Annotated in this window: 115 protein-coding genes, 1 tRNA gene and 1 pseudogene (1 of these 117 cut by a window edge); 65 read left to right on the top strand and 52 right to left on the bottom strand. The window is 63.5% G+C overall.

What is annotated here, in order from left to right:
- The first annotated feature begins 106 nt into the window (after positions 1-106).
- The 4 genes from coaA (at position 107) to AC3EMP_RS05060 (ending at position 4,199) form a co-directional block, all read left to right on the top strand.
- The gene (gene coaA, locus AC3EMP_RS05075) at positions 107-1,066 is read left to right on the top strand and encodes a type I pantothenate kinase (protein WP_023672313.1); all 960 of its coding nucleotides are present in this window, start codon (positions 107-109) and stop codon (positions 1,064-1,066) included.
- A 72-nt stretch (positions 1,067-1,138) separates the two neighbouring features.
- A complete protein-coding gene (locus AC3EMP_RS05070) occupies positions 1,139-2,176 on the top strand; it encodes a glycosyltransferase family 2 protein (protein ID WP_352669697.1) in 1,038 nt (345 codons plus the stop codon).
- Between the two features lie 2 nt (positions 2,177-2,178).
- The gene (locus AC3EMP_RS05065) at positions 2,179-2,628 is read left to right on the top strand and encodes a GtrA family protein (RefSeq protein ID WP_050588575.1); all 450 of its coding nucleotides are present in this window, start codon (positions 2,179-2,181) and stop codon (positions 2,626-2,628) included.
- The gene (locus tag AC3EMP_RS05060; protein WP_352710604.1) at positions 2,625-4,199 is read left to right on the top strand and encodes a hypothetical protein; all 1,575 of its coding nucleotides are present in this window, start codon (positions 2,625-2,627) and stop codon (positions 4,197-4,199) included. The genes AC3EMP_RS05065 and AC3EMP_RS05060 overlap by 4 nt, the downstream gene beginning before the upstream one ends.
- On the opposite strand, the gene AC3EMP_RS05055 is transcribed toward AC3EMP_RS05060, so the two are convergent.
- The 3 genes from AC3EMP_RS05055 to AC3EMP_RS05045 all read right to left on the bottom strand — a co-directional run bounded on the left by AC3EMP_RS05055 (position 4,162) and on the right by AC3EMP_RS05045 (position 7,084).
- The gene (locus AC3EMP_RS05055; protein WP_023672310.1) at positions 4,162-4,794 is read right to left on the bottom strand and encodes an alpha-ketoglutarate-dependent dioxygenase AlkB family protein; all 633 of its coding nucleotides are present in this window, start codon (positions 4,792-4,794) and stop codon (positions 4,162-4,164) included. The two genes, AC3EMP_RS05060 and AC3EMP_RS05055, sit on opposite strands and share 38 nt — an antisense overlap.
- Before the next feature lie 158 nt (positions 4,795-4,952).
- The gene (gene arfB / locus AC3EMP_RS05050; RefSeq protein ID WP_023672309.1) at positions 4,953-5,387 is read right to left on the bottom strand and encodes an alternative ribosome rescue aminoacyl-tRNA hydrolase ArfB; all 435 of its coding nucleotides are present in this window, start codon (positions 5,385-5,387) and stop codon (positions 4,953-4,955) included.
- A gap of 86 nt (positions 5,388-5,473) precedes the next feature.
- On the bottom strand, positions 5,474-7,084 hold the full coding sequence (locus AC3EMP_RS05045) for a phosphoenolpyruvate carboxykinase (protein WP_352710602.1): 1,611 nt from the start codon (positions 7,082-7,084) through the stop codon (positions 5,474-5,476).
- Positions 7,085-7,431: 347 nt separating this feature from the next.
- On the opposite strand from AC3EMP_RS05045, the gene AC3EMP_RS05040 reads away from it, so the two are divergent.
- From AC3EMP_RS05040 to AC3EMP_RS04975, 14 genes are all read left to right on the top strand, one after another.
- Positions 7,432-8,133 (top strand): response regulator transcription factor, encoded by a 702-nt coding sequence (locus AC3EMP_RS05040; protein ID WP_010912942.1) that lies wholly within the window; start codon positions 7,432-7,434, stop codon positions 8,131-8,133.
- A gap of 84 nt (positions 8,134-8,217) precedes the next feature.
- Positions 8,218-9,999 (top strand): sensor histidine kinase, encoded by a 1,782-nt coding sequence (locus tag AC3EMP_RS05035; protein ID WP_023672307.1) that lies wholly within the window; start codon positions 8,218-8,220, stop codon positions 9,997-9,999.
- Positions 10,000-10,011: 12 nt separating this feature from the next.
- Positions 10,012-10,473: an HPr kinase/phosphorylase gene (locus AC3EMP_RS05030; RefSeq protein ID WP_352710600.1), complete on the top strand. Its 462-nt coding sequence runs from the start codon at positions 10,012-10,014 to the stop codon at positions 10,471-10,473.
- A 164-nt stretch (positions 10,474-10,637) separates the two neighbouring features.
- Positions 10,638-11,039, top strand: coding sequence for a PTS sugar transporter subunit IIA (locus AC3EMP_RS05025; protein WP_023672304.1), 402 nt, complete (start codon positions 10,638-10,640; stop codon positions 11,037-11,039).
- Positions 11,036-11,326: an HPr family phosphocarrier protein gene (locus AC3EMP_RS05020; RefSeq protein ID WP_023672303.1), complete on the top strand. Its 291-nt coding sequence runs from the start codon at positions 11,036-11,038 to the stop codon at positions 11,324-11,326. Before AC3EMP_RS05025 ends, AC3EMP_RS05020 begins: the two co-directional genes overlap by 4 nt.
- A 207-nt stretch (positions 11,327-11,533) precedes the next feature.
- Positions 11,534-12,934, top strand: coding sequence for an adenosylhomocysteinase (gene ahcY, locus AC3EMP_RS05015; protein ID WP_023681401.1), 1,401 nt, complete (start codon positions 11,534-11,536; stop codon positions 12,932-12,934).
- 308 nt (positions 12,935-13,242) lie between these two features.
- Positions 13,243-15,807 carry a sensor histidine kinase gene (locus tag AC3EMP_RS05010; protein ID WP_023672300.1) on the top strand — a complete coding sequence of 855 codons (2,565 nt, stop codon included), beginning with the start codon at positions 13,243-13,245 and terminating at the stop codon, positions 15,805-15,807.
- Positions 15,808-15,815: 8 nt separating this feature from the next.
- Positions 15,816-17,327 (top strand): tRNA (adenosine(37)-N6)-threonylcarbamoyltransferase complex ATPase subunit type 1 TsaE, encoded by a 1,512-nt coding sequence (gene tsaE / locus AC3EMP_RS05005; protein ID WP_023672299.1) that lies wholly within the window; start codon positions 15,816-15,818, stop codon positions 17,325-17,327.
- 14 nt (positions 17,328-17,341) lie between these two features.
- Positions 17,342-18,046 (top strand): nucleotidyltransferase family protein, encoded by a 705-nt coding sequence (locus tag AC3EMP_RS05000; protein WP_031197320.1) that lies wholly within the window; start codon positions 17,342-17,344, stop codon positions 18,044-18,046.
- The gene (gene addB, locus AC3EMP_RS04995; RefSeq protein WP_352710598.1) at positions 18,043-21,180 is read left to right on the top strand and encodes a double-strand break repair protein AddB; all 3,138 of its coding nucleotides are present in this window, start codon (positions 18,043-18,045) and stop codon (positions 21,178-21,180) included. The genes AC3EMP_RS05000 and addB overlap by 4 nt, the downstream gene beginning before the upstream one ends.
- Positions 21,177-24,695, top strand: a complete 3,519-nt coding sequence (gene addA, locus AC3EMP_RS04990) for a double-strand break repair helicase AddA (protein ID WP_488494589.1) — start codon at positions 21,177-21,179, stop codon at positions 24,693-24,695. The genes addB and addA overlap by 4 nt, the downstream gene beginning before the upstream one ends.
- A 73-nt stretch (positions 24,696-24,768) precedes the next feature.
- Positions 24,769-25,092, top strand: coding sequence for a thioredoxin (gene trxA / locus AC3EMP_RS04985; protein ID WP_023672297.1), 324 nt, complete (start codon positions 24,769-24,771; stop codon positions 25,090-25,092).
- A gap of 190 nt (positions 25,093-25,282) precedes the next feature.
- Entirely contained in the window at positions 25,283-25,564 is a 282-nt protein-coding gene (locus AC3EMP_RS04980; RefSeq protein ID WP_023696001.1) for a cupin domain-containing protein, read from the top strand.
- Between the two features lie 72 nt (positions 25,565-25,636).
- A complete protein-coding gene (locus tag AC3EMP_RS04975; protein ID WP_023827359.1) occupies positions 25,637-25,885 on the top strand; it encodes a hypothetical protein in 249 nt (82 codons plus the stop codon).
- 22 nt (positions 25,886-25,907) lie between these two features.
- Here AC3EMP_RS04975 and AC3EMP_RS04970 read toward each other — a convergent pair whose 3' ends face one another.
- The 6 genes from AC3EMP_RS04970 to AC3EMP_RS04945 form a co-directional block, all read right to left on the bottom strand.
- On the bottom strand, positions 25,908-26,327 hold the full coding sequence (locus AC3EMP_RS04970; RefSeq protein ID WP_023681395.1) for a VOC family protein: 420 nt from the start codon (positions 26,325-26,327) through the stop codon (positions 25,908-25,910).
- A gap of 26 nt (positions 26,328-26,353) precedes the next feature.
- Positions 26,354-27,679 carry a bifunctional folylpolyglutamate synthase/dihydrofolate synthase gene (locus AC3EMP_RS04965; protein WP_023672293.1) on the bottom strand — a complete coding sequence of 442 codons (1,326 nt, stop codon included), beginning with the start codon at positions 27,677-27,679 and terminating at the stop codon, positions 26,354-26,356.
- A 62-nt stretch (positions 27,680-27,741) separates the two neighbouring features.
- Positions 27,742-28,668, bottom strand: coding sequence for an acetyl-CoA carboxylase, carboxyltransferase subunit beta (gene accD / locus AC3EMP_RS04960; protein ID WP_023687437.1), 927 nt, complete (start codon positions 28,666-28,668; stop codon positions 27,742-27,744).
- Positions 28,669-28,769: 101 nt separating this feature from the next.
- The gene (trpA, locus tag AC3EMP_RS04955; RefSeq protein WP_023693067.1) at positions 28,770-29,609 is read right to left on the bottom strand and encodes a tryptophan synthase subunit alpha; all 840 of its coding nucleotides are present in this window, start codon (positions 29,607-29,609) and stop codon (positions 28,770-28,772) included.
- A gap of 2 nt (positions 29,610-29,611) precedes the next feature.
- Entirely contained in the window at positions 29,612-30,862 is a 1,251-nt protein-coding gene (gene trpB, locus AC3EMP_RS04950; protein ID WP_023681393.1) for a tryptophan synthase subunit beta, read from the bottom strand.
- 90 nt (positions 30,863-30,952) lie between these two features.
- On the bottom strand, positions 30,953-31,612 hold the full coding sequence (locus AC3EMP_RS04945; RefSeq protein WP_023681392.1) for a phosphoribosylanthranilate isomerase: 660 nt from the start codon (positions 31,610-31,612) through the stop codon (positions 30,953-30,955).
- A 109-nt stretch (positions 31,613-31,721) separates the two neighbouring features.
- Here AC3EMP_RS04945 and AC3EMP_RS04940 point away from each other — a divergent pair, with 109 nt between their 5' ends.
- A complete protein-coding gene (locus tag AC3EMP_RS04940; protein ID WP_023672288.1) occupies positions 31,722-31,940 on the top strand; it encodes a hypothetical protein in 219 nt (72 codons plus the stop codon).
- Between the two features lie 18 nt (positions 31,941-31,958).
- On the opposite strand, the gene AC3EMP_RS04935 is transcribed toward AC3EMP_RS04940, so the two are convergent.
- From AC3EMP_RS04935 to AC3EMP_RS04920, 4 genes are all read right to left on the bottom strand, one after another.
- Positions 31,959-32,717: a M48 family metallopeptidase gene (locus AC3EMP_RS04935; protein ID WP_352710596.1), complete on the bottom strand. Its 759-nt coding sequence runs from the start codon at positions 32,715-32,717 to the stop codon at positions 31,959-31,961.
- 198 nt (positions 32,718-32,915) lie between these two features.
- Complete coding sequence (locus AC3EMP_RS04930) at positions 32,916-33,401, bottom strand: DUF2852 domain-containing protein (protein WP_023672286.1); 486 nt, start codon at positions 33,399-33,401, stop codon at positions 32,916-32,918.
- Positions 33,402-33,518: 117 nt separating this feature from the next.
- Positions 33,519-34,661 (bottom strand): benzoate/H(+) symporter BenE family transporter, encoded by a 1,143-nt coding sequence (locus AC3EMP_RS04925; RefSeq protein WP_023821741.1) that lies wholly within the window; start codon positions 34,659-34,661, stop codon positions 33,519-33,521.
- Positions 34,662-34,667: 6 nt separating this feature from the next.
- A complete protein-coding gene (locus AC3EMP_RS04920) occupies positions 34,668-35,438 on the bottom strand; it encodes an alpha/beta hydrolase (RefSeq protein ID WP_352543730.1) in 771 nt (256 codons plus the stop codon).
- Positions 35,439-35,685: 247 nt separating this feature from the next.
- Here AC3EMP_RS04920 and infC point away from each other — a divergent pair, with 247 nt between their 5' ends.
- From infC to AC3EMP_RS04880, 8 genes are all read left to right on the top strand, one after another.
- Positions 35,686-36,222: a translation initiation factor IF-3 gene (gene infC, locus AC3EMP_RS04915; RefSeq protein ID WP_023744911.1), complete on the top strand. Its 537-nt coding sequence runs from the start codon at positions 35,686-35,688 to the stop codon at positions 36,220-36,222.
- Between the two features lie 132 nt (positions 36,223-36,354).
- Positions 36,355-36,993 (top strand): methyltransferase family protein, encoded by a 639-nt coding sequence (locus AC3EMP_RS04910; RefSeq protein WP_023681388.1) that lies wholly within the window; start codon positions 36,355-36,357, stop codon positions 36,991-36,993.
- Between the two features lie 184 nt (positions 36,994-37,177).
- Positions 37,178-37,381: a 50S ribosomal protein L35 gene (gene rpmI / locus AC3EMP_RS04905; protein ID WP_006201248.1), complete on the top strand. Its 204-nt coding sequence runs from the start codon at positions 37,178-37,180 to the stop codon at positions 37,379-37,381.
- A gap of 39 nt (positions 37,382-37,420) precedes the next feature.
- Complete coding sequence (gene rplT / locus AC3EMP_RS04900) at positions 37,421-37,822, top strand: 50S ribosomal protein L20 (RefSeq protein ID WP_027049077.1); 402 nt, start codon at positions 37,421-37,423, stop codon at positions 37,820-37,822.
- Positions 37,823-38,118: 296 nt separating this feature from the next.
- Positions 38,119-39,171 carry a phenylalanine--tRNA ligase subunit alpha gene (gene pheS, locus AC3EMP_RS04895; protein WP_033000863.1) on the top strand — a complete coding sequence of 351 codons (1,053 nt, stop codon included), beginning with the start codon at positions 38,119-38,121 and terminating at the stop codon, positions 39,169-39,171.
- Positions 39,168-39,617 carry a GFA family protein gene (locus AC3EMP_RS04890; RefSeq protein ID WP_050485728.1) on the top strand — a complete coding sequence of 150 codons (450 nt, stop codon included), beginning with the start codon at positions 39,168-39,170 and terminating at the stop codon, positions 39,615-39,617. Before pheS ends, AC3EMP_RS04890 begins: the two co-directional genes overlap by 4 nt.
- Positions 39,617-42,025, top strand: a complete 2,409-nt coding sequence (pheT, locus tag AC3EMP_RS04885) for a phenylalanine--tRNA ligase subunit beta (RefSeq protein ID WP_352710592.1) — start codon at positions 39,617-39,619, stop codon at positions 42,023-42,025. Before AC3EMP_RS04890 ends, pheT begins: the two co-directional genes overlap by 1 nt.
- 143 nt (positions 42,026-42,168) lie before the next feature.
- Positions 42,169-42,771, top strand: a complete 603-nt coding sequence (locus AC3EMP_RS04880) for a nucleotidyltransferase family protein (RefSeq protein WP_352710591.1) — start codon at positions 42,169-42,171, stop codon at positions 42,769-42,771.
- 219 nt (positions 42,772-42,990) lie between these two features.
- Here the strand turns inward: AC3EMP_RS04880 and AC3EMP_RS04875 are convergent, their stop codons facing one another.
- Positions 42,991-43,986 carry an aldo/keto reductase gene (locus AC3EMP_RS04875; RefSeq protein WP_352710590.1) on the bottom strand — a complete coding sequence of 332 codons (996 nt, stop codon included), beginning with the start codon at positions 43,984-43,986 and terminating at the stop codon, positions 42,991-42,993.
- 95 nt (positions 43,987-44,081) lie between these two features.
- Between AC3EMP_RS04875 and AC3EMP_RS04870 the strand changes: the two genes are divergently transcribed.
- From AC3EMP_RS04870 to AC3EMP_RS04855, 4 genes are all read left to right on the top strand, one after another.
- Entirely contained in the window at positions 44,082-44,972 is an 891-nt protein-coding gene (locus AC3EMP_RS04870; RefSeq protein WP_023687444.1) for a LysR family transcriptional regulator, read from the top strand.
- A 150-nt stretch (positions 44,973-45,122) separates the two neighbouring features.
- The gene (locus AC3EMP_RS04865) at positions 45,123-45,701 is read left to right on the top strand and encodes a cytochrome b (RefSeq protein ID WP_023687445.1); all 579 of its coding nucleotides are present in this window, start codon (positions 45,123-45,125) and stop codon (positions 45,699-45,701) included.
- Positions 45,702-45,769: 68 nt separating this feature from the next.
- Positions 45,770-46,345, top strand: coding sequence for a YceI family protein (locus AC3EMP_RS04860; protein ID WP_023681381.1), 576 nt, complete (start codon positions 45,770-45,772; stop codon positions 46,343-46,345).
- 78 nt (positions 46,346-46,423) lie between these two features.
- Positions 46,424-47,410: a Gfo/Idh/MocA family protein gene (locus AC3EMP_RS04855; protein ID WP_023681380.1), complete on the top strand. Its 987-nt coding sequence runs from the start codon at positions 46,424-46,426 to the stop codon at positions 47,408-47,410.
- An 85-nt stretch (positions 47,411-47,495) separates the two neighbouring features.
- Here the strand turns inward: AC3EMP_RS04855 and AC3EMP_RS04850 are convergent, their stop codons facing one another.
- Both AC3EMP_RS04850 and AC3EMP_RS04845 read right to left on the bottom strand, forming a co-directional pair.
- Entirely contained in the window at positions 47,496-48,344 is an 849-nt protein-coding gene (locus AC3EMP_RS04850; RefSeq protein WP_352710587.1) for an alpha/beta hydrolase, read from the bottom strand.
- A 53-nt stretch (positions 48,345-48,397) separates the two neighbouring features.
- A complete protein-coding gene (locus AC3EMP_RS04845) occupies positions 48,398-48,763 on the bottom strand; it encodes a VOC family protein (RefSeq protein WP_023672270.1) in 366 nt (121 codons plus the stop codon).
- A gap of 147 nt (positions 48,764-48,910) precedes the next feature.
- On the opposite strand from AC3EMP_RS04845, the gene AC3EMP_RS04840 reads away from it, so the two are divergent.
- Entirely contained in the window at positions 48,911-49,219 is a 309-nt protein-coding gene (locus AC3EMP_RS04840; protein ID WP_023681378.1) for a hypothetical protein, read from the top strand.
- Positions 49,220-49,251: 32 nt separating this feature from the next.
- On the top strand, positions 49,252-50,142 hold the full coding sequence (locus tag AC3EMP_RS04835; protein WP_023672268.1) for a sigma-70 family RNA polymerase sigma factor: 891 nt from the start codon (positions 49,252-49,254) through the stop codon (positions 50,140-50,142).
- Positions 50,143-50,172: 30 nt separating this feature from the next.
- Here AC3EMP_RS04835 and AC3EMP_RS04830 read toward each other — a convergent pair whose 3' ends face one another.
- Positions 50,173-50,901: a GntR family transcriptional regulator gene (locus AC3EMP_RS04830; protein ID WP_023672267.1), complete on the bottom strand. Its 729-nt coding sequence runs from the start codon at positions 50,899-50,901 to the stop codon at positions 50,173-50,175.
- A gap of 147 nt (positions 50,902-51,048) precedes the next feature.
- Between AC3EMP_RS04830 and AC3EMP_RS04825 the strand changes: the two genes are divergently transcribed.
- Positions 51,049-51,591, top strand: a complete 543-nt coding sequence (locus AC3EMP_RS04825) for an autotransporter (protein WP_023672266.1) — start codon at positions 51,049-51,051, stop codon at positions 51,589-51,591.
- Between the two features lie 100 nt (positions 51,592-51,691).
- On the opposite strand, the pseudogene AC3EMP_RS04820 reads toward AC3EMP_RS04825, so the two are convergent.
- The 3 genes and pseudogenes from AC3EMP_RS04820 to AC3EMP_RS04810 all read right to left on the bottom strand — a co-directional run.
- Positions 51,692-51,856, bottom strand: a pseudogene (locus tag AC3EMP_RS04820) (LysR family transcriptional regulator); the annotation flags it as partial.
- 32 nt (positions 51,857-51,888) lie between these two features.
- Positions 51,889-51,965 (bottom strand) — tRNA-Arg (locus AC3EMP_RS04815).
- A gap of 195 nt (positions 51,966-52,160) precedes the next feature.
- A complete protein-coding gene (locus AC3EMP_RS04810; RefSeq protein WP_023672265.1) occupies positions 52,161-53,693 on the bottom strand; it encodes an ATP-binding protein in 1,533 nt (510 codons plus the stop codon).
- A gap of 344 nt (positions 53,694-54,037) precedes the next feature.
- On the opposite strand from AC3EMP_RS04810, the gene rpmH reads away from it, so the two are divergent.
- The 6 genes from rpmH (at position 54,038) to yihA (ending at position 58,896) form a co-directional block, all read left to right on the top strand.
- Positions 54,038-54,172: a 50S ribosomal protein L34 gene (gene rpmH, locus AC3EMP_RS04805; RefSeq protein ID WP_008833937.1), complete on the top strand. Its 135-nt coding sequence runs from the start codon at positions 54,038-54,040 to the stop codon at positions 54,170-54,172.
- A 16-nt stretch (positions 54,173-54,188) separates the two neighbouring features.
- On the top strand, positions 54,189-54,542 hold the full coding sequence (gene rnpA / locus AC3EMP_RS04800; protein ID WP_352710585.1) for a ribonuclease P protein component: 354 nt from the start codon (positions 54,189-54,191) through the stop codon (positions 54,540-54,542).
- A gap of 14 nt (positions 54,543-54,556) precedes the next feature.
- Positions 54,557-56,371 (top strand): membrane protein insertase YidC, encoded by a 1,815-nt coding sequence (gene yidC, locus AC3EMP_RS04795; protein ID WP_352710583.1) that lies wholly within the window; start codon positions 54,557-54,559, stop codon positions 56,369-56,371.
- Positions 56,372-56,716: 345 nt separating this feature from the next.
- On the top strand, positions 56,717-57,283 hold the full coding sequence (locus AC3EMP_RS04790) for a fasciclin domain-containing protein (RefSeq protein ID WP_023673244.1): 567 nt from the start codon (positions 56,717-56,719) through the stop codon (positions 57,281-57,283).
- A gap of 318 nt (positions 57,284-57,601) precedes the next feature.
- The gene (locus tag AC3EMP_RS04785) at positions 57,602-58,240 is read left to right on the top strand and encodes a CatB-related O-acetyltransferase (RefSeq protein WP_023701989.1); all 639 of its coding nucleotides are present in this window, start codon (positions 57,602-57,604) and stop codon (positions 58,238-58,240) included.
- The gene (gene yihA, locus AC3EMP_RS04780) at positions 58,237-58,896 is read left to right on the top strand and encodes a ribosome biogenesis GTP-binding protein YihA/YsxC (protein ID WP_023673242.1); all 660 of its coding nucleotides are present in this window, start codon (positions 58,237-58,239) and stop codon (positions 58,894-58,896) included. The genes AC3EMP_RS04785 and yihA overlap by 4 nt, the downstream gene beginning before the upstream one ends.
- Before the next feature lie 66 nt (positions 58,897-58,962).
- Here yihA and AC3EMP_RS04775 read toward each other — a convergent pair whose 3' ends face one another.
- Positions 58,963-59,706 (bottom strand): TetR/AcrR family transcriptional regulator, encoded by a 744-nt coding sequence (locus AC3EMP_RS04775; RefSeq protein ID WP_023673241.1) that lies wholly within the window; start codon positions 59,704-59,706, stop codon positions 58,963-58,965.
- Positions 59,707-59,852: 146 nt separating this feature from the next.
- Here AC3EMP_RS04775 and AC3EMP_RS04770 point away from each other — a divergent pair, with 146 nt between their 5' ends.
- Both AC3EMP_RS04770 and AC3EMP_RS04765 read left to right on the top strand, forming a co-directional pair.
- Positions 59,853-61,034 (top strand): HlyD family secretion protein, encoded by a 1,182-nt coding sequence (locus tag AC3EMP_RS04770; RefSeq protein WP_023714479.1) that lies wholly within the window; start codon positions 59,853-59,855, stop codon positions 61,032-61,034.
- Between the two features lie 21 nt (positions 61,035-61,055).
- Positions 61,056-62,657, top strand: a complete 1,602-nt coding sequence (locus tag AC3EMP_RS04765; RefSeq protein WP_023714478.1) for a DHA2 family efflux MFS transporter permease subunit — start codon at positions 61,056-61,058, stop codon at positions 62,655-62,657.
- A 71-nt stretch (positions 62,658-62,728) separates the two neighbouring features.
- Here the strand turns inward: AC3EMP_RS04765 and AC3EMP_RS04760 are convergent, their stop codons facing one another.
- The 5 genes from AC3EMP_RS04760 to AC3EMP_RS04740 form a co-directional block, all read right to left on the bottom strand.
- On the bottom strand, positions 62,729-64,297 hold the full coding sequence (locus AC3EMP_RS04760; RefSeq protein WP_352710579.1) for an FAD-dependent monooxygenase: 1,569 nt from the start codon (positions 64,295-64,297) through the stop codon (positions 62,729-62,731).
- Positions 64,298-64,450: 153 nt separating this feature from the next.
- Positions 64,451-64,945 (bottom strand): peptide-methionine (R)-S-oxide reductase MsrB, encoded by a 495-nt coding sequence (gene msrB / locus AC3EMP_RS04755; RefSeq protein WP_352710578.1) that lies wholly within the window; start codon positions 64,943-64,945, stop codon positions 64,451-64,453.
- 211 nt (positions 64,946-65,156) lie between these two features.
- Entirely contained in the window at positions 65,157-65,714 is a 558-nt protein-coding gene (locus tag AC3EMP_RS04750; RefSeq protein WP_352710576.1) for a fasciclin domain-containing protein, read from the bottom strand.
- A gap of 223 nt (positions 65,715-65,937) precedes the next feature.
- The gene (locus AC3EMP_RS04745) at positions 65,938-66,660 is read right to left on the bottom strand and encodes an anti-sigma factor (RefSeq protein WP_023673235.1); all 723 of its coding nucleotides are present in this window, start codon (positions 66,658-66,660) and stop codon (positions 65,938-65,940) included.
- Positions 66,657-67,196: a sigma-70 family RNA polymerase sigma factor gene (locus AC3EMP_RS04740; protein ID WP_352710575.1), complete on the bottom strand. Its 540-nt coding sequence runs from the start codon at positions 67,194-67,196 to the stop codon at positions 66,657-66,659. The genes AC3EMP_RS04745 and AC3EMP_RS04740 overlap by 4 nt, the downstream gene beginning before the upstream one ends.
- 411 nt (positions 67,197-67,607) lie before the next feature.
- Here AC3EMP_RS04740 and AC3EMP_RS04735 point away from each other — a divergent pair, with 411 nt between their 5' ends.
- Complete coding sequence (locus tag AC3EMP_RS04735; protein WP_023821731.1) at positions 67,608-67,766, top strand: hypothetical protein; 159 nt, start codon at positions 67,608-67,610, stop codon at positions 67,764-67,766.
- A gap of 100 nt (positions 67,767-67,866) precedes the next feature.
- On the top strand, positions 67,867-68,760 hold the full coding sequence (gene argB / locus AC3EMP_RS04730) for an acetylglutamate kinase (RefSeq protein WP_013528489.1): 894 nt from the start codon (positions 67,867-67,869) through the stop codon (positions 68,758-68,760).
- Between the two features lie 42 nt (positions 68,761-68,802).
- Here the strand turns inward: argB and AC3EMP_RS04725 are convergent, their stop codons facing one another.
- The 3 genes from AC3EMP_RS04725 to AC3EMP_RS04715 form a co-directional block, all read right to left on the bottom strand.
- Complete coding sequence (locus tag AC3EMP_RS04725; protein WP_023687463.1) at positions 68,803-69,201, bottom strand: RidA family protein; 399 nt, start codon at positions 69,199-69,201, stop codon at positions 68,803-68,805.
- A 112-nt stretch (positions 69,202-69,313) separates the two neighbouring features.
- A complete protein-coding gene (bchE, locus tag AC3EMP_RS04720) occupies positions 69,314-70,861 on the bottom strand; it encodes a magnesium-protoporphyrin IX monomethyl ester anaerobic oxidative cyclase (protein ID WP_023744897.1) in 1,548 nt (515 codons plus the stop codon).
- Between the two features lie 111 nt (positions 70,862-70,972).
- Entirely contained in the window at positions 70,973-71,449 is a 477-nt protein-coding gene (locus AC3EMP_RS04715) for an Lrp/AsnC family transcriptional regulator (protein ID WP_023687465.1), read from the bottom strand.
- A gap of 139 nt (positions 71,450-71,588) precedes the next feature.
- On the opposite strand from AC3EMP_RS04715, the gene phhA reads away from it, so the two are divergent.
- The gene (gene phhA, locus AC3EMP_RS04710; protein WP_023687466.1) at positions 71,589-72,425 is read left to right on the top strand and encodes a phenylalanine 4-monooxygenase; all 837 of its coding nucleotides are present in this window, start codon (positions 71,589-71,591) and stop codon (positions 72,423-72,425) included.
- A gap of 193 nt (positions 72,426-72,618) precedes the next feature.
- On the opposite strand, the gene AC3EMP_RS04705 is transcribed toward phhA, so the two are convergent.
- The 3 genes from AC3EMP_RS04705 to AC3EMP_RS04695 all read right to left on the bottom strand — a co-directional run bounded on the left by AC3EMP_RS04705 (position 72,619) and on the right by AC3EMP_RS04695 (position 75,165).
- Positions 72,619-74,058 (bottom strand): GMC oxidoreductase, encoded by a 1,440-nt coding sequence (locus AC3EMP_RS04705; RefSeq protein ID WP_023819247.1) that lies wholly within the window; start codon positions 74,056-74,058, stop codon positions 72,619-72,621.
- Positions 74,055-74,225, bottom strand: a complete 171-nt coding sequence (locus tag AC3EMP_RS04700; protein WP_023819248.1) for a hypothetical protein — start codon at positions 74,223-74,225, stop codon at positions 74,055-74,057. The genes AC3EMP_RS04705 and AC3EMP_RS04700 overlap by 4 nt, the downstream gene beginning before the upstream one ends.
- Positions 74,226-74,403: 178 nt before the next feature.
- Positions 74,404-75,165, bottom strand: coding sequence for a GGDEF domain-containing protein (locus AC3EMP_RS04695; RefSeq protein ID WP_023681345.1), 762 nt, complete (start codon positions 75,163-75,165; stop codon positions 74,404-74,406).
- A 176-nt stretch (positions 75,166-75,341) separates the two neighbouring features.
- Between AC3EMP_RS04695 and AC3EMP_RS04690 the strand changes: the two genes are divergently transcribed.
- Positions 75,342-76,061 carry a pyrimidine 5'-nucleotidase gene (locus AC3EMP_RS04690; RefSeq protein WP_023687469.1) on the top strand — a complete coding sequence of 240 codons (720 nt, stop codon included), beginning with the start codon at positions 75,342-75,344 and terminating at the stop codon, positions 76,059-76,061.
- 80 nt (positions 76,062-76,141) lie between these two features.
- Here AC3EMP_RS04690 and AC3EMP_RS04685 read toward each other — a convergent pair whose 3' ends face one another.
- A complete protein-coding gene (locus AC3EMP_RS04685; RefSeq protein WP_023681343.1) occupies positions 76,142-76,987 on the bottom strand; it encodes an LOG family protein in 846 nt (281 codons plus the stop codon).
- A gap of 148 nt (positions 76,988-77,135) precedes the next feature.
- Here AC3EMP_RS04685 and dapD point away from each other — a divergent pair, with 148 nt between their 5' ends.
- Genes dapD through AC3EMP_RS04670 form a run of 3 tightly spaced genes read left to right on the top strand, consistent with a single transcriptional unit; the run spans position 77,136 to position 79,183 of the window.
- The gene (gene dapD, locus AC3EMP_RS04680; protein ID WP_023673222.1) at positions 77,136-77,990 is read left to right on the top strand and encodes a 2,3,4,5-tetrahydropyridine-2,6-dicarboxylate N-succinyltransferase; all 855 of its coding nucleotides are present in this window, start codon (positions 77,136-77,138) and stop codon (positions 77,988-77,990) included.
- Positions 77,987-78,391 carry a DUF805 domain-containing protein gene (locus tag AC3EMP_RS04675; RefSeq protein WP_084013651.1) on the top strand — a complete coding sequence of 135 codons (405 nt, stop codon included), beginning with the start codon at positions 77,987-77,989 and terminating at the stop codon, positions 78,389-78,391. The genes dapD and AC3EMP_RS04675 overlap by 4 nt, the downstream gene beginning before the upstream one ends.
- 21 nt (positions 78,392-78,412) lie before the next feature.
- Positions 78,413-79,183: a hypothetical protein gene (locus tag AC3EMP_RS04670; protein ID WP_023703796.1), complete on the top strand. Its 771-nt coding sequence runs from the start codon at positions 78,413-78,415 to the stop codon at positions 79,181-79,183.
- Positions 79,184-79,249: 66 nt separating this feature from the next.
- Here AC3EMP_RS04670 and AC3EMP_RS04665 read toward each other — a convergent pair whose 3' ends face one another.
- Positions 79,250-80,263, bottom strand: a complete 1,014-nt coding sequence (locus AC3EMP_RS04665) for a 2-dehydropantoate 2-reductase (RefSeq protein WP_023819251.1) — start codon at positions 80,261-80,263, stop codon at positions 79,250-79,252.
- Between the two features lie 115 nt (positions 80,264-80,378).
- Here AC3EMP_RS04665 and dapE point away from each other — a divergent pair, with 115 nt between their 5' ends.
- Together dapE and AC3EMP_RS04655 are read left to right on the top strand one after the other, a co-directional pair.
- The gene (dapE, locus tag AC3EMP_RS04660) at positions 80,379-81,569 is read left to right on the top strand and encodes a succinyl-diaminopimelate desuccinylase (RefSeq protein ID WP_023673218.1); all 1,191 of its coding nucleotides are present in this window, start codon (positions 80,379-80,381) and stop codon (positions 81,567-81,569) included.
- A gap of 2 nt (positions 81,570-81,571) precedes the next feature.
- Complete coding sequence (locus tag AC3EMP_RS04655; protein WP_023673217.1) at positions 81,572-82,177, top strand: hypothetical protein; 606 nt, start codon at positions 81,572-81,574, stop codon at positions 82,175-82,177.
- On the opposite strand, the gene truA is transcribed toward AC3EMP_RS04655, so the two are convergent.
- Genes truA through def form a run of 4 tightly spaced genes read right to left on the bottom strand, consistent with a single transcriptional unit; the run spans position 82,174 to position 84,930 of the window.
- The gene (gene truA / locus AC3EMP_RS04650; protein ID WP_023681338.1) at positions 82,174-82,929 is read right to left on the bottom strand and encodes a tRNA pseudouridine(38-40) synthase TruA; all 756 of its coding nucleotides are present in this window, start codon (positions 82,927-82,929) and stop codon (positions 82,174-82,176) included. The two genes, AC3EMP_RS04655 and truA, sit on opposite strands and share 4 nt — an antisense overlap.
- Before the next feature lie 11 nt (positions 82,930-82,940).
- On the bottom strand, positions 82,941-83,447 hold the full coding sequence (locus AC3EMP_RS04645) for a GNAT family N-acetyltransferase (RefSeq protein WP_352710571.1): 507 nt from the start codon (positions 83,445-83,447) through the stop codon (positions 82,941-82,943).
- Positions 83,444-84,394 carry a methionyl-tRNA formyltransferase gene (gene fmt / locus AC3EMP_RS04640; RefSeq protein WP_352710569.1) on the bottom strand — a complete coding sequence of 317 codons (951 nt, stop codon included), beginning with the start codon at positions 84,392-84,394 and terminating at the stop codon, positions 83,444-83,446. Before fmt ends, AC3EMP_RS04645 begins: the two co-directional genes overlap by 4 nt.
- A 5-nt stretch (positions 84,395-84,399) precedes the next feature.
- On the bottom strand, positions 84,400-84,930 hold the full coding sequence (def, locus tag AC3EMP_RS04635) for a peptide deformylase (protein WP_023732764.1): 531 nt from the start codon (positions 84,928-84,930) through the stop codon (positions 84,400-84,402).
- Between the two features lie 103 nt (positions 84,931-85,033).
- Here def and AC3EMP_RS04630 point away from each other — a divergent pair, with 103 nt between their 5' ends.
- Positions 85,034-86,287, top strand: coding sequence for a DNA recombination protein RmuC (locus tag AC3EMP_RS04630; RefSeq protein ID WP_352710566.1), 1,254 nt, complete (start codon positions 85,034-85,036; stop codon positions 86,285-86,287).
- A 100-nt stretch (positions 86,288-86,387) separates the two neighbouring features.
- Here the strand turns inward: AC3EMP_RS04630 and AC3EMP_RS04625 are convergent, their stop codons facing one another.
- From AC3EMP_RS04625 to AC3EMP_RS04610, 4 genes are all read right to left on the bottom strand, one after another.
- On the bottom strand, positions 86,388-87,194 hold the full coding sequence (locus AC3EMP_RS04625) for a class I SAM-dependent methyltransferase (RefSeq protein WP_352514328.1): 807 nt from the start codon (positions 87,192-87,194) through the stop codon (positions 86,388-86,390).
- Positions 87,195-87,275: 81 nt separating this feature from the next.
- Entirely contained in the window at positions 87,276-87,680 is a 405-nt protein-coding gene (locus tag AC3EMP_RS04620; protein WP_023728810.1) for a GFA family protein, read from the bottom strand.
- A gap of 77 nt (positions 87,681-87,757) precedes the next feature.
- A complete protein-coding gene (locus AC3EMP_RS04615) occupies positions 87,758-88,711 on the bottom strand; it encodes a cation diffusion facilitator family transporter (protein WP_023703803.1) in 954 nt (317 codons plus the stop codon).
- Between the two features lie 115 nt (positions 88,712-88,826).
- On the bottom strand, positions 88,827-89,636 hold the full coding sequence (locus tag AC3EMP_RS04610; protein ID WP_023687480.1) for a transglutaminase-like domain-containing protein: 810 nt from the start codon (positions 89,634-89,636) through the stop codon (positions 88,827-88,829).
- 213 nt (positions 89,637-89,849) lie between these two features.
- On the opposite strand from AC3EMP_RS04610, the gene AC3EMP_RS04605 reads away from it, so the two are divergent.
- Entirely contained in the window at positions 89,850-89,975 is a 126-nt protein-coding gene (locus AC3EMP_RS04605) for a hypothetical protein (protein ID WP_006200611.1), read from the top strand.
- A gap of 206 nt (positions 89,976-90,181) precedes the next feature.
- Entirely contained in the window at positions 90,182-90,496 is a 315-nt protein-coding gene (sugE, locus tag AC3EMP_RS04600; protein ID WP_023681326.1) for a quaternary ammonium compound efflux SMR transporter SugE, read from the top strand.
- Positions 90,497-90,581: 85 nt separating this feature from the next.
- On the opposite strand, the gene AC3EMP_RS04595 is transcribed toward sugE, so the two are convergent.
- Positions 90,582-91,010 carry a DUF6481 family protein gene (locus AC3EMP_RS04595; RefSeq protein WP_023673205.1) on the bottom strand — a complete coding sequence of 143 codons (429 nt, stop codon included), beginning with the start codon at positions 91,008-91,010 and terminating at the stop codon, positions 90,582-90,584.
- A gap of 234 nt (positions 91,011-91,244) precedes the next feature.
- Between AC3EMP_RS04595 and AC3EMP_RS04590 the strand changes: the two genes are divergently transcribed.
- The 7 genes from AC3EMP_RS04590 to pmtA all read left to right on the top strand — a co-directional run bounded on the left by AC3EMP_RS04590 (position 91,245) and on the right by pmtA (position 99,239).
- Positions 91,245-92,306: an LLM class flavin-dependent oxidoreductase gene (locus AC3EMP_RS04590; RefSeq protein WP_352514327.1), complete on the top strand. Its 1,062-nt coding sequence runs from the start codon at positions 91,245-91,247 to the stop codon at positions 92,304-92,306.
- A gap of 110 nt (positions 92,307-92,416) precedes the next feature.
- Positions 92,417-93,586 carry an AI-2E family transporter gene (locus tag AC3EMP_RS04585; RefSeq protein ID WP_352514326.1) on the top strand — a complete coding sequence of 390 codons (1,170 nt, stop codon included), beginning with the start codon at positions 92,417-92,419 and terminating at the stop codon, positions 93,584-93,586.
- 82 nt (positions 93,587-93,668) lie between these two features.
- Positions 93,669-93,872, top strand: a complete 204-nt coding sequence (locus AC3EMP_RS04580) for an arylamine N-acetyltransferase (protein ID WP_023819261.1) — start codon at positions 93,669-93,671, stop codon at positions 93,870-93,872.
- Positions 93,873-93,894: 22 nt separating this feature from the next.
- Positions 93,895-94,893 (top strand): LLM class flavin-dependent oxidoreductase, encoded by a 999-nt coding sequence (locus AC3EMP_RS04575; protein WP_352514325.1) that lies wholly within the window; start codon positions 93,895-93,897, stop codon positions 94,891-94,893.
- Positions 94,894-95,250: 357 nt separating this feature from the next.
- A complete protein-coding gene (dnaK, locus tag AC3EMP_RS04570; RefSeq protein WP_023673200.1) occupies positions 95,251-97,167 on the top strand; it encodes a molecular chaperone DnaK in 1,917 nt (638 codons plus the stop codon).
- Between the two features lie 218 nt (positions 97,168-97,385).
- Positions 97,386-98,516 (top strand): molecular chaperone DnaJ, encoded by a 1,131-nt coding sequence (gene dnaJ / locus AC3EMP_RS04565; protein WP_023681322.1) that lies wholly within the window; start codon positions 97,386-97,388, stop codon positions 98,514-98,516.
- Positions 98,517-98,633: 117 nt separating this feature from the next.
- The gene (gene pmtA / locus AC3EMP_RS04560; protein WP_023681321.1) at positions 98,634-99,239 is read left to right on the top strand and encodes a phospholipid N-methyltransferase PmtA; all 606 of its coding nucleotides are present in this window, start codon (positions 98,634-98,636) and stop codon (positions 99,237-99,239) included.
- Between the two features lie 95 nt (positions 99,240-99,334).
- On the opposite strand, the gene AC3EMP_RS04555 is transcribed toward pmtA, so the two are convergent.
- Entirely contained in the window at positions 99,335-99,880 is a 546-nt protein-coding gene (locus AC3EMP_RS04555; protein ID WP_352710562.1) for a LysR family transcriptional regulator substrate-binding protein, read from the bottom strand.
- Between the two features lie 4 nt (positions 99,881-99,884).
- The gene (locus AC3EMP_RS04550; RefSeq protein ID WP_352710560.1) at positions 99,885-100,244 is read right to left on the bottom strand and encodes a helix-turn-helix domain-containing protein; all 360 of its coding nucleotides are present in this window, start codon (positions 100,242-100,244) and stop codon (positions 99,885-99,887) included.
- A gap of 123 nt (positions 100,245-100,367) precedes the next feature.
- Here AC3EMP_RS04550 and AC3EMP_RS04545 point away from each other — a divergent pair, with 123 nt between their 5' ends.
- The 4 genes from AC3EMP_RS04545 to AC3EMP_RS04530 all read left to right on the top strand — a co-directional run bounded on the left by AC3EMP_RS04545 (position 100,368) and on the right by AC3EMP_RS04530 (position 102,707).
- Positions 100,368-100,979 carry a LysE family translocator gene (locus AC3EMP_RS04545; RefSeq protein ID WP_023681319.1) on the top strand — a complete coding sequence of 204 codons (612 nt, stop codon included), beginning with the start codon at positions 100,368-100,370 and terminating at the stop codon, positions 100,977-100,979.
- Between the two features lie 120 nt (positions 100,980-101,099).
- Complete coding sequence (locus AC3EMP_RS04540) at positions 101,100-101,696, top strand: NADPH-dependent FMN reductase (protein ID WP_023673195.1); 597 nt, start codon at positions 101,100-101,102, stop codon at positions 101,694-101,696.
- Entirely contained in the window at positions 101,693-102,406 is a 714-nt protein-coding gene (gene pyrF / locus AC3EMP_RS04535) for an orotidine-5'-phosphate decarboxylase (protein WP_023681318.1), read from the top strand. The genes AC3EMP_RS04540 and pyrF overlap by 4 nt, the downstream gene beginning before the upstream one ends.
- A 13-nt stretch (positions 102,407-102,419) precedes the next feature.
- On the top strand, positions 102,420-102,707 hold the full coding sequence (locus AC3EMP_RS04530; RefSeq protein ID WP_023681317.1) for a DUF1330 domain-containing protein: 288 nt from the start codon (positions 102,420-102,422) through the stop codon (positions 102,705-102,707).
- 18 nt (positions 102,708-102,725) lie between these two features.
- Here the strand turns inward: AC3EMP_RS04530 and AC3EMP_RS04525 are convergent, their stop codons facing one another.
- From AC3EMP_RS04525 to AC3EMP_RS04495, 7 genes are all read right to left on the bottom strand, one after another.
- Positions 102,726-103,982, bottom strand: coding sequence for a low temperature requirement protein A (locus AC3EMP_RS04525; RefSeq protein WP_031199378.1), 1,257 nt, complete (start codon positions 103,980-103,982; stop codon positions 102,726-102,728).
- A 91-nt stretch (positions 103,983-104,073) separates the two neighbouring features.
- Entirely contained in the window at positions 104,074-105,135 is a 1,062-nt protein-coding gene (locus AC3EMP_RS04520) for a D-alanine--D-alanine ligase family protein (protein ID WP_023681315.1), read from the bottom strand.
- Between the two features lie 95 nt (positions 105,136-105,230).
- Positions 105,231-106,106, bottom strand: a complete 876-nt coding sequence (locus tag AC3EMP_RS04515; RefSeq protein WP_032886011.1) for an SMP-30/gluconolactonase/LRE family protein — start codon at positions 106,104-106,106, stop codon at positions 105,231-105,233.
- A complete protein-coding gene (locus tag AC3EMP_RS04510) occupies positions 106,106-106,747 on the bottom strand; it encodes a 2-dehydro-3-deoxy-6-phosphogalactonate aldolase (RefSeq protein ID WP_023824015.1) in 642 nt (213 codons plus the stop codon). Before AC3EMP_RS04510 ends, AC3EMP_RS04515 begins: the two co-directional genes overlap by 1 nt.
- A 22-nt stretch (positions 106,748-106,769) precedes the next feature.
- Positions 106,770-107,714, bottom strand: coding sequence for a 2-dehydro-3-deoxygalactonokinase (locus AC3EMP_RS04505; protein WP_352595282.1), 945 nt, complete (start codon positions 107,712-107,714; stop codon positions 106,770-106,772).
- A 5-nt stretch (positions 107,715-107,719) separates the two neighbouring features.
- A complete protein-coding gene (locus AC3EMP_RS04500; RefSeq protein ID WP_352510687.1) occupies positions 107,720-108,487 on the bottom strand; it encodes an SDR family NAD(P)-dependent oxidoreductase in 768 nt (255 codons plus the stop codon).
- Positions 108,488-108,655: 168 nt separating this feature from the next.
- Positions 108,656-109,190 carry the end of a putative bifunctional diguanylate cyclase/phosphodiesterase gene (locus AC3EMP_RS04495; protein WP_023673185.1) on the bottom strand. It continues 815 nt past the right edge of the window, so the window shows 535 of its 1,350 coding nt (coding positions 816-1,350); its start codon lies beyond the right edge, outside the window — the gene reads right to left on this strand; the stop codon is at positions 108,656-108,658.

The raw sequence follows: 109,190 nt of genomic DNA, 5'->3' as shown, positions 1-109,190 counted from the left end.
GAGGCCTTAAATCTGAATCCGTCTCTAAATTGATAGAGGGAGCATGATGTCGCCCGAAAACCGCTTCACACTTTTCGGCATCATGCTCTAGAGGGCAGGAAACTCGATGGACCAGCTCGCTCCGACCGAGAAATATTCCCCCTATCGTTTCTTCTCGGCCGAGCAATGGTCGAACTTCCGCGCCGACACGCCGATGACGCTGGGCGAAGACGAGATCAACCGTCTGCGCTCACTGAACGATCCGGTCGACCTGGAAGAAGTCAAGCGCATCTATCTGTCGCTCTCGCGGCTGCTTTCGGCGCATGTTGAGGCCAGCCAGCTGCTGTTTCGCCAGCGCCAGGCCTTCTTCAACGCGCTGGATGTGGTCAAGACACCGTTCATCATCGGCATTGCCGGTTCGGTTGCGGTCGGCAAATCGACCACGGCGCGCGTGCTGAAGGAGCTTCTGGCGCGCTGGCCGTCGAGCCCCAAGGTCGATCTCATCACTACCGACGGGTTCCTGCTGCCCAACAAGGTGTTGCGACGCGACAATCTGATGGAGCGCAAGGGCTTTCCCGACAGCTACGATGTCGGTGCGCTGCTGCGTTTCCTGTCGGGCATCAAGTCGGCCCAGCGCAATGTCCGCGCGCCCGTCTATTCGCATTTGACCTATGACGTCATTCCCGGCGAGTTCGTCACCATCGACCGGCCAGACATTCTGATCTTCGAAGGCATCAACGTTCTGCAACCCGGCAAATTGCCGAAGGACGGCAAGATAGTGCCGTTCCTGTCGGATTTCTTCGATTTCGCCATTTATATCGACGCCGACGAAAAGCTGATCCACCAATGGTACATCGCCCGCTTCATGCGCCTGCGCGAGACGGCCTTCCGCAATCCGGACTCCTTCTTCCACCGCTATTCGCAGCTTTCGGAAGACGCCGCGCGTGCCATTGCGGAAGGCTTGTGGGCCAACATCAACCTGAAAAACCTGCGCGAGAACATCGTGCCGACACGAGCGCGGGCCGACCTCATCCTGCGCAAGGGCGCCAATCATCTGGTCGAGGAAGTGGCGCTCAGGAAACTGTGACGACTGGGTTAACGGCGCCTTAGGCAATCCCGGCTAGTTTTTGCTGCAATTCCAGCGGGTCGGGAGCAAGCGGTGATCAATGCGAGCGATGCCGGGGGCCGCCAAGCCCCGGTCTATTCCCTGGTCATTCCGATCTTTAACGAGGAAGCGGTGCTACCGCTGCTGGTGCGGCGGATCCGCATGCTGCTGGACGCGCTGGACGGCCGTGCCGAAGCGATTTTCATCGACGATGGCAGCCGCGACACCAGCCTCATCTTCCTGCGCGGCATGGTTGCCGAGGACGACCGCTTCCGGCTGATCGAGCTGTCGCGCAATTTCGGCCACCAGATCGCCATCACGGCCGGCATGGATGCTGCCGCCGGGGACGCCGTCATCGTCATGGATGCCGACCTGCAGGACCCGCCGGAGGTGGTGCTCGATCTCGTCGCCAAGTGGAAAGAAGGCTACGAGATCGTCTATGCGCGGCGCATCCGGCGCGAGGGCGAAACCTGGTTCAAGCGGGTCAGCGCCAATCTGTTCTATCGCGCGCTCGAGCAGATGACCTCCGTCAGCATTCCGCGCGATGTCGGCGATTTCCGCCTCGTCGGCCGCAAGGCGCTCGAGACTTTCAAACGCATGCCCGAGCGTGACCGCTTCGTGCGCGGCATGTTCGGCTGGATGGGTTTCAAGCAGACCGCCGTGCCGTTCGAGAGGCCGACGCGGGCAGCAGGCGAAACCAAATATCCGTTCTGGAAGATGGTGCGGCTGGCCGTGCACGGTATCATCAGCTTTTCCGACAAGCCGCTGCGGCTGGCGCTGTGGGCGGGTCTGGCCATTTCCGGTCTCGCCGCCCTGCTTGGGCTCTACGCGGTGTTTTCCTGGCTTTTTGTCAGCGGCGTCGTCCATGGCTGGACATCGACGGTGGTGATCATTTCCTTCTTGTCGGGCATCAATCTGCTGATGACCGGCGTCATCGGCCTTTATGTTGGCGGCATTCATGCCGAGGTGAAACGGCGGCCGCTTTACGTCGTCGACCGGCTGACCGGCTTCGAAGAAGCGATCGCCGCCATCAGCAATTCCCAGGCGTCGAAAAAGACGCCGCCCGCGACGCACGAACGCCGGTTCGGTTGACTGTGCGCCAGGCGGTCAACGATCCTTTGCCCGGCTACCGGTTCTGGTCATGGGCCATGGGCCGTTCGGAGCCGGCGCGAATCCTGCGGTTTGCTACAATCGGCGGCGTATCGACCCTGATCTACGCCGTGCTGACCTTGGCCCTTTCGGCTCTGCATGGCTTTGGCAGGCCTGCGACAATCGCCTCGGTCGCTGGCTATGGCGCCGGCGCGGTGTTCTCCTATTGCGGGCATCGCTTCGTGACGTTCATGTCGGACGGCTCGATTGGCTTCGAGATCGTCCGCTTCGCCTGCGCCACGGCGATCGGGTTTCTGCTCTCGGTCGGGCTGGCCATGATCCTTACCGACGTAGCTGGACTGCCGCCACTTGTGCCGGTGGCAATCGCTTCCATCCTGGTTCCGGTCCTGAACTTCATTATCCTGCGCAAATTCGTCTTCGTGGCGGCCCGATGAGTACGGAGATCCGCACTTCGCTCATCGAGAGATCCGCCCTGACTTCGGCCCAGGGCAGCTCGCGAACGCTGCCACCGACCATGGTCATCTGCCTGCTCGTGCTGGTGGCGGCCGTGCCCTGGCAGATGCGCTGGGGCGTCATACCCGACACCAGTTGGGCAATCACCATGTCCGAGAAGGTGCTTGCCGGCTCACGGCTCTATGTGGATCTCTTCGAGGTCAATCCGCCGTTCACGCCGTGGATGTTCATGCCGGCCGTGGCCTTGGCGCACGCTCTCGGCATTTCGCCGGAAGTCGTCATTCATCTCTATGCCTATACGATCTGCCTGCTGGGTCTCGGCATTGCCGCGCGGATCGCTAGATTGGCCGGCTTTGCCGAGAACCATGTGCTGTTCTCGATGCTGCCGCTGTTTCTGGCACTGCTGATCATTCTTCCGGGCAACGCTTTCAGCGAGCGGGAACATCTGGGCATCGCCCTGTTTCTGCCGTTGCTGGTGTTGATGGCTTGGCGCGCCGCGCCGACGGAAGGGCGCACGCCGAGCTTGTCGATAGCGGCATTGGCCGGCCTTTGTGGCAGCGTCCTGGTGCTGGTGAAACCCTATTATGCGCTGATGGTGCTGGTTCCGGCGCTGTACGTGGCCTTTCAGCGCCGGTCGATTTGGTCGCTCTTCCGCATCGAATACTGGGTAATCGGCTTGGTCTGCGTCGCCTATCTCGTCGCCGTGCTGTACTTTTATCCAGAGTTCCTCAACACCATCTATCCGGTGCTGACCGACACCTATATGCGGCTGCGGGTGGTGCAAGCGCTGTTGGTCAAGTATGCACCAGCCTATCTCGTCGCTCTCTACATGTTACACTGGCTTCGGCCAGGCCTCTCCCTGTCGCCGATGATCGTGGTGTTCGTCCTGGCGTCATTGGCCGCCACCGTGCCTCTCGTCTACCAGGCCAAGGGCTGGCCTTATCATGCATTCCCGGCGATCAGCCTGATAGCGGCGGCGTTGCTGCTCAGAGCCATCCAGATTGACCCGGCGAGGCAATCGCTATCGGGCATGGGGCTGGCGCGGATGCTTTTGCTTGCCGCCACCATTTTGGCCAATGCTGTCCCCTTCTGGCCCAGCCAGAAGCCCAGCGCCGATTTCGTCGCGACGATAAATGCCGCGGTAGACCATCCGAAGGTCGCGCTCATAGGTTCGGACATTGCGGCGGGCCATCCGCTGACGCGAATGGTCGGCGGGAGCTGGATCTCGACGTACTGCAGCGATTGGCTCGGGGGATTTGCTACCTATTTCGCGAAGGTCGAGGCGCAAAGCGGCAACGAGGCGGGGGCCGAACACTACAAGCGGATCACCGATCGCTACATCGATGACAAGCTTGCCCAACTCGAAACCAACCAGCCATCGCTGGTCATTGTGCAGAAGGAGGACATCTTGTGGCTGACCGAGCTTTCCGGCCGGCAGGATTTCGTCCGCTTCATGCAACACTATCGCCAGATCGCGGAGGACGATACGTTGAGGGTCCTTGTTCGCGACGACTTTAGCCGGGCTCCGTCACCCGCCGCAGCGTCAGATTGATCCGGCCGCCATTTTTCAGCAGCGCCGAGGTCGACGGATAGATGCGGTCGACGCCGTGGAAGCAGAGCCGGCCTTCGCCGCCGAGCACGACGACGTCGCCGCTTTTCAGGCGGAACGATTTGGTACCGCCGTCGCGTGTGGCCCCCCTGCCCGTCACTTGGCCGACCCGGAACAGGCAATCATCGCCAAGTGACACCGAGACCACTGGGGCCGAGAAATCGGCTTCGTCGCGATCCTGGTGCAGACCCATTTTGGCGTCCTGCGTATAGAAATTGACCAGGCAGGCCTCCGGCGGATTCGGATAGGCGGCGACCTCCCGCCACAATTGCAGCAGCGCGTCCGGGATCGGCGGCCATGGCTCTCCGGTGAGTGGGTGCGTTGGCTGGTAGCGATAGCCCAGCTCCTTGTCGGTGACCCAGCCGAGCGTGCCGCAATTGGTCATGCGCACGCTCATCTCCTTGCCGGTCCGCGGCATCGCCGGCACGTACAGCGGCGCCCGCTGTACAATGGTCCTCACCTCTTCGACCAGCGCTTCCTGCGCCGCGCGGGACAGATAACCAGGCATGTGGCGGACGCCTTTGGGCAGAACGAGCATGACTTCGCCTCCGGTTGATACTGAAACCATGCCACCGCCAATCAGAAACAGCGACCCGAAAGCCACCGTTGTCGGCCTCCCTTTCTGTGGCAATGGTGAAACCTTGCGTCTGCGGTTCCGAAGGGGAGGCCGCTTTATGCACGCAGTCGGCGCGGTCCTTAGTCGTTCTCTACCCGGCCGCGCAGCTTTTTGATCGTGCCGCGCCCTGCCTTGCTTTGCAGCCGCCGCTCCACCGAGCCTTTCGACGGCCTGGTCTTCTTGCGCGGCGGCGGCGGCGGTTCCGCGGCCTTGGCGACCAGCGCCGTCAGCCTTGCCCGGGCATCGGCCCGGTTCTGCTCCTGGGTGCGGAAGCGGCCGGCCTCGATGACGATGACGCCGTCCTTGGTGGCGCGCTGGCCGGCGAGCTTGATCGTGCGCGCGCGCACGCGTTCGGACAGGCCAGCCGCATTGGCGGCGTCGAAGCGCAACTGGACGGCGGTCGCCACCTTGTTGACGTTCTGCCCGCCGGGACCCGACGAGCGGATGAAATCCTCGTGCAGGTCGCCCGGATGGATTACGGCTTCGTCTGATATGATGATGTCGTCGATCGGCATGCCGCAGTCATGGCGCGGCGGACCAAAAAAGAAAAGGCCCGATCGAGACCGCGCCTTTCAAGGATGCTTCGGTGAAGATGTCTCGACTATTCCGCAGCTTCCTGCAGGCGGGGTGCTGCGCCGAGCACGACGGCATCGACATGGCTCTCGAATTTCTCGAAGTTGACGGCGAACATGCCGACCAATCGCGCTGCCTGCCGGTCATAGGCTGCCTTGTCGGCCCAGGTCGAACGCGGGTCGAGAATGGCGCTGTCGACGCCAGGCACAGCAACCGGCACCTCGAAGCCGAAATTGGCGTCGGTGCGGAAACCGGACGCCTTCAACGAACCGTCAAGCGCTGCGGCCAGCAAGGCGCGCGTCGCCTTGATCGGCATACGCTTGCCGGTGCCGTAGGCGCCGCCGGTCCAGCCGGTGTTGACCAGCCAGCAATCGGCGCCGTGGCGGGCGATCAGCTCGCGCAGCAGATTGCCGTATTCCTTGGGGTGGCGCGGCATGAACGGGGCGCCGAAGCAGGTCGAGAACGTCGCTTCCGGCTCGGTAACGCCTTTCTCGGTGCCGGCCACCTTGGCGGTGTAGCCGGAGAGGAAGTGATACATCGCCTGCGCCGGGGTCAGCCGTGCGATCGGCGGCATGATGCCGAAGGCATCGGCGGTCAGCATGATGATGTTTTTCGGGTGGCTGGCCCGTCCGCTCTTCGAGGCATTGGGGATGAAATCCAGCGGATAGGCGCAGCGCGTGTTTTCGGTGAGCCGGCCGTCGTTGAAGTCCGGCACGCGGTCGGCGTCGAGCACGACATTTTCCAGCACCGTGCCGAAACGCTGCGTGGTGGCGAAAATCTCCGGCTCGGCCTCGGCCGACAGCCGGATCGTCTTGGCGTAGCAGCCGCCTTCGAAGTTGAAGATGCCGTGCGGTCCCCAGCCGTGCTCGTCGTCGCCGATGAGCGTACGTGACGGATCGGCCGACAGCGTCGTCTTGCCCGTCCCGGAAAGCCCGAAGAAGATCGCTGCGTCGCCGCCCGGGCCCTCATTGGCCGAGCAGTGCATCGGCATGACGCCCTTTTCCGGCAGCAAATAGTTGAGCATGGTGAACACCGACTTCTTCATCTCGCCGGCATAGGAAGTGCCGCCGATCAGCACGATCTTGCGGGCGAGATCGACCGCAATCACCGTATCGGTGCGGCTGCCGTGACGGGCCGGATCGGCGCGGAAGGACGGCAGGTCGATGATCGTCATCTCCGGCACGAAATCCTCGAGCTCGGCGGCCTGCGGGCGGATCAAAAGATTGCGGATGAACAGCGAGTGCCAGGCGAATTCGGTGATGATCCGCGTCGGCAGCTTCAGCTCGGCATCGGCGCCGCCGATCAGGTCCTGGACATAAAGGTCCCTGTCGGCCGCATGGGCAAGGAAATCGGCAAGCAATGTTTCGAACTGAGCCGGCGAAATCGCCTTGTTGTTATCCCACCAGATATGCGGCTCGGTGGCACTGTCGCGGACGACAAACTTGTCCCTGGGCGAGCGGCCGGTGTGCTGGCCGGTCTCGGCAAGCAGCGCGCCATGCGCGGTCAGCCTTGCCTCGCCACGGCGAATCGCGTCCTCGTACAGCGCCGCGGCACCGAAATTATAACGCACCGTTCCGGTAGTTTTCAGTCCGATGCGATCGATCGCGCAGGCGGAATTGCGTTTGCCGACTTCCGACATCAAGGGTACCTTCTTCTGGAATCGCCGCACTTTGCCGTCGTATTTCCGGCAGGCCCGCGAAGTGGGCTAAGATGGTCAGAACCAGAAAACCCAAATGATATCAAATCATTAATCGATTTAAAAAAATTGAAAGTTGTTTAAATCGTTTATATATGCAAAAAATTACAGTGGTTACCCAAAGGATTGGCCAGGGTCAGGCGTCCAATCTGCATAGAGGTGCGGGATGGGTCACCGGCAAGCCTTCCGTGACAGCGGACGGAGCCTGTGCCACATTTTGTACCTAATTTGTCCTGCAAAAGCCCTTTCTCTTATCGAAGAAGGGACAGCTCATGAGGGAGCCGCTTGAAATGGCAACAATCGCGCTTGTCGATGACGACCGCAACATTCTGACATCGGTGTCGATCGCCCTCGAGTCCGAGGGGTATCGCGTCGAGACCTACACGGATGGTGCGTCGGCGCTGGAAGGCCTGGCGGCGCGGCCGCCGAATCTCGCCATCCTCGACATCAAGATGCCGCGCATGGACGGCATGGAGCTGTTGCGCCGGATGCGGCAGAAGTCCGACCTGCCGGTGATCTTCCTGACCTCGAAGGACGATGAGATCGATGAGCTTTTCGGCCTCAAGATGGGCGCCGACGATTTCATCCGCAAACCGTTCTCGCAGCGCCTGCTGGTCGAGCGGGTGCGCGCCGTGCTGCGCCGCGCCAGCGCCCGCGAAGCTGCGGCAAAGGCGCCCAGCCAGCAGGCCCGTTCGCTGGAACGCGGCCAGCTCGTCATGGACCAGGAACGCCATACCTGCACCTGGAAGGGCGAGCCGGTGACGCTGACGGTCACCGAATTTCTCATCCTGCACTCGCTGGCGCAGCGCCCCGGCGTGGTAAAAAGCCGTGATGCGCTGATGGATTCGGCCTATGATGAGCAGGTCTATGTCGACGACCGCACCATCGATAGCCACATCAAGCGGCTGCGCAAGAAGTTCAAGGCCGTCGATGACGACTTCGAAATGATCGAAACCCTTTACGGAGTCGGATACCGGTTCCGCGAAGCTTGAGTTGATGCATGTCGCCCAAAAGTGGTCGCGTTTTTGGGACGACGACATGCATAAAACCAAAGACTAGGCGGGAGCTGCTATTCGATGGCAGTGGATGTACAGCGGAGCAGACGAACGAGCGCTGTCAGGCGGTCGCGGATTCTGCCCGCATTCCTGTCGAGGTTGACGGTGCCGATGCGCCGCTTCCTCGGCCACCACATCTTTTCCAGCCTGACCCGGCGCATCCTGTTCCTCAACCTGGCCGGCCTCGCCGTGCTGGTCACCGGCATCCTCTATCTCAACACCTTCCGCGACGGGCTGATCGACGCCCGCGTCGAAAGCCTGATGACGCAGGGCGAGATCATCGCCGGCGCCATTGCCGCGTCGGCGACGGTCGAGACCGATTCGATCAGCATCGATCCAGAAAAACTGCTCGAACTGCAGGCCGGTGAAAGCCTGGGGCCGGGCTCCGACCAGCTCGACAATCTGGATTTCCCGATCAATCCCGAGCGCGTCGCGCCGGTGCTGCGGCGGCTGATTTCGCCGACGCGCACCCGGGCCCGCATCTATGACCGCGACGCCAATCTGCTGCTCGATTCGCGCCATCTCTATTCGCGCGGCCAAATCCTGCGCTACGACCTGCCGCCGGTCGAGGACGAGCAGCCGGATATGCTGGAGCGCGTGCAGAAATTCGTCTTCGACTTCTTCCGCAACAAGGACCTGCCCGTCTACCATGAGCAGCCGGGCGGCAACGGTGCGGCCTTCCCGGAAGTGGTCAAGGCGCTGACCGGCAGTCCATCGACGATCGTGCGGGTGAGCGAACAAGGCGAGCAGATCGTTTCGGTGGCGGTGCCGATCCAGCGCTTCCGCGCCGTTCTCGGCGTGCTGATGCTGTCGACGGAAGGCGGCGACATCGACAAGATCGTCGCCGCCGAGCGCAAGGCTATTTTGCGCGTGTTCGGCATCGCCGCCCTGGTCACCGCCATCCTGTCGATGCTGCTCGCATCCACCATCGCCAATCCGCTGCGCCGGCTATCGGCGGCGGCAGTGCGGGTGCGGCGCGGCGTCAAGAGCCGCGAGGAGATCCCCGACTTTTCCGACCGCCAGGACGAGATCGGCAATTTGTCGGTCGCGGTGCGCGACATGACCAATGCGCTCTATGCCCGCATCGAGGCGATCGAAAGCTTCGCCGCCGATGTCTCGCACGAGCTGAAGAACCCGCTGACCTCGCTGCGCAGCGCGGTGGAGACCTTGCCGCTGGCCAAGAACGACAATTCACGCGGCAGGCTGATGGAGATCATCCAGCACGATGTCCGGCGTCTCGACCGGCTGATCACCGACATTTCCGATGCCTCGCGCCTCGACGCCGAACTGGCGCGTGAGGATGCCGCCACGGTCGATTTGAAGAAATTCATTACCGATCTCGTCGCCGTGTCGCGCGAAGCGACGCGCAACAAAAAGGCTGTCGAGATCGAATTCAAGGCCGCCAAGCTGCCGCAAGGCGTCAAAGGCTATTTCGTCACCGGCCATGATCTGAGGATCGGCCAGGTCATCACCAATCTGATCGAGAATGCCCGCTCCTTCGTGCCGGAGGACCACGGCCATATCGCCATTTCCCTGGCACGCTCGGGCAAGGTCAACATCGTCACCGTCGACGACAACGGCCCCGGAATCCGCGCCGACGCCATCGACCGCATCTTCGAGCGCTTCTACACCGACCGCCCGGCGGGCGAGGCGTTCGGCCAGAATTCGGGGCTTGGCCTGTCGATATCCAGGCAGATCGTCGAAGCCCATGGCGGCACGCTGACCGCCGAGAACATCCCCGGCACCAAGCCCGGCGACATCAAGGGCGCGCGCTTCGTCGTTACGCTGCCGGCCGAAGGCTGATCGCGGCTGCGCATGCCCGATCCCACCGCGGAACCCGAGAACATCCATGCCACCGCAGTCCTGATTGGCGAGCGGGGCGTCCTGATCACCGGGCCGTCCGGCTCGGGCAAGACAACGCTGGCGCTGGCGCTCATCGACCATTTCAGCCGGCTCGGGCTGTTTGCGCGGCTGATCGGCGACGACCAGCTGTTTGTCGCGGCGCGTTTCGGGCGGCTGGTCTGCCATCCGCCCGCCAGCATTGCCGGCCTCGCAGAGGTGCCCGGACTTGGTCCGAAGCCGCTTTTGTTCCAACCTGTGGGAGTCATCGACCTTACGATCCAGCTGGTTGCCGCTAACGCTGTGGAGCGTTTCCAGGAAGAGTCGAGCGCGACCATTGCCGGCTGTGTGGTGCCGCGCATCGACCTCGTTCAGCGCAACGTCACTGCGGCTTTGCCGGCGGTAATGGCGCGGCTGGCGATTGCGCCTTTCGTATGATCCGCCGCCGGTTTTTTGCTGCAATGCGTCAAATTGGCCATGGCCGACGCAATTTTGGGCTTGTCAACGCGCCGCGCGTCGACAAGATAGCGCTCCCGCCGCCTGGGATGGCCGGCGAGCATAAAAAGCGCCTGTGAAGCGGCGATGACGGGAGCCACCATAGAATGATCGGACTCGTGCTTGTAACGCACGGTCAACTGGCCGCCGAGTTCCGCCATGCCGTGGAACATGTCGTGGGGCCACAAGACAATTTCGAAACCGTGGCAATCGGCGCCGATGACGATATGGAGCAGCGTCGGCGCGATATCGTCGACGCCGTCGGCCGCGTCGACACCGGGACCGGGGTCATCGTTCTGACCGATATGTTCGGCGGCACGCCTTCCAACCTCGCCATTTCGGTGATGGAATCCGGTCGCACCGAGGTCATCGCCGGCATGAACCTGCCGATGCTGATCAAGCTGTCGTCGATCCGCAAGGGCGACAACATGGCGACCGCGCTCGACGAGGCGCAGGCCGCGGGGCGCAAATACATCAATGTCGCAAGTCAGCTGCTGAGCAGCAAATGAACGCGCTGTCGCCCGGTGAGATCGTGCGCGAGTTCCCGATCGTCAACCAGCGCGGCCTGCATGCGCGCGCCTCGGCGAAGTTCGTCCAGGTCGCCAGCGGCTTCGACGCCACCGTCCATGTCGAGAAGGATGGTCTCAAGGTCGGCGGCACCTCGATCATGGGGCTGATGATGCTGGCGGCGAGCCCCGGTTATTCGATCCGCGTCACCGCCAGCGGCGCTGAAGCCGCAGCGGCGATGGACGCGCTGGAGCAGCTGGTCGCCTCGCGCTTCGGCGAAGAGTGCTGAAGTTTTTGCTTTGAACGCCGTTGTCCCAAAACCGCGGGATACTTTTGGGCGGCATGCATCCCCGTAAAACACATACGCGCATAAAGATTTCTTTATATCCCATTGTCGTCTTGGCGGCGATCTGCTAGTCAGGCCGGCATTCCGCGCCCTTCGACGCGCCGTGTGGCGCAGGCGCATTCTGAAGACAAATCACACCGGAGCACTGCCATGACAGGTAGCAAGGACTATGTGGTCGCCGACATCTCGCTTGCCGGCTGGGGCCGCAAGGAACTCGATATCGCCGAAACCGAAATGCCGGGCCTGATGGCCTGCCGCGAGGAATTCGGCGACAAGAAGCCGTTGAAAGGTGCGCGCATCACCGGCTCGCTGCACATGACCATCCAGACTGCGGTGCTGATCGAGACGCTGAAGGCGCTTGGCGCCGATATCCGCTGGGCCTCGTGCAACATCTTCTCGACCCAGGACCATGCGGCCGCAGCCATCGCCGAGGCCGGCATCCCGGTGTTCGCCGTCAAGGGCGAGTCGCTCGAGGAGTATTGGGACTACACCGACAGGATCTTCCAGTGGGCCGATGGCGGCCTCTCCAACATGATCCTCGACGATGGCGGCGACGCCACGATGTACATACTGATCGGCGCCCGCGCCGAGGCCGGCGAGGACGTGCTGTCCAACCCGCAGAGCGAGGAAGAGGAATACTTCTACGCCCAGGTCAAGAAGCGCCTGAAGGCCTCGCCCGGCTTCTTCACCAAGCAGAAGGAAGCCATTCGCGGCGTCACCGAAGAGACGACGACGGGCGTCAACCGGCTCTACCAGCTGCAGAAGAAGGGCCTGCTGCCGTTCCCCGCGATCAACGTCAACGACTCGGTCACCAAGTCGAAGTTCGACAACAAATATGGCTGCAAGGAATCGCTGGTCGACGGCATCCGCCGCGGCACCGACACCATGATGGCCGGCAAGGTTGCGGTCGTCTGCGGCTATGGCGACGTCGGCAAGGGCTCGTCGGCTTCGCTCAAGGGCGCCGGCGCCCGCGTCAAGGTCACCGAAGTCGATCCGATCTGCGCGCTGCAAGCGGCGATGGACGGCTTTGAAGTCGTCACGCTGGAAGATGCCGCACCGACCGCCGACATCGTCATCACCACCACCGGCAACAAGGATGTCGTCACCCTCGACCACATGCGCTCGATGAAGGACATGGTGATCGTCGGCAATATCGGCCACTTCGACAATGAGATCCAGGTCGCGTCGCTGCGCAACCTGCAATGGACCAACGTCAAGCCGCAGGTCGACATGATAACCTTCCCGGACGGCAAGCGGATGATCCTGCTGTCCGAGGGGCGCCTGCTCAACCTCGGCAACGCGACCGGTCATCCGAGCTTCGTGATGTCGGCTTCGTTCACCAATCAGGTGCTGGCGCAGATCGAGCTCTACACCAAGCCCGGCCAGTACCAGAACCAGGTCTATGTGCTGCCCAAGCACCTCGACGAGAAGGTGGCGCGTCTGCATCTCGACAAGCTTGGAGCCCGCTTGACCGAACTTTCCGGCGAACAGGCCGCCTATATCGGCGTGACCCCGCAGGGTCCGTTCAAGCCGGAACACTACCGCTATTAGCCAAAGCGGCGTTTACCACTAGATATTGAAGCCGGGCGATTGACTTTTCGCCCGGCTTCTTTTTTGCGCGGATGATTCTTCACGCCGATTCCAGCACGCGCTATTGTGCTGATTCGTGGGCCGGGGACGAGGCCGGCGTACGCATCGAGAGCATGATTCGAACCGAAGGACCGCGTCAGCGAAAAGTGGGAAGCGGTTTTCGGAAAAGATCATGCCCTTTAGAAAAGAGTTAGGTCAGAAGGGCGTTTCCATCAAACGTGATCCTGATCTAGGCGGTCTTGCATTCAGGCGGCGAAGAGGACCAAGGCATGCCGGGGGAAAACCCGCCTCGCGCGGGATCGGCCGTTTCCGGCGGCCATGACGATTCCGATAGCAATGGCTCCGTCACGACAGGCGGTGGCCTGAAGAGGCGCGTTGGCGCCCGCACCGCCGGCTTTCTTGCCACCTCAGCTCTTGCCGGCCCGCTCACCTCGTTTGCCGCCCATGCCGAGCCGGCCATTGCGCAGAAGGCCGGACTGTCGGTCAGCGCGGTCGAAGTCATCCAGCTCGCCATGTTCGTCGGCGTCATGGGCGCGGCACTGGTCTCGGCCATCTTCCTGATCCGCGAAAGAGCCCGCACCTCGGCGCAGAATGTCGAACTCAGAGCCCGCATTGCCGACATCAATGCGGCGCTGCAGCGCTCCGAGGCGCTGCTCAATCTGCGTGACCAGCGCGTCATCGTCTGGGCGTCGGAGAACAAGAAGCCGGAGCTGATCGGCACGCTGCCGCTGGAAAGCGGTGCGCCGGACGACCGTGCAGCCTTCCTCGCCTTCGGCCGCTGGCTGATGCCGCGCTCGGCGGCGGCGCTCGAAAATGCCGTCGCTGGTCTGCGCGAGAAAGCGAAACCCTTTGATCTCGTGATCGAATCGCAGGCCGGGGCGCCGCTTGAAGTGCATGGCCGCAAGAGCGCCGCGCATGTGCTGGTGCGCTTCGTCTCGCTGTCGGAAACTCAGAGGAGCCAAGCCAGGCTGAAGATCGAGAACCAGCGGCTGGCCGCCGACTACGAGACCATGATCGGCCTGCTCGACGCCTTGCCGATGCCGGCCTGGCTGCGCGCCACCGACGGGCGGCTGAAATGGGTCAACCGTGCCTATGCCGGAGCGGTCGAGGCACCGAACGCCGAGACCGCGGTGCGCGAAGCCAAGGAATTCCTCGGCGCCCAGGCGCGCGAACAGATCGCCGCGCAGCACAAATCGCGCCCGATCTTCGAACAGACGCTGTCGACGGTGATCGAGGGCGACCGCCGGGTGTTCGCCGTCACCGACTTCGCCGGTGCCGACGGCTCGGCCGGTCTTGCCTGCGACACCAGCGCCACCGAAACCATTCGCGGCGAATATGAGCGCACGGTGCGCAGCCATGCCGACACGCTCGACCAGCTCAACACGGCGGTGGCGATCTTCGATGCCAACGAGAAGTTGCGCTTCTTCAACCAGGCGTTCCAGAAACTGTGGGGGCTGGACCCGGGCTTCCTGCACAGCGCGCCCGACAATGCGCTGCTGCTCGACCGGCTGCGCAGCGAAGGCAAGATCGCCGAGCAGCCGGAATGGCGGCGCTGGAAAGAAGGCCTGCTTGGCGCCTACCGCGCGGTGGAATCGCAAGAGCATTGGTGGCATCTGCCCGACGGCAAGACCATCCGCGTGGTGGCCAACCCGCAGCCGAAGGGCGGCGTGACCTGGGTGTTCGAGAACCTGACCGAGAAGATGGACCTCGAAAGCCGCTACCAGACGGCGGTGCGGGTCCAGGGCGAAACGCTCGACAATTTGGCCGAAGGCGTCGCCGTGTTCGGTCCCGATGGGCGGCTGCGCCTGTCGAACCCGGCCTTTGTCGCGCTGTGGGGACTGAGCCAGGATGTGATCAAGCCCAACGTCCATGTCTCGGCGATCCGCGATCTCAGCGACCAGCGCGCCGTCGACAGCCCGTGGGGCGGGTTCGTCGCCGCCATCACCGGTTTCGACGACGAGCGCCGCGACCGCCATGGCCAGACCGAACTGAAGAACGGCACAGTGCTCAGCTACGCCGTCATCCCGCTGCCCAACGGCCAGGTGATGATGACCTTTGTGGACGTCACCGACAGCGTCAATGTCGAGCGCGCGCTGAAGGACAAGAACGAAGCGCTGCAGAAATCCGACCAGCTGAAGAACGAGTTCGTGCAGCATGTCTCCTACGAGCTGCGCTCGCCGCTGACCAACATCATCGGCTTCACCGAGCTTCTGTCGCTGCCGGCGACCGGGCCGCTCAGCCCAAAGCAGCGCGAATATGTCGAGCATGTCGGCTCGTCATCCTCGGTGCTGCTCACCATCGTCAACGACATACTCGACCTCGCCACCGTCGACGCCGGCATCATGCAGCTCGACATTTCGGAAGTAAGCGTCGAGCGCACCATCGAGGCCGCGGCCGAACTGGTCGCCGACCGGCTGCAAGAGCATTCGATCAAGCTCCGGATCGACGCCGCTGCGGCGCCGAAGAGTTTTCACGGCGACGAGACCCGGGTTCGCCAGATCCTCTACAATCTGCTCAGCAACGCCGCCAATTACGCGCCGGAGGCGAGCACTATCACGCTTGCCTGCCGGCATTTGGAGCAAGGTGTGGAATTCTCCGTCCATGACAACGGCCCCGGCATGCCGCCGGACCTGCTCGATTCGGTGTTCCGCCGCTTCGAGCCGCGCACCAATGGCGGGCGCCGGCGCGGTGCGGGCTTAGGCCTGTCGATCGTCAAGAGCTTTGTCGAGCTGCACGGCGGCAGCGTGCGCATCGAGACCGGCAAGGACAAGGGCACCACCGTCATCTGCACCTTCCCCGATGCACCGTCGGGCATCCGCGCCGCGGCCGAGTAGCGCGCTCGATGACCGTTGTTGTGCTGGAGCGTTTTCTCGCCGACGAGGCTGCGACCGCAAGGCTCGGCGAAGACCTGGCCATGGCGCTGCGGCCGGGCGACGTGCTGGCGCTCAAGGGCGATCTCGGCGCCGGCAAGTCGACGCTGGCGCGGGCCCTGATCAGGGCGCTGGCCGATGATGCCGGCCTCGATGTGCCGAGCCCTACCTTCACCTTGGTGCAAAGCTACGACACGCGCATCCCCGTGCACCATTTCGATCTCTATCGCCTGTCCTCGGCCGGCGAGATGGACGAGCTGGGTTTCGACGAGGCGCTGCTGCAGGGCGCTGCCCTTGTCGAGTGGCCGGAACGGGCGGAGGCCGCTCTTCCGAGAACGTCGATCTGGATCGAACTCGTCCATCAGGACGAAGGACGATTGGCGAAACTATCGGGCCAAGGCGTTGCCTTCGAACGCGTGGCCCGATCGCTGGCGATGCGCGATTTCCTCAAAACGGCCGGTTGGGGCGACGCCGCGCGGCGCCATTTCGTCGGCGACGCCTCGGCGCGCTCTTACGAGATTGTTTCGCTCGCCGGCCTTGCGCCGCGCGTGCTGATGAATTCGCCAAGGCTGGTGCTGGGGCCGCCGGTGCGCGACGGCAAGCCCTATGCCGTGATCGCCCACACGGCGCAGTCGGTCACCGCTTTCGTCGCCATCGACAAGGCGCTGCTGGCGCAAGGTGTCAGTGTCCCAAAAATCCATGCCGAGGATCTCGAACGGGGCTTTCTGCTGCTGGAGCATCTGGGCTCGGAAGGTTTTCTCGACGGCAATGATGAGCCGGTGGCCGAGCGCTACGCGGCAGCGGCCGAATTGCTGGCGATGATGCATGGGAAGACCTGGCCGCAGCGCATGGAGGCCGTGCCGGGCGTCTTCCACGAGGTGCCGCCCTTCGATCGCGCCGCCATGCTGATCGAAGCCGATCTCTTGGTCGATTGGTATGTGCCGATGGTGACCGGCAGCCCGGCAAGCGAGGCTTTACGCGCCGGCTATCACAGGGAATGGAACGCGGTTCTCGATCGGCTGGACACACAGGAATACACGCTGATGCTGCGCGACTTCCATTCGCCCAACATCATCTGGCGCGGTGACCGCAAAGGCCACGACCGGCTGGGCATCGTCGATGTCCAGGACGCGCTGATGGGTCCGGCGGCCTATGACGTTGCGTCGCTGGCCATGGATGCCCGCGTCACCGTTTCGCCCGATATCGAGCAGCGGACCGTGGACGCCTATGTCGCTGCGCGCCACGCCGCCGGCGGCTTCGATGAGGACGCCTTCCGCGCGGCCTATGCGATCATGGCGGCGCAGCGCAATTCGAAGATCCTCGGCATTTTCGTGCGGCTCGAAAAGCGCGACGGCAAGCCCTATTATCTCCGACACCTGCCGCGCATCCGCGATTATCTCAGGCGGGCGCTGGCGCACCCGGCGCTGGCTCAGTTGAAGGAGTTTTACATGGCACATGGCCTGCTGGAGGAACGGCTCCCGTGACCTTGACCACAGCGATGGTGCTGGCGGCTGGTCTTGGCAAGCGCATGCGGCCGATCACCGACACCATGCCGAAGCCGCTGGTGCGGATCGCCGGCAGGACCTTGCTCGACTGGGGGCTGGACAGTCTCGAAGCGGCCGGCGTCGAGAAAGCCATCGTCAACGTGCACTATCTGCCGGACCAGATCGTCGCCCATATCGCCCACAGGCGGGCGCCAAAGATCGTCATTTCCGACGAGCGCGACGCACTGCTGAATTCGGCGGGTGGCATCGTCAAGGCATTGCCGCTGCTGGGCAGCGACCCCTTCTACATCATCAACGCCGATACGTTCTGGATCGACAGCGGCCAGCCCAGCCTCGAGCGCCTTGCCCTTGCATGGGACGGCGCGAAAATGGATATTCTGCTGATGCTTACCGATCTCGACTCGGCCACCGGACACGGTGTCGGCACGGATTTCCTGATGGCGCCGGATGGCGGCCTGCGGCGCTCGAAAGGCGATCCGGCCGGGTTGATCTATGCCGGAGCGGCAATCGTCAATCCCGCCATCTTCAGGGATGCGCCGGCCGGGGCGCATTCGCTCAACACCTATTTCGACAAGGCAATCGCCTCTGGCCGTCTGTTCGGCATGCAGATGCGCGGAAGCTGGATCACCGTCGGCACTCCCGACGCCATTCCGCAGGCGGAAGCGGCCGCCGCCGAAGCTCTCGCGAAGGTGGTATGAGCGGCGCGCGCCGCGTTCTTTCGATCCCGCCCGGAGCGCCATTCCTGCCGACTCTGGCCGAGGCCTTGCTGGCCGGACGGCTGGTGCCCGGCTTCCGGTTCGACGGCGATCCGCTGGCGCTGGCTGATGTCACCATCTATGTGCCGACACGGCGCGCGGCCCGTGCGCTGCGCGGCGCTTTTGTCGACGCGCTTTCGGGACCGGGGGGGAGCCGCCGTTCGGCGATCCTGCCGGTCATCCGCCCGCTCGGAGAGTTCGACGAGGACGAAGCCGCCTTCGACGCCGGCACGCCGACCGAGCTTGAAATGGCGCCGCCGATCGCAGCCATCGAACGCCTGCTGCTACTGGCGCCGCTGGTGCGGGCCTGGAAGCGCACCTTGCCGGCGCATGTCCTTGATATGTTCAACGAAGAGATCGTCGTGCCGGCCTCCGCCGCCGATGCGATCTGGCTGGCGCGCGACCTCGCCCGGCTGATGGACGAGATCGAAACCGAAGGCACGGACTGGACCAGGCTTGCCGATCTGGTCACCGGCAATCTTGCCGGATGGTGGCTTGTGACGCTCGATTTCCTCCGTATCGTCACCGAGGCCTGGCCGAAATTGCTGGAGGAGCGCGACCGCTCCAACCCGGCCGCGCACCGCAATGCGCTGATCCGGCGCGAGGCGAAGCGGCTGGAACGCAACCCGCCCAAAGGCCCGGTGATCGCCGCCGGCTCGACGGGCTCTATTCCCGCCACGGCCGAACTGCTTGCCACGGTCGCCAGCCTGCCCAACGGCGCCGTGGTGCTGCCCGGGCTCGATGGGATGCTGGACGAACCGTCTTTTGCCGCGATTGGGGCGCCCGGTGCGCGGCCGGCACTGCTTGGCCACCCGCAATACGGCATGGCCAAGCTGATCGGCAAGATTGGCGTGCTGCGTGGCGATGTCGAGGAAGTGGTCTCCGCCGAGCCCGCACTGGCGCTCCGCGCGGCCCTTGTCGGCGAGGCGCTGCGGCCGGCCGAGACCACGGAATTATGGGCCGAGACCCGCATATGCTTCAACGCCGTAGACATCGCCGAGGCCTTCGCCGACGTGACGCTGATCGAAGCCGCCAGCGAACGCGACCAGGCGGCGGCGATCGCCATCGCGCTGAAAACCGCCGTGGAACAGCCGGGACTAAGGGCAGCGCTCGTTACCGGCGACCGCTGGCTGGCGCGGCGCGTCTCGGCCGAGCTGTTGCGCTTCGGCGTGATCGCCGACGATTCCGGCGGCACGCCGCTCGCCAACACGCCTGCCGCCAGCCTGCTGCGGCTCACACTTCAAGCGGTATTCCGGCCCGGCGATCCCGTCGGCCTTTTGTCGCTGCTCAAGCATCCGCTGCTCGGGCTCGGACTTGAGCGCACCGGCGTGCGCCATGCCGCCGAGCTCATCGAACTCGTGGCGCTGCGCGGCGGCACCGGACGCCCCGACATCGCCTCTTTGCCAGCACTGTTCGAGGAGCGTCTCGCCGGGCTGAGCGGGGACAAGCGCCAGCCCTTCTGGTTTTCGCGCCTGAGCGGGCGCGGCATCGACGATGCCCGCGATATGCTGAGCCGGCTTGTGACGGCACTGGCGCCGCTGACCGCCTTTCGCGGTGAAGAGAACGCCGATCTCGTCGCGTTGACCAGAGCGAGCGTCGCCGCGCTGGAAAATCTCGGCCGCACGGCGGAGGGCAGCCTGGCTGAATTTTATGCCGGCGACGCCGGCGAGAAACTCGCCGAGCTGCTGCGCGGTGTGGTCGCCGCGTCTGCATCGTTCGACTTCCCGGCCGACGAATGGCCTGATGTGATGGACGCGCTGGTAGCACCGGAAACGGTCAAGCCGGGGCAAGGCACAGACCGCAACATCGCGATATGGGGCGCGCTGGAGGCACGGCTGCAGAGCGTCGACACGCTTGTCATTGGCGGGCTGAACGAAGGCGTGTGGCCACGCAAGCCGGAAAGCGATCGCTTCATGTCGCGGTTGATGAAGACCGGCATCGATCTCGAGCCGCCAGAGCGCCGTATCGGCCTTGCCGCCCACGACTTCCAGATGGCGATGGGGGCGAAAAAGGTGGTGCTGACGCGCTCCGCCCGAGCCGGCGACGCACCGGCGGTGCCGTCGCGCTGGCTGCAGCGCATCCTCACCTTCATCGGCAAGGATCCGGCGGCCGCATTGCGCGGGCGCGGCGACGAATTGCTTGCCTGGGCGCGCGCGCTCGATGCCGGCGAGCGGCAGCATTTCGCGCCGCGACCGCAGCCGAAACCGCCGCTGAGCATGCGGCCCACCCACTTCTCGGTGACCGCGATCGAGACGTTGCGACGCGACCCCTATGCGGTCTATGCAAGGCGTATTCTGAGCCTTCTGCCGCTCGAACCGGTGATCCGCGATCCCGGTGCGGCCGAGCGCGGCACGCTGTTTCATGACATCCTGCATCTGTTCTCGACAGAGGTGGCGGATCCCCGCGCGCCCGAAGCTCTGGAACGCCTCATCGCTGCCGGCCGGACCTGCTTTGCCGAGATCGCCCTGCCCGCCGACGTCGAGGCTGTGTGGTGGCCGCGCTTCGAAAAGCTTGCCGCCAACATCATCGAATGGGAGCGCGGCCGCGCTCCCGCCGTCGCCCGGCGGCATGCCGAGGAGCGCGCCGAAAAGACCGCTGTCGGCCGCACCGGCGTGACGCTGTCCGGCTATGCCGACCGCGTCGACCTTTTGGCCGGTGGCATGGCCGACATTCTCGACTACAAGACCGGCTCGTCCCCGTCCAAGGCGCAGGCCCACACGCTGCTGGCGCCACAGCTGGCGCTCGAAGGGGCGCTGCTCCGGCGCGGCGCCTTCAAGGGGCTTGGCGCGCGCGAGCCCTCCCAGCTCGCATTCGTGCGGCTGAAGCCGAATGGCGAAGTGTTCGAGGAATCCATCCTCGACTACAACCGCCAGCCTCGGACCGCCGAAGACCTCGCCGAGGAGGCTTGGGCGCGGTTGGAAAAGCTGCTGGTCCACTATGCCGATCCGACGACCGGCTATCTGTCGCGGGCGCTGCCTTTTCGCGAGGGCGAGAGCGATGGCGATTACGACCATCTGGCGCGCGTGCTCGAATGGTCGGCCGGCGGCGACAGCGATGACGAAGCGGGGGAGGCATGAAAAAAGCCTATCCCATCCCCAGCGAAACCGCCGCCAGCCAGGCGCGCGCCTCCGACCCGAAGAACTCGGCCTGGGTGTCCGCCAATGCCGGCTCGGGCAAGACGCATGTGCTGGCCCAGCGCGTCATCCGGCTGCTGCTCAACGGCACCGATCCGTCGAAGATCCTGTGCCTGACCTATACGCGGGCGGCCGCCGCCAACATGTCGAACCGCGTGTTCTCGACCCTGTCGGAATGGACGGCGCTCGGCGATGCCGAGCTTGCCACAAAGATTGAGGCGGTGGACGGCCGCCGACCCGACCGCGACACGATGCGGCGGGCGCGCCGGCTGTTTGCCGAAGCGCTGGAAACGCCGGGCGGGCTGAAGATCCAGACCATCCACGCCTTCTGCGAATTGGTGCTGCACCAGTTTCCGCTGGAGGCCAACATCCCGGCGCATTTCGAAATGCTCGATCCGCAGATGGAGGCCTCGCTGTTTGCTGGCGCCCGCCGGGACATGATTTCGGGCACGTCAGCCGGAGACACCGGACTGGCCGAGGCCTTTGCCACCGTGCTGGAGCGCGGCGGAGAACACGGGCTCGATGCGCTGCTCGCCGAAATCGTTCGCAAGCGCGACGGCTTACGCGGCTTCATCGATGCGGTCCGGCGCGACGGCGCCGGCTTTCGGGCCCTGTTCGACGAATTCCATTTCCGCCCCGGGCAGAACGCCGAAGACATAGCGGCATCGGTATGGCCGCTGCCGGGTTTCCTGCTGGACTTCTTTGCAGTGTTCGCCAGTGCCGCCGAGGCCGCCGACGCCCGCACCGTGCTCAACAATCTCTTGCCCTATGCCCGCTTGGCCTTTGCCGAGACGGACCCGACCCGCCGGCTGCAGATGCTCGGCAAAGCCTTTCTCAAGGCCGATGGCGACCCCTATGATCCCTCGAAGTTGTTCAAGAAGGCGCTGCTCGGCCGGCTGCCCGACCTTCCCGAGCGCTATCTGGCGGCCGTCAAGGCGATAACAGAGGTCTCCGACCGGCTGGCGCTGTTCCGGATGCTGGAAGGCACGGTCGCGGCGTTGACCATAGCCGACTGGCTGATCGTGCGGTACGAGCGCCTGAAGCGCAGCCGCGGCTTTCTCGACTTCAACGACCTCATCACCCGCACCGTCAACCTTCTGGCGCGGCCGGATGCCGGACCCTGGGTGCAGTACAAGCTCGACCAGGGTATCGACCACATCCTGCTGGACGAGGCGCAGGACACCAGCCCCGACCAATGGGAGGTGGTGAAGCGGCTGGCGGAGGAGTTCTATGCCGGCCACGGCCAGCGCGGCACGACCAATCGCACGGTGTTCGCCGTCGGCGACGAAAAGCAGTCGATCTATTCCTTTCAGGGTGCCGCGCCGGAATCCTTCGCCGACAGCCGGCTCTTGTTTTCCGGACGTGTGAACGCCGCCAATGCTTCGTTTGCCGACCTGAAACTGACCTGGTCGTTCCGGTCGACCGACGACGTGCTTGCCGCCGTCGACCGCGTCTTTGCCGATCCGGGCGTGCGGCGCGGCATCAGCCATGACCCCGATCCGCTCGACCACAAGGCGATCCGCAACGACGCGCCTGGCTATGTCGAGGTCTGGCCGTCGCTCGGCGCTGACGCCGTCGAGGAGCCCGACGACTGGACGTTGCCGGTCAATCATGCCAGCGCGCCGGCTGTGCGGGTGGCCGAGCACGTGGCTGCGATCATCCAGGCCTGGCTCAAGGACCGCGAGATCATCGAGGGCAAGGGACGCAGGCTGAGGGCCGGCGACATTCTTGTGCTGGTGCGCAAGCGCGACCGCTTCGTCCATGCGCTGTCGCGCGCGCTGAAGGACCGCGATATTCCCGTTGCCGGCGCCGACCGGCTGAGCCTGCCCGGCCACATCGCGGTCAAGGACCTGATCGCACTCGGCCATTTCCTCATCCAGCCGCAGGATGACCTGTCGCTCGCCGCCGTGCTGCGCAGCCCGGTTTTCGACGTGTCGGAGGAGACGCTTTTTACGCTTGGCGCCGGACGGCCAGCCGGAACATCGCTGATCGCCTCATTACGCCAGCATGCTGGCGACAATACCGCGCTGACCGATGTCGTTGCCCGGCTCGACGGCTGGGCCAACGAGGCGGCGTTCCGGCCGGTGTTCGAATTCTACGCCGGGGTGCTGGCGCGCGACGGCCTGCGCAAGAAGATGATCGCCCGGCTTGGACCGGAAGCCGGCGATATTCTCGACGAGTTCCTGAGTTTCTGTCTGGCCGAAGAACGCACCGGCTTGCCGGGGCTGGAGGCTTTCCTGGCGACGCTGGAAAACACCGGCCCGGAGATCAAGCGCGAGATGGACCAGACGCGCGACGAGGTCCGCGTCATGACCGTGCATGCCGCCAAGGGCCTGGAAGCGCCTGTTGTCTTCCTGGTCGATGGCGGTTCGGCGCCGTTCAGCGACCAGCATCTGCCGCGGCTCATGCCGTTCGACGCTTCGGGCCGCAATTTCGACGGCAAGGGCTATCTCTGGCGCTCGGCCGCCGATGTCGCGAACGGCTTCTCCAAGGCGGCCTCGGCCAGGGCGCGGGAGCTTGCCGACGACGAATACCGGCGGCTGCTCTATGTCGGCATGACGCGCGCCGAGGACCGGCTGATCGTCTGCGGCTATCACGGCAAGCGTCAGCCCAGCACCGGCACCTGGCATTCGATCGTCAGCCGCGCGCTGACAGGTGCACCCGAAAGCACCGAGCGCCGCCACCCCGCCAGCAGCGAGCCGGTGCACCGTTTCGTCATGACCAAGCTTCCGCCGGTGGCGCAAGCGGCAGCCGACGAGTCGCGGCTGCCGCAACAGGTGCCGCCGCTGCCGGTGGGCTTGTTCCGGCCCTTGCCGCCTTATGAGGAGCTGCCGCGCCCGCTGTCGCCTTCCGGCGCGTCGGCGCTGATCGACGAGGGCAAGGAGGCGGTCGTCGATACGCGTTCGCCGGTGCTGGACAGCGAAGCGGAGCCCGGTTTTGCCGTGATGCGCGGGCTGGCGCTGCACAAGCTGGTGCAGATGCTGCCCGGTTTTGCCGAAGACGAACAGCAAGGCGCGGCGGCGCAGTATCTCATTCGAGCCGGCGCCGACTGGCCGGAGGCCGAGCGCAACAAAGCGCTGGCTTCGGTGATGGCGATCCTCAGAGATTCGCGTTTTGCCGGGCTGTTTTCGCCCTCGTCCCGCGCCGAAGTGGCCGTCATGGGCAGTATCGAGGTCAAGGGCAGGCTGCGCTCGATCTCCGGCAAGATCGACCGGCTGGCGGTGACGCCCGGGCGCGTATCGATCGTCGACTACAAGACCAACCGGCCGGCGCCCGCAGGCCTGGCCCAGGTGCCGCCGGCCTATATACTGCAGCTGGCGCTCTACCGCGCGCTGCTCCAGCCGCTTTACCCCGGCCGCGCGGTGACGGCAGCACTGTTGTTCACCGAGGCACCGAGGCTTATCGAACTGCCGGCCCAGGCGATGGATGGCGCCCTTGCCCGACTCACGGGAGCGTGACACAAGTTCTGCTTGAAGAAGGGCTGCTGAACCACCACATTTGGTGCGAGATAAATTTCGAAAGGATTTTCGTATGGCCACCGTCAAGGTCGACAAGAGCAATTTCCAGGCCGATGTGCTCAACGCCTCGCAGCCCGTCGTCGTGGATTTCTGGGCCGAATGGTGCGGCCCCTGCAAGATGATCGGTCCGTCGCTGGAAGAGATCGCCAATGAGCTCGGCGACAAGATCAAGATCGCCAAGCTGAACATCGACGAGAACCCCGAGCTTGCCGCCCAATTCGGCGTGCGCTCGATCCCGACGCTGATGATCTTCAAGGGCGGCGAAGTCGCCGACATGAAGGTCGGCGCCGCGCCGAAGACCGCGCTGTCGCACTGGATCAATGGCAGCCTCGCCTGATCTGGCTTTGTTTTGATGCATGTCGTCCTCCCAAAACCGGGACCACTTTTGGGCGACCTGCATTAGTTCCCGAGATCGAAGCCCGGCCCTCGCGCCGGGCTTTTTCTTTGGCGTCATCGCCCGGCCGCCTCTGGCCCTCGCATCGGCGCACTCCATGTCATCTGCTTGAGGCAGGACAGGGAGAAACAGAATGACCGGATCCGCCAAGGCCACCGTCTTCATCGACAATGAGCGCGTCATCGTCACCGAGTATCGGTTCCAGCCCGGCGACAACACCGGCTGGCATCGCCACGGCCACGACTATGTCGTGGTGCCGCTGATGGACGGCAAGGTGAAGCTGGTGACCAAGGACGGCGAGAGTTTTGCCGAGATGAAGAAGGGTGCGCCCTATTTCCGAAAGGAGGGCGTCGAACACGACGTCATTAGCGCCAATGACGGCGAGTATGCCTTCATCGAGATTGAGCTAAGGTGATGGCTTGCCATCCTCTGCCATCTTGATGGCTCGTCCTAAATGGGGGATATATTTTCTCGAAGGTATTTTGAAATGGCCGAACCCCGGCTTTCCGCCCGCAGCGCAAAAGCACGAGATCTTGCGCATCGTCTTGCTCATCGCGAAAACCGCTCGATAGCGGATATCGTCGAACGCGCGCTTGAATCCTATGAGATTCGGGAGGCGGGGCGAGAACCGGCGTCCACCTTCTACTCCCGCCTGACGGCAAGCAGTGGCGCGGATATCGATCTGGAAGAAATCATCCGGAAAAGCCTCAAGGTCCATACAGGGCCGGAGCTTTGATCCTCGTCGACACCAACACAGCTCACCAGTCGGCGATGCGGTCGCCTCCGGTAAATTGCGCGCTTTTGGCGGTGTATTCGAACAGCTCTATCTTCACGCCGTTGGGATCGCGGATCCAGGCCTGAAAAGTGTCGTCGCAGGCGTGCTTCTTGGCGGTGACGTCGATGCCCTTCGATTTGATATGGGCGATCGCCGCGTCGAGATCTTCGACTTCCAGGCAGAAATGGTTGATCTGGTTCTGCTCGCTGTATGCAGTGCCGTCCTTCTGGAACACCTCGACATGGCTGCGGCCGCCGCAATTGAGGTAGAAGCCGAAGACCTTGTCGTCGCGCAGGAAATTGAACTGCGTGTCGAGGCCAAGCACGTCGCGGTAGAAGCTTCGCGTCGCCTCCAGATCATGCGCGAAGATGCAGACATGGGCGAGTTGCTTGACCTTGATCATGATGGGCTCCTCGCAGTGAAATGGCTTCAGGTTGGCGGCGTGCCGTTTTCGGCCAGCACCGCGCCGGCGAGATATAACGACCCCCCGATCAGGATGCGTGGCGCCGGCCCGTCCCAGGTGTCGCGCAGCAGCATCAGCGCACTGGCGACGGAACTGACCGGTTCGGCCGTGAGGCCGGCTTCGGTCGCCCGCACCGCCAGCTCGTCATTCGGCACGCCGGCATCGCTCATGCTCACCGGCACGGTGTAGACGTGCCGAGCCAGGCCCTTGAAGGCGTGGAAGTAGCCGCTCTGGTCCTTGGTGTTGATCATGCCGGAGATCAGAAACAGCGGCCGCGGGTTCTTTTCCTCCTGCTCGGCCAGCGCCTCGGCAATGACCATGCCGGCGCCCGGATTGTGGCCGCCGTCGAGCCAGATGTCGGCGCCCTTGGGCGCCAGCTCCATCAGCCGGCCCTGTACCAGTTTCTGCATGCGGCCCGGCCATGCGACGCTCGCCATCGCCTTCTCAGTGGCGCGATGACTGATTTCGAAACCGGTGGCCTTGACGGCGGCAATCGCTGCCGCCGCATTGGCGAACTGGTGGCGCCCGGGCAGGCGCGGTGGCGGCAGGTCCATCAGCCCGTCCTCATCCTGATAGACCATGCGGCCGTTTTCCTCGAAGGCGAGAAAATCCTGGCCGTAGACGAAGGTCGGGCAATCCAGCCGCTCGGCGGTTTCGATCAGCACTTGCAGCGCCGTCTCGCTCTCCTGCGCGCCGATGACCACCGGGCAGCCGCGCTTCATGATGCCGGCCTTTTCGGCGGCGATCAGTTCGACCCGGTCGCCGAGATAGGCTTCGTGATCCATCGACACCGGCATGATCACCGACACCGCCGGCCGGGCAACGACATTGGTGGCGTCGAAGCGGCCGCCAAGGCCGACCTCGATGATGGCGGCGGCAGCCGGATGCTCGGAAAACAGGATGAAGGTGACGGCGGTTAGGATTTCGAAGACGGTGATCTTCTGGCCGGCATTGGCCCGGGCGACGCGGGCGATGGCCTCGGCGAAGGTCTCGTCGTCGACCAGCCGGCCGCCGCCCTCGGCCGCCAGCCGGTAGCGCTCGGCCCAGTTCACCAGATGCGGCGAAGTGTGGACATGGACAAGGTGGCCGCCGGCTTCGAGCAGCGCGCGCGAAAAGGCCGCGCACGAGCCCTTACCGTTGGTGCCGGCGATATGGATGACCGGCGGCAGCCGCTCCTGCGGATTGCCGAGGCGTTCGAGCAGCCTTGTGATGCGGTCGAGCGAAAGGTCGAAGCCTTTCGGATGCAGCGCCATCAGGGCTTCGATTTCACGATCTGCGGCAAGCGTTGTCATGAGCGAATCCTACGCATGCGCGCAGGTGCACGCAATCGCGGTTTGCGGCCAGAAATGTCGCGTCAGGCTTGCGGGCGGGCTTCCGTCGGGATGACCGACGGCGGCAGGATTTCCGGCTCCAGCGGCTTTTGCTCCTGCGGCAGTTTGAGCAGGATTTTCAACAGCCGTGAAATCGTCTCGCGCAGTTCCAGCCGCGACACCACCATATCGACCATGCCGTGCTCCATCAGATATTCGGAGCGCTGGAAACCGTCCGGCAGTTTCTCCCGGATGGTCTGCTCGATGACGCGCGGGCCGGCAAAGCCGATCAGCGCGCCGGGCTCGGCAATGTGGACGTCTCCCAGCATGGCGTAGGAGGCGGTAACGCCGCCGGTGGTCGGGTTGGTCAAGACGACGATGTATGGCAGGCCGGCTTCCTTCAGCCGGTCGACGCCGATCGTGGTGCGCGGTAACTGCATCAGGGACAGAATGCCTTCCTGCATGCGCGCGCCACCGGAGGCGGCAAACAGGATCAGCGGCCGCTTGCGCTGCAAGGCGACCTCGAAACCGTGCACAATGGCGTCACCCGCGGCCATGCCGAGCGAGCCGCCCATGAAGGCGAAATCCTGCACCGTCACTACAACCGGCAGGCCCTCGACCGTGCCCAGCGCATTGATGATGGCGTCTTCCAGGCCGGTCTTGGCCTTGGCGTCCTTCAGCCGGTCCGTGTAGCGCTTCTCGTCGCGGAACTTGAGCGGGTCCTGCATGACCTTGGGGTTCTCAAGCTGCTCGTATTTGCCGTCGTCGAGGAAGAATTTCAGCCGTTCCTTGGCCGAAATCTTCATGTGATGGCCCGATGACGGGATGACGAACTGGTTGGATTCCAGGTCCTTGTGAAACACCATCTCGCCGGTCTCGGGATCCTTGATCCAGAGATTCTCGGGCATGTCGGTGCGCCGACCGAGCATCGAATTGATCCTCGGGCGAACGTAATTGGTGATCCAGTTCATCGCTTCGGCTCCTGTCCTGACGAAGAGTTGGCTCGTGCATGTCGCCCAAAAGTGGGAACCGGTTTTGGGATAACGACTTGCACAAGGCCTAAGTAGGGAAACTATTCGGCAGCAGCAAGGCGGGCCGAACGCACGCCCTGAGACAGTCCGCTGACCAGGGTGGCGACGGCCTCGGCCGGGTCGGCGGTCTTCTCGCCCTTCGGTCCCAACACATTGGCGACCGCGTTGACGATCGCGGTGCCGACGACGACGCCATCGGCATTGGCGCCGATAATGCGCGCCTGCTCGGCGGTCTTGACGCCGAAGCCGACGCAGACCGGCAGATTGGTGTGGCCCTTGATGCGCTTGACCGCGGCGGCAACCTTGCCGGTGTCGGCCAAAGCCGAGCCGGTGATGCCGGTCATCGACACGTAATAGACGAAGCCCGACGTATTCTGCAGCACCTTGGGCAGGCGCTTGTCGTCGGTGGTCGGCGTTGCCAAGCGGATGAAGTTGATGCCGGCCTTCAGCGCCGGAATGCAGAGTTCTTCGTCCATCTCCGGTGGCAGGTCGACGACGATCAGCCCGTCAATGCCGCTGGCGATGGCGTCCTTGAGGAAGCGATCGACACCGTAGATGTAGATCGGGTTGTAGTAGCCCATCAGCACGATCGGCGTTTCATTGTCGGTGGCGCGGAAATCAGCCGCCGTCTTCAGCGTCTTGACCAGGGTCTGGCCACCTTTCAGCGCCCGCAGGCCAGCGGCCTGGATCGCCGGTCCATCGGCCATCGGATCGGAAAACGGCATGCCCATTTCAATGATGTCGGCGCCGGCCTTGGGCAGCGCCTTCATGATCGACAAAGCGGTGTCATAGTCGGGGTCGCCGCTCATGAAATAGGTGACGAGCGCCGGGCGGCCCTCGGCTTTCAGTTTTGCCATGCGGCGGTCGATGCGGGTCACCATGATCAGATCTCCATGCCCAGCATCGAGGCCACTGTGTGCACATCCTTGTCGCCGCGTCCCGACAGGTTGACGATGACGATCTGGTCCTTGTCCATATCAGGCACGATCTTCACCGCATGCGCGATGGCGTGGGCGGATTCCAGCGCCGGGATGATGCCTTCGACGCGCGTCGTCAGCTTGAAGGCTTCCAGCGCCTCGTCGTCGAGGATCGGCACATATTCGACGCGGCCGGAATCGCGCAGCCAGGAATGTTCGGGGCCGACGCCGGGATAGTCGAGGCCGGCTGAGATCGAATGGCCGTCGAGGATCTGGCCGTCGGCGTTCTGCAAGAGATAGGTGCGGTTGCCGTGCAGCACGCCGGGCGCGCCGGCATTCATCGAGGCGCAATGCTCGATGCCGTCAAGGCCGCGGCCGCCGGCTTCGATGCCGATGATGCGGACTTCTTTGTCATCCAGGAACGGATGGAACAGGCCGATGGCGTTCGAGCCGCCGCCGACAGCCGCGATGATGGTGTCGGGTAGCCGGCCTTCCTGTTCGAGGATCTGGGCGCGCGCCTCGATGCCGATCACCGACTGGAAGTCGCGCACCAGCTCCGGATAGGGATGCGGGCCGGCGGCAGTGCCGATCAGGTAATAAGTGTCCTCGACATTGGTGACCCAGTCGCGCAACGCTTCGTTCATGGCGTCCTTCAGCGTGCCGTGACCGGCGGTCACCGGCCGCACTTCGGCGCCGAGCAGCTTCATGCGGAAGACGTTGGGGCTTTGGCGGGCGACATCGGTGGCGCCCATATAAACGACGCAGGGAAAGCCGAAGCGCGCCGCGACCGTGGCCGCGGCAACGCCGTGCTGACCAGCGCCCGTCTCGGCGATGATGCGCTTCTTGCCCATGCGCTTGGCCAGCAGGATCTGGCCGAGGCAGTTGTTGATCTTGTGCGAACCGGTGTGGTTCAAATCCTCGCGCTTGAAGTAGACTTTGGCGCCGCCCCCGAGGCCCTTCGCCGAGGAAACCTCACGAAGGTGTTTTGTGAGCCCTTCGGCGAAATACAGCTTTGATGGCCGACCGGCATAATGGGTCGACAGGTCGGTCAGTTCGGCCTTGAAGTCCGGATCGTTCTTGACCTCGTTCCAGTGCCGTTCGAGGTCGAGGATCAGCGGCATCAGCGTCTCGGCCACGAAGCGGCCCCCGAAGATGCCGAACATGCCCTGTTCGTCGGGTCCCGTGCGGAAGGAATTGGGTGTCGCCGGCTTGTTCATCGCCGATCTCCTGGTCTTGGTTCTGAGCATGTCTTATCGGAAAACCGGTTCCCACTTCTCCGGAACATGCTCGGGTTCGAAAGAAGTGCCTCAGGCAGCGCGGTCGTCGCGCGCGGCCCTGACGGCCCGGAAGAACTGCTCGATCAGCGCCGGATCCTTGACGCCCGGGCCGCTTTCCACCCCCGACGAAATGTCTATCGCGGGCGGATTGGCTGATATCAGGGCGTCGCCGATATTGGCGGCGTTGAGCCCACCGGAAAGCATGTAATCGAGCCCGGCGTCAAGGCCGGCCAGGATGCGCCAGTCAAAGGCGACGCCATTGCCGCCCGGAAGTTGCGAGCCCTTTGGTGGCTTGGCATCGAACATGAAGCGATCGGCAACGCCGATGAACGGCTTTAGCCGCTCGAGATCGGCTACCTCACTGACGGAGAACACCTTCATGACAGGCAGGCCGTAGCGAGCTTTCACCTCGGCCACCCGCTCGGGCGTCTCCGTGCCGTGCAACTGCAGCATGTCGGGGCGCATCTTTGCGACGATCTCATCCAGGAACGCGTCATCGGCATCGACCGTCACGGCGACCGCCCTGGCCTTGCCGATTGCCGCCTCGCGCAGGCGGCCGGCTGCCGCAGGCTCGACATAGCGCGGGCTTTTAGCAAAGAAGATGAAGCCGACATGGCTGGCGCCGCCGGCCAGGGCCGCGGCCATTGCCTCATCGGTCTTCAATCCACAGATCTTGATATCGAGCGCCATGGCGCGGGGCTTGGCACGAAACCGGCCAAGAGTCGAGAAAAAGCATGCTGTTTGCCGGCAACGCCAAAGGCGCTACCTATTGATGGGAGAAGCAAGGCGGAGCAGACGAATGGCCGACCAGAGCATAGCCGAACTCAGGCAGAAGATCGCGCAAGCGCGCGACGTCATCGCCCATCTGATGCAAAAGGCCGCCTTCGACGGGGCGGAAGCGCACCGGGTCCTGGATTATTTCGGCAGCGATGCGTTCGAGCAGAATTTCCTGCCATGGCCGCGCCATGGCGACGAAGGGCTGCGGCCTGAAGAGCTTAATGCGGCCAATGATGATTGAGCGCGCCGCCGGCGAAGGCTAATCGAACACAATCGCCTGCAATGCCCCACCATTCCGCTTCAGCCAGTCCTTGCAGCGGTCGGTGTCGGGGCAGAGCTGCTCGCACAGTTTCCAGAATTTCGGGCCGTGGTTCATCTCCTTGAGATGCGCCACCTCATGCGCGACCAAGTAGTTTATCACCGGCGTCGGCGCCATCATGATGCGCCATGAGAAGGACAAATTGCCGTCGGAAGTGCAGGAGCCCCAGCGGCTCGACGTGTCCTTGAAGCGGATACCCTTGGCGCGCTTGCCGATGGCCTCGGTATGCTTGACCACCAGCTTCTCGATGTCCTTCTTGGCCTCGCGCCTGAGGAAATCGGCGATGCGGCGCGGCAAATGTATGCGCTCGCCATGGACGATCAGCAGCGGACCGCGCTCGTCGCGCGACACGGTGACGGTGCCGCGTTTCGACGGTTCGTGGACGATGCGATGCGCGACGCCGCGTATCGGGATCTTGATGCCGGGGCGCACTTGCGGCCGTGTCGGTACCTTGGCCAGACGCTGCTCCAGCCAGCCCTGATGGCGGTGAAGGAATTTCTCCACCTCGCCGCGGCGCAGGCCCGGCGGCACGGTGATGCGCAGCCCCTGGCCGCCCGAATCGATGCGCAGCGTCAGCCGCCGTGCGCGGGCGCTCTCGACGATCCTGAGCGGCAGTGTGCGGCCGGCAACGACGTGCTCTCGCTCTTCGACAGGCGAGGGTTTTGGTTTGGTCAGGTTGCGGAAAAAGCCGAAGGACATGGCTGAACGATACGCGATTCGAGGAAAACGACCAGAACAAAAAAGAAACGGCGCCGCTCGCGCGACGCCGTCCATCATGCCAAGGCCTGTCTTAGAGCGCCGCGCGTCTCTGACGCGCAAAGGACGCTGTAGCACTCTAATTCGGCGCATGAACCTTTCCGAAAATCGGTTTCGATTTTCGGGGTCATGCGCGCAGCCTCAGTCGTCAAGCAGGTTCGGGCCCTTGCGCTTGGGCGTCGCGGGCTTGGCCGTTTCGGCCGAGCCTGTCTTCGCAGGCGCTGTCGACTTGTTGCGGTTGGCCATGAAGCGGTCGAACTCGTCCTGGTCCTTGGCGCGGCGCAATTCGCGGGCGTACTCGTCGAACTCGCTCAGCATCTCATCGAGCTTGCGACGCTCTTCGGCGAGGCGTTCGAGTTCCTTCTCGCGCCAGTCGTCGAAAGCGACATTGCCGGTGCGGGCCGAACCGTGGCCCCAGCGCGCGGCCTTGTCGGAACCGCGACGGCAGCCGGCGAAGATGCCGTCGGTGGCCCGGTTGACGTCGCGCTTGAAGCCGTCAAGCCGGTCGCCCCAGATGATGTAGGCGAGCATGGCGAAGCCAAGCGGCCAGAACACCATGAAGCCGATCACCATCAGCGCGATGGTCGCCGGCGTCCAGGCCGGGCGGATCAATGCGGATGTGTTCATTTTCTCCCATTCCTTCGGTTGGAGACAGCCAAGAGCGGCTGCGTGGATTCGAAATGGGATGAGAAAAACGGCGATTCAAGACAACGTCCGCCAAAACCGGACAAGGTCCTGAATTGATTATCGCTTTTTGACCGCTTCGAGGAAAAGCACGACCAGGCCGGCGACCAAGCCCCAGAAGGCGGCGCCAACGCCGAACAAAGTCAGCCCCGACGCGGTGACAACGAAGGTGACAGTAGCCGCCATGCGCTGGTCCTCGTCCTTGAGCGCGATCGCCAGCGCGTTGGCCAGCGACCCCATCAACGCCAGGCCGGCCACCAGCACGATCAGGCTTTGCGGCAGCACTGCGAAGATCGCCACCAGCGAGGCGCCGAAAACCGCGAAGATCAGATAGGCAAGTGCATAGAAGGGTCCGGTCTTCCAGCGCTCGGCCGGGTCGGGATGGACGTCCGGCCCGGTGCAGATCGCCGCAGAGATCGCGGCCAGATTGGTGGTCGAGCCGCCAAACGGCGCCGACAGCAGCGAGAACAGGCCGGTGACGCCGATCAGCGGGCCGGGTTCGGGGTGATAGCCGGCGGCGCGCAAGACGGCGAGACCCGACAGGTTCTGCGACGCCATGGTGACGAGGTAGAGCGGCAGCGCCAGGCCGATGACAGCTGCGGCGCTGAAATGCGGAGCAATCAGCGTCAGCGTCGACAGTTCCGGTGCCGGCAGTCCGCCGACGCGGCCTGTCAGGAAGGCGGCGATGCCGCCGCCGATCAGCACCGCCAGCACCGACAGCGCCGGGTTGAACAGGCGAATGACGAAGAAGGCCGCGATCAGCGGCAGGATCAACCAGGGGTCGACCGGAATGGTCTTGACGGCATTGAGCGCGAAGGTGACGACGATGCCCGCCAGCATGCCGGACGCGACTGACGCCGGTATCCTTGATATCAGCTGGGTCAGCGGCTTGAACAGGCCGGTGGCGATCAACATTAGGCCGGTGACGATGAAGGCGCCGACCGCATCGGCCATGGTAAACCCGCTCGATGCCGCCATCAGCGCCAGGCCCGGTGTCGACCAGGCGGTGATGATGGGCATTTTCGTGCGCCAGGACAGCCACAAGCATTCGATCGCCATCGCCACGCACACTGCCGTCACCCAGCTCGCGGTTTCGGCTTGCGTGGCGCCAACCGCCTTGGCGGCGGCAATGACGACGGCCAGCGTGCCGCCGAAGCCGACGATTGCCGCGACAAAGGCGGATATCGGGATGGAAATGCGCATTCTCGCCTACCCCGCCCGCTGAACCATGTCGCCCACCGCCCTCAGCAGCATGTCGAGATCCTGCGGCCGCGACAGGCGGTGGTCGCCGTCGGGAATGAGCGACAAGGTGACGTCGTCGGCCGGCAGCAGCGAGACCAGCTTCAGCGCATGGCTTGCCGGCACATCGGCATCGGCCAGGCCCTGCAGGATGTGGACGGGGCAATGGGTATCGATCGGCCCGGTCATGACCCGGTTCGCCCTGCCGTCCTCGATCAGCGCGCTTGTGTAGATGTAAGGCTCGGCGGAATAGTCCGAAGGTTCTTCGAAAAAGCCTTTCTCCCGGAGGTCGCGCCTCTGTTCCTCCGTCAGAGCCGGCTCGACCAGCTCGGCGGTGAAATCCGGCGCCGGCGCGAGCAGCACCAGGCCAACCACATTGCTGTCGCCCGCCTTGCGCAGTTCCTGCACCATGCGCAGCGCGATCCAGGCGCCCATCGACGAGCCGACCAGGATTTGCTTGCCCTCGGTGAAACGCCGGAAGACGGCGAGGCTCTCGCCAAGCCATTTCGAAATGATGCCGTCGGCAAAGGCGCCGCCGGATTCGCCATGGCCGGAATAATCGTGGCGCAGATACGCGCGGCCTTCCCTTGCCGCCCAATCCGACAACGTCTGCGCCTTCGTGCCCAGCATGTCGGATTTATAGCCGCCGAGCCAGACGATGCCGGGCGTTGCGCCCGAGGAATGGCGAACCGCGATATCAATGCCGTCGACATCCAGCAGGGTTGGGGTGGTCGCGGTCATGGCTGTGGATCAATCCTGGTTCTGGGGGCCTGATTGCGGGAGCCTGATTTTACTCGCCGGTCTTTTGACACAGGCACAGGCGAGGCGGAAAGTGCTCGCGACATCCTTTGTTTGGTGCAGGCCTGCGATCAGGGTGATTTTCTGTCAGCGCTGTGCTATTGACTCCGCCCGCGCGCTCACCACATTGGCGCGTCCTGAACATTTCTAGATTGAAACCCTGAACGAAACGGCCAAGGAGACCACGACCATTCGCAGACCTTTCAAAGCAGCGGCGCCCACCAAAGATGGCCCGCGCTCCAACCGTGATATCCGGGTTCCCCGGGTCCAACTGATCGACGCCGATGGCCAGAACCGCGGCGATATTTCCATCAACGACGCATTGCTGCTCGCCGAAGAGGCAGGGCTCGATCTGGTCGAGATCTCGCCCAATGCGGTGCCGCCTGTCGTCAAAATTCTCGATCTCGGCAAATTGAAATACGCCAACCAGAAGAAGGCGGCCGAGGCGCGCAAGAACCAGAAGGTCATCGAGATCAAGGAGATCAAGATGCGCCCGAACATCGACAGCCATGACTACGAAACCAAGATGAAGGCCGTGCGGCGCTTCTTCGAGGAAGGTGACAAGGTCAAGCTGACGCTGCGCTTCCGCGGCCGCGAGATGGCGCATATGGAACTCGGCATGCAGCTCCTGAACAAGGTGCGCGAGGAGACGGCTACCATCGCCAAGGTCGAAGCCGAGCCGAAGCTGGAAGGCCGCCAGATGATGATGGTGCTGGCCCCGCGCTAGATCAGTTCGGGCGTTGCGCTCTAAATCCGCCTGAATCCTGTCTCATGGCGTCCCGGCGATCGGCGGGACGCCGATTCTCCTGTCCAGACGCCGCGATCGCCGGCAAAGCTTCTCGACGATCGGATTCCCGACATGGCCAATGAAATCAACCCTGCGCCCATCAAGGAGCTGGGCGGCTACCAGCACATGCGCCGGATGGTGCTTGCGGTGCTGGTGGTGGTGCTGTTTGCGGCACTGCTGTTCGGCCAGTCGACCTTCCCGCCCGATACCCCGGTGCATGAAACGATCGAGATGGTCGGCGTGCTGCTGATCTTCCTTGGCGTCGTCGGCCGCTTGTGGTCGACACTCTATATCGGGGGGCGCAAATCCTCCGAAGTGGTCACCGGCGGACCCTATTCGATCACCCGCAATCCTCTCTACGTGTTCTCGACCGTTGCCGCCGCCGGCGTCGGGGCGCAGATCGGCTCGTTCTCCGGCATCGTCCTGTTTGCGCTTTTGTGCGCCGGCGCCTTCCACATCGTCATCCTGCGCGAGGAACGGTATCTCAAGGAGGTTCTCGGCGCGCCCTACACAGCCTATCTGGCGCGGGTGCCGCGTTTCTTCCCCCAGCTGTCGCTCTACCAGGAAGGCGACACCGGCAGCTTCAAGCCGCGCCTCTTGCTGACCACCTTGCTCGACGGGCTGGTGTTTCTGGTGGCGTTGCCGGTGTTCGAGACCATCGATGGTGCCCAGCAATCGGGCATTCTGCCGGTGCTGTTTAGGCTGCCCTGATCGCGGAGAGAGCGTCGCAGCCGCTCGGGTGTTGCGCGCCAGCCCGCTTTGACGTATAGGACCGCCGTTCCAAGAAAACCGCCCGGCAGGGCATGCCGTGGCGGTTTCATTTGCTTTTCGGGCTTTTGGTCCGCCCGAAGCGAACAAGAAGCGCGATTGTGCGCCACCAATACGGAGTAGCAAAATGCCCAAGATGAAGACCAAATCGGCCGCCAAGAAGCGGTTCAAGATCACAGGTACGGGTAAAGTCCTGTCGGCTGCGGCCGGCAAGCGTCACGGCATGATCAAGCGTTCCAACAAGTTCATTCGAAATGCCCGCGGCACGATGGTTCTGGCTGAACCGGATGGCAAGAAGGTCATCAAGAATTTTCTGCCGAACGGCCTCTGAGCATTCGGTTTCAGGAACAGCGTTTAAGGAGATCATGACATGGCACGCGTAAAAAGAGGCGTCACCTCGCACGCCAAGCACAAGAAGGTCCTGAAAGCCGCGAAAGGCTTCTACGGCCGCCGCAAGAACACCATTCGCATCGCCAAGCAGGCGGTCGAAAAGTCGATGCAGTATGCGTATCGCGACCGCAAGAACCGCAAGCGCTCGTTCCGCGCGCTGTGGATCCAGCGCATCAACGCCGCGACGCACGAGCATGGCCTGAGCTATGGCCGCTTCATCGACGGCCTCAACAAGTCCGGTATCGAGATCGATCGCAAGATCCTGTCCGACATGGCCATCCATGAACCGCAGGCGTTCGCCGCACTCGTGGCCAAGGCCAAGGTCGCGCTCGAATATCTGAAGAACACCACCCCGAATGCTTTTGAAAGCGCTGTCGCCTAGAGCATGATGCCAAAAAGTTGCTGACTTTTTGGACAACATCATGCTCAGGGAAATTCAGCGAGGAGCGCGATCTTTCCGAAAAGTCTGCAACTTTTCGGGATCGGGCTCCGAGCCCAGCGCTTCCCAGCATTCGCAATTCTGATTGGGGAACCCGCGCTGGCACGGCTGGCGCGGGTTTTTCTTATGGCTGAACTTTCAACTTGAAAGTGACTTTCACCTCAAAGTTGACTCCCAACACAGCGAGTTTGACCGTGAACGACATAGCTACCGGCTTGGATACTCTCGAAAACTCCCTGATGGCCGACGTCGCGTCGGCCGCCGATGAGGCTGCTATCGAAGCCGTGCGCGTCGCGGCTCTCGGCAAAAAGGGGTCGATCTCGGAATTGCTGAAGACACTGGGCGCGATGAGCGCCGAGGAGCGCCAGGTCAAGGGCCCCGCGATCAACGGCCTGAAGAACCGCGTCACCGAAGCGCTGACGACACGCAAGGCCGAGCTGAAGGATGTGGCGGTCACGGCGCGCCTTGCCGCCGAGACGGTCGACGTGACGCTGCCGGTGCGGCAATCGCCGGCCGAGCGCGGCCGCATCCATCCGATCAGCCAGGTCATCGACGAGATCGCGGCGATCTTCGGCGATCTCGGCTTTGCCATCGCAGAAGGTCCCGATGTCGAGAGCGACTATTACAATTTCACCGCGCTGAATTTCCCCGAAGGGCATCCGGCGCGCGAGATGCACGATACCTTCTTTTTCCAGCCGGACGAAAAGGGCGAGCGCAAGCTGTTGCGCACGCACACCTCGCCGGTACAGATCCGCACCATGGAGAAGCAGAAGCCGCCGATCCGCATCGTCATTCCCGGCAAGACCTACCGGCAGGATTCCGACGCTACCCACTCGCCGATGTTCCATCAGGTCGAGGGGCTGGTGATCGACAAATCGGCCAATGTCGCCAACATGAAATGGGTGCTGGAGGAGTTCTGCAAGGCGTTCTTCGAGGTGCCGCAGGTGAAGATGCGCTTCCGGCCGTCCTTCTTCCCGTTCACCGAGCCGAGCCTCGAGGTCGACATCCAGTGCGACCGCTCGCGGCCCGGCGAAGTGCGCTTCGGCGAAGGCTCCGACTGGATGGAGATCCTCGGCTGCGGCATGGTCCACCCCAGTGTGCTGCGTGCCGGCGGGCTCGATCCCGACGAATATCAGGGCTTTGCCTGGGGCATGGGAATCGACCGGATCGCCATGCTGAAATACGGCATGCCGGACCTGCGCGCCTTCTTCGACGCCGATGTGCGCTGGCTGTCGCATTACGGTTTCAGGCCGCTCGACATGCCGACGCTGTTCGGAGGTCTTTCCGCATGACGGCGCCGCACGCCGGTGGCTGCCGCTGCGGCGCGGTACGGTTCGAGGCATCAGTCGAACCGCACCATATCAGCTATTGCCATTGCGGCGATTGCCGGCGCGCCAGCGGTGCGCCGGTGTCGGCCTTTGTCGGCTTTCTGACCGAGCAGGTGGCTTTCACCGGCAAGGCGCTGAAGATGTACGAGAACGGCCCGGTTACACGCTCGTTCTGCGGCATTTGCGGCTCGCCTATCGCCTATGTCGACGAGCGGCTGGAAGACCACATTTATTTCATGCTGGGCGCCATGGACATGCCGGCTTATTTCCGGCCGACGCACCATGCCTATGTGCGCGAGCAGCTGCCTTTCGTGCATATGCCCGACGACTTGCCGCGCCATTTGAAGACAAGCGTGCCCAGACCCGATGGACAAGGTCCGGGCGGGTACAGACAAAACGGAACACAGTGATGAAACTCACCCTTTCCTGGCTCAAGGATCATCTCGACACCGACGCCACGCTCGACGAGATCGTCGAGAGGCTGACCTCGATCGGCCTCGAAGTCGAGCATGTCGACGACAAGGCCGGCCTGAAGCCGTTCGTCATCGCCAAGGTGCTGACGGCGGTGCAGCATCCCGACGCCGACCGGCTGCGGGTGCTGACCGTCGACACCGGCAATGGCGCAGCCCCTGTCCAGGTGGTGTGCGGTGCGCCGAATGCCCGCGCCGGCCTGATCGGCGCCTTCGCCGCGCCCGGCGCCTATGTGCCCGGTATCGACGTGACGCTGACCGTCGGCAAGATCCGCGGCGTCGAGAGCCATGGCATGATGTGTTCCGAGCGCGAGCTGGAGCTGTCGGATGAGCACAATGGCATTATCGACCTGCCGGCCGATGCGCCTGTCGGCACCAGCTTCGCGGCTTACGCGCATCTCGACGATCCGGTGATCGAGATCAATCTGACGCCGAATCGGCCGGATGCGACCAGCATTTACGGCGTCGCCCGGGACCTGGCGGCAAGCGGGCTTGGCCGGCTCGTCGGCGGTGCGATCATGCCGCATGCCGGCAACGGCATGTGCCCGGTGAAGGTGACGATCGAGGCCCCGGAACTCTGCCCGGGCTTCGCGCTGCGCCTGGTCAAGGGCGTGAAGAACGGCCCGTCGCCAAAATGGCTTCAGCAGCGGCTGATCGCTATTGGGCTCAGGCCCATTAGCGCGCTCGTCGACATCACCAACTATGTCACCTTCGACCGCGGCCGGCCGCTGCATGTGTTCGACGCCGCGAAGGTCGCCGGCAACCTTACGGTGCGCCGCGCCAGGGATGGGGAAAAGGTGCAGGCGCTCGACGGCCGCGAATACACGCTGACGCCGGAGATGTGCGTGATCGCGGACGAGGACGGCGTCGAGTCGATCGCCGGCATCATGGGCGGCGAGCATTCGGGCTGCGACGAGAACACCACCGACGTGCTGATCGAATCCGCACTTTGGGACCCGATCACCACGGCGCGCACCGGCCGCACGCTCGGCATCATCACCGATGCGCGATATCGCTTCGAGCGCGGCGTCGACCCGGAATTCATGGTGCCCGGCGTCGAGCTGGCGACAAAGCTGGTGCTGGAGTTCTGCGGCGGAGAGCCGACCGAGACGGAGGTGGTCGGCTATGCCGGCTACAAGCCGAAGATCGTTTCCTTCCCGATCTCGGAAGTGAAGCGGCTGACCGGCATCGAGGTGCCGAAGGCGGAAAGCCTCGACATCCTTTCGCGCCTCGGCTTCAAGCCGTCAGGCTCGGACGACATCGTCGATGTGGCGGTGCCGTCCTGGCGTCCTGACGTCGACGGCAAGGCCGACCTGGTCGAGGAAGTCATGCGCATCCACGGCGTCGACAACATCGCGCCGCAGCCGCTCGGCGCGCATGACGCGGTCAACTCCAGGATCCTGACCACGCTGCAGGTTCGCACCCGCACTGCCAAGCGCTCGCTCGCCGTGCGGGGCATGCTGGAGGTTCTCACCTGGTCGTTCATCCCGGCCAAACACGCCGAACTGTTCGGCGGCGGCCAGACGGCGCTGAAGCTCGCCAATCCGATTGCAGCCGACATGTCCGATATGCGGCCCTCGCTGTTGCCCGGCCTGATCGTCGCCGCGCAGCGCAATGCCGACAAGGGCATCGGCGATGTCGCGCTGTTCGAGGTCTCCGGTACCTATGAGGGCGACGGCCCCGACCAGCAGCGGCGCGTTGCGGCCGGTGTGCGCCGCGGCACCGCCAAGCTCGACGGCTCCGGCCGCAGTTGGGCCGGCAATTCCGGTCCGGTCGGCGTGTTCGACGCCAAGGCCGACGCGATTGCAGCGCTGGAAGCCTGCGGCGCCCCGGTCGACAGGCTGCAGATCGAGCCAGGCGGTCCGGCCTGGTACCATCCCGGCCGCTCCGGCACGATCAAGCTCGGCCCGAAGACCGTGCTCGGCACGTTCGGCGAATTCCACCCGAAGACGCTGGAGGGGTTGGACGTTTCCGGACCGATCTGCGGTTTCGAGGTCTATATCGACGCCGTGCCGGAACCGAAGGCCAAGCCGACGAAAACCAAGCCGAAGCTCGAGCTGTCCGCCTTCCATGCGGTGAAGCGCGACTTTGCTTTCGTCGTCGACAAGGCGATCGAGGCCGGTACGCTGGTGCGCGCGGCGCTCGCTGCCGACAAGAAGCTCATCACCGGCGTTTCGGTGTTCGACGTCTTCGAGGGGGCATCTCTCGGGACCGCCAAGAAGTCGATTGCCATCGAAGTATCTATCCAGCCGGTTGAAAAGACGCTCACCGACGAGGATTTCGAGGCGCTGGCCAAGCGCATCGTCGACAATGTCGGCAAGCAAACGGGCGGCTTGCTGAGAACGTAGAGCGGCTAACGCCGCCTACGTATTTCGACTTCACGCAATTCTTAGGGAAAGCGCGGCGCGCTTTCCCAGGAAAACCGCTACACACTTTTCCTGGAATTGCTTCTGAGGATTGCCGGCAGTTGCGAATCGCTCTCCAAAGGGCGATGGACCATCTGCGCTATTCCGGTCTGCCGTTCGAAGCCCAGCGCGAAGCGTTTCTCGCCATGGTGTTGGCGGATGCGCTCGTCAGCGACGCGCTGGAGCGGGCCCGCACGCTGGCGTTGCCGGACTGGCTGGTGGTGTCCGGCGCGCTCTACAACAGCATCTGGAACCACCTGACCGGCAAGCCGCCGGGCTACGGCATCAAGGATGTCGATCTCTTCTACTTCGATGACAGCGACCTGTCCTACGAGGCCGAGGACGCGGTCATCCGTCGAGCCGCGCAGCATTTCGAGGGGCTGGCTCTGCCGGCCGAGGTGCGCAACCAGGCACGGGTGCATCTGTGGTATCCGCAGAAATTCGGCCAGCCCTGCCCTCGCTATACGAGTTCCAGCGAGTCGGTGAGCTATTTTGCTTCGAAGACGCATGCGGTCGGGGTGCGATACGATGCCGATGGGCAGCTTGAGGTCGTGGCGCCGTTCGGGCTGGATGACCTCTTCGCGTTTCGCATCACGCCCAACCGGCTGATGGATAACAGGCGCACGCATGAGGCCAAGGGGGCGAGGGCGAAGGCGTGCTGGCCGGAGATTACGGTGGTGCCTTGGTAATACGAAATGGCGGCGCGAGGCACCCCCCTCTGGCCTGCCGGCCATCTCCCCCGCAAGGAGGGAGATTGGCAGCTTCATCGTTGGCGCACTTTCTGCAACGTTGGTGATTGGCGAAAACAGCGACGACAGCCGATCTCCCCCCTTGCGGGGGAGATGTCCGGCAGGACAGAGGGGGGTGCCGCGCGCTGACTTCTCAGGGCGCCAAGCTCCCCCGCTTGTTCACCCATTCACCAGCGCCAACAGCTCCTCCGTATAGCGCTTGCCAACCACCTTGTCCGGCGACAGCGCATCGCCGATCGCCGCCACTTCAGCCGCGCTCAGCTCGATCCCGGCCGCCGCTGTGTTCTGCTCGAGATGGCGTATCTTTCTTGCGCCGGGGATCGGCACGATGAAGTCGCCCTGGTGCAGCACCCAAGCCAGCGCCAGCTGCGCCGATGCGACGCCTTTTTCCACCGCCAGCTTTTCCAGCGTCGCAATGACCTTGGCGTTTGCCGCCATGGCGTCGGCCTGGAAACGCGGCAAGGTGCGGCGCCAATCGTCGTCGCTGAGGGCCTCGGGCTTGGCGATGGTGCCGGTGAGCAGGCCGCGACCGAGCGGGCTGTAGGGGACGAAGCCGATGCCGAGTTCGCGGCAGACATCGAACACTTCGTCTTCGGGGTCGCGGCTCCAAAGCGAGTACTCACTCTGCACGGCAGCGATCGGATGCACGGCGTGCGCCCGGCGGATGGTGGCGGCACTGACCTCCGACAGGCCCAGCGCCCGCACCTTGCCATCGCGCACCAGCTCGGCCATGGCACCGACCGTGTCCTCTATCGGCACGCCGGGATCGACGCGGTGCTGGTAGTAGAGGTCGATGACATCGGTATCGAGCCGCTTCAGCGAGGCTTCGGCCACCGCCTTGACGTGCTCCGGGCGGCTATCGACGCCGACCATGCGTTCGAGGCCTGAGCCTTCCTCGGAAATCTTGAAGCCGAATTTGGTGGCGATCGTCACCCTGTCGCGCACCGGCTTCAACGCCTTGCCGAGAAGGATCTCGTTCTCAAAGGGACCATAGACTTCGGCGGTGTCGAAAAACGTCACGCCGATCTCGACAGCGCGGCGCAGCGTGGCGATTGCATCCGCCTCGGCCTGACCGCCATATGCGAAGCTCATGCCCATGCAGCCGAGGCCGACGGGGAAGACTTCGAGTTCAGTACCAAGTTTGCGGGTTTTCATGGCCCATCTCCTTGTTGCGATGAACAGAGATAGCGCCTAGCTTTACGTTCGATAATTGGCTGTCATTCGCACGGGCTGTTCTATAAAATAGAGCAATGAACCGAGCGCATCTTTCTCAACTCGCTGTACTGGCAACAGTCGCCCAATGCGGTAGTTTTCGCGGCGCGGCGCGCGAACTGGCCATCGCGCCCTCGGCAGTTAGCCATGCCGTGTCCAGCCTGGAGGCGCGGCTGGGCGTGCGGCTTTTGGCGCGCAGCACCCGCAGCGTGGCACCAACGGAGGAGGGCGCGCAGCTGCTCGAACGGCTGCGGCCGGCGCTGTCCGAGATCGATCTGGCGCTGGAAACGGCGATCGAGGCGCGCGACCGGCCGGCCGGGAACCTGCGGCTGACCGTGCCGCGCACCGCGGCCCACCTGGCATTGACGCCCAGGCTCGGCGGCTTTGCCGCGGCCTATCCTGACATCGTCCTGGAAATCGTCATCGAGGATCGCTTCACCGACGTCGTCGAAGGCGGCTTCGATGCCGGCGTGCGGCTCGGTGAGAGCCTGCAGCGCGACATGATCGCGGTGCGCATCGGACCGGACCTTCGCGGCGCCGTGGTCGGCGCGCCATCCTATTTCGCGACCATGCCAAGACCCCGCCATCCGCGCGATCTTGCCGACCACCGCTGCATCCGCTTCCGTTTTTCCAGCGGCATTCTTTACCGCTGGGAATTCGAGAAGGATGGCGAAGAGATCGAGATCGCGGCGCAAGGGCCGCTGATCCTCGACGAAGACCATCTGATCGCCCAGGCGGCGGTCGACGGCGCTGGGCTCGCCTTCGTCTTCGACGATTATGTGCGCGCGCCGCTCGCCGACGGTCGCTTGATCCGCGTGCTGGAAGACTGGTGCCCGCCCTTCGACGGTTTCTTCGTCTACTACCCCAGCCGCCGCCAGATGCGCCCGGCGCTGCGGGCGTTTGTGGATTTCTTCAAGGTCGGTGCTTAGCCACCTCCCCCTAGTGGGGAGGGTCGATCCGCGTAGCGGATCGGGGTGGGAGTCTTCGTAGGGCGCTACCCCCCACCCCGTCGCTTCGCGCCGACCCTCCCCACAAGGGGGAGGGTGGAAGAAAGCCCAGCTGCCATTCGTTCACCAGCCATGCCGGCATTCATCACCAACAACTCAACCCGCTACGGCTGGGCGGCGATCGTCCTCCACTGGCTGATCGGCATCCTGTTCATCGGCCAGTTCATGCTCGGCTTCATCATGGTGCGGTTGACCAGCCAGCGCACCGCCTTCGAGCTGATCCAGCTGCACAAATCCTTCGGCTTCCTGCTGCTCGGCCTCCTCATCCTGCGCATTGCCTGGCGGCTCGGCAATGCGGCCCCGGCCTTGCCGGCCTCGGTCGGAGGCCTGGAGCGTCGGACGGCGCCGCTGGCGCATCTGGCACTTTATGGCTTCCAGCTCGCGGTGCCGCTGTCCGGCTGGGCACTGGTTTCGGTGTCGATGCTGGAGATCCCCAGCATGCCGTTCAACCTTTTCGTGATGCCGAACCTGCCGCTCGGCGTGTCCGATGCGGCGGAAAACTTCTGGGCGGTAGCACACTGGTATCTCGCCTATGCCGGCATTGCCTTGGTTGCGCTGCATGCGCTGGCGGCGCTGCGGCATCATTTCTGGCTGCGCGACAGCGTGCTCACGCGCATGATCACGCCTTCGTCAGATCAGGACATGGAATAGCGCGCGCCGCGCATTCGTTCATTGGAGTGAGGGCGCAACACTTCGCCTGCCCCAGAAGGACAAAACCCATGTATGCGCGCATCTTCGGATTGGCGGCTGTTGCCGCTTGCCTTGCCATGCCTGTCTCCGCCGCTGTGGACCTCGGCGACGCTGCCGGCAGCTACACGGTCAACCCGGCCAGCTCCAGCATTCGCTTCTCCATCGGCAAGGTCGGTGGCGGCGGCCTCGACGGCGCCTTTGGCCGCTTCAAGGGCTCCATCCGCATCGACAACAGCGATGTCGGCCGTTCCGCGGTCAACTTCACCATCTATCCCGAAAGCGTCGGCACCGGCCAGGGCCGCATCGACGCCTTCCTGCGCTCCGATGCGGTGTTCGACGTGGCCAACAGCCCCGAAATCCAGTTCCGCTCGACCAGCGTAACCCGAACCAGCGACACCACGGCGCTGGTCAGCGGCCGGCTGACGGCGCGCGGCAAGACGTTTGCGGAAAAGTTCACTGCCGAGCTCGGCGGGCTGAAGGGCGGCGTCATTAAATTCCACGTCACCGGCAAGGTGCTGCGCTCCCGGTACGGCATGGATGTCGGCACGCCGATCTATTCGAATATCGTCAATTTCGACATGACGCTAACGGGCAAGCGAGGCTAGCAGGACCAGCGATCCGCATTGGCTTTTCCTGCAATTTCGGGCAAACCTCCTCGCCTGTAAATCGATAGGAGAAGCCTGATGTTCCGATGGGGTGTTTTGTCGACGGCCAAGATCGGCCGCGAGCAATTGTTGCCGGCAATCGTCGAGGCCGAGAATGGCGTTTTGTCCGCGATCGCCAGCCGCGACCTGTCGAAGGCCGAGGCCCTGGGCGAGCGGTTCGGCGCCAGGCATGCCTTTGGTTCGTATGAGGAGCTGCTCGCTTCGAAAGACGTCGACGGCGTCTACATCCCGCTGCCGACCTCGCAGCATGTCGAGTGGACGGCCAAGGCCATCGAAGCGGGCAAGCATGTGCTGGTGGAAAAGCCGCTGGCGCTCGACGCCAAGAATATCGCACCGCTGATCAAGCTGCGCGACCAGAAGAAGGTGCTGGTCTGCGAGGCCTTCATGGTCATCTACCACCCGCAATGGATCAAGGTGCGCGATCTCATCGCCGATGGCGCCATCGGCCGGCTGCGCCATGTGCAGGGCGCCTTCTCCTATTACAATGTCGATCCCACCAACATGCGCAACCAGCTCGATCTCGGCGGCGGCGCGCTGCCTGATATCGGCGTCTATCCGACGGTGTCGACGCGGTTTTCGAGCGGCAAGGAGCCACTGCGCGTGCAGGCGACGATCGAGCGCGACAAGAAATTCGGCACCGACATCTATTCCTCGATCCGCGCCGATTTCGGCGATTTCGAACTGTCCTTCTATCTGTCGACGCAGATGGCGGCGCGGCAGGTGATGGTGTTCCACGGCGAGAAGGGTTTCATCGAGGTGTTCTCGCCGTTCAATGCCGGGCTCTACGACCATCACCGCATCGAATTGCACAACCAGAACCATACGGAGGCGCAGGTGTTCCGCTTTCCCGGCACGCAGCAATACCGGCGCGAGGTCGAGACGTTTGCCAGGGCGGCACAGGGTGGCAAGGAGCGTGTCTTCACGCTGGAGGAGTCCGTGCTCAACCAGAAGGTCATCGACGCCATCTTCCGCGCCGGCGGCAAGGAAGGCTGGGAGGCCGTCTGATACAGCAATCTTAGCGGGTAATTTCATGGGAGAAGGGCGTCCGCATTGTGCATGCGGACGCTCCTTTCCTGTTGAACTGACGATCTCACGCGCCTCTGAGCGTCAGGTGCAAGGTCTCGGCGAAGCGGTCGGGATAGGGCGCAAAGCCCATGTGGTCGCCGGGGAAGGCGGCGCGCTTGCTGCCGAGCCCGTCGGCCAGCGCCTTGCCCATGCCGTCGATCGGCTGGCCGATGGACTCTTCGCCGATGCCGACCACGACCGGGCGGCCGCGCAGCGCCTCGATATCAGGACGGTAGAGCGACAGCGGCATGACGCCATGCGCCAGCCAGTATTCGAAATTGCCGCTGACCCTGGCAAAGGTCTCGGCCTCCTCGGGCGACGGTTCGAACGAAGGCGGTCCGTCCTGCGGCCCGGCTTCATCCTGACCCGGCCCTTCCGACAGGCTGTTCTCGCTGAAGAATTTCTGCATCGCCGCCTCGACACCCTGGCTGCGATAGGTGTCGTGCAGGTCGCGCATGCCGGCCAGTGACGGCGACGGGTCGTCGAGCAGCATCATGCTGGGCGGCTCATGCGCCACCAGTGCACGAACCCGGCCGGGATGGCGGGCGGCGAGGTTGAGCCCGATCTGGGCGCCGCCGCTGGTGCCGAACACATAGGCCGGTCCGGCGCCAAGCGCCTCGATCAATCGCGCGGCATCGTCGCCATGGACATCGAGGTCCTGCTCTTGCGGCTCTCCGTCGAAGGTGCTGCGCGAATTGCCGCGCGGATCATAGGCGACCACCGTGTAGCGGTCGGCGAGGTGGCCCGCGACATCGGCGAAGACGCCGGCGTCCTGCGGTCCGCCGGGGATTATCAACAGTACGGGGCCGGAACCGCGCATCTCATGATAGTGGCTGGCGCCCGGTACTTTCAGCGTCGACGTTTGGGGGGTCATGTCCATCTCTCCTGTTGTTCTCATGTCAAAGTTCGGCTTTGCGCCGGGTCCGATCATTTGCTGGCGACAACCATGCGGTTGCCCTCGCTGTCGCGGAATTCGGCGACTGTGCGGCCCGGCTGCCAAGGCGCTTCCTGCGGCTCGGTGATGATTTCGACGCCGCGCGCCTTCAGGCCCGCGACCGTTGCCTCGACATCGCCATCAACGAGCACCAGCACGGGCTCAGTGCCCGGCGTGTCATCGGGGCGTTTGACGAAATGCAAATTGGTGACGGCGCCGGGAAATGTCAGCTCGATCCAGCGCCAGCCGCTGTCGCCCATCAGCTGGTCCTCCGCCACTTGGCAAGCAAGATGTCCGGTGTAGAAGGCCTTGGCGCGGTCCTGGTCGAACACCGGCAATTCGGCAAACTGGATGTGCATGATGGGTCTCTCCTGCTCCTGGACGGCTGCCGCGCAGCCGTCGACGGGAAAGACGATCCGGACGATCGAAAAGATTCGCCGGGCGACGAATCTTTTCGAGGCCGCGAAACGTCTTCTCTGTGCAGAGTTGAAAAACAGGAGACGACAATGGGCTACAATCTCATCCGCTACGGCGTGAAGGACGAAAGCATCGCCGAGAACCGTATGCTGGTTGCACAGGTGTTCGAGGCACTCGACGACACGAAGCCGCAATCCGTGCGCTACCTCGTCCTGGAACTGGAGAATGGCGAGTTCATCCATCTTGTCAGCCAGGATGGCGACGGCCTGACGGGGCTCGCAGCCTTCAAGGCCTTCAGCGCCGATCATGCCGGGCGCCGCTCGACGCCGCTTGCCAGATCGCCGGCAAAGATCGTCGGCAATTATCGTATGCTGGCCGGCGAGGTCGTGCCGGCTTGAATGCAAAGACCGGCATTTTGGGAACGGACAGGATGAACACAGCAAAACTCGACCGCGTTGCCCTGGAGGCGATGCTCGGCGCCTTGCGACCGAAGCTGCACCGCTACTGCGCCCGCATGGCCGGCTCGGTGATCGATGGCGAGGACATCGTCCAGGAGACACTGATCAAGGCACTGCAGGCCATCGACGGCGACGCCACCGTTGGGCGTCCGGAGCAATGGCTGTTCCGCATAGCCCACAATGCCGCGCAGGATCATCTGCGCCGGCGCCAGCGGGAGCAGGCGCGCATGAGCGAGACCGACATGACGACGATCGAAGACCCCTCCGCAAGCGCCGATGCGAGGCTCGCCACCGCCGCCAGCCTGCGAAGCTTCATGCAGCTGGCAACAGTGCAGCGCAGCGCCGTGATCCTTGTCGACGTGCTTGGCCTCAGCCTGCACGAAACCTGCGAAGTGTCCGGCGCGACGCTGGCCGCGACCAAGGCAGCGCTGCATCGCGGGCGGTCGCAGCTGCGCCTGCTGGCGTCACAGGACGAGCAGGCGCCTGCCCCAAAGCTCGACGCCGACGACGAGCGGCGCCTGCGCCGCTATGTCGACCTGTTCAACGCGCGCGACTTCGACGCCGTGCGCGCGTTGATCGCCGAGGATATCCAGCTTGAAGTCGTCAACCGCACCCGCATGCGCGGCAAGGCGCAGGTTTCCAACTATTTCGGCAATTACGACCGTGTCCAGGACTGGGCGCTGTCGCTCGGCTTCGTCGACCGCAGGCCGGCCATCCTGATCCGCAACCCGCAAACGGGAGATGACGCCGTGCGCGGCTTCATGCTGGTCGACTGGCAGGATGGAAAGGTCAGCCATATCCGCGATTTCCGCTACGCGCCCTATTGCCTTGCCGATGCGGACATCCGCTTCATCGACGAGTAAGCATCGGCCAGAGAGCGCGGACTTCGCGCCTCAGGCGAAGCTTTGCAAATTGGCGTCCTGCAGCTTGGAGCCGGCGAGCAAGGCCTCGAGCACCTGCTTCTTGAGCGACAGGCACTGCGAGCGGGCAAGCTTTGCGATGGCCGAGACTTCGGCCAGCTCGCAGGCAAGCACCAACTCCTTCTGCTGGCCGATGATCGCTTGCGTGAAGTCGCGCGATTTGAAGCCGAGATGGAGGACACGCTCCGACTGGTCGAGCGTTTGGTCGAGCAGGCGAACCAGCCGCAGATTGCCGGAGAGTTCAGCCAGGGCCAGGCGAAAGGCGCGGTCGGCCGCCAGAAAGGCGACATGGCTGCGCAGCGTCTCCGGCTTCAGCACCTTCTGCGCCGCCAGCCTGATGTCGTCGAGCCCGCGTTCGGTGAGGTTTGCCGCGGCCACCCGGAACACTTCCGGTTCGATCAGGCTGCGGAGGTCGAAGATCTCGTTGACGTCGCGCAGGCTAAGCGGTGCGATGACATAACCGCGGCGCGGCTCGCTCTTGATCAGCCCTTCCTGCGTCAGGCGGGCCAAAGCCGAGCGGATCGTCGCCTTCCTGATCTGGTAGCGGTCGCCGATCTGCTTTTCGGTCAGGCTTTCGCCGGGTTGCAGGACGCAGGCGACGATGTCGCTCTTCAGCTGCTCATAAGCTTCCTCGCTGCGCAATATGTCGGCGGTCGACGGCGCCTTGACGGCGGACGGTGACACTGATTTCGGAAGAGCCATATCTGCCTGCCCGTGTGGTCTGCCCGCGTAGTCTGCCCGCGTAGTCTGCTTGCCCGTTTCGACCATCCGGTTGACGGGTCTGTCGGCATTCGCTAGCCTGAGCATCTCAGCTGTATTGGTTGAGCTTCCCAATGGAGATGACGACAAATGTCTCTTGCCGCCAACTCGCCTCTCTACGCCGTAACCGCCGGTATCGTCAACGCAGCCAAAGGTGCTCATGCCATCGAACGGGTCAAGGCGGTGCTGCGCGAACACACCGACCGCTTCCATGCATCAGGCGTGCTCGCGCATGAGGAAGACGACGATGAGGTGCTGCTGCATGCCAGCCCTGACTTGACCATCTACCACATCACGCTGTCGCCCGGCCTGCGGTACCCGCCGCACAACCATCTGATGGATGCGCTGATCGGCATCTACAAGGGCAGCGAGACCAACTTCATCTATCCCGTCGACGGCAGCGAGATCGATGCGCCGGAACGCCACGACATCGCGGCGCCCGCGGTGGTGCACATGACCCCTGATACCGTGCACGCGGTGGCCAACACCGGCATCGCCCGCTCAGGCGCGCTGCATGTCTATCTCGGCAATCTGACCGAGACCCACCGCCACATGTGGAGCCCGGGCAGCACCCACGCCGAGCCGTTTGACAATGAGCGGTATCTGGCTGGAGCGAGGCCTATTGGGCCCTGATCCGGGAAAGGCGGAAGAAAAGTGAGCGTGCTGCGCGGCGGCGTGAATGAGCATTCAGCGTCGCTGCGCCCAGATAACGGTCGCCGCGTACTCTCCCGTTTCAAGAACATCGCAGCGCGTTTATAGCGCAGTCAGGCTGACGACTGGGGTAATAAATGAAGAAGCCCGGAATAGGCGGCGTCCAGTTCTCCAGCACTCGGATGAGGCGGTGCTCGGCAACGTGTTCCGCGACCTGCTCTTCATATGCGAGCCCAAGACCGGCTAGCGGATCGCAGGAAATCGCAGATTCGGCGGAAATGGCGCGCCCGAAGAGATTCGAACTCCTGACCCCCAGATTCGTAGTCTGGTGCTCTATCCAGCTGAGCTACGGGCGCGCAACAGGCCATGCTTTACATAGCCCCGCTAACCGATCCTGACGACCGGCCGCGACAAGACGTGTTCCCTAGCGACTGAATTTCCGAAAAGCAAGCCAATCCGGCAAAAGTTTTGTCGCAGCTGCTTTCGACGGTGCCGATCAAAGGGGTGCTGAGATTCAGCTCAGTCCGGCTTCGGCTGAATATCAATACAGCTCAGGCAGGGCGGCGCAGGCCGTTGCGGGCCTGGTCGAGGCGGACCGGCTGGTCGGGGATGGTGACGGCGAAGGTGGTGCGGCCGCCGATCGATTCGACCAGTTCCACCGTGCCGCCATGGGCGCGGATCAGCTCGTGCGCGATGGCCAGGCCAAGGCCGGTGCCGCCGCTGCGGGCCGAGCCTCGAAACGCCGCGAACAGGTTTTCTCGCGCCTTCGCCGGCAGGCCGGGACCGGTGTCGGTGACAATGATGCGGCTTACGCTGCCTATGCGCTCGGCCGATACGGCGAGCCGGCGCACCAGCGCGCTCTCGGCGTCGGCCGCCATCGCCTGCACCGCGTTTCGGCACAGATTGGTGAGCACGCGAAACAGCTGGTCGGAATCGGCATCGACCTCGAAGGCGAGCTCGACGGCATTGACGAATTCGATGCCGTCCTCGATGTCGAGCAGGCCGTGGACGTCGTCGACCAGCTGGCGCAGCCGCAAGCGGCGGCGTGAGGGCGCCGGCTCCTGCGTGCGACCATAGTGGAGCACACCTTCGGAATAGGAGACGGCGCGGTCGAGCGCGCGCAACAGCTTTGGCGCGAAGGCCTGCACCGTCGGGTCCTTGACCAGGCGCAGGCGGTCCGACATCAGCTGCGCCGAGGCCAGGATGTTGCGCATGTCATGGTTGATCTTGGAGACGGCGAGGCCAAGATCGGCAAGATGCTTCTGCTCCGACAGCATCTTTTGCAGCCGTTCCTGCATCTGCGACAGTTCGCGCTCGGCAACGCCGATCTCGTCGGCACGGGCGGCCGGGTGGATGATGCGCCCTGGATCGTCGGGCGCCTCGGAGAAGGACAGCATCGAGCGCGTCATGGTGCGGATCGGGCCGATCATGATCAGGTCGATCGCGGCATAGACCAGCATTGCGGTGAACAGCGAGATCAGCAGCGAGACGAAGGCGACGTTGCGCGAATAGCGCAGCATGGCGTTGCGGAGGGAATAGTCGGGCATGATCAGCTCGAATTCCTTGTCGCTGTCGCCGACCGGGCCGAACACCCGCAGCATGCGCTTGCCGCCGAAGAACAGCGTATCCAGCGCCCCGGTCATGCCCTTGATCATGCCGACATTGGCGATGTCGATGTGCTCGTCGACCTGCGGCGGCATCTCGGCCACCACCAGCAGGCGCGATACGCCGCCGTCGCGCACCGCGATCGCCTTGGCGCCGATTGCCATCAGCACGTCGTTCTGGGCGGCGCGGGAGAGCGAATTGGGCTCACCCTGCACCAGCACGATCGACACCGCGGCAGCGGTGCTTAGCCTCTCCTTCAGCCAGGCCAGGCGGTAGCTGGCGATCCAGGGCAGGAAAATGAGGACTTCGGCCAGGAGCACGAAGACAATGGTGAGCAAGAGCAGCTTGGTCGACAGGCCGCGCGCCAAGGGCACTGAACGATTGGGCACCGAACGGCTCGCAACCGGGCGAACGGTCGCCGGGCTGGCATCGGCTGTCGCCGGGCCGCTCCCTTCATCCGCTGATGCAACTTCGCTCATTAAGGCCTGTCTTCACAAACGCTTGATCGGTTGAGATTAGGTGATTGCGGCTTTTTTGCCAATTTCATCCTTCGTTGGACGATGGCGCCAGCAATAAAAATAGCCTCGAACTGGGTGTTCGCGCCGCGACGAACGGGGTGTCGCGCCGTGACGAACTGGCAGTTCGCGCTGCGACGAACTGGCGTTCGCGCTGGATTGACTCCCAAAACCCTTCTTTCTATAAGCCGCTCACGCTCGGGCCATTCGTCCCGGCGCGGTTTCGATCGCGCCAATGCCGGCCCGGCAAAGCTCCTGTTACACAGTGACAGAATCAAGAAGGGCCGCACCCCGCGGTATTAAAACAAATGAAGCGTACCTACCAACCGTCCAAACTCGTCCGCAAACGCCGGCACGGTTTCCGTGCTCGCATGGCCACCAAGGGTGGTCGCGGCGTCGTCGCAGCTCGCCGCAACCGCGGCCGCAAGCGGCTCAGCGCCTGAACGGAAGACGAGATCGTTGCCCGCAACCGGCAAGCCAGTGGGACCAAACCCCAAGCGGCTTCTGAAACGTGCGGAATTCCTGGCCGTCCGCCGCGGTGAAAAGCGGCGCGGGCGGCTTTTTCTCGTCGAAGTTCTCGACCGCAATGACGGCCTGCCGCCGCGCGTCGGCTTCACCGTCACCAAGAAGGTCGGCAATGCGGCTGTCCGCAACCGCGTCAGGCGGCGGCTGAAAGAAGCCGTGCGCACCCATGCCGCAAGTGACATGGCGCCCGGCAATGACTATGTCATCGTCGGGCGTGAAGACGTGCTCACCATTCCGTTCGGCCAGTTGAAGGCCGAACTCTCCCGCCGTCTCAGCGGAACACGATAGGCCAAGGGCTTTCGATGGAAAACAACCGGAACTTCTACATCACCATCGTCTTGTCGGTGCTGATCCTCGGGCTGTGGCAATATTTCTATGTGCTGCCGCGCAGCGAACAGCAGCGCGAGGCGGCCCGCATCGAAGAGCAGCGGGCGGCGGAGCAGAAGAAGGCGGCCGAGGCCGCCAACCCCGGCGGCACGCCGGCGCCCGCAGCGCCCGGCGCCATTCCAAACGCGCCCGGCACCTATGTTACGACGCCGGAAGGCCGCGCGCAGGAAGTGGCCAAGACGGCCCGCGTCAACATCGACACGCCGAGCCTGTCGGGCTCGATCAACCTCACCGGCGCCCGCCTCGACGACCTCAAGCTCAAGCACTATACCGAGACGGTCGACAAGACATCGCCGCAGATCCAGCTGCTCAATCCGCAGGCGCTGCCCACCGGCTATTATGCCGAGATCGGCTTTGTCGGCAGCGACACGACCGGCACGGTGCCGGGCCCGGAAACGGTCTGGAGCGTCGACGGCAATGCGACTCTGACGCCGGCGACGCCAGTGACGCTGACCTTCACCAACGACAAGGGCCTGACCTTCAAGCGCACGATCTCCGTCGACGGCGACTACATGTTCACCGTTTCCGATGCGGTGCAGAATTCAGGCTCGGCCCCGGTCACGCTGTCCAATTACGGCCGCGTCATCCGTTTCGACAAGCCAGCCATTGCCAGCTCCTATGTGCTGCATGAAGGCCTGATCGGCGTCACCGGCACGGAAGGCCTGCAGGAGCACAAATACGCCGACATCGAGAAGAACAAGCTGTATACGCCGAGCAAATCGACCGATGGCTGGCTTGGCATCACCGACAAATACTGGGCGGTCACCCTGGTGCCGACCGAGAAGCAGCCCTTCCAGCCGCACTATGCCTATTACGACAATGGCCGCCCGCGCTACCAGTCGGACTTCCTCACCGACCCGATCACCATTGCCGCCGGCCAGTCGGCGACGGTGGAGACCGAGATCTTCGCCGGCGCCAAGGAAGTCAACAAGATCAACGCCTACGCCCAGGACCGGCAGATCAGGCTGTTCGACCGGCTGATCGATTGGGGGTGGTTCATCTGGATCACCAAGCCGATGTTCTACCTGATCGACACGCTGTACAAATTCTTCGGCAATTTCGGCCTGGCCATCCTTGCCACCACGGTCGTCGTCAAAACCCTCTTCTTCCCGCTCGCCAACAAATCCTATGCGTCGATGGCGAACATGAAGAAGGTGCAGCCCAAGATGCTCGAGATCCGCGAGAAATACGCGGACGAGAAGATGAAGCAGCAACAGGCGATGATGGAGCTGTACAAGACCGAGAAGATCAATCCGCTCGCCGGCTGCTGGCCGGTGGCGCTGCAGATCCCGGTGTTCTTCTCGCTCTACAAGGTGCTCTACATCACCATCGAGATGCGGCACGCGCCGTTCTTCGGCTGGATCCAGGATTTGGCCGCGCCCGATCCGACCTCGGTCTTCAACCTGTTCGGCCTGCTGCCCTTCGCGCCACCGGCATTCCTGCCGCATATGGGCGCCTGGGCGGTGGTCATGGGCATCACCATGTTCCTGCAGATGCGCATGAACCCGACGCCGCCGGATCCGACGCAGGCGCAGATCTTCACCTGGATGCCGGTGATCTTCACCTTCATGATGGGCAGCTTCCCGGCCGGCCTCGTCATCTACTGGGCCTGGAACAACACGCTGTCGATCCTGCAGCAGGGCGTGATCATGAAGCGCCAGGGCGCCAAGATCGAATTGTGGGACAATCTGACGGCATTGTTCCGAAAGAAACCCTCGCCGGCTGAATAGAAGGCGCTATTCCGGCAATCAAAGCCCCGGCTCGTCCGGGGTTTTTTTGGACGAGGCGCGCATCACGTTCCCGTGAGGCGCGAAACTTGCGGCGTGCAACCGGCGTGGCTGCTGCTTGTACCGCCAAGGCCGATCAACACCGATCAGCTCTAATCCGAAGACCGCTGTTTTTGATCCGTGACCCCGTCATGTCCATCGCGGGGATGCGGCGCGTGGAATGGGCATTCGCCTTTAAGTATTTGTTATCATTATCGTTTTTTACTCTGCACCGAAACTTTCCCGCAATCGCCGCGTAACTCTTCCCGACAATCGAATCAACAATTGTCGCACCAGAAGGGTTCTCCAATGGCAAAGTCCATCCTCAAGGCATTCTGCTTTTCCGCCGGCCTGGCTCTATCGGGCCTCGCAGCTACGACGGCCTATACGCTCGCCAATCCCGCCGTTGGCGGCGCTGCGATGCTGACCTCGAAGAACATCGTCGAGAACGCCCTCAACTCGCCGATCCACAAGACGCTGGTTGCCGCCGTCAAGGCCGCCGGCCTGGTCGACACGCTGGAAAGCGCGGGACCCTTCACGGTGTTTGCGCCGACCGATTCCGCCTTTAAGAAACTGCCGGCCGGCACCGTCGCCACGCTGGTGAAGCCCGAAAATAAGGACAAGCTGACCAAGATCCTGACCGCCCATGTCGTGGCCGGCAAGATCTCCGCCAAGGATATGATGACCAAGGCCAAGGCGATGGGTGGCAAGTATGAAATGAAGACCGTCAGCGGCGACACGCTGATCGCCGAGGTAAAAAAAGGCGCGCTTTATATCGTCGACGAATCCGGCGGCGCCGCCAAGGTAACGGTCGCCGACGTCAACCAGTCGAACGGCGTCATCCACGTCGTCAACAAGGTGCTGTTGCCGAAGTAACGGTTTTAGGCAACGGCGAATGACGGCGGGCTGCGACGGGCTTTCTCGGTCTGCCTTCCCCACCTCACGGCGAGGTGCCATTCTTTTGAAGCCGTCTTCGACACCACCGGGGTCCTGCTTGTCCTTCGCAGGGCCCCGTTTTTCGTTTCAGGGCGCCTTAGGCGACTGCGCTGCGGTCGACCTGATCGTGATCTGCCGCGGCACCAAGTGAACATCGAAGCCCAGCAGGGCTCGCTCATCGGGCGATTGGTGCTATAGGGCGGATCACGCCATCTAGAATGGCGGCTTTAATTTGCGCCACTCTCGACGGATCTCGCCATGGACGGACCCAACCCAGACATCAAACACCCGATCCCGATGCACACCCGCGTCGGCTTCCTCAAGCCCCTGGTCACCGCGCCGAATATCGAGATCGGCGAGTTCACCTACTATGACGATCCTGACGGACCGGACAAATTCGCCGAGCGATGCGTGCTGCATCATTATCCCTTCATCGGCGACAAGCTGATCATCGGCAAGTTCTGCGCCATCGCGGAGGGCGCGCGCTTCATCATGAACGGCGCCAACCATGCCATGTCCGGCTTTTCCACCTATCCGTTCAACATTTTCGGTCATGGCTGGGAGCAAGGCTTCGACCCGAAGACGTGGTCACAGGAACTGCGCGGCGACACGGTGGTCGGCAATGATGTATGGATCGGCATGGATGCGGTGATCATGCCCGGCGTGTCGGTCGGCAATGGCGCCATCGTGGCGGCGAAATCGGTGGTGACGCATGACGTGCCGGCCTATGCGATCGTCGCCGGCAATGCAGCAAAGGTGGTGAAGATGCGTTTCGACGACAGGACGGTGCGGCGGTTGCTGGCTGTGGCGTGGTGGAATTGGCCGGTGGACAAGATCGGCCGCAACCTCAACGCCATCCGGGGCGCCGATATTTCCAGGCTGGAGGCAGCAATTTGAACGCGCTGGGCAACACCGTTATCGGCACCGACCTGTTCACCAAGGGGTGGATCTTCATCCGCGGCGTGCCGGCGATGAAGTTCCTGCCGCCGGAGGGGCCGCCTGAGATCGCCTTTGCCGGCCGCTCCAATGTCGGCAAGTCGTCGCTGATCAATGCGCTCGTCGGCCATAACGGGCTGGCGCGCACCTCCAACACGCCGGGGCGCACGCAGGAGCTCAACTATTTCGTGCCGGGCGGGTTTTCCGGCGAAGGCACCGACCTGCCGCCAATGGCGCTGGTCGACATGCCGGGCTACGGCTATGCCAGCGCGCCGAAGGAAAAGGTGGACGATTGGACCAAGCTGGTCTTCGACTATCTCAAGGGCCGCGTGACGCTGAAGCGGGTCTATGTGCTGATCGATTCCCGCCATGGCATCAAAGCCAAGGACGACGAAGTGCTGTCGCTGCTCGACAAGGCGGCGGTGTCCTACCAGATCGTGCTGACCAAGACCGACAAGATCAAGGCCGCCGGCGTGCCGCAGCTGATCGAAGAGACATTACTGAAGATCAAGAAGCGGCCGGCGGCGTTTCCGTTCGTGCTCGCCACGTCGTCGGAAAAGGGCGAGGGTCTGGACGAACTGCGCGCGGCTATCGTGCTGGCGGCCAATGGCGGTTAAAAGCAACTCCGGGAAAAGTGTGAAGCGGTTTTCCGTCCGGAGTTGCGAAAAAAGACCTTTGGCTAACTAGGCCTTTGCCTTGGACTTCGCCTCGAGCGCGATCATCTGATGGCTTTCTTCCTCGGCAAGCTTTTCGGTGCCGTAGGACTTCAGGAACAGGCTGACGCCCGACCGCACGATGTGGTCGATTTCATCCTGGCTCGGCGCCGTGGTGCGGTAGGCGAAGATGCACTGGCGAAACAGGCCGGCGAGGCACAGTTCGGTGAATTGATAGGCGGCAAGATCGACATCATCGATCTTGAGCAGGCCGCGTTCGATGGCTGCATTGAGGAACTTGACCACCTTGTCGTGGCCGCGTTTGGGGCCACGTTCGTAAAACCGCGCGCCCATGTCCGGTATCCTGTCGGAGGCGCCGATCACGGTGCGTTGCGCCTGGATGACCTTGGCCGAGGTGATCTTCATCGACAGCACCTTGCCGAATTTCACCAGCGTCTGGCGCAGATCGTCGGCGCGGTCGAGCATGTCGTACATGTTCTTGAAGATGGTGCCGCGCTCTTCCTCGATCAGCGCCTCGAACAGCTCTTCCTTGTTGGCGAAGTAGACATAGATCGTGCCCTTGGAGACGCCGGCCTCGCGGGTAATGTCGTTCATCGACGCCGCTTCGAAGCCCTTGTCGATGAACACGCGCCGCGCGCCCTCAATGATCTGGCTGCGCTTGACCGGATCCTGGCCCGCCGCCGGGCGGCCGCGACGCGCACTATCCAGCACATCGCACCGATCATTTTCGACGTCGGGTAACGTGTCGGCCATTAAAGTCACACCTCGCGAAATAATTCGAACCGAGCGGTTCGATTGCTCTTGATATGGGCCTGCTTTAGCGCTATGTCAACGTTCGCATCGAACCGAACGGTTCAGTATAACACATTTTCCTTATGTAGCTACGGTAGCGAGATATCATGTCCTCGAACACGCCAACCACCGCCGAAGTCCGCCCCTTTCCCAACGCCAAGGTCTCGCCGGCTATCGAAGCGCCGGAAGCGCCCATCAAGCCTGCCGCCGAAGTTTTGGCCGAGGTGCCGGCCAAGAAGAAGCGGGAGGCTCGCTCGTTCATGCTGCCGATCATCGGCCTCGCTCTGCTCAGCGCCGGCGCCTGGTATGGCTATAATTACTGGACGGACGGCCGGTTCCTGATCTCGACCGACGACGCCTATGTCCAGGCCGACATGTCGTTCGTCTCGCCGAAGATTTCCGGCTATGTCGATCAAGTCAAGGTCTCGGAGAACCAGCAGGTCAAGGCTGGCGATCCGCTGCTGACGATCGACGACGGCGACTACAGAATAGCCGTTGCCCAGGCGGAGGCGCAGATCGCCACGCTGGCCAAGACGCTCGACCGTATCGACGCGCAGACGAAGGCGGCGCAAGCTTCGCTGCAACAGGCGCAGGCGCAGAAGGTCGCCGACCAGGCGGCAGCCGACAACGCCGCTCGCGCCCAGCAGCGCGCCGCGCAACTGGTCAAGACGCATGTCGGCACACAGGCGCAACTGGACGATGCCCAGACCGCTCTCGACCAGGCCAATGCAGCCCTCGTCGGCGCCGACGCGCAGATTGCAGCCGCACAGGCCAATATCGGCGTGTTCGAAGCGCAGCGCGCCGAATCGGCCAGCACGCTGGCTTCGCTGCGGCTGAACCGCGACAAGGCCGCGCGCGATCTGTCCTTCACCGTGCTCAAGGCGCCTTATGACGGCGTCGTCGGCAACCGCTCGGTCGAGCAGGGCGACCTCGTCAGCCCCGGCCAGAAGCTCGCCGTCGTGGTGCCGCTGGACAAGCTCTACATCGTTGCCAACTTCAAGGAGACGCAGCTGGCCAAGCTGGTGCCCGGCGAGAAGGTGCGGGTCTCGGTCGACGCCACGGACGGCCATGATTTCGAAGGCACGGTGTCGTCGCTGGCGCCGGCTTCGGGTGCGGTGTTCTCGCTGCTGCCGCCGGAAAATGCCACCGGCAACTTCACCAAGGTGGTGCAGCGCATCCCGGTTCGCATCGACGTGCCGGCCGATGTGCTGAAGGCAGGCAGGCTGCGCGCCGGCCTGAGCGTCGTCGTCGCCGTCGACAGCCGCACGGCTCCGGCTACGACGAACTGAGCGAAAGCCGGGAGCAACGCCATGGCAACCGCAACCATAACTGCAGGAGCGGGGCCGGCGCCTGCCATGCCGGCGGTACCGACGACCATCTCGACGCGCCGCCTCATCGCCTTCCTGGCGATGGTGTTCGGCATGTTCATGGCGATCCTCGACATCCAGATCGTCTCAGCCTCGCTGGCGGAGATCCAGGCCGGCCTCAGCGCCAGTTCCGACGAAATCCCATGGGTGCAGACCGCCTATCTGATCGCCGAAGTGGTGATGATCCCGCTGTCGGGCTTCCTCAGCCGGATGCTGTCGACGCGCGTGCTGTTTGCAGGCGCCGCGGCCGGCTTCACGGCGGCCAGCGCGCTGGCCGCGACCGCCACCAACATCGACCAGATGATCGTCTACCGCGCCATCCAGGGCTTTATCGGCGGCGGCATGATCCCGAGCGTTTTCGCCGCCGCCTTCACCATCTTCCCGCCGTCGCGCCGCGCCATGGTGTCGCCGATGATCGGCCTGGTGGCGACGCTGGCGCCGACCATCGGCCCGACCGTCGGCGGCTATATCAGCCATGCCATGTCGTGGCACTGGCTGTTCCTCATCAATGTCATTCCAGGCATTCTGGTGACGGTCACGACCTGGACCCTGATCGATTTTGACAAGCCCAATCTCGGCCTGTTCAGCAAGTTCGACTGGTGGGGCCTTGCCGGCATGGCGGCGTTTCTCGGCTGCATGGAATATGTGCTCGAGGAAGGTCCGAACCATGACTGGCTGCAGGAACAGGCCGTGTTCATGTGCGCCATCATCATGGTTGTCGGTGCGGCGCTGTTCTTCTGGCGTGCCTTCACCGCCGAGGAGCCGATCGTCGATCTCAGGGCCTTCACCAACGTCAATTTCGCCTTCGGTTCGCTGTTCTCCTTCGTCATCGGCATCGGCCTGTACGGTCTGACCTATCTCTACCCGGTGTTCCTCGGACGCATCCGCGGCTACGATTCCTTGATGATCGGCGAAGCCCTGTTCGTCAGCGGCCTGGCGATGTTCGTCACTGCGCCGATTTCCGGCATCCTGTCGAGCAAGATGGATTTGCGCATCATGATGATGATCGGGCTGTTCGGTTTCGCTGCCGGCACATGGTGGATGACGCATCTGACCGCCGACTGGGATTTCTGGGAATTGCTGATCCCGCAGATCCTGCGCGGCAGCTCGATGATGCTGTGCATGGTGCCGATCAACAACATTGCGCTCGGCACCTTGCCGCCGGACCGGCTGAAGAACGCGTCGGGCCTGTTCAACCTGACCCGCAACCTCGGCGGTGCGGTCGGCCTTGCCGTCATCAACACCGTGCTGATCGATCGCAGCGCCTTCCACTACGCCAGGCTGGCCGAGCATGTGGAATGGGGCAGTGCGGCGGCGCAGACCAAGCTGCAGAACATGACGCTCGACTTCCAGCAGACTCCCGGCCTCGACGCCACCAAGGCGGCGATCTCCAAACTGTCGGGCATGGTCCAGCAGCAGGCGTCGCTGCTGTCGTTCATGGACGTGTTCACCATGCTGACCGTGCTGTTCGCGACCATGGCGGTCTTCACCCTGGTCATCGCCAAGCCGGCGCCGCCCGCGGGCAGCGGTGGCGGAGGCCATTGAGCGCGCCGGATCCCCCGCCTGGCGCCCTCATGTGTGACCCCGGAAATCACCCCCGATTTCCGGGGTCACGCTTAAGCATCGATCGTTGTCAAGCTCCTTGGTCGAGGCGGCCCAAACCATTTGGTCAGCGAGTCGGTTAGCCCGGCTGCTTCAGGGCCGCCGACCCAGGCCACATAACCGTCAGGCCGGACCAGCACTGCGCGTGGGGCTTCGACTGCCCCCAGCACCGGAAGCTCCCACGCGCCATCGTAGCTGGCGTCGACCAGCTGAATCCGCTCCACCCACTGGCCGATACCAAAAGCGCCGGGCTCACCAAGATTAAGCAGCAGCGGCCGAGCGTCGTGCAGCAGGGCGAAAACCGGCAGCGGACCGGCAGCGGTGACGAGGTCGAGATCCGGCATGCGACGCCCCAGCAGCGGATGCCCCTCGCCAATATCGTAGTGGATGTCCAGGCCGGACAACAGGCCGGCAAAACGCTTGCGCGGCTCTTCCATGCCGAGAAGTTCCGACACTGTATCGCGCAGCGCCTTGGTGCGCTCGTCTTCGCGACGGAGCACGACCGACGCCATGGTGTTTTTCATCACACGCGCGGCAATCGGGTGGCGCTCTGCCTGGTAGCTGTCGAGCAGGCTTTCGGGCGCAGTTTTCCTGACCACTTGGGCGAGCTTCCAGCCCAGATTGACCGCGTCCTGCACGCCGGTCTGCAGCCCCTGTCCACCGTCCGGTGGATGCACATGCGCGGCGTCGCCGGCGAGCAGCACCCGCCCCTTGCGGTATGAGGCTGCCTGCCGGGTCATGTCGGTGAAGCGGGCCAGCGATGTTGGATTGTGGACGCCGTAATCGGTGCCGTAGACGGCAATGAGCGCCTCGCTGAGCTCATGCAATGTGGGCACGCCGCCGGCCCCGACCTCGCGTTCGGTCACCAGCACCCGCACCGTACCGTCTTCCAGTCTGCTGAGGCCGTGAATTCCGATGGCATCGCGGTGGATACCCCATTGCGGCTCTTCCGTTACCTCGATCTCGGCGATCAAATTGCTGGTTGTCGGCTCGGAACCGGGGAACTCGATGCCCGCCGCCTTGCGCACGAGGCTTCTGCCGCCGTCGCAGCCGACGAGATAATCGGCACGAAGCGACCCGCCATCGCTCAGCGCGACATCGACGCCGCCGCCATCCTGCACCAAGCCTGTCACCTCGCGGCCACGGTAGAACGTGACGCCAAGCTCCTCGACCCAGTCAGCAAGGATGCGCTCTATGTGCTTTTGCCACAGCGCCAGCCCGTAATTGTGGCGGGTGGGGAAGTCGCTGATATCAAGCGAAACGCCGACGAAGCCTGCGACCTGTGCGGTCTGGCCTTGCGACAGGAACCGATCGGCAATGCCGCGCTGGTCGAAGATCTCGATGGTGCGCGAATGCAGGCCGCCCGAGCGCGCGCTGGCGAGGTCCTGGTTCTCGCGCCGCTCGACGATGGCGACATCGATGCCGGCCAGGGAAAGCTCGCCGGCCAGCATCAACCCGGTCGGGCCGCCGCCGGCGATCACCACGGAATGGGATATTCGCGGCCGGTCCGCATCAACACCGTCGGTCGATTTGGCGGTCGATTTGGGCTCGCCGTCGCGAGCCCGTGCTTTGGTTGGTTGCATAGGTTCTGGCCCTCTCGTTAGGGCTGCGGGATCTACGCATAAAAAGCCGTCTGCCAATTCTTGAAGTTGACTGTTTTCGCCCCATTTCAGGAGATACGAGGCGGTCGTCACACCGGCTCCAAATCCCCCACCCCGCTAAAAGACGCCGAACGGTCAGGCAGTGGCCGGCTTGAAGCTGAGCGCAACGCCGTTGATGCAATGGCGCAGGCCGGTGGGTGCGGGACCGTCATCGAAGACATGGCCGAGATGACCGCCGCAGCGGCGGCAATGGACCTCGGTGCGGGTCATGCCCAGCGAACGGTCCTCGGTCTTGCCGACGGCGTTGGCAATCTCCTGCCAGAAGCTCGGCCAGCCGGTGCCGGACTCGAACTTGGTGTCTGAGGGGTAGACCGGCAGGTCGCAACCGGCGCAGGCGAAAATGCCCTTGCGATGCTCGTTCAGCAGCGGGCTGGTGCCGGGATACTCGGTGCCTTCCTTGCGCAGCACGTTGAAGGCTTCGTCGGACAGGATGGCGTGCCATTCGGTGTCGGTCTTGGTGACCTCGAAGGTTTCGGCAGCCTTAGCGGGCCCGCCCATGCGCAACGTTGCCGCCGCGCCGGCCACGGCAGCGATGGCGGCGCCGCTCAAAAGCAAATCTCGACGGTTCATGACAGAAATCCTCCTGCGGGTTGTTTTGCCAAATTTGGCCGCCACTGGAAAATCAAAAGCCGGTGACGGTTGTCCTGCAAACGAACGCTCCACACCGGCTCCGCGCTGGTTGCGGACGGGATGGAGCGCTCGGTCGTTTGCTCCGCCCACGGGGGCGGGGCCGCGCAATCTGCAGGAGCTTACCGCCTGTTCGTCGGCGGCAGGGGCTTTGTTACATCTTCGGCAGCAGGACCTTGTCGATGACGTGGATGACGCCGTTCGACTGCTCGACATCGGCGATCGTGACATTGGCGACATTGCCGTTCTCGTCGGTCACGGTGACCTTGCCGCCGTCAGCCTTGAGCGACAGCTCGCAGCCGCCGACCGTCTTGACCTTATGGGTGCCGCCATCGGCCTTGGCCATCGCGGCGACATCGGCGCCCATCGCCTTGGCGCCGATGACATGGCAGGTCAGGATCTTGGTGAGCTTGTCCTTGTTCTCGGGCTTGAGCAGCGTCTCGACCGTGCCAGCCGGAAGCGCGGCGAAGGCCTCATTGGTCGGCGCGAAGACGGTGAACGGGCCGGCGCCCTGCAGCGTCTCGATCAGGCCGGCAGCCTTGACGGCGGCGACCAGTGTCGTGTGATCCTTCGAATTGACGGCGTTCTCGACGATGTTCTTGTTGGCGTACATGGCGGCGCCGCCAACCATCGGATTCTCGGCATAGGCGATTGTGGCGAGGGCGGAGACGACAATGGTACCGGCGAGCAAAAGGGTGGCGATTCTACGCATAGTGTTCGAACTCCTCGGGGTTATTGTTTCCTCTTTCGGGAACATGAGGAGATACGAAATAGAACTGCCTGAGTTTCCGCGCGCGGGGAAAAATTTTCTTTATTTTGTCGACGAATTAATCTCCGGAGATCGAACCTCTAATCTCCAGCAGCGTATCCAAAACGAAAACAGCGGAAGATGTACTTCCGCTGTCTTCATTGTCACGTCATGGTTTTACGATTTATCAGATGCCCTTCAGGTCGCCCGCGGCAACGACCGGTCCGGTCGGCTGTCCGGTCGTCGAACCGCCCGTCGGCTCGACGCTGACGGCAAGCACGGCGCCTTGCGCCAGCTTCTGCTGCACTGCCGGGGTAACCGGAATGTGCGTGACCTGGCCGGCGGGAATGACACCCATCGAGACCGGCGCATTCTTGCCTTCGATCATCCACAGTTCGAAGTCCTTGCCGGCGGCGCGTTCGCCCGAAACCAGCGACAGGCCGACATCGCGGCGGGAAGCGTCGTAGACGACGAGGTATTTGACATCGCTGCCTTCGGCAGCCAGCGAGGCGACGAGGCGCTCCTGCGGCACGACGACCGGCGACCTGACGTAGGGCACGGCGACATAGAGCACCAGGGCCGCGAGAGCCGCTGCGGTGAGGCCGCGCCAGAAGCTAAGGCTGGACCACAGGCTGCCGCTCGGGGCCGTCGTCGACGCCGCGGTGGAGGAGAACAGCCGGCGATCGATAGCCGGCTTGATGGTGGCCGGCGGCTCTACCTCAGCATAAGCGGCAGCCATCGGCGAGAGATTCACTTCCCAGGAATCGACGAGACGGGCAAAGCCGGTCTCCGCGTCGATGCGTCCGGAGGCTATCTGGCGCTCATCCGCCGGCAGCACGCCGAGAACGTATTCGGCTGCGAGCAGGTCGTCGCCTCCACGTTCCGGTCCATTTTCTTCTGCCAGGGTCATCTTTCCAGACATTCTCTAAGTTTCAACAGGCTGCGGCGCAGCCATGTCCGCATCGTGTTGAGCGGAACCTTATGACGTTCCGCGAGATCGGCGTAACTTTCGCCGTTCAAATAAGCACCCCGAACGGCTTGCGCCCGGTCTTGTTCCAACTCTTCAAGGCACTGATAGATGCGCTCGGATTCACCGCCCGCAACAACCATAGCCTCTGGCCCCGGACCGGGGTCAGCCACGTCGAGCGCGGCATCGATATCGGCAGCAGGCTTGCGTCGCGACCGGATGCGATCAATCGCATGATTGCGTGCTATGGCCACCAGCCAGGAGATTGGGCTGAGATCAGAAACAGCGAAACGATCCGCCTTCGTCCACACTTTGACAAAGACCTCTTGCAGCGCTTCTTCCGCATCTCCGCGATCCTTCAATACACGAAGGCACACGCCGAAAAGTTTCGCACTGGTTTGCCGGTAAAGCAGATCGAACGCAGTCCGATCCTTCATCGAGGTCCGGACAATCAGGGTGGAGATATCCTGCGGCGTCATACGGACAAGCTAAGCGATCACGATTTATTTGCAAAGGCAGAAATCTTGTTGTCCACGCAAACGATGTCCGCGCCCGATCGCCAGTAATCGCCGGTCGGTGCCAAGGAAATCGGCTGTCGTTAGCCTCCCGCAGAAAGGGGAACAGCAATGTCGGCCGAACAGATGCTGTGGGAGAACGATGCAACCGCCTTGGCGTAGCTGGTGCATAGAGGCGAGATCTCGCCGCCGGACCTTGTCGATGCTGCGATCGCGCGCGCCGAGGCAACCCGATCATTGCGCATCCGCCGCTTGCCTGAGGCGCCATGGACCCGAAGGGGGCCGCGAGCTCATCGAAAACCTGCTCGACAAATTGCATTTGACCCGTCTCTTGGAGATCAGATCCCTGTTTGGGCAATTGATGGACAAGAGCCTGTGGTTCACCACTGGCCGGCGATCCAGAATGGCCTGCCGCTCGACATCCAGGGCGTCGGCCGCCCCGGCGACGAGCGGACGGTTTTGTCGCTCGCCGCGCAGATGGAGAAGATTTCCGGCTGGCTGACGCGGCGGGCGCCGCTCAAGGTGCCGGCCTGATCCGGCAGATTTCATCATCGTGATAGCAAAGCTGTTTGCGGCCTGGGCCAATTCCCGCTAAGACGCCGCCGTCCTTACCCGCATCCAGGGAACCATGCCGATGACGGAGATCACCGCCACCGCCGAAATGCAGGCCGCCCTGCTCTCGCGGGCCCTGCCCTATATGCAGCGCTACGAGCACAAGACGGTGGTGGTGAAATATGGCGGTCATGCAATGGGCGATATCGAGCTCGGCAAGGCTTTCGCCCGTGACATCGCGCTGCTGAAGCAGTCAGGCGTCAACCCGATCGTCGTCCATGGCGGCGGGCCGCAGATCGGCGCCATGCTGGCCAAGATGGGCATCGAATCCAAGTTCGAAGGCGGACTGCGCGTCACGGATCAGAAGACGGTCGAAATCGTCGAGATGGTGCTGGCCGGTTCGATCAACAAGGAGATCGTCGCGCTGATCAACGCCGAGGGCGAATGGGCGATCGGCCTGTGCGGCAAGGACGGCAACATGGTGTTCGCCGAAAAGGCTCGCAAGACCATGATCGACCCGGATTCCAACATCGAGCGTGTGCTCGATCTCGGTTTCGTGGGCGAACCGGTCGAAGTCGACCGCACCCTGCTCGACCTGCTGGCGCGCTCCGAAATGATCCCGGTGCTGGCGCCGGTGGCGCCCGGCCGCGATGGCCATACCTACAACATCAATGCCGACACCTTCGCCGGCGCCATCGCCGGCGCCTGCCAGGCGACGCGCCTTTTGTTCCTAACCGACGTGCCCGGCGTGCTCGACAAGAACAAGAAGCTGATCGACGAGCTGACGGTGGCCGAAGCCAAGGCGCTGATCAAGGACGGCACGGTGTCGGGCGGCATGATCCCCAAAGTCGAGACCTGCATCGAGGCGATCGAGCGCGGCGTCGAAGGCGTCGTCATCCTCAACGGCAAGACGCCGCATGCGGTGCTGCTGGAATTGTTCACCGAACACGGCGCCGGCACGCTAATCGTGCCCTGATCGGCAACTGGCTTGGCGGCCAGTTGGTCGGCTGGCCAGCCCTTAGGCAGGCTGGGGCAGGCGCGCGATGACCTTTATCTCGAAGTCGAAGCCGGCTAACCAGTTGACGCCGACCGCCGTCCAATTGGTGTAGGGCGGTTCACCGAACACCTTCAGCCGAACGGCATCGATCACGGGCCATTGCGTTGCCGGATCGGTGTGGAAGGTGGTCACGTCGACTATATCGTCGAACGTGGCGCCCGCTGCTTTCAGCACTGCCGCGAGATTATCGAAGGCAAGCTGGACCTGCTTTTCGAAGACAGGTTCGGGCGACCCGTCCTCGCGGCTGCCAACCTGGCCCGAGACAAACAAAAGATCGCCTGATCGGATTGCAGCAGAATAGCGATTTATCTCGTAGAGAGCCTGCCGGCCGGCAGGAAAGATCGCGTCACGTTTGGTCATTTTCACTCCATTGTCCGGGGCACTCACATACGTCCCGTATGCATGAGGTGGGTACATACGCCGTGTATGTCAATACGCATACGGTACGTATCTATGAATGGCAGCGAGCCGGTCAGGTGCCGGCCGAGATCGCGACAGCCGCTTCGGCCGGCTTGCGCGACGGGCGCATGACGAGCATGGATTCCTCATCGGCATCCTGCGGAGCGCCCCAGAACTCAGCCAGCGTCGGACCATCCTTGAGGCGGCGGTCGCGGGCCAGGAAACCCCAGACCTCGCGGAACCACACGCGGCGGCCCATTTGGGTGTACCAGCGCATCGAATGGCGCTGTTCGGGATCGGGGTGGAAGAGAATGCGCGCCAGCGCCTTCGGCCGCGACTGCACCGCGACCTCGATCAGCTTGACCGAGAAGAACAGCATCCACGGTTTCAGCCGGGTCATCTGCAGCACCTGGTGCTTGTAGTCCCACAGCCGGGCATCCGTCTGGATCACCTTGCGGTCCTTGGCGATGCGGAAGAACGGCGTCCAGCGGTGCGGCGTGACATAGAGCGCCTGGATCTGGTCGGGGTCGTAGGCAAGCAGCTGGCGAAAGCCGCGCCACAGATCGCGAAAGGTCTCATCCTCGAACCCCGCCACCCAGGTCGCCATGGACAGTATGCCATGCTGGCGGAGCAGCCGGATCGCCTCGCGGTCGGATGAGGTGCTGCCGCCCTTGCGGATCAGTTGAAGCGTCTGCTGGTCGGTGTTTTCCATGCCGAGCAGCCAGCGGATGACGCCGGCCTTGCGATAGAGGTGCAGGATGTCGGCATCGCGCACGATGTCGTCGGCCCGGGTCGAGCCGACGATCAGCACCGGCACGTTCTCGGCGATCAGCGCATCGAGAAAGGCGCGCCAAACCTTCTTCGATACGGTCGGGTTTTCGTCGGCGAGGTTGATCAGTTCGACGCCGTGCTGGCGGTGCAGCCAGGCAATCTCCTGCGCAAATTTTTTGGGGTCGCGGTGCCGCCAGCGGGTCCAGAAACCGCGCTGGCCGCAATAGTTGCACAGATGCGGGCAGCCCCGCGAAAACTGCATGACCACGGCGCGCTTGCCGCCCCAATAGCTGTAGCGGCGGTGATCGATCAGCTCCCAGCTGACGCGGTACTCGTCCAGATTGGCAGTGGTCCCGGCCGGCCGCGTCGCGAAGGGGCGGCCGAGATCGTCGCGATAGGCGATACCCGCGACATCGCCCAGCGGCCGGCGATTGTCCAGTGCCACGACCAGGGCAAGGATGGTTGCCTCGCCCTCGCCGCGCACGATGAAGTCGAAGACATCGCTCGCCGCCAATATGTCGCGCCAGTGATAGGTCGGGAACACGCCGCCATAGATCACCAGCGTCGCCGGCTCGAGCGCCTTGACCATGCGGGCGATCGCGAGCGCGGTGGGATGCGCCGAGGTCGAGCCGGAGTGGCCGATCAGGATGCAATCGGGCTGGCCGCTGAGCGCATCGCGCACCAGAGTTTCCAACGGCATCGGCCCGAATTCGGCATCGACCAGCCGGACTTTATGGCCGGCGTCGATAAGCGGGCCGCCCAGTGCCAGCAGGCCGAGCGGTGGCAGATGGTCATCGGGCACGCGGCTGCCGATGGCGGTGTGCGGCGGATTGATCAGCACGATGTTCATGACGGACCTTTGAGCGACGGTCCGCATGGCGTAGCCGGCGTTTCAGTTTCGCATTTGGGCTCCGTTCAGCAGTTTGCGTGCAGCTTTTCCGCAGAAATGGCGGTGCGTGTCCTACCGCCTGAGGTGGGCGAGCGGCACGTGGCCCGGGCCCTTGATGTTCTGCAGCACCAGCTGGGTGTGAACGTCGCGCACGCCGGCAAGGCGCATCAGGCGGTGCATGACGAAGGCGTTGAGTTCGTCGACCGACGGCACCATGACGTGCAGCAGGAAATCGTGGTCGCCGGTCATCGTCCAGCATGACGACACTTCGTCCATGCGTTGCACGGCGGCGATGAAGGTTTCGGGCGAACCGTCGCTGTGGCTGGTGAGCCGCACCTGGATGAACACCTCGACCATCAGGCCGACGGCGCGGCGGTTGAGCACGGCGGCAAAGCCCTTGATGATGCCGGCCTCCTGCAGCGCCTCGAAGCGGCGGGCGCAAGGCGTCGTCGACAGGCCGATCTCCTGCGCCAGTTCGGACACGGGCTTGCGTCCATCGCGCTGAAGCACATCCAGCATCTTGATCTCGAAATCGTCGAACTGAGGCATTTTCACTCTCTTTCAGCTTCTGCTTGGTGATTTTTACCTCAAATCATGGACCCAAGCCATCATCAAAGCTGAATTGCCTCGCCGGCCGCCGCTAGACTCTGCGGACAGATTCAAGTGTCACGATCAGGGGAGAAGAACCATGACGACGATGAGCGTTGCCGAATATGCCCGTGATTGCGCGGCGCAAGGCCTGCGTGGCGACTATTCAGTGTGCCGTTCCGATTTCACCGTGGCGCAGGGCTATGATTACAGCGCCGACGAACAGGCGGTGTGGCGCACGCTGTGCGACCGGCAGACCAAGCTGACGCAGAAGCTGGCGCACCATTCCTATCTCGATGGCGTCGCCGCACTCGGCCTGCTCGACAAGATCCCGGATTTCGGCGCGGTCTCAGACAGGCTGCGCAAGCTGACCGGCTGGGAAATCGTCGCCGTGCCTGGCCTCATCCCGGCCGCGCCCTTCTTCGACCATCTCGCCAACCGGCGCTTTCCGGTGACCAACTGGCTGCGCACCAAGGACGAGCTCGACTACATCGTCGAACCCGACATGTTCCACGACTTCTTCGGCCATGTGCCCATCCTGACACAGCCGGTGTTTGCCGACTTCATGCAGATGTATGGCGAAAAGGCCGAGAGCGTGATTGCGCTGGGCGGTGACGAGATGATCACCCGGCTCTACTGGTACACCGCCGAATACGGGCTGATACAGGAGGAGGGCCAGAAGCTGAAAGCTTTCGGCGCCGGGCTGATGTCGTCGTTCACCGAATTGCAGTTCGCCGTCGCGAGCCCGGACGCGCACCACGTGCCCTTCGACCTCGAAACGGTAATGCGCACCGGTTACGAGATCGACAAGTTCCAGCGCGCTTATTTCGTGCTGCCGTCCTTCGACGTGCTGCGCGATGCGTTCCGGACCGCCGATTTCAAGGCGATCGTTGCCCGCCGCAAGGGGCAGCCGACCCTGGATCCAGCGACGGTTTAGCAAATCCTGAAGGGTTTGCGCGGCACCTATCCCCACCCTTAATCCTCCCCACAAGGGGGAGGGAGATCTCGTTGGCGCTGATTTCCGAGGGTTTCGACACCAAGGCATGGGTAGCGCCGGCAGCAATCCTGTCGCGCCGTTCGCTTTTTTGACATCAGACGGTAATGACTTCGTCACACCGTGGATGACTTCGTCACACCGTGATTACTTTGGTCAGATGGTCGCCTAGCCGGCAGGCAAGTGCGGTGATTGTCGTCGTCGGGTTGCATTCGCCCGACGTGCAGAACACCGACGAGCCGCCGACATAGAGATTGTCCATGCCGTGCACCTTGCAGTTGGCGTCGACCACGCTCTTGGTGATATCGGTGCCCATGCGCGTGCCGCCCATGTGGTGGTGGCCGGCCAGTTCCTCATCCGTCGGGTAGTCCTCGCCATTGGTCAGCCAGTCCATGATGCGGACGCGGCCGAGGTCCTTCTCGATCAGCGTCGTTCCGAACAGCTTGAGCCCCTCGAGGATGGTGCGGCGCTCCAACGGCGACTTCTTCCAGTGCAGCTCGATGCGCGGCACGCCGGCACGGTCGACATCGGTCTTCGACAATTCGATATGGTTCGAGGCCAGCGGCGCCTGTTCCCAGGCGACGTAGAGCTGGGCGGCGCAGCGCAGGTTCTGGCTGAGCTGGTAGGCGACCCATTCGGCGGCCTCGGGCGCGGTGCAGGCGAGGTCGGCAATCAGGCTCTTGACGCCGGCATAGGGCGTCTCGATCAGGCGTATGCCGAAATTCATGATCTGCAGCCGCTCCATGGCGGCGAGCGTCGGCGAGAAGAACGCCTCGTTGACGGCATCAACCTCGAACTCCCTGTAATCGGCCAGGATGGCATTGCCGCCCTCGAAGGTCGGGTGCTCCATCCAGTAGCGGCCAAGTGCCGTGGCGTTCGGCACCACGCCGCCATTCGAGCGCTGGTTCGACCATAGAAGCAGCCGCGAATTCTCCAGCCCGCCGGCGCAGACGATGAAACAATCGGCGCTGAAGGCGCCGGCATCCTTGCCGTTCGACCACAGCCTGGCGCCGGTCACTCGCTTGCCGTCCCCGGCAAGTTCGGTGGCATAGGTGTTGAGCACGAGCGCTATGTTCTTGCTCTTGTCGAGCTCGTCGGAGAATTTCTCGCCAAAGCGCACGGCCGGGCTCTTGATCAGCTGCACCCAGCGTATGTCGTCTGAAATCGGCACATCGGGCTTGAAGTCGGGAAGCTCGAGTATGTCGTGCACCTCGGACAGATAGGGCTCGATGTCGGTCCGGGCGATTGGCCAGCCGGTGTCCGGCGCCCATGCCTTGGGCTCAAAGTCCTGCTTGTCGAGCACGCGGCACCAGCCGGCCCAGTGGTTCGACGACCCGCCCATGAAGCGCAGCCGGGTGATGTCGAGATCGAAATATTGATCGCCGACCGTGAAGCCGCGGTAGAAATCCTGCGACTCGTCGCTGAATTCGCGTGCGCCGGCCTCCAGCACCACGACCGGAATGCCGGCGGCGCCGAGCTTTCTGGCAATGGTGGTGCCGGCCGGCCCGGAGCCGAGAATGCAGACCTTGGGCTTGAAATCCGAGGCTCGAAACGCCTCATAGCAGTCGAAGATCATGCCAGGTCGCTCCGCTTCAGGATCCAGCCATTGACCACGACGATCTCGTCGGGATCGGCCGGGGGGCGGTCGCTGTCAGGCAGCTTGCGAAAAAGCTGTAGCGCCGGCATCGCAATCAGCGCCTGCACGATGGTGCGGCGCGACATTTTCCTGATGAACAAACTCATGACACGTCTCTGGATGGGGGCTTCGATCCACGCATGGCGTTCCCTGAACGGCACACGTACCGGCCAGACATGCCATTCCCGTGCCAAGCCTTGCCTGTAAACGAGTTACAACCCGGTAAACGGCGCAGTTGCGTGGAAACAATGTTGGCGAACCGTTAACAGCCCCACCACCAACACCTCACGCAGCTTCGGAAATGTCCCGGTCGAGGATCGACAAATTGCGGCCGCGGTGCTTGGCCTCGTAGAGCCGGCGGTCGGCGGCGCGCATCAGGTCCGAGACATCGGCATCTTGCGCACAGGTGATGCCGCCGATCGAGACGGTCAGCGGCACCGTGCGCTCGTCGACCGGACGAAAGCGGACCAGCTCGACTTCACGGCGGATGCGCTCGGCCACGCGCCGGGCTTCGGCTTCCGTAGCGCCGACCAGGAAGGCGCCGAACTCCTCACCGCCAATGCGGCCGAGCACGTCGCCGCTGCGGACGCCGCGCTCGATGGCGCTGGCGATCAACACCAGTGCGTCATCGCCGGTCAGATGGCCGAAACTGTCGTTGATCGCCTTGAAATGGTCGGCGTCGATGATCAGCAGCGCGCCGCGATCGGATTTGCGCCGCGAGCCGTCCAACGCGGCAAAGAAGCTCTCGCGGTTGAGCATGCCGGTCATGTCGTCGCGGCTCGCCTTCGCCGACAGGCGCCGATGCGCGGCGGCGAGCTGGGCATGCGCGCGGGCGAGATCGCGATGCGCGTTTTTCAGTCGGTCGCTCTGCCAGAAGGTGCTGGCGCAGGCGATCCAGGCGAGCGCCAGCGGGCACACCGTCGATGTCAGCCAGACAGTGCGGTCGACCGGAAAACCCATGGCGGGAACGATGATCAGCGTCAGCAAAAGCGAGATGGCTACCGAGCCGAATGCGACCGCGGCGGACTTTAAGACTATGCGACTCATCGCTGGCTCCCACTGAACCGTCTCTGTGCCAGCAAGCCCTGAAGGCCACCTTTCCGTGATGGCTAAAATTTGAATGGTGAGCCCATTTTTTACAACTCTAGATGCACATAGGTTGTGGATAAGCTCTACATCAGAAAGAGGTTCGAACGGCAGATATTTCATGCCATAAGGACGCCATGACCACGCTGCCCGATCCCGCCCGCTTCGCCCATGTCACCGACTGGGTGTTCGACCTCGACAACACGCTTTATCCGCACCATTCGAATCTGTTTTCGCAGATCGACGTCAAGATGACGGCCTATGTCGGAGAACTGCTCACGCTGCCGCGCGAGGAAGCGCGCAAGCTGCAGAAGGAACTCTATCTCGAATATGGCACGACGCTGAACGGGCTGATGACGCGCCACGGCATCGACCCCGACGATTTTCTCGAAAAGGTGCACGACATCGACTATTCGTGGCTGGTGCCGGATCCGGTGCTGGGCACCGCCATCCGCCAGCTGCCCGGCCGCAAGTTCATCTTCACCAATGGCGACCGCAGGCACGCCGAGCGCACCGCGCGCCAGCTCGGCATACTCGACCATTTCGACGACATTTTCGATATCGTCGCCGCCGGGCTGACGCCGAAGCCGTCGCGGCAGACCTATGAGAAGTTTGCCGAACTGCACGCCGTCACCGGACACAATGCGGTGATGTTCGAGGATCTCGCCCGCAACCTGGAGGTGCCGAAATCACTGGGCATGACCACGGTGCTGGTGGTGCCGCGCAATTTCGAGCCGACCTTTGCCGAGATCTGGGAACGCGATCCGGCCAATGAGGACGACGTCGATTTCGTCACCGACGATCTCGCGACGTTTCTGACGGGGATAGTGGAGGGGGTAGAGGAATTGAGGAGCTGAAGAATTGAAGAACTGGTGAAAGGGAGACCGATCCGGACCTCCTTTTCCTCAATTCTTCAGTTCTTCAATTCCCGGTTCTCCTACTCCCCCAACTTGTAGAAGCGGCTGATGATCCCCCAGGCCTCGTCGGCGGTGTCGACAAAGTCGATGATATCCTGGTCGCCGGGCGTGATGGTGCCTTGTTCGGCCAGGAAATCGAGGTCGATCGCGCGCTGCCAGAACGCCTTGCCGAACAGGATCACCGGCACGCGCTCCATGCGGCCGGTCTGGATCAGCGTCAGCGTCTCGAAGAATTCGTCCATGGTGCCGAAGCCGCCCGGAAACACCGCGACGGCCTTGGCGCGCATGACGAAATGCATCTTGCGGATGGCGAAATAGTGGAAGTTGAAGCACAGCTCCGGGGTCACATAGGCGTTCGGCGCCTGCTCGTGCGGCAGGACGATGTTGAGGCCGATCGACGGCGCGCCGACATCGTCGGCGCCGCGATTTCCCGCCTCCATGACGCCTGGACCGCCGCCGGTGACGACGACGAATTCGCGGTAGTAGGACGTGGCCGATTGCTGTGAGCAGAGGCGGGCGAATTTGCGCGCCTCCTCGTAATATTTGCTGTTTTCCTCGAGGTTTTTCTTCTGCGTCTCGTTCTTGGCGGCCCAGGCCTCGCCGCCGGGCTCGGGAATACGCGCGCCGCCGAACAGGATGACCGTCGAGCGGATGCCGCGCTCGGCCAGGATCATTTCGGGCTTCAAGAGCTCAAGCTGCAAGCGCACAGCGCGCAATTCCCGGCGCGTCATGAAGTCGGGATCGTTCCAGGCCAGCCGGTAGGTTTCGGCGCGCGTCTGCGGCGTGTCGGGAACGCTTTTCGAGCGCTCCAGATCCTCGTCCGAATGCGGCAGCGGCGTCCATCCCGCCTTTTCCATAGGAGTCATATGCTTTCTACCCGTCCCAACAGTTCACTTGCGCCGTCCCATGGCGCACGCGCGATTGACCCCCAATACGCCTTAACATAGGGTCCGCGCGACTTTCAAAACAAGGTTAAGGCCGACGGCCTTAACAGCGTGGTAACGGAGCGAATTCATGTCGAAGCCTGATCTGGCCAGCCTCGAAAAGACGATCGAGAAGGCCTTCGAGGAGCGCGACACGATTTCGACCGCGACCCGGGGCGAAACGCGCGACGCCATCCAGTCCTCACTCGACCTGCTCGACCGTGGCACCGTGCGCGTTGCCGAGCGCCAGGCCGATGGCAAATGGCATGTCAACCAATGGCTGAAGAAGGCGGTGCTGCTCTCGTTCCGGCTCTATCCGATGGAGATCATCAAGGGCGGCCCCGGCCAGGCGGTCTGGTGGGACAAGGTGGCGTCGAAGTTCGACGGCTGGAGCGCGGTCGATTTCGAGAAGGCAGGCTTCCGCGCCGTGCCGTCTTCGATCGTGCGCCGCTCGGCCTATGTCGCGCCGGGCGCGGTGCTGATGCCGTCCTTCGTTAATGTCGGCGCCTATGTCGATAGCGGCACCATGGTCGACACCTGGGCCTCGGTCGGCTCCTGCGCCCAGATCGGCAAGAATGTGCACCTCTCGGGCGGCGTAGGCATCGGCGGGGTGCTGGAGCCGATGCAGGCCGGCCCGACCATCATCGAGGACAATTGCTTCATCGGCGCGCGCTCCGAAGTGGTCGAGGGCTGCATCGTGCGCGAAGGCTCGGTGCTCGGAATGGGTGTGTTCATCGGCCAGTCGACCAAGATCGTCGACCGCGCCACCGGCGAAGTGTTTTATGGCGAGGTGCCGCCGAATTCGGTCGTCGTCGCCGGCTCGATGCCGGGCAAGGCCTTTCCGAACAACGAGCCGGGCCCTGGCCTCTACTGCGCCGTCATCGTCAAGCGCGTCGATGCCAAGACCCGGTCGAAAACCTCGATCAACGAACTGCTGCGTGATTGATCCTGTCCGAGCAACCAGAGCGCTCCAGATTGCCCAACACACCACCACTTCCCTGGCTTTTCTTCAGCCTCTCAGGGCGCGTCAGCCCAAGTGCCTACGTGCTCGCCGGGCTGCTGCTGGTGCTTGCACAGTTTTTCCCGCTCTACCAGTTGTCGAGACTGGAACCCGGCACCGCAACCAGCCAGAACTGGGCACTTGTGTTCTGGGTCGTTTTGCTCATCTCGACATGGTCGAGCTTTGCGGTAACCGCAAAGCGGTTTCATGATTTCGGCAAGCCGACTTATTACGCGTTGATCTCTCTTGTCATCGGCCCCATTCTTCTCATCGTTCTAGCGTGTTTCCGGGGTGACCCCGGTCCGAACCGCTACGGCAAACGCAGCAACGCGCCGGCTGAACCATGAGCGCCGACCGGATATCTCGCCATGCGCTACCGCACGCTTGATCCGAAACTGATCATCGACACCGCCGAGCGGCTGGAAGAGCGCGTCGCCGAGCGTTTTCCCGATGCCGGCCTGCGCGGCGTCGCCGCCGAACTGGTGTCGCTGTCGCGCGACCTGGCCAAGGCGGCGCAGGCGCTGGAAGCGCCGATCTGGTGGCTGCGCGGCGCCATCGTCGCCGCTGTTGCCGCCGGCGCGCTGACCTTCCTATTCGTCGGCACCATCCTGCCGCTCATCCATATCTCGCAGGCCGACGATGCGGTGCAGTCGGTGCAAGGCATCGAAGCCACGATCAACATGATGATCCTTGCCGTGCTCGGCCTGCTGGCGCTGATCCGCACCGAGGAGCGCATCAAGCGCAAGCGGGTGTTTCGCCAGCTGCATGGGTTGAGATCGCTGATCCATGTCATCGACATGCACCAGCTGACCAAGGATCCGGCAGCATTGTCCGCCAATTTCAGGCCGACCGCGCATTCGCCGGCTCGCATCACCAATGCCGCCGACCTGGCGCGCTACCTCGACTATTGCTCGGAAATGCTGTCGATCACCGGCAAGATCGCGGCGCTGTTTGCGCAGTCCGTCAATGACGATGTGGTCATCGACGGCGTCAACGACGTCGAGAACCTGGCGTCCAACCTGTCGCGCAAGATCTGGCAGAAGATCACGCTGATCGAGAACCACCCGGCGGCGCAGCCCGTGCCGGCGCCAGGCCCGGCGAGCAAAGCGCCGGCTCCGAGGCGCGCACCAAAGCTGTGACGCGGCGGGCCCACGCGCCTGTTTTCGGGCTATGCGGGCCAAGGCCCGAGGCTCGCGGCAAGTAGACTATCCAGTGACGGCTTCCGGCGTCAGCCCGGGTGAGCCGCGCGTTTCCCGCTCGGCCTGCCGCACCAGCGCGGTGACCCGCTTCAGCAGAGGCGCCGGCGTGCCGGCCTTTTCGGCGAGGCTCAGGACGGCCCCCTGCAGGTCACCGATCTCGGTCGGCCGACCGCGCTGGAGGTCGTCCCACATCGACGAGCGCGCCTGCGGGTCGATGGCGAGCATGCGGCGGGCGACCAGCCGGAACAGCCAGTCCGGCAGCCGGAGCAGCTTCGGCAGCAGGCCGGGACGCAAGCCGCCGATCCGCGCCGGCGCGATATGTAACGCCTTCATCGCCGCCAAGGCCTCGTCGATCTGACCGGCCAGGATCCGCCGCCAGCGGCGGTCGGCAAGTTCGCTCGCCAGCGGCAGGCCGGACAAGGCGACAAGCGCGTTGTTGAGGTTGATCAGCAGCTTGCCCCACTGAACGGCTTTCATGTCGGGATGGGTTTCCACGCCAAGCCCTTCGACATCGAGAAGGCCGGCAAGGCCGGTCACGCCATCTTCGATCATGACCTTGCCGTTGCTGGCGCGATGCACGTGAAGCGGCAAATTGCCTATGGCCGACTGGACGACATTGAACGGCACCATGCCGGCGAGCACAGTCCGTCCACCGAGCCCGGCGCGTAACCGGTCGGCATTGCCGACGCCGTTCTGGAGGCTGACCACCACGACTTCGCCGCGCGCATGTCCGGCAACAAGCGACGCCATCTCCTCGGTAGCGCCGTTCTTGACCGTCACCAGCACCACGTCGGCACTGGCCAGGGCAGCGGCGGGATCAGTGGTGACGGACTCCGGCCGGATGGATCGGTCGCGATTATCGAGATCGGTGATGCGCAGGCCGCCGTCCAGCAAGACCGTCGCGATGCTTGGCCGCGCCAAAAACACCACCTTGCGTCCGGCCAGCGCCAGGCAGCCGCCGACATAGCAGCCTATGCTGCCGGCGCCGGCAATGACGATGATCTTTTCGGCGTTGGCCATGCGATTATCTCGTGTTGGCCTGCACTATACGACAGGAAAACCATAATGTCGGCGGCAGGACCGGTCATCATCTCTGGCCGTGACAGGCCTTTCGCTTTCGACTATCGCTTTGCCCATGAAACTGCCGACCGATCCCGCCGCCAACCTCGCGACCCTCATACGCTGCGCCTCCGTAACGCCCGCCGAGGGCGGCGCGCTGGCTGCCCTGGAAGGCATGCTGAAGCCGCTCGGCTTTTCCGTCGAACGCCCGGTGTTTTCCGAAGACGGCACCCCCGACATCGAGAACCTCTACGCGCGTCGCTCCGGCAATGGGCCGCATCTGATGTTTGCCGGCCATACCGACGTGGTGCCGGCGGGCGACGAGGCGTCGTGGACGCATCCGCCCTTCGCCGCCGAGATCGCCAAGGGCGAGATGTATGGCCGCGGCGCCGTCGACATGAAGGGCGGCATCGCCTGTTTCATCGCCGCCGTGGCGCGCCATGTCGAGAAAAAGGGTGGTCCGAAAGGCTCGGTCTCGCTGCTGATTACCGGCGACGAGGAGGGGCCGGCGATCAACGGGACGACAAAACTGCTCGACTGGGCGGCGGCCAGGGGCGAGAGATGGGACGCCGCGATCGTTGGCGAGCCGACCAATCCGGACACGCTCGGCGACATGATCAAGATCGGCCGGCGTGGCTCGATGTCGGGCAGTGTCACGGTCAACGGCCGCCAGGGCCATGTCGCCTATCCATTGCTCGCCGACAATCCGGTGCGCGGCCTGATCAGCCTGGTCGACGCCTTGCTGTCGCCCGTCTTCGACAAGGGCACGAAGGATTTTCAGCCGACCAATCTGGAAGTGACCTCGATCGATGTCGGCAACCCGGCGACCAATGTTATTCCGGCCAAGGCGACAGCCACCTTCAACATCCGCTTCAACGACACATGGACTGCCGAGACGGTGCAGGCCGAGATCCATAACCGCCTCGACCAGGCGGCGAAGCGCAAGAAATACCGGACCGGCAAGACGCCGGTCGACTACGAGCTGATCTGGCGCGACCGGCCGAGCCATGTCTTCCTGACGCGCGACGACAAGCTGATCGAGACGCTGCGCGGGTCGATCAAGGCGACAGTCGGCAAGGAGCCGGCGCTGTCCACCTCGGGCGGAACCTCGGATGCGCGTTTCATCAAGGACTATTGCCCGGTGGTCGAGTTCGGCCTCGTCGGCAAGACCATGCACATGGTCGACGAGCGCGTCGCACTGGCCGACCTCGAGACGCTGACCCAAATCTACCAGCGCTTCATCGATGACTGGTTCGAGCAGGGCTGATCATGCTTTCGGTTGATGAGACCTCTTCATCGCTTAACGGCGCCTGGCGGCTGATGCTCGGAAAGGCCGACGGCTTGCGGCTGCTCGACCTTTCGGCGGACGGCTTCTGGAATTCCTTCTTCGCCATCGTCGTCGCCGCGCCGGCGATGATCGTCGGCTGGGTCGGCACGGCCAACGAGATCGGCGATCCCAATGCGTTCGCCGGCCGGCTGGGCATGTTGATTCGCCTGGCGACCGTCGACCTCGGCTCGTGGCTGCTGCCCCTGGTTGTGCTTGCCCTGGTCGCATCGCGCGCCGGCATCGGCGACCGCTTCGTCCACTATGTCGTCGCCAGCAACTGGGCGTCGGCGATCACTGCCTGGATGCTGCTGCCTTCAGCGCTGATCAGGCTTTTCCTGCCGTCTGGCAACCCGGTTGCCGAATTGGTGTGGCTGGTTCTGGTGGTGCTGTCGCTGGTACTCTCCTGGCGGATGACCAACGCCGCGATCGGCAAGGGCGCGGCTGTCGGCAGCGCCGTGTTCGCAGGCATGTTGGTGGTGTCTCTGGCCGTCTTGTTCGGCCTGGTGGCGCTGCTCGGCATCACTGTGCCGACCGCCGCTCCGGCTTAGAACTTTTCCGGATAGTCTACACCGACGAGAAAAAGCCCGTCGGGCGGCGCCACCTGGCCGCAGGCGGCGCGGTCTTGCGCCGCGAGCGCTGCCTTGAGGTCGGCGGCGGTCCAGCCGCCGTCGCCGACGCGTTTCAGCGAACCGACCATGGAGCGCACCTGGTTGTGCAGGAAAGAGCGCGCCGAGGCCCTGACTTCGATCAGGTCGCCCTGGCGGCTTACATCGAGCCGCTCCAGCGTCCGCACCGGACTGTTGGCTTGGCATTGCGTCGAGCGGAAGGTGGTAAAGTCATGTCGGCCGAGCAGGACTTTCGCCGCTTCGTGCATGGCGTCCGCATCGAGCCGCTTCGGCACCCACCAGACCTTGCCCTTTTCCATCGCTGCAGGCGCGCGCCGGTTGAGGATGCGGTAGAGATAGTGCCGTCCGGTGGCCGAGAAACGGGCGTCGAACTCATTGGGGACAACCGTGGCCTGCAGGATGGCGATGCGCGCGCCTGCCGCCTGCAGGTGCGCGTTGACGGCGTCGCGCACCTTGTCGTTTGGCCATGCCTTGGCGAGGTCGACATGCGCCACCTGGGCGGTCGCATGCACGCCGGCGTCGGTGCGGCCGGCGGCGCGTATCCGCACCGCCTCACCGCAAAATTTCTCGATCGCCTGCTCTATCGCCTGCTGCACCGAAGGCTGATCCGCCTGGTGTTGCCAGCCGGCGAAGAGGCTGCCGTCATATTCGATATCGAGACGAAAACGCGGCATACACCCTTCGTTCAGGCGGCGAGTGCGGTAAAGGCCTGGGCGTAGACCAGTTTGCCTTTTTCGGGTGCGTCACCCCAGGCCAGCGCCTGCAGCGCTTCGCCCTGATATTCGCTCTCGAACTCTTCGGCCCGCGCATGATTGTAGCCGAAGCGGCCGTAATAGGCCGGATCGCCCAACACAACGGCGAGCGTCTCGCCGGCATCCCTGAGGCGGATATGCGCCTCGCGGATCAGCGCACCGCCAATGCCCGAGCCGTGGAACGAAGGTTCCACCGCCAACGGCGCCAGCGCCACGGCTGCAAACTGCTTGCCGCCGTTCCTAACGAACAGCCTGGAAAACAGGATGTGGCCGACCACCTGGCCGTCTTCTTCCGCCACCAGTTCGACAACGGCGTCGCCGCCGGTGACCAGAGCGTCGACCAGCCCGGCCTCCGCCTGCTGGCCGAATGCGTGTTCCTCGACCAGGCGTATGGCCTCGCGGTCCCGCGGCGTCGCGCCGCGTATCGACATCATGCTCATGAGAACTTCATTCCTTTTTCGATCTTGGCCCCGCGCAGAAACTCCTTCGCGGCAGCAGGCTTTCCGCCCGCCCGTTGAACTTCGACCAGCCTGACCGCGCCCGACCCGCAGGCGACCGTCAGCCGGTCATCGAGAATTCCTCCCGACTCGCCCATGCTTTCAGAAAGCGTACCTTCAGAAAGCGTCGAGCGAAGCAGTTTCAGCCGTTCCGTGCGGCCGCCGATGTCGGCCTCGCACCAGGCGCCGGGGAATGGCGACAGCCCGCGAATGTGATTGTGGACCTCCGCAGCCGGGCGCGTCCAGTCCACACGTGTCTCCGACTTATCGATTTTCCTGGCGTAGGTCACCCCGTCAGCCGCCTGCAAAGTCGATGCCAGGGTATTTGTCTCCAATCGGGACAGCGCTTCCACCATCAGCGTGGCAGCAATATTCATCAAGCGGTCGTGCAGATCGCCGGCCGTCATATCGGGCTCTATGGCGCATTTTTCAACCAGTGCCACCGGACCGGTGTCCAGGCCCTCTTCCATGCGCATCACCATCATGCCGGTCTCGACGTCGCCGGCCATAATGGCGCGCTGGATGGGAGCTGCACCACGCCAACGCGGCAAAAGCGAGGCGTGGCCGTTGAGGCAGCCGAGGCGCGGAGCCTCCAGAATAGCCTTCGGCAACAGCAAACCATACGCGACGACGACCGCGACATCGGCACGCAACGCCTGGAAAGCAGCTTGCTCGGCCTCGCCCTTCAGCGACAGCGACGTGCGCACTTCGATGCCCAGCCGCTCAGCCTCGCGCTGCACCGGCGACGGTGTCAGCTCCAGCCCGCGGCGGCCCGCGGCGCGCGGCGGCTGGGTGTAGACGGCTGCTATCTCGTGCCCGGCCTCGGCAATCGCGCGCAGCACCGGCACCGAAAACTCCGGCGTGCCCATGAAGATGACGCGAAGCGGCATCTTCCCTATCCCACCAGCTTGCCCGGCGCCTTGTCCTTGGCGAGCTTCTTGAACTTCTTGACCACCATGTCGCGCTTCAGCTTCGAGATGTGGTCGATGAACAGCACACCGTTGAGATGGTCGATCTCGTGCTGCAGGCAGGTCGCCATCAGGCCTTCGGCCTCGATCTCCTGCAGCTTGCCGTCGCGGTCGAGATATTTCACGCGCACCGAGGCGGGACGCTCGACCTCGGCGTAATAGTCCGGGATCGACAGGCAGCCTTCCTCGTAGACGGAGCGAGCGTCGGCGCTTTCGAGGATTTCGGGATTGATGAAGACATGCGGCGCCGGCGGCTCGTCTTCCTTGGCGAGGTCGATGACCAGCATGCGCAGCGGCTCGCCAATCTGGATTGCGGCCAAGCCGATGCCCGGCGCATCATACATCGTCGCCAGCATGTCGTCGGTCAGTTTGCGCAAAGGCGCGTCGACGCGTTCGACCGGTTTGGAAACCTGGCGCAGGATAGGATCGGGAAGGATGATGAGCGGCTTGATCGACATGGCGCCTCACCTAAAACGTCGCAGGAGAAGCGTCAACCGGTGCGAATCGGTCTCGTTCACGTTTTGATCTGTGCCAGGTCTGCGAATTGGCTATGCTGGCGGGATGAACGACCTGAGCACCATCCTTTCCGAACCCGTTGCCCGGCTTGGCGCGACGACGATCACGCTCGGCCATGCACTGGCCATCGGCGCGCTGGTGTTTCTCGGCCTGTTCCTGGCGCTTGTCGTGGCGCTGTGGCGATCGGCCAAGGCGCGCACCATCGCCGCGGCGGAAGCCGCCGACCACGCCCGCGACGCCGAGGCGCGGATGGCCGGCATTTTGCAAAGCCAGGCCGAGATGCAGGGCCGCATGGGCGCCATCGCCGACGTGTTCGGCGCAAGGCAGGCCGAACTCAACCAGTCGATCGGCCAGTGCCTCGACGCCATGACCGGCCGACTCGGCCAAACCATGACCGAACAGACCAAATCGACGCAAGAGAGCCTCGCCAAACTGCAGGAACGGCTGGCGGTCATCGACACCGCGCAAGGCAACATTCAGTCGCTGGCCGGCCAGGTCGTGCAATTGCAGGCGATCCTGTCCAACAAGCAGACGCGCGGCGCCTTCGGCCAGTCGCGCATGGAGGCGATCGTCGCCGACGGCCTTCCGATGGGCGCCTACGAGTTCCAGGCAACGCTGTCAAACGGCAGCCGTCCCGACTGCCTGGTCAGGATGCCGAACGGTGCGCCGCAGCTTGCCATCGACGCCAAGTTTCCGCTGGAAGCCTGGAACGCCATCCGCGCCGCCGATGGCGCCGAACAACAGAAGATCGCGGCCCAGGCTTTCCGCCGCGACATCGAAATTCACGTCCGCGATATCTCGGAAAAATACCTGATCCAGGGCGAGACGCAGGACACCGCCTTCATGTTCGTGCCGTCCGAATCGGTGTTCGCCGAAATCCACGAGAATTTCGACGCCGTGGTCCAGAAGGCGCACCGGGCGCGTGTCATCATCGTCTCGCCGTCGCTTTTGATGCTGTCGATCCAGGTCATCCAGGCCATCCTCAAGGACGCCCGCATGCGCGAACAGGCGCATCTGATCCAGGGCGAGGTGATCCGGCTGATGGAGGACGTCGCGCGCGTCGACGAACGCGTGCGCCGGTTGCAGACGCATTTTGGCCAGTCGGCCAAGGATATCGACGAGATACTGGTGTCGACGTCGAAGGTGACCAAGCGCGGCCAAAAGATCGAAGCGCTGGAGTTTGGCGAAAACGAAGCCGAAGTGCGCGGTGGCGGACCCGCCAAGGCCGAAGCCGGGGTGCGGGTGGCGGATTCCAAGACGGGGCAGCTCAGGCTACGTGTCGTCGAAGGCGACGATTAAAGTGCGTCGCGCTGAAACGGATTCATACGACGCGCTTTAAGTCTTTGTTTTGATGAATGTCGTTGTCCCAGAACCGCGGCTCACTTCTGGGCAACATGCATTAGACCGTAGCCACCATCACGTGCGCCTGGATCTTGGCCGCAACCTCGCCGCTGCCGTGTCTGGCTGCAATCACGGACGCGGCGTGATCGGTTGCGGCTTCCAGTTTTCCTCTGGCCTCGATTTCGTTGCGAAGCGGAGTTCCCTGGCAATAGGCAACCGCCGGAAGGCGCGGCGAGGAGGCACGGCTTTGTTCGGCCCTCGTGTCGATCACCACACGGGAGAAACCTGCGGCTTCCAACTCGCCGCGGATCAATGCAGTGTCATTGTAGCCGTGCGGCGTGCGGGCGAGAAAGCGGGGCGGATCGTTCGGAAAAATCTCCGCAAGAGCATTCGTCACATCATTGGCGAATACATTCTCTTCAATGCGATCCCACACGTTGAACAGGAAATGGCCGCCGGTCTTCAGGACCCGCTTTGCTTCGCGATAGCCGGCGGCTCGGTCGGGAAAGAACATCGCGCCGAACTGACAGCAAACGAGATCGAAAGCCGCATCTTCGAACGGCAGCGCCAGAGCATCCGCCTGACGCCATTGTATACGACTGTCGGGAGCTTGTCGCGAGGCCGCGTAGTCGAGCATAGGCTGGTTGAGGTCGGTCACGACATAGCTTGCGCCGGGAGACAGTTTTGGAGCCAATGCGCGGGTGACAACGCCGGTGCCGGCGGCGACTTCCAGGACGGCGCCGGGCGACAAGGACGCTGCCCGTCGTGCCAAATCCGCGGCGAACGGCTCGAAGATCAGCGGCACCATGTAGCGGTCGTAGTTTTCCGGAATCGAGCCGGCAAACACTTTGTCCGTTTCCGACATTGCTATCCCCCGCCATCCGTTTGATGGCTAGCCTAGCACATTATTGGCTGGTTTGGGCCGCGTTTAACCGGGAGGCAGGTGCTACTGCGCCTCTACGATGCTTACGCCCTCGAATTCCGGAAGCCAGTGCAGGGCCGATCGGTGCCATTTCTGTTGGGTCGGAACGAGATCCTCGCGTTGCCGCGCGGTCCCCGCCCTGATCCCATAGACCTTCGGCCCGTCGCCAACCGACGTTGCGTAAAGATGCGAACCGCAGTCGCCGCAGAACGCCTGGGCACGCTTGGCGCCGCTCGATCCCGTCTTGATATAAACCTTCGGTGTTCCCTTGGTGATCCTATAATGATCCTCAGGCGCGGGAACAGTGACACGAAAGGCGGTGCCGGTCAGTTGCTGGCAGTCGGTGCAATGACAGATAGAGGTCTTTTCCGGGTCGACCTCTGCTTCATAAGTTATGGCGCCGCAATGACACCCACCATCGATTTTCATGGTTGATTCTCCGAATTCCGTCGAGTGATCTTAGCGGGACCAGGCGATGGGGCCAACGGTGGACTGCTGGTCCAGAACTAGTCCGACGCCGCCTCGACCTGCTTGCGCCGGTGCTCCCAGGTTCCGGTCGTCTGCGGCTTGACGAACAGCCTGGTGATCTCCGGCATTTCTTTTTTCAAGAGCGCCTCGATGCGCTCGACACAGGCTTCGATCTCAGGCGCCGTCAGATGGTCCTCGAATTCGATGCTCAGCCCAGCGACGATCTGTCGAGGGCCGAGATGGACGGTGAGAACGCCGTTGGCCCGCTGCACTGCCGGATCCTGCTGGGCGATGGTCAGCACCTTGGCCTGCACTTCCGGCGAGGCCGGCTCACCGATGAGCAATCCCTTGCTTTCGCGCGCCAGAAAGATGGCGGTGGCGCCGAGGATCATCGCGATGCCGATCGAGGCGACGCCGTCGAGTTCGGGCATGTCGAGGAGTTCGGCCGCCAATATGCCGGCGAAGGCGACGAACAGACCGAGCAGGGCGGCGCTGTCCTCGAACAGGATCGTGTAGACGCTCGGATCCTTGCTCGATTGCACGGCCTGCAGCCAGCCTTGCTTGCCCTTCTGCTGGCGGAACTCCTTCAGCGCCACGTACCAGGAGCTGCCCTCGAACAGCATTGAGAGGCCCAGCACGATATAGTTGATTTTGGGATTGGCGACCGGCTCAGGCGCCATGATGTGGACGACGCCTTCATAGAAGGATACGCCGGCGCCGAGCGCGAATACGAGCAAGGCGACAATGAAGCTCCAGAAATACAGCTCGCGGCCATGGCCGAGCGGATGCGTGCGGTCCGGCGGGCGGGCGGCGCGGTGCATGCCGTAGAGCAGCAGCCCGCCATTGCCGGTATCCACCAGCGAGTGCACGCCTTCCGACAGCATCGCCGAGCTGCCGGTGAAGAAGGCGGCGACGAATTTGGTCACAGCAATAGCGAGATTACCGGCGAGCGCCGCGTAGATGACCGTCTTCGACCCGCCATGTGCTGCCATGCTGTCCCTCCAAGGAACCTGATGTAACGCCCCTGCCGCCGAGCTCCACAGGCATCACAACGCACGAATCGCCCGGTCGTTCAGGGTCTTGTAGGCAGCTTGCGGAAAGACGCCCCTATTCGATGATCTCGTCCGTCCACACCTTGAAACCAGCCAGCGTGCCCGGTCCGAAGATGTGGGTGAGCGGCACGTCGGCGGCGTCGCGGCCCGACGCGATCAGGATGCGGCCGATGCGCGGCGAATTGTTGCGTGGATCGAAGACATGCCAGCGGCCGCCGAGATAGACCTCCATCCAGGCTGCGAAATCCATGCTCGCCCAAGGTTTGGGCAGGCCGATGTCGCTGATGTAGCCGGTGCAGTAGCGGGTCGGGATATTGAGCGCACGGCAGAAGGTGACCGCAAGGTGGGCAAAGTCGCGGCAGACGCCGCTTTGCTCGCGATAGGCTTCGGCCGCGGTGCGCGTCGGTCGGGCATTGCCGTAGCTGAAGACGATGTGGTTGTGGACGAAATCACAGACCGCCTGGACGCGGGCAATACCGAGCGGAGTGTGCCCGAACAGCCGCCAGGCTTCGCTGGCCAGCAGATCGCTCTCGCAAAAGCGGCTGGGCAACAGGAACAGCAATGTGTCCGACGGCAGGTCGCGCACCTCATGCTGCCAGGCCATCAGGTCGCCCATCTCGAAGGTACCGGGGTCGCGGATTACCGAATCGGTGCCGAAGGTGAAGCGTCCGGGCGGGGCGACGAAACGGTTGCACCAATTGCCGAAACTGTCGCGGTAGCTCTGGATCGGCACCGGCGGGTTGGAGGTCAGGAAATCCGGGCGCTCGAGATCGGAGGCCCTGGAGTAGTGGACGTTGAGCATCGCGATCAGCGGCGTTTCCTGCGGAAAATCGAAACTCATCTCGCTGCCGATGCGGATTCGCATTGTCGTCCTGACCGCACTGCCTGATCATCGCCGGGCGAAGGCATGGCCGATGCTGCAGTGCGAAGGCAACCATGGCACGGACCGGAATGGTTTACGAGCAAATTAGAAACCGGTTGAAAGCGGCCCGCCGGGGCCGGCGACGGACGCCCGCCCCCTTGCAGTCCGGCGTTTCTCTTGTTTCACTTGGCCTCCCAGCAACTGGAGGAACGAATCATGGCTAAAGGTGCGATGAAGGCGGGCAAGGAAGCTCGGAAGCCGAAAAAAGACGCCAAGAAGCCCGCAGCGGCTCCGGCACTCAAGGCGCCGCCCGTGAAGGCGATGAGGCTTAAGGAAAAGTAAGCCCGCCTCGGAAGATCTTGGACGGTTGAAATCCGGACAAACCGTTTCGGCGCAGATTTTGACACCGGCGGCATGAACGATGCGGCCGGTGTTTTGTTGATCGCACCGGCGCAGCCGCTTGTGTCGAAGCGGCGAGGACGACCTCGCGCCTTTCTCAAAAATCCGGCCGGGACGACCCGCCATCCTCGTGGAAGGAGTGCATCCCGATGTCGTGGATTTTTCTGTTCTTCGCTGGTCTGTTCGAAATCGGCTGGGCGATCGGCCTCAAATACACCGACGGCTTCTCGAAGCCGCTGCCGACGGTGCTCACTGTCGCCTCGATGATCATCAGCCTCGGGTTGCTCGGCCTGGCGCTCAAGACGCTGCCTGTCGGGACGGCCTATGCGGTGTGGACCGGCATCGGCACAGTCGGCACGGCGCTGCTTGGCATCTGGCTGCTGGGCGAGCCTGCGACGGCCATCCGGCTCGCCTGCATTGCGCTCATCGTCTGCGGCATTATGGGGCTGAAGCTCGCCGCCTGAGCAAAGCAACCAAGGAAATCGACGCACAAACACATTCAGGGCCGCTGGAAGGCGACCCTGATGTCCGATCGTTTCGATCGAAGCGTTAGCGGGCGGAGAAGCCCGGAGGCGTCCTGCCGGTACGCTGCTTGCGCGCCGCATAGCGTGCGTCGCGCTTGGCCTTGCGTTCGGCTTCGTCGGCCAGCAAACGGGCAATGCGCTCGTTTTCTTCGGCTTCCTTGATCTTCGCTTCAGCCTGCGCTGCCTCTTCGGCCGCAATACGCGCCGCTTCGGCTGCTGCCTCGCGCTCGGCCTTCTCGACCGCCTCGCGTGCCAGCTTTTCCTGCTTCAGCCTGGCCTTTTCGGCCTCGCGTATCTCGCGAGCCTCAAGAATCGCTTTGCGTTCGGCCTGTTTGGCCAGAACCGCAGGATCATCAGCCGCCGGCTTTGACTTGAAGCGCTCCAGAAGCGCCTTCTTTGCCTCGTTCGCGGCATTGCGCCGCTCGAAAATGTCTTTTTCCCTGTAGATAGCCAAGTCCACTTCCCTGAAGTCAATTCGCGACGCTTACATACGCGCGAAAACCGAGAGTTCAAGCGCCAAAACGGTATGCCAGCCATGAAAGTTTATGCTGTTGCAGCCGGGAGACGCGTTTTCCCTGAAACAAAGCCGGCCGAAACCGACATGCACTGTTCACTATCCGCCCCTCTGGCGGCCGGGGCGGCTCGCCGCTACCTCTAGCGGCAAATCAGAACATTTGGATGACATGCCATGGAACTCGGTCTCTACACTTTCGCCGACGTCAGCCCGGAGCCCGGCCCCGGCGCGATCGGCCCGCATCAGCGACTACGCAATCTGATCGAGGAGGTCGAGCTGGCCGACCAGGTCGGCCTCGACGTCTTTGGTCTGGGCGAACATCACCGCCCCGACTATGCCGCGTCCGCGCCGGTGGTGGCGCTGGCCGCTGCCGCCGAACGCACCAAGCGCATCAAGCTGACCAGCGCGGTCACCGTGCTGTCCTCCGACGATCCGGTGCGCGTCTTCCAGCAGTTCGCAACGCTCGACCTTTTGTCGGGCGGCCGGTCCGAGATCATGGCCGGGCGCGGCTCGTTCATCGAATCCTTCCCGCTGTTCGGCTACAATCTCGAGGACTATGACGAGTTGTTCGCCGAAAAGCTCGATTTGCTGCTGGCCATACGCGACAGCGTCAAAGTCACCTGGTCCGGCAATCTGCGCGCGCCGATCAACGACCGCGGCGTCTATCCGCGACCGCTGCAGGACAAATTGCCGATCTGGATCGCAATAGGTGGAACGCCGCAATCTGCTGCGCGTGCGGGCGTGCTCGGTTTGCCGCTGGCACTGGCCATCATCGGCGGCGAGCCGGCGCGGTTTGCACCGCTGTTCGACATTTATCGCGATGCCGCCAGGCGGGCCGGTACCGACCCCTCGGGCCTTGCCACCAGCATCAATGTGCACGGCTTCATCGCCGGCACCACTGAACAGGCGGCCGACGATTTCTATGGCCCGCAGGCCGAAGTGATGAACCGCATCGGCCGCGAGCGCGGCTGGGGCCCGACCTCGCGGGCGCATTTCGATCAGTCGCGTGGTCCGAACGGCGCGCTGTTCGTCGGCGATCCGGAGCAGGTGGCGGAAAAGATCGTCGCCCAGCACAAGATCTTCAACAATGACCGCTTCCTGCTGCAGATGGCGATCGGCGCCATGCCGCACGCCAAGATCATGAAGGCGATCGAACTGTACGGCACCAAGGTGGCGCCGATCGTGCGCAAGGAGACCGCCAAGCCCGGCGTCGCCGTCGCAGCGCCAGCCGCCTGAGCGACGGGCGGCTCGGATTGAGGGCCTTGCCGGCTAACGGAACCTTGGGCTTGCAGAGGCGTTTCCGTCGTCGGAATGCACCAATTGCGGTGCGCCGCTGAGGGAAAATCATGAAAGCCGAACCCGCCGCTTTGGGTGCTGGCCTTGCCGAGACCGAAGAGGCGAGAGTTGTGGCGCGTGCCGACACGCATCTGATGCGTTCGCTGCTCATCGGGATCTTCCTGTTCATGGCCATCTACGCGCTGTATTTCGCGCGTGCTTTCTTCATGCCGGTCATCCTCGCCTTCCTGCTGACGCTGACGCTGACACCAATCGTGCGCTTCCTGCGCAAGCGCGGCATTCCGGAAGTGGTTTCGGCGACAATGTTGGTCGTGCTGTCGATCTGCGTCTTCGGCGTTGCCGGCTATCTGCTCAGCGGCCCGGTCATCGACCTTCTCAACAACACCTCGTCGATCGGCCAACAACTTACCGAACGGCTGGCGCAATTGCGGCGTCCGCTCGAGAGGATCATGCAGATCTCGCATCAGATCGAACAGATGACGGAGACCTCGCAGGAGCCGGGCATCCAGAAGGTGGCGATGGCGCAGTCCGGCGTCCTGTCGGCCGCCGCCAGCAACGTCCTGTCGGCGGGGACAAGCCTGACCATCATCTTCGTGCTGTCGCTGTTCCTGCTGGCGTCGGGCACGATGTTCTATGAGAAGATCATCCAGTCCTTCGCCAGCCTCAGCGAGAAGAAGCGGGCCTTGCGCGTCGTCTATGACGTCGAGCGCGAAATCTCGCATTATCTGCTCACCGTCACCGTCATCAATGCCGGTCTCGGCGCGGTTATCGGCCTTGGCCTGTGGGCGCTCGGCATGCCCAACCCGCTGGTCTGGGGAACGATGGCGGCGCTGCTCAACTTCCTGCCCTATGTCGGCGCGCTGATTACCATCGTGCTGGTCAGCGTCATTGCGATGATCAGCTTCGACTCGATTACCTACGCCCTCTTGGCGCCGGGCTTCGTGCTTTTGTGCGACATCGCCGAAGGCCAGTTCGTTACACCGATGGTTGTCGGCCGACGCCTCGAGATCAACGCCGTGGCGATCTTCATCGCCATCGCCTTCTGGTCCTGGCTTTGGGGCTTTGTCGGCGCGCTGATGGCGGTGCCGCTGCTGGTCGTCGTCAAGGTGTTCTGCGATCATTTCGATGGCCTCAGCCATGTCGGCAATTTTCTCGCCGCACAGCAGACGGCCGTGGTGGAGGAGGAAGCGGCCGAAGAGAACGGAAAGGCAGCGGCATAAGCTTGCCGCGCCCGTCCATCATCTCGCATTTGTTGTCTTCAGGCGGAGTGCCTATATCGAGCCGGTCAAGCCGGACCCTGCGATGAACGATGCCTCCTTCGACCTCGATTCCTATTTCGACCGCATTGGCTATCGCGGTCCGATCGATGCGTCGGTCGACACGCTGAGCGCGCTGCATCGCCAGCATCCGCAGGCGATCCCGTTCGAGAATCTGGACCCGTTGCTTGGCGCCAGCTCGACATCGTCATTCCCGACCGCGCCTTCGAAACCAGGGTCAGGCAGTTGAACATCGTAAAGGCTTGAGGCCCATGACCGCACTTTCCGTTCTCGACCTGTCGCCGATCGTCGAAGGCAGCGACGCCTCGCAATCGCTGGCAAATTCGCTCGACCTGGCCCGCCATGCCGAGCGGCTCGGCTACAGGCGCTACTGGCTGGCCGAGCACCACAGCATGCCGGGCATCGCCAGCGCGGCGACCGCCGTGGTCATCGCCCATGTCGCCGGCGGCACCAAGACCATCCGCGTCGGCGCCGGTGGCATCATGCTGCCCAACCATGCGCCGTTGGTGATTGCCGAGCAGTTCGGCACGCTGGCGGCACTGCACCCCGGCCGCATCGACCTCGGCCTCGGCCGCGCGCCCGGCACCGATATGGGAACAGCGCGCGCGCTGCGCCGCAATCTCGAGGCGTCAGACAATTTCCCCCAGGATGTCGTCGAGCTGATGGGCTATTTCCAGCCGGCCGCGGAAGGCCAGCGTATCCACGCCGTGCCCGGCGAAGGCCAGAAGGTGCCGGTCTGGATCCTCGGTTCCAGCCTCTATGGCGCGCAGCTCGCCGCCATGCTCGGCCTGCCCTATGCCTTCGCCTCGCATTTCGCGCCGGCCGAACTCGACCATGCGCTGGAGATCTACCGTTCGCGCTTCCAGCCTTCGGAACAGCTGGACAAGCCCTATGTCATGCTCGGCCTCAACGTTTTCGCCGCACCAACCGACTCCGAGGCCAAACTGCTGTTCACCTCGCTCCAGCAGGCCTTCGTCAATCTGCGCACCGGGCGGGCCGGCCGCCTGCCGCCGCCGGTCGAGGGCTATGACCAGACGCTCGAGCCGATGGCAAAAACCATGATTTCGCAGGCGCTGTCCTGCGCCGTCGTCGGCTCTCCCGAAACCGTCCGGCAAGGCATAGACGCGTTCGTGCGCCGCACCGGCGCAGACGAGCTGATGGTGACCGCGCAGATCTTCGACCATGCGGCACGCGTGCGCTCGTTCGAAATCCTGGCCGAGGCGCATAAATCGCTGTCGCAGGCCGCGTGACGCTTTTGCCTGTGTCTGCTTCCTCAGCCAGGAGCCGCCTCTCTCACGCATAGGTGACGTTTTCTTGTGGTTTCGAAGCCCTGACTGGGCGCTTCGCCGGGGGATCGCGCAGATCCTGGGGTTTTGAGCGCGGTTTGAGCACATCCGGGCCGCCGGGCGGCTGTTCAAAGGCGCCAAGCGCGGCGCGGTGGATGCCATGCGCAGAATGCTTGCGCCCGATGCCGCCTGTTCTTATATACGCGCCAAGCCGCCCAGTGCCGGAATGCCGGTTGCCGGAGCGGAATTTCTTGTGAACAGGGGCTTTCGTCGGAACGCCTTACGGGTCCTGAGAGCCTGCTTAGCGGAGAGACTAGAAAAATGGCAAAAGTAATCGGTATCGATCTCGGCACCACCAACTCCTGCATCGCCATCATGGATGGCAAGGAGCCCAAGGTCATTGAAAATGCGGAAGGCGCGCGCACGACGCCTTCCATCGTCGCCATCTCGGGCGACGGCGAACGTCTCGTCGGCCAGCCGGCCAAGCGCCAGGCGGTCACCAATCCTGAAAACACCATCTTCGCGGTCAAGCGCCTGATCGGCCGCCGCTATGACGACCCGGTGACGGAGAAGGACAAGAAGCTTGTCCCCTACAAGATCGTCAAGGGCGACAATGGCGATGCCTGGGTCGAGGCCGGCGGCAAGAAGCAGTCGCCCAGCCAGATCTCGGCCATGATCCTGCAGAAGATGAAGGAAACGGCGGAGGCCTATCTCGGCGAGAAGGTCGAGAAGGCGGTCATCACCGTTCCGGCCTATTTCAATGACGCCCAGCGCCAGGCCACCAAGGACGCCGGCAAGATCGCCGGCCTTGAGGTGCTGCGCATCATCAACGAGCCGACGGCTGCAGCACTTGCCTACGGCCTCGACAAGAAGGATGGCAAGACCATTGCCGTCTATGACCTTGGCGGCGGCACGTTCGACATTTCGGTGCTCGAAATCGGCGACGGCGTGTTCGAAGTGAAGTCGACCAATGGCGACACCTTCCTCGGCGGCGAGGATTTCGACATGCGTCTCGTCGAATACCTGGCGGCCGAGTTCAAGAAGGAACAGGGCATCGACCTGAAGAACGACAAGCTTGCGCTGCAGCGCCTCAAGGAGGCGGCTGAAAAGGCCAAGATCGAGCTGTCGTCGACGACGCAGACGGAAATCAACCTGCCCTTCATCACCGCCGACGCGACCGGCCCCAAGCACCTGACGCTGAAGCTGACCCGTGCCAAGTTCGAGCAGCTGGTCGACGATCTCGTCCAGCGCACCATCGAGCCCTGCAAGGCGGCGCTCAAGGATGCCGGGCTGAAGGCTGGCGAGATCGACGAAGTGGTCCTGGTCGGCGGCATGACCCGCATGCCCAAGATCCAGGAGATCGTGAAGCAGTTCTTCGGCAAGGAGCCGCACAAGGGCGTCAACCCGGATGAAGTCGTCGCTTTGGGCGCCGCCATCCAGGCCGGCGTGCTGCAGGGCGACGTGAAGGACGTGCTGCTGCTCGACGTGACGCCGCTGTCGCTCGGCATCGAGACGCTGGGTGGCGTGTTCACCCGCCTGATCGAACGCAACACGACCATCCCGACCAAGAAGAGCCAGGTGTTCTCGACCGCTGAAGACAGTCAGTCGGCCGTGACCATCCGCGTCTTCCAGGGCGAGCGTGAAATGGCTGCCGACAACAAGGCGCTCGGCCAGTTCGACCTGGTCGGCATTCCGCCGGCGCCGCGCGGCGTGCCGCAGATCGAGGTCACTTTCGATATCGACGCCAACGGCATCGTCAACGTTTCGGCCAAGGACAAGGGCACCGGCAAGGAGCACCAGATCCGCATCCAGGCCTCTGGTGGCCTTTCGGACGCCGACATCGAGAAGATGGTCAAGGACGCCGAAGCCAATGCCGAGACCGACAAGCAGCGGCGCGCCTTGGTCGAGGCCCGCAACCAGGCCGAGGCGCTGGTGCACTCCTCCGAGAAGTCGCTGAAAGAATATGGCGACAAGGTTTCGGAAACCGAGCGCACGGCGATATCGGAGGCTATCACGGCGCTGAAGGCTGCTGCCGAAGGCGACGATGCCGCCGACATCGAGGCCAAGTCGCAGACGCTTGCCGAAGCATCCATGAAGCTCGGCCAGGCCATGTACGAAGCTTCGCAGAAGGAAGCGGCGGAAGCCGACGCCAAGGCGGACGCGGCCAAGGATAGCGATGTGGTCGACGCCGATTTCGAGGAAATCGACGAAAACGACGAGAAGAAGAAGTCGGCCTGACCGTTGACGGCAAATAAAGCGGAAAGCCCGGCGCAAAGCCGGGCTTTTTTGCAACCCTCGCTGAAAAAGTGCGGGCCTTGCCGAAAAAGTCACTGAAAAACACAGGCACAAGCGCGCCGGCCCTAGCATCCGGGCAGCACCGCTCCTAAATCGAGACAACGTGCCGGCAAACGACGCAACATGCATCAAGACGTTGAGCATCCGGACTGCGGGAAAAGATGAAAGCTGATTTCTACGAGACGCTGGGCGTGCAAAAGGGCGCCGACGAGAAGGAGCTCAAGAGCGCTTTCCGCAAGCTGGCCATGCAGTTCCATCCCGACCGCAATCCCGGCGATCACTCATGCGAGCATAAGTTCAAGGAAATCAACGAAGCCTACGAAACGCTGAAGGACCCGCAGAAGCGCGCGGCCTATGACCGTTTCGGTCACGCCGCCTTCGAGCAGGGCGGCATGAATGGCGGCGCGCAAGGTTTTGGCGCCGGCGGCTTCGCCGACATTTTCGAAGATATTTTCGGCGACATGATGGGCGGGCGCCAGCGCCGCTCGTCGGGCGGCCGCGAACGCGGCGCCGATTTGCGCTACAATATGGAAATCACGCTGGAAGAAGCGTTTGCCGGCAAGACCGCGCAAATCCGCGTGCCGGCCTCGATCTCATGCACGGAATGCTCCGGGACCGGCGCCAAGCCCGGCACCCAGCCGGTGACCTGCTCGATGTGCCATGGCCACGGCAAGGTACGAGCGACGCAAGGCTTCTTCTCGATCGAGCGTACCTGCCCGCAATGCCAAGGCCGCGGCCAGACGATCAAGGACCCGTGCCCGAAATGCGCCGGCCAGGGCCGCGTCACCGAGGAACGCTCGCTGTCGGTCAATATCCCGGCCGGCATCGAGGACGGCACCCGCATCCGGCTTGCCAATGAGGGCGAGGCGGGCCTGCGCGGCGGCCCATCGGGCGACCTCTATATTTTCCTGGCGGTGAAGCCGCATGAATTCTTCCAGCGCGACGGCGCCGATCTCTACTGCAAGGTGCCGATATCGATGACGACGGCCGCCCTTGGCGGCTCGTTCGAGGTGACGACGCTGGACGGCAGTCAGACCAAGGTGAAAGTGACCGAAGGCACGCAGAACGGCCGCCAGTTCCGCCTCAAGGGCAAGGGCATGCCGGTGCTGCGCCAGCCCAATGTCGGCGACCTCTATATCCAGACCGCGGTCGAAACGCCGCAAAACCTGTCGCGCCGCCAGCGCGAGTTGCTGGAAGAGTTCGAGCAGCTGTCGTCGAAGGACAATTCGCCCCAGTCGAGCGGCTTTTTCGCCCGCATGAAGGACTTTTTCGAATCCTTCGGCGAGCACTGAACCCAAGCCAAGGCCGCCACGCTTCCCAAACGTCATCAACATCTTATGCCAGATCGCGCCTTGCCTTGGACCTGTTAGCTGCTAAGTAGCGTTCGGGGAGTGTTGAGGAGAACTTGCATGGCACGTGGTCCGGGATTGCGGAAGGCGCTGGCGGAAAAGTTCGACGACGAACTCAAATTCTTCAAAGGCTGGATCGACAAGCCGAAGTCGGTCGGTTCGATCGTGCCGACAAGCTCCGTCACCGCCCGCAAGATGGCTTCCATCGTCAATCCGAAGTCCGGCCTGCCGGTGCTTGAAGTCGGCCCCGGCACAGGCGTCATCACGCGTGCAATCCTCGCCCAGGGCGTTAAGCCCGAAAACCTCTACGCGGTCGAATATTCCACCGATTTCGTGCGCCATCTGCGCCAGCTCTATCCCGGCGTCAACGTCATCGAGGGCGATGCCTTCAATCTCAACGCCACGCTTGGCGAGAAGAGCGGTATGGTTTTCGATTCCGTCGTCTCCGGCGTGCCGCTGCTCAATTTCCCGGTCGCACAGCGGATCGCCTATATTGAAAGCCTGCTAGACCGCATCCCGGTTGGACGGCCGATCGTGCAGCTGACCTATGGGCCGTTGTCGCCGATCCCGCCCGGCCGCGGCAATTACACGGTCAAGCATTTCGACTTCATCTTCCGCAACATCCCGCCGACGCAGCTGTGGATCTACCGGCGCGAAGCGCATTAGCTGGTATTGGGGGCGGGAGAAGTCTCTGGCGCCTTGTAGAGGATCGACGTCTCCCGAAGGAAGCTCGATTGAGGGTCGATCCACATCCTTGACTGTTATCCGCCTCGCAAACTCGTGGCGACCTCTCTGATCGCCGCGCACATGGCCCGCACGGCCGTTGCTTCGGCGCTGCTGGAGAACAGAAGCAGCAGAGGCCGACGCGCACGCGGCTCCAGAGGACGCCTCGCGACGGTTCGCTGCCAATCGGCCGGAAACGCCAGGCCTGGCGCAATCGACAAACCGCGCCCGGCCCCAACCAGAGCAAGCAGCGCCGCCATATCGCTCGCCGACAGGATGACAACTGGCGCAACGCCAAAATCCTGGAACAATTCGGCAAGCATTGGTCCGCAGCCGCCGCTCGACATGATGAATGGCTGGCCGTCGAGAGCGCGGATCGGAAATGACCCGCCTTGGACTGAGTTCTTTTGCGATGACGCTACAAAGAGTTCGTCGTCGACAAGTTCCTCGGCTTGGCAATTGCCGGCGATGTAGAACAGTCCAATATCGGCGGCACCGCGATCGACCCACTCCGCCACCTCGGTATCCGTGCCCAAGAGCAGTTCGACAGCAAGCTCCGGGTGCCGGACGGAAGTAATGTTCAACGCATTATGGAGCAATCTTTACCGAGGCGCTGCTGACCAGCGCGAGCCGTACTCTGCCTTTGATGGAGTGTTCCCGTAGGCCGACAAGACGGCCTAAAGCATGCAAAGCGGCGCGCGCCGCGTCCAAAGCCGCCTCGCCGGTTGCGGTGAAAGCGACACCGCGCCGATCACGTATGACGAGGGGCGCGCCAACGATCTCCTCCAGCGCCTTCATTGCATGGCTTATGGCCGATTGAGAAAGACAGAGCCGCTCGGCGGTTTTGGTGAAGCTGCGCGTCTCGCTGAGCGATGTCAGGACGCGCACCATCGTGATGTTGATATTAGCTTTGTTCATGGCTGCCGAAATATCTTTCATTTCGCTCATATTAAAGAGCGCTGTAGGTTTTGTGAAGGTGAGGGAAACGACCCTCGAAATCGCGGCGAGCGGCTTCCTGGCCTCTCTGGCATGCAGGCGTGCGGTACGACGAGCCTGAAATTGGAGCTTCGCATGAGCTACCTTCCGCAATTCCTGACACTTGCTTCAGTGTTCCTGCTCGGCGCCATGAGCCCAGGACCCGATTTTGTAGCCGTGACTTCCCATGCGCTGATCAGCCGTCGCGCGGGGTTCCATGTGGCGCTTGGCATTGCCGCAGCGGTCATGGTGTGGGCGGCTCTCGCGATGTGTGGCCTGGGCCTCGTACTGACGCAGATTGCATGGGCTCACCTTGCCGTCCGGATCGCCGGTGCCGTGTATCTCGGTTACCTGGGCAGCAAGATCCTTTTGTCGGCTTGGCAGGCGCAGCCACCGCTGGCCGTCAGTGGCGCAGAGACTACGGCTCCTTGGCGAAGCGGCTTCGTTGTCGGAATTACAAATCCGAAGACGGCCGCCTTCTTCGCGAGCCTGTTCATATCGGTATTGCCGATGCAGGCTCCGATCTGGGTCCAGGCAGTGTCGCTGGCCATAATCGGGCTGGTCGCGATGGCGTGGTTTGGGCTTGTCGCGCTAATGTTCTCCACAAGAACGGTTCGGGCGGTATATGGCAGCGTCCGCAGGCCGATAGATGCCTTGCTCGGAGTTGCACTCATCGCGCTGAGTGCAAGAATTGCGGTCACCCACTAGCAATAGCCCAGCTGCTCGGCACACCTTCGCGCGCCTGCCCCCCGATCGTTTCCGTTTTTTGAGCCAGTGCGTTGATTTGCGCAGCCTCTGGCTGTACCTGTCCGGGAACAAGAGTGGCCAATGGCTGTGATCGCGAAAATCCTCGTCTTCGCCGGCTCGGTGCGCAGCGGCGCCTTCAGCGGCAGGACCGCCGATGTGGCGCAGAAGGAGCTGGCCATGCAAGGCGCCGAGGTGACGCGCATTTCGCTGGCCGACTATCCGCTGCCGATCATCGACGAGGACCTCGAAAAGGAAAAAGGCGTTCCCGACAACGCCGTGAAGCTCGGCCGGCTGATCGCCGCCCATGACGGGCTGCTGATCGCGACGCCGGAATATAATGGCTCGATCCCGCCACTGCTCAAGAACACGATCGACTGGGTAAGCCGGGTGCGCCTCGATGGCGGCTGGCCGGTGAGGCCGCTTGTCGGCAAGGTCGCCGGCCTGTGCTCGTCTTCCAACGGACATTTCGCCGGGATCCGCTGCATCAACCATCTGCGCGCCGTGCTGGTGCGCTGCCAGTTGGAGATGGTGACGCCGGAATGCTCGGTATCCGATGGCGGCAGTGCCTTCGACGGCGACGGCAATTTCAGGGATGAGAGACTGACCAAATCGATGGAGCACCTATGCCGCACGCTGATCGAAACCTCGCGCATGCTGTCGACCCGGACCGGGGCATGATTTCCACAGCCATGCAGGCCCATACCATGAGAGAAAGGCTGATCGTCGGCCTCGACGTGCCGACGGTGAAAGAGGCCGAACAGGCGGTGCAGGAGCTCGACGGCGTCGTCTCCTTCTACAAGATCGGCTATCAGCTGGCCTTCGCCGGCGGGCTCGACTTCGCCAGGGAGTTGGCCAGCGGCGGCACGAAAATCTTCCTCGACATGAAGCTGCTCGACATCGACCACACGGTGGCGAAGGGTGTCGAGAACATCGTGCGCATGGGCATGACCATGCTGACCATCCACGCCTATCCCAAGGCGATGCGAGCCGCGGTGGAGGCCGCCAGGGGCAGCGACCTCTGCCTGCTGGCGGTCAGCGTGCTGACCTCGATGGACGAGCAGGACGTGATCGACGCCGGCTATGAATACGACCCTCACACGCTGGTGCTGAGACGCGCCGAACAGGCGCTGCATGCCGGCATGGGCGGCGTCGTCTGCTCGGCCGAGGAGGCGGAAGCGGTGCGCCGCATCGTCGGACCCGACCTGGCGGTGGTGACACCGGGGATACGGCCCAAGGGCAGCGACCATGGCGACCAGAAACGCGTGGTGACGCCCGGCCAGGCGATCCGCAACGGCTCCAGCCATCTTGTTGTGGGCCGGCCAATCGTGGCGGCAAGCGACAGGCGCGCGGCGGCGGAAGTCATACTGGAAGAGATGCGCGCCGCGTAACGAGGAGAAGAAAATGCCCAAGGGATACTGGATAGCCCGCGTCGATGTGCGCGACGCCGAAGGCTACAAGGACTATGTCGCTGCCGCCAAGCTCGCTTTCGACCGTTTCGACGTGAAGTTCCTTGCCCGTGGCGGTGAGCATGAAAAGGCCGAGGGGCCTGGCCGCGCCCGCAATGTCATTATCGAGTTCGAATCGCTCAGCGCGGCGCACGATTGCTACCACTCGCCGGAGTACCAGCGCGCCGTCGCCATCCGTCAGAAAGTAGCCGATGGCGAGATCGTGCTGGTCGAGGGTATCTGACGCGCGAAGCTGCTCTGCTCAGTGCGGCGCTTCCTCCTGCGCCAGCACCTCCAGTTGATGGCGGTGCCCCGACAGCTCATAGCCGACAACGGTGACGGCCGGCGCTAGCGTGAGTAAGATGAGGCAGACCGCCATGTCGACGCCGGCAAGGGCGGCGATGATGGCAAGTGCGACGACCGCAGCCGTTCCCGCCAGCAGCCAGACATGGAGGGGATCGAAGCGCTGGACGAGATAATAAAAATACAGCGCGTACATCGCCCCCAGGAACACGCCTAGCGGAATGGCGACCGAGAGCAGGGTCGCTACCGGGCCGATATGGGCCTTGTGCTCGATGAAATAGGCCGCGACATGCAGCCCGGCGCCGGTGGCGACGATGGCCGCCACGATCAGCATCTGGCCATAGCCCCAGACAAAAGAGCGATTGCGGTGCTGGTGCAGCACCGTCCCCGAGGGCAGCATGTAGTAGACCCACCACATGCCGAAGGTGAGACCCATTCCGGCAATGCCGATCAAGGCGGCATCGAGGTTCCAGCCCTGCTCCTCGACCGCGGCCGACAGCGTCGCCAGCGTGCCGACCACCCCTTCGCCCAGCGCGATGATGGCGAACAGGCTGTAGCGCTCGGCGACGTGATGCGCGTGCCAGGGCGTGCCGCCATCCCGGCGTTCGGCGATGACCGGTCCGGCAAGCTCGATGAGAAGCAGGACCGCGCCGAAAGCCAGGCTCGTCGCCAGCGAGAAATCGACGAGGATCTGCACCACCCAGCCGATCTGGGCGATCGCGATGGCGATGGCATAGGTGAGACAGGCACGCCGCCGCCCAAGGTCCTGCCGCGCCGCGCGCAGCCATTGGAAGATCATGGCGACGCGCATGATGACGTAGCCCAGCACCATGACCGAATTGTTGAGGTGTTCGCCATGCTCGATCGAGGCGAACATGCGCGGCAGGCCGATGGCCAGCACCAGCACGCCGATCATCTGCACCATGGTGACGAGGCGGAAGATCCAATCGTCGGTGTCATAGGCGGAGGAAAACCAGGAGAAATTGATCCACGCCCAGCAGATCGCGAAGCTGGCAAAGCCGAAGCCGATCAGCGCCGCCGCGTAGTGGCCCTCGGCCAAGGCATGCGCCAGTTGCGACGAGGCAAGGCTGAAGGCGGTGACGAAGGTCAGATCGAACAGCAGCTCGAGCGGCGTGGCGACGCGATGCGCCTCATGCGGATCGCGCCCGGCCATGCGCCTTATGTGATGATGGAGGGAGCTTGCTGGTGTGCTCATCGCGCGGCCTTGCCTGAGGACTGTCCCGCGACACTAAAGGTGGAGCAAAAGCCGTCAAGGCGCGGTAGGTCGTGCCGGTCCCCGCGGCCTTTCAGATCGCCTGTCGGTTCAGTCGGTTCGCCGCCGTCTCGGCAACCGCATCGGCCAGCGTCATGCTCCATTGCAGCCGGCAATAGGCGCGGAAATCGAAGCAGGGCAGGCCGGGACAGACTTCGAACTCGATGAGGTGGGCATGATCGGTGGCCTCGACCCTGAAATCGATGGAAAACACGTCGCGCAGGCCAAGTCCGCTGACCAGCCGCTCGGCGATGCGGCGGATGGTTGCCGCGGCTGCCGGCTGGGTGTCGGCAACCGCCTCCAGCACCGGCTCGCTGTATAGTCCAGCCGCCTTGGCGGCCTCGCCGGTGTCGCCGTAGAGCGCCATCGAGTCCGCCATGGTCTGGAAATCGCCGCCGGAGTCGACGAACGCAATGCCGAGCGCTTCCGCCCCGGCATCCGTTTGCAGCCCAAGGAAGCTGGCGCGGACATTGCGACCGCCGACATAGGGCTGGACGACGACATCGTCGCGATAAGCGGCATAGACCCGCCGGCTAAGCTCCAGCGCATGGGCCAGGTCGTTGCAGCGTGAATCCGGCCAGATGCCTACCTTGGAGCCGAGCCGGTTCGGCTTGACGAACCAGCCGGCTTCCGAAGCTGGCGGGGCGGCCAGCCAGCGGCCGTCGCGGGCCAGGCCTGCCTGCGGCGCCGGCAGGCCGAGCGCGCAAAGCACGGCGCCGGAGCGGAACTTGTCCTGGCAAAGCGCGAACAGCGCATCGTCGGCTCCGATGGTTCTAAGCCCATTCAGCCTGGCAAGTGCGGGCGCTGCAGCACCGCGGAAATAGGCAATGCCGTCGGTCAGCGTCCAGACAAGCGTGGTTGCGGGATCGGCCTTCGCCAGCGCGCTTGACGCATCGTCGAGTGCAACCGGCATGAAGGCGAGGCCGCGCCGCCCGCAAGCGGCGGTGATTTCATCGAATTCGGGCGCGAGATCGGTCGATTGCGCCAGATAGGACGAGATTTCCAGGGCGCGCTCGGCGGGAAAGCCGTCGGCGACCAGCCGGTCGAGACAGGCCTTTTCCGGCTCATGGACGAGGATCAGGGTCGGGCGCGGCATGGATCAGGACCTTCGGTGGTGTTGTCCCACCATGGCATGGCCCCTGCTTCAGACTTGCGCGAAACCGACCGAGCCGGACGCCTGCGCGACAGCGCTCAGGCGATGACCACGCGCGGCTCGAAGCGGCCGTTGACGGGGATGTCGAGCAGGAAGGTCATGCCGGCCTGTGGGTCGAGCTTGCGCTGCTTGTCGTCCTTGCCTTTCCAGGCCGAGGTCACCGCCAGCCGACCGGCCTTGGCCCCGACAAAGGCCGGGCACGAGGACTGCCCCGCCGGCACGGCAATTTCGCGCAACAATGTGCCATCTGGCGAATAGGCCTTGACCGCCTTGCCGCCCCAGACGGCGTTCCACAGCACGCCGTCGCGATCAACGACCGAGCCGTCGACAAAGCCCTTGGACGAGCGATGGTCGACGAACACTTTGGACTCGCCGACCGGCAGGCCAGTCGCCGGATCGCAGGCGACCCGCATCAAGAGGCCGGTCGAGGTATCGGTGTAATAGGCAATCGAGCCGTCTTCGGAAAAACAGATCGAATTCGATACTGTGATGCCGGTGTAAAGCGTGCGCAATTCGCCCTTGAAGAACCAGTAGATGGCGCCGGCGCCCTTCTCCTCACCCTTGCCCATCGTGCCGACCCAGAAGGCGCCGCACGGATGGACGCGCGAATCGTTGGAGCGGGTCAGCGCATTGTCGGCCTCGATAGGCGTATGCAGCGTCAGCTTGCCGGTCGAGACGTCGCGGACATGCAGGCCGGTCTCGGTGGCGATGAGCTGGCGATTGTCGTCGATAATGGCGATGGCGCTGGCCATCTGGCCGAGCTCATGGACCTTCCGCGCGCTGGACGTGACACCCTGCTCCAGCAAAAGCCCGTTGACGATGTCGAACCAGAACAGCGTGTCGGTGGCGGGATCGTAGCTCGGCCCCTCGCCGAGTTCACAGACATGGTCCGAAAAAACCGAAACCTTGTCCATCATGCCGCTCCGCCGAAGGCCGCATCCCAGGCCGTCACCGCCGCCTGCGCGCGCGAGGCCACCTCGTCGACGCTGATGCCGGGTTTGAACAGGCTGGAGCCAAGACCAAAAGCAGTCACCCCAGCGGCTTTGTAGCCGGCAAAGTCTTTGTCGGAAACGCCGCCGACGGCGCCGACCACGGTATCGGCCGGCAGCACGGCCCGCATGGCCGAAATGCCGCTAGGCCCGAGCACGCTTGCCGGGAAGAATTTGAGCGCCGAAGCCCCAAGCCTAATCGCCTGAAAAGCTTCGGTGGGGGTGAACACGCCTGGCATCGTCACCATGCCATGGTGCATGGCGCGGGCCATGACGTCGGCATCGATGTTGGGGCTGACCAGCAGCCGCCCGCCGGCCTTGGCCAAGGTGTCGACATCGGCTGAAGTCAGCACCGTGCCGGCGCCGACCAGCGTTGTCTTGGGCAAAGCGGTGACAATGCTGGCGATCGATGAAAACGGCTCCGGCGAATTGAGCGGCACCTCGATGGCTTCGATGCCGGCGTCAAACAGCGCCTGGCCGATGGCAACCGCCTCGCTGGGTTTGAGGCCGCGCAGAATGGCGACAAGACCACGCTTGAGCTTCGGGAAGGGGGCGGTCTGGGTCACGCTGTCACTCCACTCTGGTGAGTCATTTGGCGATCATGCCATTTTCCCGCGCTGCCTCGATAAGGCCGGCACGCACCGCCTCGTCGGCGTCGACCGTCCTGACGGCAAGCCCTGCAAGGTCTAGCGCCTGGCGGTAGAGGGCTGCTAGCGAGCCGGACGCAACCAGCACGATTGCGGTGGTGCTTTCGCCATAGCGGCGGCCCGCCGAGGCGATCTCGCCGCCGATCAGCAGGCCGGACAGGCAAGCGGCGGCATCGTCGGCCTTGAGGTTCTGCAGCAGGCCGGCGGCGCGGATCGAGAACAGCCGCGAGGTGACATCGCCGCCCTCGGCCAAAGCCTTGCGGCACCATTCCTGGAAGAACGGATTGTCCGGAATGACCGGCTTCGGGCTCTCGCCCAGCGAATGGCGCAGGATCGAGTGAGTGGCCAGCACCGAAAACAGCTCGCCGGTCGGCCAGGTGCAGAAGCCGTCGACCGCGCCGTCTTCGACCAGAACCCATTTCGAATGGGTGCCGGGCATGCAGACGAGATGGCGACCTTTTGCCGGCAAACCGGCGCCGGCAAGCTGGGTTTCCTCGCCGCGCATTACGTCCGGCGCATCTTCCAGGCGCTGCGCCAGGCCAGGCACGATGCGGATGTCGCGGCTCTGGCCGGGAATGCGGGCGGCCCCCGCGAGGATGGCACTGAGCGGCGCCGGCACGGTGACGTAAGGCGCTTCCAGCCAACCCTGGCGCGAGCCGGCCATGCCGCAGATGATGACCGGCAGCGTCGCCGGTGCGCCGAGCGCCGCCAGATGGCCCTCGAGGATGATCGAAAAGCCTTTTTGCTGCGCGGTGATCAACCCATCATCGCCGCGACGCTCGGCAAGCACCCCGCCCGCCTCGTCGACCAGCCAGACCCGCATGCGGGTCGTGCCCCAGTCGACGGCGGCGACTGCCGGCGTGCCTTTTGCCGGATTTTGATTCACCGGGCTCACAGGAAACCCCCGTCCACGATCAACATCTGCGCCGTCAGCATACGCGAGGCGTCGGAGGCCAGGAACAGCACCGTGCCGACGATGTCGTCGGGCTGCATGACCTGCTTGATGCATTGCTTGGCGACATGGGCGGCGAGCCCCTGCTCGGTGACCCAGAGTTCCCGCTGGCGCTCGGTGATCACCCAGCCCGGCGCAATCGCATTGACGCGGATGCCGTCGACCCCAAGCTTGCCCGCGAGACCCTTGGTGAGGCCGAGTATGCCGGCCTTGGCGGCGGTGTAGGCCGGCATATCGGGGTGGTTGATGAGATAGGAGGTTGAGGTGAAGTTGATGATCGAACCGCCGCCGGCCCGCTTCATGCCCGGCGCCACCGCCTGTGCGGTGAAGAAATGCGGGCGCAGATTGACGGCGAGATTGTTGTCCCAGAACTCGACGGTAACGTCAGCGACGTCGTGGCGTTCGTCCCAGGCGGCATTGTTGACCAGCACGGTGACGTCGCCATGTGCCTCAGCCGCTTTGGCGGCCGAAGCGCGCAACGCCTCGACTTCGCGCAAATCGGTCTTGAGGTAGAGCGGTCGCCGGCCAAGTTCTTTTTCGACGCGGTCGGCAAGCAGCGTGCTTGGGCCATCGGCGATGTCGATGAAGGCGACATGGGCGCCCTGGCGAACGAAGCCCTCGGTCAGTGCCGCACCAATTCCGGAACCGCCGCCGGTGATCAGCACCGAGGCTCCCCTGAGGTCGGCAAAATCCGCCGATGGCATCATATCTTCATCTCCCGGTCCGGTCGGCGCGCATCCTATCCAGCCAAGTCCGGGGAGCAAGGGCGAAAACGGCGATTTGATTGGCTATGTCAGACAAAAGGCCGCAAGATGGCGGCCACAGTCGATCTTGGCTCGCGCCGCTGACTTGCTCGACGCAGGCCAGACCGCCGGTCAGACTGCCTTGGCGTAGAGGGCGCCGCGATAGGAATCGCGGAGGTAGCCGAGCGTGGCGTCGGCATCGACCGGTTTGCCGAAGAGATAGCCCTGGCCGCCGGCGCAGCCGAACTGAACGAGGCGGTCGGCCTGCGCCTCCTCCTCGATGCCTTCGGCGACGACATCCATGCCGAGCCCTTCGCACATGGCCAGAATGGCGCGGATGATGTGTTCCGACGGTCGGTCGTCGAGGATCGAGGAGACGAAGGCGCGGTCGATCTTGAGCTTGTCGAAATGGAATTCGCGCAAGCGGCCGAGCGAGGACTGGCCGGTGCCGAAATCGTCGAGCGAGACTCGGATGCCGACGCGACGCAGGTCCTCGACGATCTTCTCGGCCGAGGCCGGATCGTTCATCAGGCCGGTTTCGGTGATCTCGATCTCCAGCCGTCGCGGATCGAAGCCGGTGCGGTCGAGGATCGACAATATGTGCAGGCCAGTGTTCTGGTCGACGAGCTGCGAGGGCGACAGGTTGAAGGACAGGAACAGGTCCTTC

The organism is Mesorhizobium sp. P160219, from assembly GCF_057786095.1.
Note: the sequence above shows the minus strand (reverse complement) of the source record. Positions and strands in the feature narration are given on the sequence as shown.

Excerpts from the sequence above, each read along its gene's own strand:
- coaA (WP_023672313.1), top strand. The coding sequence starts at position 107 with ATGGACCAGCTCGCTCCGACCGAGAAATATTCCCCCTATCGTTTCTTC.
- AC3EMP_RS05060 (WP_352710604.1), top strand. The coding sequence starts at position 2,625 with ATGAGTACGGAGATCCGCACTTCGCTCATCGAGAGATCCGCCCTGACT.
- AC3EMP_RS05055 (WP_023672310.1), bottom strand. The coding sequence starts at position 4,794 with ATGCTCGTTCTGCCCAAAGGCGTCCGCCACATGCCTGGTTATCTGTCC.
- arfB (WP_023672309.1), bottom strand. The coding sequence starts at position 5,387 with ATGCCGATCGACGACATCATCATATCAGACGAAGCCGTAATCCATCCG.
- AC3EMP_RS05045 (WP_352710602.1), bottom strand. The coding sequence starts at position 7,084 with ATGTCGGAAGTCGGCAAACGCAATTCCGCCTGCGCGATCGATCGCATC.
- AC3EMP_RS05040 (WP_010912942.1), top strand. The coding sequence starts at position 7,432 with ATGGCAACAATCGCGCTTGTCGATGACGACCGCAACATTCTGACATCG.
- AC3EMP_RS05035 (WP_023672307.1), top strand. The coding sequence starts at position 8,218 with ATGGCAGTGGATGTACAGCGGAGCAGACGAACGAGCGCTGTCAGGCGG.
- AC3EMP_RS05030 (WP_352710600.1), top strand. The coding sequence starts at position 10,012 with ATGCCCGATCCCACCGCGGAACCCGAGAACATCCATGCCACCGCAGTC.
- AC3EMP_RS05025 (WP_023672304.1), top strand. The coding sequence starts at position 10,638 with ATGATCGGACTCGTGCTTGTAACGCACGGTCAACTGGCCGCCGAGTTC.
- AC3EMP_RS05020 (WP_023672303.1), top strand. The coding sequence starts at position 11,036 with ATGAACGCGCTGTCGCCCGGTGAGATCGTGCGCGAGTTCCCGATCGTC.
- ahcY (WP_023681401.1), top strand. The coding sequence starts at position 11,534 with ATGACAGGTAGCAAGGACTATGTGGTCGCCGACATCTCGCTTGCCGGC.
- AC3EMP_RS05010 (WP_023672300.1), top strand. The coding sequence starts at position 13,243 with ATGCCGGGGGAAAACCCGCCTCGCGCGGGATCGGCCGTTTCCGGCGGC.
- tsaE (WP_023672299.1), top strand. The coding sequence starts at position 15,816 with ATGACCGTTGTTGTGCTGGAGCGTTTTCTCGCCGACGAGGCTGCGACC.
- AC3EMP_RS05000 (WP_031197320.1), top strand. The coding sequence starts at position 17,342 with ATGGTGCTGGCGGCTGGTCTTGGCAAGCGCATGCGGCCGATCACCGAC.
- addB (WP_352710598.1), top strand. The coding sequence starts at position 18,043 with ATGAGCGGCGCGCGCCGCGTTCTTTCGATCCCGCCCGGAGCGCCATTC.
- addA (WP_488494589.1), top strand. The coding sequence starts at position 21,177 with ATGAAAAAAGCCTATCCCATCCCCAGCGAAACCGCCGCCAGCCAGGCG.
- trxA (WP_023672297.1), top strand. The coding sequence starts at position 24,769 with ATGGCCACCGTCAAGGTCGACAAGAGCAATTTCCAGGCCGATGTGCTC.
- AC3EMP_RS04980 (WP_023696001.1), top strand. The coding sequence starts at position 25,283 with ATGACCGGATCCGCCAAGGCCACCGTCTTCATCGACAATGAGCGCGTC.
- AC3EMP_RS04975 (WP_023827359.1), top strand. The coding sequence starts at position 25,637 with ATGGCCGAACCCCGGCTTTCCGCCCGCAGCGCAAAAGCACGAGATCTT.
- AC3EMP_RS04970 (WP_023681395.1), bottom strand. The coding sequence starts at position 26,327 with ATGATCAAGGTCAAGCAACTCGCCCATGTCTGCATCTTCGCGCATGAT.
- AC3EMP_RS04965 (WP_023672293.1), bottom strand. The coding sequence starts at position 27,679 with ATGACAACGCTTGCCGCAGATCGTGAAATCGAAGCCCTGATGGCGCTG.
- accD (WP_023687437.1), bottom strand. The coding sequence starts at position 28,668 with ATGAACTGGATCACCAATTACGTTCGCCCGAGGATCAATTCGATGCTC.
- trpA (WP_023693067.1), bottom strand. The coding sequence starts at position 29,609 with ATGGTGACCCGCATCGACCGCCGCATGGCAAAACTGAAAGCCGAGGGC.
- trpB (WP_023681393.1), bottom strand. The coding sequence starts at position 30,862 with ATGAACAAGCCGGCGACACCCAATTCCTTCCGCACGGGACCCGACGAA.
- AC3EMP_RS04945 (WP_023681392.1), bottom strand. The coding sequence starts at position 31,612 with ATGGCGCTCGATATCAAGATCTGTGGATTGAAGACCGATGAGGCAATG.
- AC3EMP_RS04940 (WP_023672288.1), top strand. The coding sequence starts at position 31,722 with ATGGCCGACCAGAGCATAGCCGAACTCAGGCAGAAGATCGCGCAAGCG.
- AC3EMP_RS04935 (WP_352710596.1), bottom strand. The coding sequence starts at position 32,717 with ATGTCCTTCGGCTTTTTCCGCAACCTGACCAAACCAAAACCCTCGCCT.
- AC3EMP_RS04930 (WP_023672286.1), bottom strand. The coding sequence starts at position 33,401 with ATGAACACATCCGCATTGATCCGCCCGGCCTGGACGCCGGCGACCATC.
- AC3EMP_RS04925 (WP_023821741.1), bottom strand. The coding sequence starts at position 34,661 with ATGCGCATTTCCATCCCGATATCCGCCTTTGTCGCGGCAATCGTCGGC.
- AC3EMP_RS04920 (WP_352543730.1), bottom strand. The coding sequence starts at position 35,438 with ATGACCGCGACCACCCCAACCCTGCTGGATGTCGACGGCATTGATATC.
- AC3EMP_RS04910 (WP_023681388.1), top strand. The coding sequence starts at position 36,355 with ATGGCCAATGAAATCAACCCTGCGCCCATCAAGGAGCTGGGCGGCTAC.
- rpmI (WP_006201248.1), top strand. The coding sequence starts at position 37,178 with ATGCCCAAGATGAAGACCAAATCGGCCGCCAAGAAGCGGTTCAAGATC.
- rplT (WP_027049077.1), top strand. The coding sequence starts at position 37,421 with ATGGCACGCGTAAAAAGAGGCGTCACCTCGCACGCCAAGCACAAGAAG.
- pheS (WP_033000863.1), top strand. The coding sequence starts at position 38,119 with ATGGCCGACGTCGCGTCGGCCGCCGATGAGGCTGCTATCGAAGCCGTG.
- AC3EMP_RS04890 (WP_050485728.1), top strand. The coding sequence starts at position 39,168 with ATGACGGCGCCGCACGCCGGTGGCTGCCGCTGCGGCGCGGTACGGTTC.
- pheT (WP_352710592.1), top strand. The coding sequence starts at position 39,617 with ATGAAACTCACCCTTTCCTGGCTCAAGGATCATCTCGACACCGACGCC.
- AC3EMP_RS04880 (WP_352710591.1), top strand. The coding sequence starts at position 42,169 with ATGGACCATCTGCGCTATTCCGGTCTGCCGTTCGAAGCCCAGCGCGAA.
- AC3EMP_RS04875 (WP_352710590.1), bottom strand. The coding sequence starts at position 43,986 with ATGAAAACCCGCAAACTTGGTACTGAACTCGAAGTCTTCCCCGTCGGC.
- AC3EMP_RS04870 (WP_023687444.1), top strand. The coding sequence starts at position 44,082 with ATGAACCGAGCGCATCTTTCTCAACTCGCTGTACTGGCAACAGTCGCC.
- AC3EMP_RS04865 (WP_023687445.1), top strand. The coding sequence starts at position 45,123 with ATGCCGGCATTCATCACCAACAACTCAACCCGCTACGGCTGGGCGGCG.
- AC3EMP_RS04860 (WP_023681381.1), top strand. The coding sequence starts at position 45,770 with ATGTATGCGCGCATCTTCGGATTGGCGGCTGTTGCCGCTTGCCTTGCC.
- AC3EMP_RS04855 (WP_023681380.1), top strand. The coding sequence starts at position 46,424 with ATGTTCCGATGGGGTGTTTTGTCGACGGCCAAGATCGGCCGCGAGCAA.
- AC3EMP_RS04850 (WP_352710587.1), bottom strand. The coding sequence starts at position 48,344 with ATGACCCCCCAAACGTCGACGCTGAAAGTACCGGGCGCCAGCCACTAT.
- AC3EMP_RS04845 (WP_023672270.1), bottom strand. The coding sequence starts at position 48,763 with ATGCACATCCAGTTTGCCGAATTGCCGGTGTTCGACCAGGACCGCGCC.
- AC3EMP_RS04840 (WP_023681378.1), top strand. The coding sequence starts at position 48,911 with ATGGGCTACAATCTCATCCGCTACGGCGTGAAGGACGAAAGCATCGCC.
- AC3EMP_RS04835 (WP_023672268.1), top strand. The coding sequence starts at position 49,252 with ATGAACACAGCAAAACTCGACCGCGTTGCCCTGGAGGCGATGCTCGGC.
- AC3EMP_RS04830 (WP_023672267.1), bottom strand. The coding sequence starts at position 50,901 with ATGGCTCTTCCGAAATCAGTGTCACCGTCCGCCGTCAAGGCGCCGTCG.
- AC3EMP_RS04825 (WP_023672266.1), top strand. The coding sequence starts at position 51,049 with ATGTCTCTTGCCGCCAACTCGCCTCTCTACGCCGTAACCGCCGGTATC.
- AC3EMP_RS04810 (WP_023672265.1), bottom strand. The coding sequence starts at position 53,693 with ATGAGCGAAGTTGCATCAGCGGATGAAGGGAGCGGCCCGGCGACAGCC.
- rpmH (WP_008833937.1), top strand. The coding sequence starts at position 54,038 with ATGAAGCGTACCTACCAACCGTCCAAACTCGTCCGCAAACGCCGGCAC.
- yidC (WP_352710583.1), top strand. The coding sequence starts at position 54,557 with ATGGAAAACAACCGGAACTTCTACATCACCATCGTCTTGTCGGTGCTG.
- AC3EMP_RS04790 (WP_023673244.1), top strand. The coding sequence starts at position 56,717 with ATGGCAAAGTCCATCCTCAAGGCATTCTGCTTTTCCGCCGGCCTGGCT.
- AC3EMP_RS04785 (WP_023701989.1), top strand. The coding sequence starts at position 57,602 with ATGGACGGACCCAACCCAGACATCAAACACCCGATCCCGATGCACACC.
- AC3EMP_RS04775 (WP_023673241.1), bottom strand. The coding sequence starts at position 59,706 with ATGGCCGACACGTTACCCGACGTCGAAAATGATCGGTGCGATGTGCTG.
- AC3EMP_RS04770 (WP_023714479.1), top strand. The coding sequence starts at position 59,853 with ATGTCCTCGAACACGCCAACCACCGCCGAAGTCCGCCCCTTTCCCAAC.
- AC3EMP_RS04765 (WP_023714478.1), top strand. The coding sequence starts at position 61,056 with ATGGCAACCGCAACCATAACTGCAGGAGCGGGGCCGGCGCCTGCCATG.
- AC3EMP_RS04760 (WP_352710579.1), bottom strand. The coding sequence starts at position 64,297 with ATGCAACCAACCAAAGCACGGGCTCGCGACGGCGAGCCCAAATCGACC.
- msrB (WP_352710578.1), bottom strand. The coding sequence starts at position 64,945 with ATGAACCGTCGAGATTTGCTTTTGAGCGGCGCCGCCATCGCTGCCGTG.
- AC3EMP_RS04750 (WP_352710576.1), bottom strand. The coding sequence starts at position 65,714 with ATGCGTAGAATCGCCACCCTTTTGCTCGCCGGTACCATTGTCGTCTCC.
- AC3EMP_RS04745 (WP_023673235.1), bottom strand. The coding sequence starts at position 66,660 with ATGACCCTGGCAGAAGAAAATGGACCGGAACGTGGAGGCGACGACCTG.
- AC3EMP_RS04740 (WP_352710575.1), bottom strand. The coding sequence starts at position 67,196 with ATGACGCCGCAGGATATCTCCACCCTGATTGTCCGGACCTCGATGAAG.
- argB (WP_013528489.1), top strand. The coding sequence starts at position 67,867 with ATGACGGAGATCACCGCCACCGCCGAAATGCAGGCCGCCCTGCTCTCG.
- AC3EMP_RS04725 (WP_023687463.1), bottom strand. The coding sequence starts at position 69,201 with ATGACCAAACGTGACGCGATCTTTCCTGCCGGCCGGCAGGCTCTCTAC.
- bchE (WP_023744897.1), bottom strand. The coding sequence starts at position 70,861 with ATGAACATCGTGCTGATCAATCCGCCGCACACCGCCATCGGCAGCCGC.
- AC3EMP_RS04715 (WP_023687465.1), bottom strand. The coding sequence starts at position 71,449 with ATGCCTCAGTTCGACGATTTCGAGATCAAGATGCTGGATGTGCTTCAG.
- phhA (WP_023687466.1), top strand. The coding sequence starts at position 71,589 with ATGACGACGATGAGCGTTGCCGAATATGCCCGTGATTGCGCGGCGCAA.
- AC3EMP_RS04705 (WP_023819247.1), bottom strand. The coding sequence starts at position 74,058 with ATGATCTTCGACTGCTATGAGGCGTTTCGAGCCTCGGATTTCAAGCCC.
- AC3EMP_RS04700 (WP_023819248.1), bottom strand. The coding sequence starts at position 74,225 with ATGAGTTTGTTCATCAGGAAAATGTCGCGCCGCACCATCGTGCAGGCG.
- AC3EMP_RS04695 (WP_023681345.1), bottom strand. The coding sequence starts at position 75,165 with ATGAGTCGCATAGTCTTAAAGTCCGCCGCGGTCGCATTCGGCTCGGTA.
- AC3EMP_RS04690 (WP_023687469.1), top strand. The coding sequence starts at position 75,342 with ATGACCACGCTGCCCGATCCCGCCCGCTTCGCCCATGTCACCGACTGG.
- AC3EMP_RS04685 (WP_023681343.1), bottom strand. The coding sequence starts at position 76,987 with ATGACTCCTATGGAAAAGGCGGGATGGACGCCGCTGCCGCATTCGGAC.
- dapD (WP_023673222.1), top strand. The coding sequence starts at position 77,136 with ATGTCGAAGCCTGATCTGGCCAGCCTCGAAAAGACGATCGAGAAGGCC.
- AC3EMP_RS04670 (WP_023703796.1), top strand. The coding sequence starts at position 78,413 with ATGCGCTACCGCACGCTTGATCCGAAACTGATCATCGACACCGCCGAG.
- AC3EMP_RS04665 (WP_023819251.1), bottom strand. The coding sequence starts at position 80,263 with ATGGCCAACGCCGAAAAGATCATCGTCATTGCCGGCGCCGGCAGCATA.
- dapE (WP_023673218.1), top strand. The coding sequence starts at position 80,379 with ATGAAACTGCCGACCGATCCCGCCGCCAACCTCGCGACCCTCATACGC.
- AC3EMP_RS04655 (WP_023673217.1), top strand. The coding sequence starts at position 81,572 with ATGCTTTCGGTTGATGAGACCTCTTCATCGCTTAACGGCGCCTGGCGG.
- truA (WP_023681338.1), bottom strand. The coding sequence starts at position 82,929 with ATGCCGCGTTTTCGTCTCGATATCGAATATGACGGCAGCCTCTTCGCC.
- AC3EMP_RS04645 (WP_352710571.1), bottom strand. The coding sequence starts at position 83,447 with ATGAGCATGATGTCGATACGCGGCGCGACGCCGCGGGACCGCGAGGCC.
- fmt (WP_352710569.1), bottom strand. The coding sequence starts at position 84,394 with ATGCCGCTTCGCGTCATCTTCATGGGCACGCCGGAGTTTTCGGTGCCG.
- def (WP_023732764.1), bottom strand. The coding sequence starts at position 84,930 with ATGTCGATCAAGCCGCTCATCATCCTTCCCGATCCTATCCTGCGCCAG.
- AC3EMP_RS04630 (WP_352710566.1), top strand. The coding sequence starts at position 85,034 with ATGAACGACCTGAGCACCATCCTTTCCGAACCCGTTGCCCGGCTTGGC.
- AC3EMP_RS04625 (WP_352514328.1), bottom strand. The coding sequence starts at position 87,194 with ATGTCGGAAACGGACAAAGTGTTTGCCGGCTCGATTCCGGAAAACTAC.
- AC3EMP_RS04620 (WP_023728810.1), bottom strand. The coding sequence starts at position 87,680 with ATGAAAATCGATGGTGGGTGTCATTGCGGCGCCATAACTTATGAAGCA.
- AC3EMP_RS04615 (WP_023703803.1), bottom strand. The coding sequence starts at position 88,711 with ATGGCAGCACATGGCGGGTCGAAGACGGTCATCTACGCGGCGCTCGCC.
- AC3EMP_RS04610 (WP_023687480.1), bottom strand. The coding sequence starts at position 89,636 with ATGCGAATCCGCATCGGCAGCGAGATGAGTTTCGATTTTCCGCAGGAA.
- AC3EMP_RS04605 (WP_006200611.1), top strand. The coding sequence starts at position 89,850 with ATGGCTAAAGGTGCGATGAAGGCGGGCAAGGAAGCTCGGAAGCCGAAA.
- sugE (WP_023681326.1), top strand. The coding sequence starts at position 90,182 with ATGTCGTGGATTTTTCTGTTCTTCGCTGGTCTGTTCGAAATCGGCTGG.
- AC3EMP_RS04590 (WP_352514327.1), top strand. The coding sequence starts at position 91,245 with ATGGAACTCGGTCTCTACACTTTCGCCGACGTCAGCCCGGAGCCCGGC.
- AC3EMP_RS04585 (WP_352514326.1), top strand. The coding sequence starts at position 92,417 with ATGAAAGCCGAACCCGCCGCTTTGGGTGCTGGCCTTGCCGAGACCGAA.
- AC3EMP_RS04580 (WP_023819261.1), top strand. The coding sequence starts at position 93,669 with ATGAACGATGCCTCCTTCGACCTCGATTCCTATTTCGACCGCATTGGC.
- AC3EMP_RS04575 (WP_352514325.1), top strand. The coding sequence starts at position 93,895 with ATGACCGCACTTTCCGTTCTCGACCTGTCGCCGATCGTCGAAGGCAGC.
- dnaK (WP_023673200.1), top strand. The coding sequence starts at position 95,251 with ATGGCAAAAGTAATCGGTATCGATCTCGGCACCACCAACTCCTGCATC.
- dnaJ (WP_023681322.1), top strand. The coding sequence starts at position 97,386 with ATGAAAGCTGATTTCTACGAGACGCTGGGCGTGCAAAAGGGCGCCGAC.
- pmtA (WP_023681321.1), top strand. The coding sequence starts at position 98,634 with ATGGCACGTGGTCCGGGATTGCGGAAGGCGCTGGCGGAAAAGTTCGAC.
- AC3EMP_RS04550 (WP_352710560.1), bottom strand. The coding sequence starts at position 100,244 with ATGAGCGAAATGAAAGATATTTCGGCAGCCATGAACAAAGCTAATATC.
- AC3EMP_RS04545 (WP_023681319.1), top strand. The coding sequence starts at position 100,368 with ATGAGCTACCTTCCGCAATTCCTGACACTTGCTTCAGTGTTCCTGCTC.
- AC3EMP_RS04540 (WP_023673195.1), top strand. The coding sequence starts at position 101,100 with ATGGCTGTGATCGCGAAAATCCTCGTCTTCGCCGGCTCGGTGCGCAGC.
- pyrF (WP_023681318.1), top strand. The coding sequence starts at position 101,693 with ATGATTTCCACAGCCATGCAGGCCCATACCATGAGAGAAAGGCTGATC.
- AC3EMP_RS04530 (WP_023681317.1), top strand. The coding sequence starts at position 102,420 with ATGCCCAAGGGATACTGGATAGCCCGCGTCGATGTGCGCGACGCCGAA.
- AC3EMP_RS04525 (WP_031199378.1), bottom strand. The coding sequence starts at position 103,982 with ATGAGCACACCAGCAAGCTCCCTCCATCATCACATAAGGCGCATGGCC.
- AC3EMP_RS04520 (WP_023681315.1), bottom strand. The coding sequence starts at position 105,135 with ATGCCGCGCCCGACCCTGATCCTCGTCCATGAGCCGGAAAAGGCCTGT.
- AC3EMP_RS04515 (WP_032886011.1), bottom strand. The coding sequence starts at position 106,106 with ATGGACAAGGTTTCGGTTTTTTCGGACCATGTCTGTGAACTCGGCGAG.
- AC3EMP_RS04500 (WP_352510687.1), bottom strand. The coding sequence starts at position 108,487 with ATGATGCCATCGGCGGATTTTGCCGACCTCAGGGGAGCCTCGGTGCTG.